Annotated in this window: 105 protein-coding genes and 1 tRNA gene (1 of these 106 only partly in view); 45 read left to right on the top strand and 61 right to left on the bottom strand. The window is 67.2% G+C overall.

Annotation, left to right across the window (positions count from 1 at the left end):
• Window positions 1-34 carry the final stretch of an aldehyde dehydrogenase family protein gene (locus SAZ01S_RS11130; protein WP_084582341.1) on the top strand. 1436 nt of this gene lie to the left of the window's left edge, so only the last 34 of its 1470 coding nucleotides appear in the window; its start codon lies off the left edge, out of view; it ends in the stop codon at window positions 32-34.
• Window positions 35-105: 71 nt separating this feature from the next.
• Here the strand turns inward: SAZ01S_RS11130 and SAZ01S_RS11125 are convergent, their stop codons facing one another.
• Window positions 106-942: an SDR family oxidoreductase gene (locus SAZ01S_RS11125; RefSeq protein ID WP_167693145.1), complete on the bottom strand. Its 837-nt coding sequence runs from the start codon at window positions 940-942 to the stop codon at window positions 106-108.
• 243 nt (window positions 943-1185) lie between these two features.
• Between SAZ01S_RS11125 and SAZ01S_RS11120 the strand changes: the two genes are divergently transcribed.
• The 7 genes from SAZ01S_RS11120 (at window position 1186) to SAZ01S_RS11090 (ending at window position 8528) form a co-directional block, all read left to right on the top strand.
• Entirely contained in the window at window positions 1186-2391 is a 1206-nt protein-coding gene (locus SAZ01S_RS11120; protein WP_064310776.1) for an acetyl-CoA C-acetyltransferase, read from the top strand.
• A complete protein-coding gene (locus SAZ01S_RS11115; RefSeq protein WP_245824771.1) occupies window positions 2300-4588 on the top strand; it encodes a 3-hydroxyacyl-CoA dehydrogenase NAD-binding domain-containing protein in 2289 nt (762 codons plus the stop codon). The genes SAZ01S_RS11120 and SAZ01S_RS11115 overlap by 92 nt, the downstream gene beginning before the upstream one ends.
• Window positions 4589-4754: 166 nt before the next feature.
• On the top strand, window positions 4755-5582 hold the full coding sequence (locus SAZ01S_RS11110; protein ID WP_167693144.1) for an enoyl-CoA hydratase: 828 nt from the start codon (window positions 4755-4757) through the stop codon (window positions 5580-5582).
• 1 nt (window position 5583) lies between these two features.
• Window positions 5584-5898: an NIPSNAP family protein gene (locus SAZ01S_RS11105; protein WP_064310779.1), complete on the top strand. Its 315-nt coding sequence runs from the start codon at window positions 5584-5586 to the stop codon at window positions 5896-5898.
• A gap of 18 nt (window positions 5899-5916) precedes the next feature.
• A complete protein-coding gene (locus tag SAZ01S_RS11100; RefSeq protein ID WP_084582337.1) occupies window positions 5917-6813 on the top strand; it encodes a crotonase/enoyl-CoA hydratase family protein in 897 nt (298 codons plus the stop codon).
• Window positions 6814-6826: 13 nt separating this feature from the next.
• Complete coding sequence (locus tag SAZ01S_RS11095; protein WP_218018060.1) at window positions 6827-7804, top strand: flavin reductase family protein; 978 nt, start codon at window positions 6827-6829, stop codon at window positions 7802-7804.
• A gap of 124 nt (window positions 7805-7928) precedes the next feature.
• Window positions 7929-8528 carry a TetR/AcrR family transcriptional regulator gene (locus tag SAZ01S_RS11090; protein ID WP_064310781.1) on the top strand — a complete coding sequence of 200 codons (600 nt, stop codon included), beginning with the start codon at window positions 7929-7931 and terminating at the stop codon, window positions 8526-8528.
• 56 nt (window positions 8529-8584) lie between these two features.
• On the opposite strand, the gene SAZ01S_RS11085 is transcribed toward SAZ01S_RS11090, so the two are convergent.
• Together SAZ01S_RS11085 and SAZ01S_RS11080 are read right to left on the bottom strand one after the other, a co-directional pair.
• Window positions 8585-9466 carry a metal-dependent hydrolase gene (locus SAZ01S_RS11085; protein WP_218018059.1) on the bottom strand — a complete coding sequence of 294 codons (882 nt, stop codon included), beginning with the start codon at window positions 9464-9466 and terminating at the stop codon, window positions 8585-8587.
• A 47-nt stretch (window positions 9467-9513) separates the two neighbouring features.
• Entirely contained in the window at window positions 9514-10656 is a 1143-nt protein-coding gene (locus SAZ01S_RS11080) for an epoxide hydrolase family protein (protein ID WP_084582335.1), read from the bottom strand.
• Between the two features lie 197 nt (window positions 10657-10853).
• Between SAZ01S_RS11080 and SAZ01S_RS11075 the strand changes: the two genes are divergently transcribed.
• The 3 genes from SAZ01S_RS11075 (at window position 10854) to SAZ01S_RS11065 (ending at window position 13377) form a co-directional block, all read left to right on the top strand.
• Window positions 10854-11582: a TetR/AcrR family transcriptional regulator gene (locus SAZ01S_RS11075; RefSeq protein ID WP_084582334.1), complete on the top strand. Its 729-nt coding sequence runs from the start codon at window positions 10854-10856 to the stop codon at window positions 11580-11582.
• Between the two features lie 221 nt (window positions 11583-11803).
• Window positions 11804-12925, top strand: coding sequence for a thiolase C-terminal domain-containing protein (locus SAZ01S_RS11070; RefSeq protein ID WP_245824770.1), 1122 nt, complete (start codon window positions 11804-11806; stop codon window positions 12923-12925).
• Window positions 12925-13377 (top strand): Zn-ribbon domain-containing OB-fold protein, encoded by a 453-nt coding sequence (locus SAZ01S_RS11065; RefSeq protein WP_084582332.1) that lies wholly within the window; start codon window positions 12925-12927, stop codon window positions 13375-13377. The genes SAZ01S_RS11070 and SAZ01S_RS11065 overlap by 1 nt, the downstream gene beginning before the upstream one ends.
• Window positions 13378-13410: 33 nt before the next feature.
• Here the strand turns inward: SAZ01S_RS11065 and SAZ01S_RS11060 are convergent, their stop codons facing one another.
• Entirely contained in the window at window positions 13411-14814 is a 1404-nt protein-coding gene (locus SAZ01S_RS11060; RefSeq protein ID WP_218018058.1) for an MFS transporter, read from the bottom strand.
• A gap of 216 nt (window positions 14815-15030) precedes the next feature.
• Here SAZ01S_RS11060 and SAZ01S_RS11055 point away from each other — a divergent pair, with 216 nt between their 5' ends.
• The 6 genes from SAZ01S_RS11055 (at window position 15031) to SAZ01S_RS11030 (ending at window position 21964) form a co-directional block, all read left to right on the top strand.
• Window positions 15031-16215 (top strand): acetyl-CoA C-acyltransferase, encoded by a 1185-nt coding sequence (locus SAZ01S_RS11055; protein ID WP_084582330.1) that lies wholly within the window; start codon window positions 15031-15033, stop codon window positions 16213-16215.
• A 17-nt stretch (window positions 16216-16232) separates the two neighbouring features.
• Window positions 16233-16694, top strand: a complete 462-nt coding sequence (locus tag SAZ01S_RS11050) for an HIT family protein (protein WP_084582329.1) — start codon at window positions 16233-16235, stop codon at window positions 16692-16694.
• 134 nt (window positions 16695-16828) lie between these two features.
• On the top strand, window positions 16829-17704 hold the full coding sequence (locus SAZ01S_RS11045) for a DUF2889 domain-containing protein (protein ID WP_167693142.1): 876 nt from the start codon (window positions 16829-16831) through the stop codon (window positions 17702-17704).
• A 129-nt stretch (window positions 17705-17833) separates the two neighbouring features.
• A complete protein-coding gene (locus SAZ01S_RS11040) occupies window positions 17834-20029 on the top strand; it encodes an acyl-CoA dehydrogenase family protein (RefSeq protein WP_084582327.1) in 2196 nt (731 codons plus the stop codon).
• Window positions 20030-20040: 11 nt separating this feature from the next.
• Entirely contained in the window at window positions 20041-20835 is a 795-nt protein-coding gene (locus SAZ01S_RS11035) for an enoyl-CoA hydratase/isomerase family protein (protein ID WP_084582326.1), read from the top strand.
• Window positions 20836-20857: 22 nt separating this feature from the next.
• The gene (locus tag SAZ01S_RS11030) at window positions 20858-21964 is read left to right on the top strand and encodes an amidohydrolase family protein (RefSeq protein ID WP_084582325.1); all 1107 of its coding nucleotides are present in this window, start codon (window positions 20858-20860) and stop codon (window positions 21962-21964) included.
• 138 nt (window positions 21965-22102) lie between these two features.
• Here SAZ01S_RS11030 and SAZ01S_RS23640 read toward each other — a convergent pair whose 3' ends face one another.
• Window positions 22103-22576: a MarR family winged helix-turn-helix transcriptional regulator gene (locus SAZ01S_RS23640; RefSeq protein WP_167693141.1), complete on the bottom strand. Its 474-nt coding sequence runs from the start codon at window positions 22574-22576 to the stop codon at window positions 22103-22105.
• A 115-nt stretch (window positions 22577-22691) separates the two neighbouring features.
• On the opposite strand from SAZ01S_RS23640, the gene SAZ01S_RS11025 reads away from it, so the two are divergent.
• Window positions 22692-23531, top strand: a complete 840-nt coding sequence (locus SAZ01S_RS11025) for a phytanoyl-CoA dioxygenase family protein (RefSeq protein ID WP_167693140.1) — start codon at window positions 22692-22694, stop codon at window positions 23529-23531.
• Between the two features lie 88 nt (window positions 23532-23619).
• Here SAZ01S_RS11025 and SAZ01S_RS11020 read toward each other — a convergent pair whose 3' ends face one another.
• The 9 genes from SAZ01S_RS11020 to SAZ01S_RS10980 all read right to left on the bottom strand — a co-directional run bounded on the left by SAZ01S_RS11020 (window position 23620) and on the right by SAZ01S_RS10980 (window position 36991).
• Window positions 23620-24669 carry an NAD(P)H-dependent amine dehydrogenase family protein gene (locus SAZ01S_RS11020; protein ID WP_064310796.1) on the bottom strand — a complete coding sequence of 350 codons (1050 nt, stop codon included), beginning with the start codon at window positions 24667-24669 and terminating at the stop codon, window positions 23620-23622.
• A gap of 91 nt (window positions 24670-24760) precedes the next feature.
• Entirely contained in the window at window positions 24761-25684 is a 924-nt protein-coding gene (locus tag SAZ01S_RS11015) for an NAD(P)H-dependent flavin oxidoreductase (protein ID WP_218018057.1), read from the bottom strand.
• A gap of 160 nt (window positions 25685-25844) precedes the next feature.
• A complete protein-coding gene (locus SAZ01S_RS11010) occupies window positions 25845-26588 on the bottom strand; it encodes an enoyl-CoA hydratase/isomerase family protein (RefSeq protein ID WP_084582322.1) in 744 nt (247 codons plus the stop codon).
• A 91-nt stretch (window positions 26589-26679) separates the two neighbouring features.
• On the bottom strand, window positions 26680-27921 hold the full coding sequence (locus SAZ01S_RS11005; RefSeq protein WP_218018056.1) for an acyl-CoA dehydrogenase family protein: 1242 nt from the start codon (window positions 27919-27921) through the stop codon (window positions 26680-26682).
• Window positions 27831-28946, bottom strand: coding sequence for an acyl-CoA dehydrogenase family protein (locus SAZ01S_RS11000; RefSeq protein ID WP_084582320.1), 1116 nt, complete (start codon window positions 28944-28946; stop codon window positions 27831-27833). The genes SAZ01S_RS11005 and SAZ01S_RS11000 overlap by 91 nt, the downstream gene beginning before the upstream one ends.
• A 3-nt stretch (window positions 28947-28949) precedes the next feature.
• Window positions 28950-29738, bottom strand: a complete 789-nt coding sequence (locus SAZ01S_RS10995; RefSeq protein ID WP_084582319.1) for an SDR family oxidoreductase — start codon at window positions 29736-29738, stop codon at window positions 28950-28952.
• A 122-nt stretch (window positions 29739-29860) separates the two neighbouring features.
• A complete protein-coding gene (locus SAZ01S_RS10990; protein WP_084582318.1) occupies window positions 29861-31096 on the bottom strand; it encodes a CaiB/BaiF CoA transferase family protein in 1236 nt (411 codons plus the stop codon).
• A gap of 207 nt (window positions 31097-31303) precedes the next feature.
• Window positions 31304-33547, bottom strand: a complete 2244-nt coding sequence (locus SAZ01S_RS10985; RefSeq protein ID WP_084582317.1) for a TonB-dependent receptor — start codon at window positions 33545-33547, stop codon at window positions 31304-31306.
• A gap of 1392 nt (window positions 33548-34939) precedes the next feature.
• On the bottom strand, window positions 34940-36991 hold the full coding sequence (locus tag SAZ01S_RS10980; RefSeq protein WP_084582316.1) for a TonB-dependent receptor: 2052 nt from the start codon (window positions 36989-36991) through the stop codon (window positions 34940-34942).
• A gap of 414 nt (window positions 36992-37405) precedes the next feature.
• Between SAZ01S_RS10980 and SAZ01S_RS10975 the strand changes: the two genes are divergently transcribed.
• From SAZ01S_RS10975 to SAZ01S_RS10965, 3 genes are all read left to right on the top strand, one after another.
• On the top strand, window positions 37406-37804 hold the full coding sequence (locus SAZ01S_RS10975) for a DUF6152 family protein (protein WP_139810034.1): 399 nt from the start codon (window positions 37406-37408) through the stop codon (window positions 37802-37804).
• A gap of 125 nt (window positions 37805-37929) precedes the next feature.
• Window positions 37930-38757, top strand: coding sequence for a hypothetical protein (locus SAZ01S_RS10970; protein ID WP_084582314.1), 828 nt, complete (start codon window positions 37930-37932; stop codon window positions 38755-38757).
• 22 nt (window positions 38758-38779) lie between these two features.
• Complete coding sequence (locus tag SAZ01S_RS10965) at window positions 38780-40090, top strand: glycoside hydrolase family 183 protein (RefSeq protein WP_084582313.1); 1311 nt, start codon at window positions 38780-38782, stop codon at window positions 40088-40090.
• Window positions 40091-40135: 45 nt separating this feature from the next.
• Here the strand turns inward: SAZ01S_RS10965 and SAZ01S_RS10960 are convergent, their stop codons facing one another.
• On the bottom strand, window positions 40136-42577 hold the full coding sequence (locus SAZ01S_RS10960; protein WP_084582312.1) for a TonB-dependent receptor: 2442 nt from the start codon (window positions 42575-42577) through the stop codon (window positions 40136-40138).
• 377 nt (window positions 42578-42954) lie between these two features.
• Here SAZ01S_RS10960 and SAZ01S_RS10950 point away from each other — a divergent pair, with 377 nt between their 5' ends.
• Window positions 42955-44241 carry a hypothetical protein gene (locus SAZ01S_RS10950; protein WP_084582310.1) on the top strand — a complete coding sequence of 429 codons (1287 nt, stop codon included), beginning with the start codon at window positions 42955-42957 and terminating at the stop codon, window positions 44239-44241.
• Window positions 44242-44251: 10 nt separating this feature from the next.
• Here the strand turns inward: SAZ01S_RS10950 and SAZ01S_RS10945 are convergent, their stop codons facing one another.
• Window positions 44252-45688 (bottom strand): serine hydrolase domain-containing protein, encoded by a 1437-nt coding sequence (locus SAZ01S_RS10945; RefSeq protein ID WP_084582309.1) that lies wholly within the window; start codon window positions 45686-45688, stop codon window positions 44252-44254.
• Between the two features lie 86 nt (window positions 45689-45774).
• Window positions 45775-47166 carry a helix-turn-helix domain-containing protein gene (locus SAZ01S_RS10940; RefSeq protein WP_139810033.1) on the bottom strand — a complete coding sequence of 464 codons (1392 nt, stop codon included), beginning with the start codon at window positions 47164-47166 and terminating at the stop codon, window positions 45775-45777.
• Window positions 47167-47413: 247 nt separating this feature from the next.
• Between SAZ01S_RS10940 and SAZ01S_RS10935 the strand changes: the two genes are divergently transcribed.
• Genes SAZ01S_RS10935 through SAZ01S_RS10925 form a run of 3 tightly spaced genes read left to right on the top strand, consistent with a single transcriptional unit; the run spans window position 47414 to window position 49039 of the window.
• On the top strand, window positions 47414-47899 hold the full coding sequence (locus tag SAZ01S_RS10935; RefSeq protein WP_084582307.1) for a DUF6644 family protein: 486 nt from the start codon (window positions 47414-47416) through the stop codon (window positions 47897-47899).
• A 43-nt stretch (window positions 47900-47942) separates the two neighbouring features.
• Window positions 47943-48443: a DUF6644 family protein gene (locus SAZ01S_RS10930; RefSeq protein WP_084582306.1), complete on the top strand. Its 501-nt coding sequence runs from the start codon at window positions 47943-47945 to the stop codon at window positions 48441-48443.
• A 2-nt stretch (window positions 48444-48445) separates the two neighbouring features.
• Window positions 48446-49039, top strand: a complete 594-nt coding sequence (locus SAZ01S_RS10925) for a hypothetical protein (protein ID WP_084582305.1) — start codon at window positions 48446-48448, stop codon at window positions 49037-49039.
• A gap of 9 nt (window positions 49040-49048) precedes the next feature.
• Here SAZ01S_RS10925 and SAZ01S_RS10920 read toward each other — a convergent pair whose 3' ends face one another.
• Window positions 49049-50110 carry an AraC family transcriptional regulator gene (locus tag SAZ01S_RS10920; protein ID WP_084582304.1) on the bottom strand — a complete coding sequence of 354 codons (1062 nt, stop codon included), beginning with the start codon at window positions 50108-50110 and terminating at the stop codon, window positions 49049-49051.
• 161 nt (window positions 50111-50271) lie between these two features.
• Here SAZ01S_RS10920 and SAZ01S_RS10915 point away from each other — a divergent pair, with 161 nt between their 5' ends.
• From SAZ01S_RS10915 to SAZ01S_RS10905, 3 genes are read left to right on the top strand one after another with little or no spacing between them, the layout of a single operon-like run.
• The gene (locus SAZ01S_RS10915) at window positions 50272-51408 is read left to right on the top strand and encodes an ornithine cyclodeaminase family protein (protein ID WP_084582303.1); all 1137 of its coding nucleotides are present in this window, start codon (window positions 50272-50274) and stop codon (window positions 51406-51408) included.
• 29 nt (window positions 51409-51437) lie between these two features.
• Complete coding sequence (locus SAZ01S_RS10910) at window positions 51438-51860, top strand: Rid family hydrolase (protein ID WP_084582302.1); 423 nt, start codon at window positions 51438-51440, stop codon at window positions 51858-51860.
• 29 nt (window positions 51861-51889) lie between these two features.
• Window positions 51890-53185 (top strand): NAD(P)/FAD-dependent oxidoreductase, encoded by a 1296-nt coding sequence (locus SAZ01S_RS10905; RefSeq protein ID WP_084582301.1) that lies wholly within the window; start codon window positions 51890-51892, stop codon window positions 53183-53185.
• A 190-nt stretch (window positions 53186-53375) separates the two neighbouring features.
• Here the strand turns inward: SAZ01S_RS10905 and SAZ01S_RS10900 are convergent, their stop codons facing one another.
• From SAZ01S_RS10900 to SAZ01S_RS10860, 9 genes are all read right to left on the bottom strand, one after another.
• Window positions 53376-54908 (bottom strand): aldehyde dehydrogenase family protein, encoded by a 1533-nt coding sequence (locus SAZ01S_RS10900; protein ID WP_084582300.1) that lies wholly within the window; start codon window positions 54906-54908, stop codon window positions 53376-53378.
• 33 nt (window positions 54909-54941) lie between these two features.
• A complete protein-coding gene (locus SAZ01S_RS10895) occupies window positions 54942-56438 on the bottom strand; it encodes an APC family permease (RefSeq protein WP_084582299.1) in 1497 nt (498 codons plus the stop codon).
• 115 nt (window positions 56439-56553) lie between these two features.
• A complete protein-coding gene (locus SAZ01S_RS10890) occupies window positions 56554-57351 on the bottom strand; it encodes a cyclase family protein (protein ID WP_084582298.1) in 798 nt (265 codons plus the stop codon).
• Entirely contained in the window at window positions 57348-58556 is a 1209-nt protein-coding gene (locus SAZ01S_RS10885) for an SDR family NAD(P)-dependent oxidoreductase (protein ID WP_084582297.1), read from the bottom strand. Before SAZ01S_RS10885 ends, SAZ01S_RS10890 begins: the two co-directional genes overlap by 4 nt.
• A complete protein-coding gene (locus tag SAZ01S_RS10880; RefSeq protein ID WP_084582296.1) occupies window positions 58553-59722 on the bottom strand; it encodes a thiolase family protein in 1170 nt (389 codons plus the stop codon). Before SAZ01S_RS10880 ends, SAZ01S_RS10885 begins: the two co-directional genes overlap by 4 nt.
• The gene (locus tag SAZ01S_RS10875) at window positions 59722-61335 is read right to left on the bottom strand and encodes an AMP-binding protein (protein ID WP_084582295.1); all 1614 of its coding nucleotides are present in this window, start codon (window positions 61333-61335) and stop codon (window positions 59722-59724) included. The genes SAZ01S_RS10880 and SAZ01S_RS10875 overlap by 1 nt, the downstream gene beginning before the upstream one ends.
• 90 nt (window positions 61336-61425) lie before the next feature.
• Entirely contained in the window at window positions 61426-61911 is a 486-nt protein-coding gene (locus SAZ01S_RS10870; RefSeq protein WP_218018055.1) for a MarR family winged helix-turn-helix transcriptional regulator, read from the bottom strand.
• 74 nt (window positions 61912-61985) lie between these two features.
• A complete protein-coding gene (locus tag SAZ01S_RS10865; protein ID WP_218018054.1) occupies window positions 61986-63545 on the bottom strand; it encodes an indolepyruvate oxidoreductase subunit beta family protein in 1560 nt (519 codons plus the stop codon).
• Window positions 63542-65698, bottom strand: a complete 2157-nt coding sequence (locus tag SAZ01S_RS10860; RefSeq protein WP_084582294.1) for a thiamine pyrophosphate-dependent enzyme — start codon at window positions 65696-65698, stop codon at window positions 63542-63544. The genes SAZ01S_RS10865 and SAZ01S_RS10860 overlap by 4 nt, the downstream gene beginning before the upstream one ends.
• Window positions 65699-65864: 166 nt before the next feature.
• Between SAZ01S_RS10860 and SAZ01S_RS10855 the strand changes: the two genes are divergently transcribed.
• A complete protein-coding gene (locus SAZ01S_RS10855; protein WP_084582293.1) occupies window positions 65865-66386 on the top strand; it encodes a YybH family protein in 522 nt (173 codons plus the stop codon).
• Window positions 66387-66425: 39 nt separating this feature from the next.
• On the opposite strand, the gene SAZ01S_RS10850 is transcribed toward SAZ01S_RS10855, so the two are convergent.
• Both SAZ01S_RS10850 and SAZ01S_RS10845 read right to left on the bottom strand, forming a co-directional pair.
• Window positions 66426-67181: a maleate cis-trans isomerase family protein gene (locus SAZ01S_RS10850; protein WP_084582292.1), complete on the bottom strand. Its 756-nt coding sequence runs from the start codon at window positions 67179-67181 to the stop codon at window positions 66426-66428.
• A 17-nt stretch (window positions 67182-67198) separates the two neighbouring features.
• Complete coding sequence (locus tag SAZ01S_RS10845; RefSeq protein WP_084582291.1) at window positions 67199-68203, bottom strand: carbon-nitrogen hydrolase family protein; 1005 nt, start codon at window positions 68201-68203, stop codon at window positions 67199-67201.
• 96 nt (window positions 68204-68299) lie between these two features.
• Here SAZ01S_RS10845 and SAZ01S_RS10840 point away from each other — a divergent pair, with 96 nt between their 5' ends.
• Window positions 68300-69427, top strand: a complete 1128-nt coding sequence (locus SAZ01S_RS10840) for a cupin domain-containing protein (RefSeq protein WP_084582290.1) — start codon at window positions 68300-68302, stop codon at window positions 69425-69427.
• Window positions 69428-69446: 19 nt separating this feature from the next.
• On the opposite strand, the gene SAZ01S_RS10835 is transcribed toward SAZ01S_RS10840, so the two are convergent.
• Together SAZ01S_RS10835 and SAZ01S_RS10830 are read right to left on the bottom strand one after the other, a co-directional pair.
• On the bottom strand, window positions 69447-69863 hold the full coding sequence (locus tag SAZ01S_RS10835) for an acyl-CoA thioesterase (protein ID WP_084582289.1): 417 nt from the start codon (window positions 69861-69863) through the stop codon (window positions 69447-69449).
• Complete coding sequence (locus tag SAZ01S_RS10830; protein WP_084582288.1) at window positions 69860-70348, bottom strand: MarR family winged helix-turn-helix transcriptional regulator; 489 nt, start codon at window positions 70346-70348, stop codon at window positions 69860-69862. The genes SAZ01S_RS10835 and SAZ01S_RS10830 overlap by 4 nt, the downstream gene beginning before the upstream one ends.
• A gap of 244 nt (window positions 70349-70592) precedes the next feature.
• Between SAZ01S_RS10830 and SAZ01S_RS10825 the strand changes: the two genes are divergently transcribed.
• Window positions 70593-71504 (top strand): fumarylacetoacetate hydrolase family protein, encoded by a 912-nt coding sequence (locus tag SAZ01S_RS10825; protein ID WP_084582287.1) that lies wholly within the window; start codon window positions 70593-70595, stop codon window positions 71502-71504.
• Window positions 71505-71578: 74 nt separating this feature from the next.
• On the opposite strand, the gene SAZ01S_RS10820 is transcribed toward SAZ01S_RS10825, so the two are convergent.
• Both SAZ01S_RS10820 and SAZ01S_RS10815 read right to left on the bottom strand, forming a co-directional pair.
• Window positions 71579-72751: an MFS transporter gene (locus SAZ01S_RS10820; protein WP_084582286.1), complete on the bottom strand. Its 1173-nt coding sequence runs from the start codon at window positions 72749-72751 to the stop codon at window positions 71579-71581.
• Between the two features lie 53 nt (window positions 72752-72804).
• On the bottom strand, window positions 72805-74169 hold the full coding sequence (locus tag SAZ01S_RS10815) for an aminotransferase (protein ID WP_084582285.1): 1365 nt from the start codon (window positions 74167-74169) through the stop codon (window positions 72805-72807).
• Between the two features lie 204 nt (window positions 74170-74373).
• Here SAZ01S_RS10815 and SAZ01S_RS10810 point away from each other — a divergent pair, with 204 nt between their 5' ends.
• Window positions 74374-75318: a LysR family transcriptional regulator gene (locus tag SAZ01S_RS10810; RefSeq protein ID WP_245824769.1), complete on the top strand. Its 945-nt coding sequence runs from the start codon at window positions 74374-74376 to the stop codon at window positions 75316-75318.
• A 30-nt stretch (window positions 75319-75348) separates the two neighbouring features.
• On the opposite strand, the gene SAZ01S_RS10805 is transcribed toward SAZ01S_RS10810, so the two are convergent.
• Window positions 75349-76527, bottom strand: a complete 1179-nt coding sequence (locus SAZ01S_RS10805) for an acyl-CoA dehydrogenase family protein (protein ID WP_084582284.1) — start codon at window positions 76525-76527, stop codon at window positions 75349-75351.
• A 367-nt stretch (window positions 76528-76894) separates the two neighbouring features.
• On the opposite strand from SAZ01S_RS10805, the gene SAZ01S_RS10800 reads away from it, so the two are divergent.
• A complete protein-coding gene (locus SAZ01S_RS10800; RefSeq protein WP_084582283.1) occupies window positions 76895-79159 on the top strand; it encodes a TonB-dependent receptor in 2265 nt (754 codons plus the stop codon).
• 61 nt (window positions 79160-79220) lie between these two features.
• Window positions 79221-79742, top strand: a complete 522-nt coding sequence (locus tag SAZ01S_RS10795; RefSeq protein WP_084582282.1) for an NAD(P)H-dependent oxidoreductase — start codon at window positions 79221-79223, stop codon at window positions 79740-79742.
• A 42-nt stretch (window positions 79743-79784) separates the two neighbouring features.
• Here the strand turns inward: SAZ01S_RS10795 and SAZ01S_RS10790 are convergent, their stop codons facing one another.
• Window positions 79785-80588, bottom strand: a complete 804-nt coding sequence (locus SAZ01S_RS10790; RefSeq protein WP_084582281.1) for an SDR family NAD(P)-dependent oxidoreductase — start codon at window positions 80586-80588, stop codon at window positions 79785-79787.
• Window positions 80585-81409 (bottom strand): 2-keto-4-pentenoate hydratase, encoded by an 825-nt coding sequence (locus SAZ01S_RS10785; protein ID WP_167693139.1) that lies wholly within the window; start codon window positions 81407-81409, stop codon window positions 80585-80587. The genes SAZ01S_RS10790 and SAZ01S_RS10785 overlap by 4 nt, the downstream gene beginning before the upstream one ends.
• A gap of 211 nt (window positions 81410-81620) precedes the next feature.
• On the opposite strand from SAZ01S_RS10785, the gene SAZ01S_RS10780 reads away from it, so the two are divergent.
• From SAZ01S_RS10780 to SAZ01S_RS10740, 9 genes are read left to right on the top strand one after another with little or no spacing between them, the layout of a single operon-like run.
• Window positions 81621-83129 carry an aldehyde dehydrogenase family protein gene (locus tag SAZ01S_RS10780; protein WP_084582279.1) on the top strand — a complete coding sequence of 503 codons (1509 nt, stop codon included), beginning with the start codon at window positions 81621-81623 and terminating at the stop codon, window positions 83127-83129.
• 33 nt (window positions 83130-83162) lie between these two features.
• Window positions 83163-84200: a YCF48-related protein gene (locus SAZ01S_RS10775; RefSeq protein ID WP_084582374.1), complete on the top strand. Its 1038-nt coding sequence runs from the start codon at window positions 83163-83165 to the stop codon at window positions 84198-84200.
• On the top strand, window positions 84187-84666 hold the full coding sequence (locus SAZ01S_RS10770) for a VOC family protein (RefSeq protein WP_084582278.1): 480 nt from the start codon (window positions 84187-84189) through the stop codon (window positions 84664-84666). The genes SAZ01S_RS10775 and SAZ01S_RS10770 overlap by 14 nt, the downstream gene beginning before the upstream one ends.
• Window positions 84667-84699: 33 nt before the next feature.
• Entirely contained in the window at window positions 84700-85308 is a 609-nt protein-coding gene (locus SAZ01S_RS10765; protein ID WP_084582277.1) for an amino acid synthesis family protein, read from the top strand.
• Complete coding sequence (locus SAZ01S_RS10760) at window positions 85308-86225, top strand: alpha/beta fold hydrolase (RefSeq protein ID WP_084582276.1); 918 nt, start codon at window positions 85308-85310, stop codon at window positions 86223-86225. The genes SAZ01S_RS10765 and SAZ01S_RS10760 overlap by 1 nt, the downstream gene beginning before the upstream one ends.
• A 13-nt stretch (window positions 86226-86238) precedes the next feature.
• Window positions 86239-87804, top strand: coding sequence for an acetolactate synthase large subunit (locus SAZ01S_RS10755; protein ID WP_084582275.1), 1566 nt, complete (start codon window positions 86239-86241; stop codon window positions 87802-87804).
• Window positions 87801-88568, top strand: a complete 768-nt coding sequence (locus SAZ01S_RS10750; RefSeq protein ID WP_084582274.1) for an SDR family NAD(P)-dependent oxidoreductase — start codon at window positions 87801-87803, stop codon at window positions 88566-88568. Before SAZ01S_RS10755 ends, SAZ01S_RS10750 begins: the two co-directional genes overlap by 4 nt.
• 14 nt (window positions 88569-88582) lie before the next feature.
• Window positions 88583-89137 carry a cytochrome b gene (locus tag SAZ01S_RS10745; protein ID WP_084582273.1) on the top strand — a complete coding sequence of 185 codons (555 nt, stop codon included), beginning with the start codon at window positions 88583-88585 and terminating at the stop codon, window positions 89135-89137.
• A gap of 33 nt (window positions 89138-89170) precedes the next feature.
• Window positions 89171-90607: an NAD-dependent succinate-semialdehyde dehydrogenase gene (locus SAZ01S_RS10740; protein WP_084582272.1), complete on the top strand. Its 1437-nt coding sequence runs from the start codon at window positions 89171-89173 to the stop codon at window positions 90605-90607.
• Window positions 90608-90658: 51 nt separating this feature from the next.
• Here the strand turns inward: SAZ01S_RS10740 and SAZ01S_RS10735 are convergent, their stop codons facing one another.
• A complete protein-coding gene (locus tag SAZ01S_RS10735; protein ID WP_245824768.1) occupies window positions 90659-93091 on the bottom strand; it encodes a TonB-dependent receptor domain-containing protein in 2433 nt (810 codons plus the stop codon).
• 438 nt (window positions 93092-93529) lie between these two features.
• A tRNA-Ser gene (locus SAZ01S_RS10730) sits at window positions 93530-93622 on the bottom strand.
• Between the two features lie 161 nt (window positions 93623-93783).
• Between SAZ01S_RS10730 and SAZ01S_RS10725 the strand changes: the two genes are divergently transcribed.
• The gene (locus SAZ01S_RS10725) at window positions 93784-94560 is read left to right on the top strand and encodes a DUF1134 domain-containing protein (RefSeq protein ID WP_174596104.1); all 777 of its coding nucleotides are present in this window, start codon (window positions 93784-93786) and stop codon (window positions 94558-94560) included.
• Between the two features lie 42 nt (window positions 94561-94602).
• On the opposite strand, the gene SAZ01S_RS10720 is transcribed toward SAZ01S_RS10725, so the two are convergent.
• Window positions 94603-95928, bottom strand: a complete 1326-nt coding sequence (locus tag SAZ01S_RS10720) for a dihydroorotase (protein WP_084582269.1) — start codon at window positions 95926-95928, stop codon at window positions 94603-94605.
• A 45-nt stretch (window positions 95929-95973) separates the two neighbouring features.
• Between SAZ01S_RS10720 and ygfZ the strand changes: the two genes are divergently transcribed.
• A complete protein-coding gene (gene ygfZ, locus SAZ01S_RS10715; RefSeq protein WP_174596103.1) occupies window positions 95974-96708 on the top strand; it encodes a CAF17-like 4Fe-4S cluster assembly/insertion protein YgfZ in 735 nt (244 codons plus the stop codon).
• 279 nt (window positions 96709-96987) lie between these two features.
• On the opposite strand, the gene SAZ01S_RS10710 is transcribed toward ygfZ, so the two are convergent.
• From SAZ01S_RS10710 to SAZ01S_RS10615, 22 genes are all read right to left on the bottom strand, one after another.
• Window positions 96988-98109, bottom strand: a complete 1122-nt coding sequence (locus tag SAZ01S_RS10710; protein WP_084582373.1) for an OmpA family protein — start codon at window positions 98107-98109, stop codon at window positions 96988-96990.
• Between the two features lie 110 nt (window positions 98110-98219).
• Entirely contained in the window at window positions 98220-98717 is a 498-nt protein-coding gene (locus SAZ01S_RS10705) for a DUF2793 domain-containing protein (RefSeq protein ID WP_084582267.1), read from the bottom strand.
• Entirely contained in the window at window positions 98714-100879 is a 2166-nt protein-coding gene (locus tag SAZ01S_RS10700) for a phage tail protein (protein WP_084582266.1), read from the bottom strand. The genes SAZ01S_RS10705 and SAZ01S_RS10700 overlap by 4 nt, the downstream gene beginning before the upstream one ends.
• Entirely contained in the window at window positions 100879-101265 is a 387-nt protein-coding gene (locus SAZ01S_RS10695) for a hypothetical protein (protein WP_084582265.1), read from the bottom strand. The genes SAZ01S_RS10700 and SAZ01S_RS10695 overlap by 1 nt, the downstream gene beginning before the upstream one ends.
• A complete protein-coding gene (locus SAZ01S_RS10690) occupies window positions 101262-102068 on the bottom strand; it encodes a phage/gene transfer agent baseplate hub protein (RefSeq protein ID WP_084582264.1) in 807 nt (268 codons plus the stop codon). Before SAZ01S_RS10690 ends, SAZ01S_RS10695 begins: the two co-directional genes overlap by 4 nt.
• On the bottom strand, window positions 102065-104317 hold the full coding sequence (locus tag SAZ01S_RS10685; protein WP_084582263.1) for a DUF2460 domain-containing protein: 2253 nt from the start codon (window positions 104315-104317) through the stop codon (window positions 102065-102067). Before SAZ01S_RS10685 ends, SAZ01S_RS10690 begins: the two co-directional genes overlap by 4 nt.
• On the bottom strand, window positions 104317-104877 hold the full coding sequence (locus SAZ01S_RS10680) for a tail tape measure protein (protein WP_084582262.1): 561 nt from the start codon (window positions 104875-104877) through the stop codon (window positions 104317-104319). The genes SAZ01S_RS10685 and SAZ01S_RS10680 overlap by 1 nt, the downstream gene beginning before the upstream one ends.
• Window positions 104870-105064 (bottom strand): phage tail assembly chaperone, encoded by a 195-nt coding sequence (locus SAZ01S_RS10675; protein WP_084582261.1) that lies wholly within the window; start codon window positions 105062-105064, stop codon window positions 104870-104872. The genes SAZ01S_RS10680 and SAZ01S_RS10675 overlap by 8 nt, the downstream gene beginning before the upstream one ends.
• On the bottom strand, window positions 105061-105375 hold the full coding sequence (locus tag SAZ01S_RS10670; protein ID WP_084582260.1) for a GTA-gp10 family protein: 315 nt from the start codon (window positions 105373-105375) through the stop codon (window positions 105061-105063). Before SAZ01S_RS10670 ends, SAZ01S_RS10675 begins: the two co-directional genes overlap by 4 nt.
• Window positions 105372-105779 carry a phage tail tube protein gene (locus tag SAZ01S_RS10665; RefSeq protein WP_084582259.1) on the bottom strand — a complete coding sequence of 136 codons (408 nt, stop codon included), beginning with the start codon at window positions 105777-105779 and terminating at the stop codon, window positions 105372-105374. Before SAZ01S_RS10665 ends, SAZ01S_RS10670 begins: the two co-directional genes overlap by 4 nt.
• A 260-nt stretch (window positions 105780-106039) precedes the next feature.
• Window positions 106040-106447, bottom strand: a complete 408-nt coding sequence (gene gp17, locus SAZ01S_RS10660; RefSeq protein ID WP_084582258.1) for a tail completion protein gp17 — start codon at window positions 106445-106447, stop codon at window positions 106040-106042.
• Complete coding sequence (locus SAZ01S_RS10655; protein ID WP_245824767.1) at window positions 106444-106623, bottom strand: hypothetical protein; 180 nt, start codon at window positions 106621-106623, stop codon at window positions 106444-106446. The genes gp17 and SAZ01S_RS10655 overlap by 4 nt, the downstream gene beginning before the upstream one ends.
• Before the next feature lie 14 nt (window positions 106624-106637).
• Window positions 106638-107204, bottom strand: coding sequence for a head-tail connector protein (locus SAZ01S_RS10650; protein WP_084582256.1), 567 nt, complete (start codon window positions 107202-107204; stop codon window positions 106638-106640).
• 61 nt (window positions 107205-107265) lie between these two features.
• Complete coding sequence (locus SAZ01S_RS24575) at window positions 107266-107397, bottom strand: hypothetical protein (protein WP_281252157.1); 132 nt, start codon at window positions 107395-107397, stop codon at window positions 107266-107268.
• Between the two features lie 11 nt (window positions 107398-107408).
• The gene (locus tag SAZ01S_RS10645; protein WP_084582255.1) at window positions 107409-108629 is read right to left on the bottom strand and encodes a hypothetical protein; all 1221 of its coding nucleotides are present in this window, start codon (window positions 108627-108629) and stop codon (window positions 107409-107411) included.
• 2 nt (window positions 108630-108631) lie between these two features.
• On the bottom strand, window positions 108632-108769 hold the full coding sequence (locus tag SAZ01S_RS24040) for a hypothetical protein (RefSeq protein ID WP_167693138.1): 138 nt from the start codon (window positions 108767-108769) through the stop codon (window positions 108632-108634).
• Window positions 108769-109035 carry a spike base protein, RCAP_Rcc01079 family gene (locus SAZ01S_RS10640; protein WP_084582254.1) on the bottom strand — a complete coding sequence of 89 codons (267 nt, stop codon included), beginning with the start codon at window positions 109033-109035 and terminating at the stop codon, window positions 108769-108771. The genes SAZ01S_RS24040 and SAZ01S_RS10640 overlap by 1 nt, the downstream gene beginning before the upstream one ends.
• A 14-nt stretch (window positions 109036-109049) precedes the next feature.
• Window positions 109050-110075: a phage major capsid protein gene (locus SAZ01S_RS10635; protein WP_084582253.1), complete on the bottom strand. Its 1026-nt coding sequence runs from the start codon at window positions 110073-110075 to the stop codon at window positions 109050-109052.
• A 33-nt stretch (window positions 110076-110108) separates the two neighbouring features.
• Complete coding sequence (locus SAZ01S_RS10630) at window positions 110109-110477, bottom strand: HK97 family phage prohead protease (protein ID WP_084582252.1); 369 nt, start codon at window positions 110475-110477, stop codon at window positions 110109-110111.
• Window positions 110474-110782, bottom strand: coding sequence for a DUF6127 family protein (locus SAZ01S_RS10625; protein ID WP_084582251.1), 309 nt, complete (start codon window positions 110780-110782; stop codon window positions 110474-110476). The genes SAZ01S_RS10630 and SAZ01S_RS10625 overlap by 4 nt, the downstream gene beginning before the upstream one ends.
• Window positions 110779-111879 (bottom strand): phage portal protein, encoded by a 1101-nt coding sequence (locus SAZ01S_RS10620; protein WP_084582250.1) that lies wholly within the window; start codon window positions 111877-111879, stop codon window positions 110779-110781. Before SAZ01S_RS10620 ends, SAZ01S_RS10625 begins: the two co-directional genes overlap by 4 nt.
• Window positions 111876-112166 carry a hypothetical protein gene (locus SAZ01S_RS10615; RefSeq protein ID WP_245824766.1) on the bottom strand — a complete coding sequence of 97 codons (291 nt, stop codon included), beginning with the start codon at window positions 112164-112166 and terminating at the stop codon, window positions 111876-111878. The genes SAZ01S_RS10620 and SAZ01S_RS10615 overlap by 4 nt, the downstream gene beginning before the upstream one ends.
• Window positions 112167-112218: the final 52 nt, after the last annotated feature.

The following is a 112218-nucleotide window of genomic DNA, read 5'->3' as shown; positions in this document are numbered from 1 at the left end:
GTTCCTTCATCTCAAGACCGTGCTGGTCCGCTGACGGTTGTGCGATGCCCCTTCCCTCCCTCCGCGCGGAGGCGGGGATGGGCCGTCCGCAAAGGCCGTGCTGCGTCAGATCGATCCGCCGCCGAACGATACGTCGGATATCGCGCCCGCCAAGCCGCCATCGATCAGCACGTCGGTGCCGGTAATGAAGGACGCACGATCGGAAGCGAGGAACGCCACGACCTCGGATATTTCGTCCAATCTCCCCTCCCGCTTCAAGGGCGCCATCGCGGCGAGACGGCGCTTCGCCGCATTCGTCTCCCATTCGCGCGCACCCATCGGAGTTGCGATCAGGCCAGGTGAAACGGACAGGATCCGCGCCTGGCGCTCGGCCCAACGCGCTGCCTCGCGGCGGCAGAGCATCAGCACGCCGAACTTGGACAATTGATACGCCAGGTCCGACGTCGCTGCGTCCTCGCCGAGTTCCGCCCGCAACCGCTCGCTGATATCGTCCTGTGTGGCATGTTCGCGAAGCACCGCTGCGACCGGTGGCGGAACCGCGACCAGATGCGCCCCCAAAGAGGCGATCACGATTGCCGCAGCCCCGGGCTGCGCGAACGGCAGCAGTGCCTGCGCCACTCTTGCCGGGCCCAGAAGGTTGACGCGCATGATCGCGTCGAACGCGGCCATGGACGGCGACATACCGGCGACATGGGCGAGAACGCGAAAGCCCCCGCGCTCCCCAACCATGGCAGCCAGGGCATATACCGACTCGGCACTGGTCACATCGCAACAGGCTGCGGTGGCGGTCCGGCCTTCGCTGCGCAGCGCTGCGGCCCGCTGCTCCGCACGCGCCGCGTCGATATCGGCCAGGAGCACGGCATGGTCACGCGACAAGGTCGCCGCGATCGCCGCTCCCATCCCGCCCGCACCGATCACCACGGCCAGCGATTCTTTGGTCAAAGGCCTCTCCCGCTCGTCCGCGCACGCGCAATTTGCCCATGCCGTGCCCTGCATGGTCCCGCCAACGTGCAGCCCAAATAGGCCTTGCCATATCAATCAAACGGTCGCTAGGTTGAAACATCAGAGGAGCAGCGACCGGCAAGCGGCGCAGGGCCCGCCAACGGGTTCCGTTACTCCTCCCGCACCTTCGCGTCGGCCATAGGACATCGGTCGCGAAGCAGGAGAGCGATGAGGCGACGGCGGATGAGACAAGCCTATATCTACGACACGGTGCGCACGCCGCGTGGTCGGGGCCGCAAAGAAGGGTCCCTGCACGAAATCACATCCGTGTCCCTCGCCGCGCAGGTGCTGGAAGCGATCCGGGACCGCAACGCACTCGACACCAGCGTGGTCGACGACGCGGTCTTTGGCTGCGTCGATGCGGTGGGCGAGCAAGGCGGCGTGATCACGCGAACCGCGCTCCTTCGGGCTCGATATGATCATCGCGTACCGGGGATGCAGCTCAACCGCTTTTGCGCCTCGGGCCTGGAAGCCTGCAATGTAGGTGCAGGCAAGCTGATGTCCGGCGAAGCGGACATGGTGATCGCCGGCGGCGTTGCGAGCATGAGCCGGGTTCCGATGGGCTCCGAAGGCAGCGCGATCGGGACCGACCCTATCTCGCTGCTCGAGAACTATGTGCTGCCCCAAGGAGTCGCAGCCGACCTTCTCGCCACGCTGGACGGATATGGCCGCCACGATGTCGACGCTTATGCTGCAGAGAGCCAGCGGCGCGCGGCCCGTGCCTGGTCAGAAGGACGCTTCGCCAGGTCGATCGTGCCCGTCAAGGACCAGCTGGGGATGCTACGCCTCGATCGCGACGAACATATTCGCGCCGAGACGACGACCGAGTCCTTGTCGGCACTGCAGCCGTCCTTCGCACAAATGGGCGAAATGCTGTTCGATGCAACCGCGCGCCAGCGGTACCCGCAAGTCGAAAAGATTGCGCATGTGCATCATGCCGGCAATTCGGCGGGCATCGTCGATGGCGCAGCGGCGGTATTGATGGGCACGCACGAGGCGGGTGCCCGCGCCGGACTGAAAGCGCGCGGCGTGGTGCGCGCGGCAGCTTCGATCGGATCGGATCCGTCCATCATGTTGAGCGGCCCCGTGCCGGTCGTGGAGAAGCTGCTCAAGGCCCAGGGGATGACGGTGAACGACATCGACATCTTCGAACTGAACGAGGCGTTTGCCGCCGTCGTCCTCCGCATGATGACGGCGCTCGCCGTCCCCCACGACCGGATGAACGTGAACGGCGGTGCGATCGCGATGGGCCACCCCCTCGGCGCGACGGGCGCGATGCTGGTGGGCACCGCGCTCGATGAACTCGAACGCGCCGACAAGGAGCTCGCCGTGGTCGCACTTTGTGTCGGCGGTGGCATGGGCACTGCCGCCCTCATCCAGCGCGTCTGATCGCTATCCAGAACTGGAACACCGCATGAAACATTGGAAGATCGAGATCGATTCCGACGGCATCGCGCTGATCACGTTCGACATGGCGGATCGCCGGATCAATACGCTGGACGCCGAGACGCTCGAAGAGTTCGCGGCCCTTGTCGCGCGCATCAAGGCCGATGCGGCCATCAGAGGCGTGGTGCTGGCGTCCGCCAAAGCCGGGACGTTTTGCGCGGGCGGCGACTTCATGCACCTCGAAACCTTCGCCGGACCGCCCGAGCCCGGTACCGAAGCCGAAACCCTCACCCGCGACGTGGCGCGGCTGACCGAAGCGCAGGCGCTGTTCCGTAGCCTCGAGACCTGCGGCAAGCCGGTTGCGTGCGCCATCGAGGGGACGGCGCTGGGCGGTGGGGCGGAACTCGTGACCGCCTGCCATTACCGGGTAGCCAGCGACGGGCCCGAGGCGAAGATTGGACTGATCGAAGCGAGCCTGGGCCTGCTGCCAGCCGGTGGCGGAACCCAGCGGCTGCCGCGCATCGTCGGCATCCGGGCGGCGCTGCCGCTACTTCTCGAAAGCAAGATCATCGGTGCGGCCGAAGCGGTGAAGATCGGCCTTGTCCACGCCCTGGTCCCGCTCGGCGAGACCGTCGAGGCCGCCCGGAACTGGGTGCGCGAGCATGGCGATCCGGTGCAGCCCTGGGACAAGAAGGGCTATGCCGTCCCCGGCGGCGGACCTTATGTGCAGGCCAACAGCGAAGCCATCGCCGTTGCGGCGGCGCTGTCGCGCCAGCGATATCACGGCAACTATCCCGCGCAGGGGCATATCCTGACGGCGGTCTACGAAGGGACGCAACTTCCGTTCGACGCCGGCCTGAGGATCGAGATGCGGGAGTTCATCAAGGCGGCACGGTCGCCCCAGGCGCGCTCCATCCTACGTACCAAGGTCGTGTCGCCGCGCGAGATCAGGAACGGCGCCAACCGCCCGCTCGGCATCCCGGTTCGCAGGTTCCACAAAGCCGTCGTGATCGGCGCAGGCCTGATGGGAAGCGGTATCGCCCATGCCCAGGCTGCCGCCGGCATCGAGACCTTGTTGATCGACATCACCCAGGAGGCCGCGGACAAGGGCAAGGCCCATGTTCGCGCCGCACTCGAAAAGGCCATTGCCCGCGGCCGGTCCTCGCCGGACGCGGCTGACGCGATCCTCGCCAGGATCACCGCTACCACCGACTACGACCGCGTCGCCGACGCGGACATCGTCATCGAAGCGGTGTTCGAAGACCGTGCGGTGAAAGCGGAGGTGACGCGGCGCGCCGAAGCGAAGCTGGCGCCAGGTGCCGTCCTGGCCTCGAACACCTCGACCCTGCCGATCACCGGCCTTGCCGCAGCGTCCGCCCGGCCGGAGAGCTTCATCGGCCTGCACTTCTTTTCCCCCGTGGAGCGGATGGAACTGGTCGAAATCATTCGGGGCGAGCGGACGAACGACGCGACCCTCGCCGCTGCGTTCGACTATGTCGCGGCGATCCGCAAGACGCCGATCGTCGTCAAGGATTCGCGCGGCTTCTACACCTCCAGAACGATCTCCATGTATCTCGAAGAGCCCTGCGAGATGCTCGCCGAAGGCATCGCGCCTGCGATCGTGGAGAATATCGGGCAGATGACGGGAATGCCGGTGGGGCCGCTGTCGCTCCCGGATGCGATCGGCCTGGAACTGCCCTATCATGTACTCCAGCAGACCAGACGCGATCTTGGCGACGCCTATGTGCCGAGTGCGGCGGATGCCATCTTGCACAAGCTGGTCGTCGAGCACGGACGCCACGGTCGCCGTAATGGCAAGGGCTTTTTCGATTATGCGGAGGACGGCAAGACCAAGTCGCTCTGGCCGGGGCTCGCCGACATCGCCAAACCCACGCTGACCGACGCATTCGACGAGCGCGTCAAGACCGACCTCAAGAACCGCATTCTCTACCGAATGGCACTCGAGGCGGCCAAGTGCCTCGAAGAAGGTGTGCTTGCCGATCCGCGCGAAGCGGATGTCGGCGCGACCTTGGGATTCAGCTTTCCGCTTTGGACGGGCGGTCCCCTCTCGCTTATCGATCAGGTCGGCGTTGCCGCCTTCGTCGCACAGTGCGACCGGCTGGCGGATCTGTACGGAGAGCGGTTCCGCCCCGGACGGATGCTCCGCGAGATGGCCGCCAGCGGGGAGCGCTTCTATTGACCGCCCGGCCCACACGGTCTGGTGCCGCGCCAACTCGCGCCGCGGTGGTTGCGCACCGTGCGCAGCGGGCCTGCTGCAGCCGCTGGGCGATGCGAGAAGCTGAATCGTCGTCGGTAGGAACCGCACGGATCGTGCGTACGCTCGCGACGCCCATGGGACGATGCACATGACGACCCCTGTCCTCACCGATCTGGAAGATGGCATTCTGACGATCCGGCTCAACAACCCGGCCATGCGCAACGCGCTGAGCCAGCCGATGGGCGCGGAGCTGATGGCGGAACTGCGCGACGCAGCAAACGACCCCGGGATCCGGGTAGTGATACTGACGGGGGTTGGGGACGCATTTTGCGCCGGCGCCGACGTCAGCAAACTCGGAATCCTCGATCCGCGTGACAAGGTATCGGCCAAATGGGCAGGCGATCCCATCATGCAGGGAGCCGAACAGCGGCACCTGCGGATCAAGGCCAATAGCGAGATCGCGACGCTGCTGCACATGATGGGCAAGCCGACCATCGCCATGGTGCGAGGCCCGGCGGCCGGCGCAGGCCTGTCGATGGCGATCGCCTGCGACTTCCGCTTCGCGTCGGAATCCGCCTTCTTCACCAGCGCCTTCAGCAAGATCGGCGCGTCGGGCGACCTTGGCTGCGCCTATTATCTGCATCAGCTCGTCGGCCCGACCAAAGCGCGCGAGATCCTGATGCTGTCGGACAAAGTGTATGCGGACGAAGCGCTGCGCATCGGTCTGGTCAGCAAGGTCTTCGGCGACGACCGCCTGCTGGAGGAGACCATGGCCTTCGCGCGCAGACTCGCCAGCGGACCGCCGATCGCGATGCGCTACATCAAGAAAAACCTGATCGCTGCAGAAGACATCGATATGGATCGCTACTTCGAGCAGGAGGCCGCGAGCATGGTGCGCTGCTTCCAGACCGAGGATTCGAAGGAAGCGATCAAGGCGTTTCAGGAAAAGCGCCCCGCCACGTTCAAAGGAATGTGAGATGATCGTCGAGGAACGCAATTACAGCTTCGCGCCTGCCGATATCGGGCCGTTTCTGGCCATCTACGAGAAGGAAGGCGTGCATATCGCCAAGCGCGTGCTGGGCAATCTGCTGGGCTATTTCCGTACCGAGATTGGGCCGGACCTCAACGAAATCGTCCATCTCTGGGGCTTCGAGGACCTTAACGACCGCGCGGTTCGACGACAGGCGCTGTGGGCCGATCCGGAATGGCGTGCATTCGCCGCGCGCTGCCCCTCCCCGGTGCGCCAGCGCAACCGCTTGCTGATGCCGACCGCCTGGTCGCCGATCCGCTGAACCCTGAGAGGATGTGCCATGGGCAAATGGCTCAAATCGACCGAGCAGCTGCGTTTCGAGGTTCGCGACCATGTCGCCTGGATCACCCTGAACCGACCGGAAAAGCGGAATGCGCTGAACTGGCAGAGCTTGCAGGAACTGCGCGACGCCCTTCTCGAGGCGGACGATCTCACCAGCGTGCATTGCATTGTCCTCGGGGGTGCCGGCCGTGACTTCTGCGCGGGCTGGGACCTGACCGGTGGGCAACCCAGTCCGGTGAAGGAACAGCAGGACGCCGCCCACGGCGTGACCGGCGAATATCGCAGTCAAACCGCCACGATCGATGACGATATGTGGCAGTTGGGCAGGATGAACGAACTGCGGCTCGTCCTGTTCGACATGCACAAGCCGGTCATCGCCAAGGTACAGGGAAACTGCATCGCGAACGGCACCGACATCGCCCTGCTGGCGGATCTGGTGATCGTGGCGAGCGACGCGAGGATCGGCTATCCGCCGGTGAGGGCGCAGGGCTCGCCGCCTTCGCACATGTGGTTGTACCATATGGGTCCGCAATGGGCGAAGCGCATGCTGCTTACCGGCGACCTGCTCCGCGGAAGGGACGCCGCCCGGCTGGGCCTGGCGCTGGAATCCGTTGCCCCCGCCAAGCTCGACGCGCATGTCGAAGCCCTGGCCGCGCGGATCGCCGCGACCGCACCGGATCTGCTCGCGTGCAACAAGCGTGTGGTCAATCTCGGGCTGGAACTGATGGGCGCCAAGACGCTGCAGCGCCTGGCCAGCGAAATCGACGCACGCGGGCATCTGTCGGAAGGCCGTATGCAGTTCCGTCGCTCCATCGAGGCCCTGGGGCTGAAGGAAGCGGTTCGCCGACGCGACGCCGCCTTCGGCGACGGCATGGTCGACTATCGCCAGGAATAGCGCGCTCGGGGCGATGGCGGGCGACGCAAGCAGCCAGAATATCGGGGAGGCATTGATGACCGGACAGACTTTCGACCCATCGCATTTCCGGAACGCCCTCGGCTCGTTCGCGACGGGCGTTACGATCGTGACGACCGTCGGCCTGGAGGGCGAAGACGTCGGTATGACCGCGAACAGCTTCAACTCGGTCTCGCTGGACCCGCCGATGATCCTGTGGAGTGTCGGTAAGAACGCAATGAGCCGCCCTGCCTTCGCTGCGGCCGAGCATTTTGCCGTCCACATCCTCGCCACCCAGCAAAAGGCGCTTTCCGATCGCTTCGCCAAACGCGGTACCGACAAGTTCGCCGGTCTCACCGTGGAGCGCGGGCCGGGCAACATCCCGCTCCTGAAAGACTGCGCTGCGCGCTTCAAGTGCCGCACGGCCTATCGATACGAAGGCGGTGATCACGACATCATCGTGGGCGAAGTGATCGAATTCGATCATCTGGATGCCGCGCCCCTCGTCTTCCATAGCGGCAAATACTCGGCACTGGCCCCGCATCGCGCTGCGGATGAGGCGGAATCCGCTGCCTTTTCGCGATCGTTTCTCGGCTTCCTGCTGCCGCGCGTGCAATATGCGCTGTTCGAACCGATCAAGAAGGCGATGCAGCAACGGGCGATCGGACTGGACGAGTATTTCGCACTTTCGGCACTGGCTGCGAAGGACCTCTCGATGCTAGAAATCGCGGAACTCGGCCGGTTCTACGACCGGTCGTTCACCCCCGCGGAAGCGCTGAAGTTGAAGAATCGAGGTCTTGTCGAGCCAGCCGAAGGCGATGGCGCGGCGATGCGCATGCAACTGACGGCGAACGGACTTGCGCTGATGCTCGAGCTGCTGTCGATCGGCAAGGACGCGGAGGAAACGTTGCTCGAGCGCATCGAGCCCACCGAAGTACAGGCGCTGAAGAGCCTTTTGCATCGTCTCGTGAAGGACACCCCGTCGGTCGCCTAGCTGCGATCGCCGGGACCATGTGTCGTCCTTGGGAGCGAACGTCTCTTTCCTTGGTTCGGCCCGTCCTGTATGGCAACACGAATGTGCCTGCGCACGGCCAAGACGGAGATGAAAAGCTACTGATATGGCAAAGCCGAAGAAGAGCGAGTTGACACGCGAACGTGTGTTGTCGGTGACGTCAGAGCTGTTCCGCACCAATGGCTACAAGACTACGTCGATGCGCGACATCGCCGCCGCGGTAGGGATGAAATCCGGCAGCCTCTATTATTATTACGAGTCCAAGGAAGCGCTTCTCGCGGCTATTCTCAACGACAATATCGATGCGACCATCAAGTGCCTGCGCGAAGCGGTGGACTCGCTGCCCCCCGGCACCTCCGTCCGGGAAAAATTCCACGCTGCCGTTCGGGCGGCCGTGAAGACCGTGGCCGATGCCGGCGACATGGCCGTCGCCTCGGCGAAAACACTTTCCTACCTTCAGGAACCGGAATATTCCGAGCAGGTTCGCCGACGCCAAGCCTACAACAAGTTTTGGCGCGACCTGATCCAGGAAGGCAAGGCCGCCGGCGAGATCGACTCTGCCATTCCCGAAGCGATGACCTGCATGGCGATCATCGGTGCCATCACGTTCGTCGGTGAATGGTTCGAGCCGGGGCGATCGTCGACCGACGCCATCGGCGAGATCTTTGCCCACCTGTTCTTCGACGGTTTGCACCGGAAACGATAAGGCAAAAGGTAAGTCGCTTCCGTCGAGCGGAATCGGTCGCTCGATCGCGCCCTTGCTCAGGCGGGGTGTCCTGCGGGCGATGCGGTAAGGTCCTGGTTCGGCGCGGCCTTCTGCTGCGGCTTGATCCAATGCGCATCAATGTCGCTTTCCAACTGCTGCCATATCTTCGGGATCGGCAGCACATGCGGGCGATAGGAGGGCGAAAGCACCTGCAGAAGATTGTACAGGATGTTTTTCATCATCATCTTCGCGACCATCTTCTCCCGCTTCTTGGACTCCTTGCGTTCGGCCGCATTCATTTTTGCGCGATCGACTTCCAGCAGATAGTTCTTCACTTTGCCCGCATATTTACTGAAGAAATATAACTGATAGAAGAAAGCGTATATTCTCAGGAAGTACCCGCCGTGGATGCGTTTAAAAACATCGTAACAGACATGGCGGTGCTCATATTCCTCCAATAGGTGCCAACGCCACATCGTCTCGATATTCGGATCGGAATCCTTGAGATACGCGTCGAGGCTGTCGCCGCACCATGCCATTGCCGAAGCAGGACCAAGGGTCTCGAACCCTTCGCAATAGGCGGTGAGGAACGCAAGCGACTTGGTCTCGAACAGGCGCGCATAATGCGCCTCGATTTCGCGCTCGAGCTCCGGCACCCGATCATAGCCATCGCGCACCAGCATTTCGTTCATGCGGTCGTGCATGGCGTAATGGCAGGATTCCTGCCGGATGAAGGTTGTAACGTCGGCACGCAGCGCAACCGATTCGGGATCGTCGCCCTTTATCTCCTTGCGCGCCTTCGCCATTACCCGGTTCAGGAACCGCTCGAGCGGCGGTATTCCGACCGATGCGCCGTTCTGGCTCTGCGCGAACTCCAAGTTCGGCGCCCAATGGGCATGGGAATTGGAAAAATCGAATTCCGGTTGCCGCACTCGCATGTTCGACCTCCCGCTACTTTTCTCGTCATGATTCACCGCGCCGTTCATCACCGCAGTTGGCGGAAACAGTCCCGAAGCTCCGCTACGAAGAGATCGGGGCGCTCCCAGGCTGCAAAGTGGCCTCCGCTCGGCGCTTCCCGCCAATGGATGATGTTCGGAAAGGCGCGCTCCACCCACGTCCGCGAAGCGTTGAAGATGTCTCCGGGGAACTGGGTGATGCCGGTCGGCAGTTCCACCTTGGGTGAGGAAGGGTCCAGCGCCCGGTTTTCCCAGTAGAACCGCGCCGATGAGGTGGCGGTGCCCGGCAGCCAGTAGAGCATGATGTTGTCCAGCATCTCGTCGACCGAGAGGACGGTCTCGACCGCCCCGTCATGGTCGGTCCATGCTTGCAGCTTTTCGTAGATCCAGGCGGCCAGGCCCGCCGGGCTGTCGTTCAGCCCATAGCCAAGGGTTTGGGGGCGGGTGGACTGCTGCTTCGCATAGCCGCTTCCGTCTTCCTGATAGCGCTGGGCCTTGCCGAGCATCGCCTGCTCGGCAGGCGTCAGCGACGCCAGATCCTCGGCTATGGGCGGAACGAACGCAAAATTGAGGTGGATGCCCGCGCAGCCGGGCGCGCGGCCTGCGCCCAGCGCCCGCGTGACGATACTACCCCAGTCCCCGCCTTGCGCGACCCAGCGATCATATCCCAGCCGCTGCATCAACACGGCCCAAGCACGCGCGGTTCGTGCCGCGTTCCAGCCCGGCTCGGCCGGCTTGTCGGAGAAGCCGTATCCGGGCAGCGAAGGCAGAACGAGGTGGAAGGCGTCCTTGGGATCCCCCCCGTACCGTGCCGGGTCGGTGAGCGGACCGATCGCCTTGACGAACTCCAGCACCGATCCCGGCCAACCATGGGTCATCACCATCGGCAGCGCGTTCGGCACCGGAGAGCGAATATGGAGGAAATGGATGCCGAGCCCGTCGATCACCGTTCGGTGCTGACCGAGACCGTTGAGCATTCGCTCGCACCGCCGCCAGTCATAGCGATCGTGCCAGTAGCCGCACAGGGCGCGCATTCGCTCGAGCGGGACGCCTTGGCCCCAGCCCCCTGTCGTCTCCCCTTCGGGCCAGCGCGTTCGCGCAAGCCGCTCGCGAAGATCGTCCAGCGTCGCCTGTGCAACATCGATCTGAAAAGGCTCGACCTTTCCGCTCATGCTGAACGCTCGTTCGGCTGCTTGCTCATCTGGCCGCTCTCCATGTCATCCCGCCGCCCTTGTCCGACCCGGCCAGGATGGTTTCGATTCGATGTCCCTATCTTTGGGATTATTTCTAATGTTAGTTCCATTTTTGTCGAAGGCAAGGGTGATCACGCTCGCAACGACGGGGTAGCTACCGGGAAGGAAACCAGCCGATGGAAGCGATGCAACGCCAGGACACCGACGACGCGATCGAGTTCTCGCACGCGGAGTCGTTAGGATTCTTCGCAGCGGTTCAGGCAGCGATCGACGAGAAGGGCCTGCAGGACGTCACGCAGGACGACATCATTCGGCATTCGGGTGTGCCGCGGACAACCTTGTATCGGCGCTACGGCGGCCGAGACGCCCTGCTCGCGAAGTTCCTGCGATATCGCTTTGCCGACGACATCGCCGCATGCGGACAGTTGGCGACCAGTCCTGCACCGTTCGCCGAGCGGATGGAGAACCTGATCGTCTATTCGATCATGGCCGCGCATCGCCATGGCTGGCTGCAACGCGAGCTGGATCGCGGGCTCTCCACGGCGACCATCGAGCTGCTGGCGAGCGCCATGCAGAACGCTTCCAGCCAGACACTGGTGCCGCTCCTGGCCCGTGCGCGCGCCGAAGGCCTGTGCCGATGCCCGGCCCCATTCGATGAACTCCAGCGGTGGCTGCTGGTGCAGATCTTCGAGCTCAGCCATCGTCGGTACGATACGGACGAGGAAGCGCACAGGATCGTCCGCACCTATGTCCTGCCGGTACTTGCGCTCGCCCCCACCCGGCCCTCCATCGAGGAAAAGATCGACGTCCTCTACCATCACCTGATGGCCGCATTTCCGCCGAGCAAATCCCCCGACTGCCCTCCACGCCCCCAACATCTACTGCCGGCCTGCGAGACGGATTGATTGTCGCGCCCGCCGCTGTTATCAACCAATCGACCGTTCGATTTTTAGCGCCACCTCGGTTGGTGCCGCGAACGCATGAACAGCGGGTGCGATAGCAGCGCTTGCGCCATCAGGGGAGGAACGCCGTGACTTGGGCGCATCAGGACAAATGTGCGATCGTCGGGATAGGCGCGACGGACTATTATGTCCGCGGAAAGAGCTGGCCCCGCACGATCAACGACATGGCCGGCGAGGCGATCCTCAAGGCGTGCGAAGATGCCGGCATCAGCGTCAAGGATATCGACGGCTTCGCGTATTATGGCGGCGCGAGTGCCGGCTATGTCGACAAGTTCGACAGTGGCTCGCTGATGGAAACGCTCGGCATGCCGCACATTTCCTTTACCGCGACGCTGACCTCCGGCGGGGGTGGCGTCGCCGGAGCAGTCGGCCTCGCCACCGCCGGGCTGATGAACGAGGATTGCACCTATGCGGTCACCGTCATGGCGGTCCAGCAGACGCCTTCCGCCCGGCTCGGCGATATCTTCGGCAGGATGAAGCCGGATCCGGAAAACAGCTTTTTGCAGCCTTCCGGCCTGATCGGCCCCGGCCATCTCATGAGCGTCCTCGCAAGACGCCACATGCACCTGTACGGGTCCACCGAAGATGCGCTGGCCGAAATCGTGATGGCCTCGCGCACGCATGCGCTCAATCGACCGAAGGCGATCCGCAGAACACCGCTGTCGAAGGAGGACTATCTCGCCTCCGTCATGCTGGCGGATCCACTCCGCCGCCTCGATTTCTGCCTTGAGACCGACGGTGCGATCGCCGTCATCACCACCACCGCGGACAGAGCGCGCGATTGCCGCCAGAAGCCCGCCTACATCCATGGCTGCGTGCATGGCGCGTCGCGAAAATGGGGTCGCGCATTCGGGTGGATGAACATGCCGGACCCGGAATTCTCCAGCTCGGGCCACCAGTTTCTGGCGGAGCGGGTTTGGGCACAGACCGGGCTTGCCGCCAAGGACATGGATGTCGCCCTGATCTACGATCATTTCAGCTCGATGGTATTGGCGCAGCTGGAAGACTATGGCTTTTGCGAGCGCGGCGAGGGCAACGACTATGTCCTCGCGGGAAAGACCCGCTATGATCCGGCGAGCCGCGGCGGCGTCAACGGCGGCATCCCCGTCAATACCCACGGCGGCAATCTCAGCGAAGCCTATATCATTGGCATGACCCACGTCGTGGAAGCGGTGGAGCAGGTCCGCGGAACCGCCATCAACCAGGTTGCAGATTGCGAATTTGCGCTCGCGACCGGCGGGCCCGCCCCGATTCCCGTATCCAGCCTGGTCCTGAGGAGCGCCTGATGTCCGCCCATTCGATCGCCTATGGTCCCGCGCGGCTGCTGCCCGGAGACCAGATCCACATCACGACCAATCCCGATACCGAGCCCTTCTGGCTGGCAGCAAAGGAACATCGGCTGACGGCCTGCCAATGCGCATCCTGCGGCGCATTTCGTCTGCCGCCGACGCCCTATTGCCCGATTTGCGCGAGCAAGGAACGGACATGGCCGACCCTGCCCGGCACGGGCACGGTGTTTAGCTATGCGATATGCAGCAAGAATCCCGCCACCGGTGAAGACTATGTGTATGTACCTGTCGTGGTGGAAATCGATGGCGCGCGCGGCGCGCGCCTGGTCGGCAACCTGACGGGCTGCAATGCCGAAGACGTACGGATCGGGACGCGGGTCGTCGTCGAATGGACCGATATCTGTGACGGCTGGGTTCTGCCCAATTTTCGAGCCCTAAGCGACCGCTGATACCTTCGCTTTCCCCGCGAAGAACCGCGTTCGTCAGGTATGACGCGGCCGGGCGGCGCCCTTCCCCAATTGAGCGACCAGCACGATAAGAATGCCGCTGAGCGCGACCCCTGCCAGAATGACCGTGTAGCCGAACTCGGTGGGATAGGCGCGGCCGCCAGCCAGGGCGGGCGTCGCGCTGGCCGCCAGCGAGAGCGTTACCAGCTGCGCGCCAGCGGCGGTGAAGACGCGCAACACAGTCATGGTCAGCCCGGTGGCCTCTCCGGCACGCTCGGGCTGCACATGGGCGAGCACGACGTTGGGCACAGCTGCCAGCAGGGTGGTCATCCCGGCCGCTCCGCCGATCGTGATAGCCATGATCTGCCACGGATTGCCGTGGAAGAACGGAAAGGATCCTAGCGAGAGGGCCGCAAGCAGCCCGCCATATTGGATCACCGGCCGGCCGCCGTGGCGCCCGCAAAGCCAACCGGCCAGCATCGCCGCCAGGAGCGAACCCACGTTCGAAGGCAGCTTGATCCATCCCGCTGCCGTAGCGGACAGTCCGAGCCCGGCGCCGCTGCCGGCGGGCTGCTGCAGATATTGGATCAGCACCAGCGGGAACTGCATGATGCCCAGCGCCGCAATTGCAAAGCAGAGATTGGCGATCAGCACGGGCCGCTGCGTCAACAAGCGGACCTGTATCAGGGGATCCGGACGGCGCCATTCATGGCCCCACCACCACAGCAACAGGACAACGCCCGCCACACCCGCGCCCGCAACCCAAGGACCGCGGCCGCCCTGGGTGACGGAGGAGGTGACGGCGTACAATATGCCCGCAACCCCCAGCGGCAGCAGCACGCCGCCCAGCCAGTCGACACCCCCGATCGGCGGTGCGTTGCCGAGGCGGGGCACGGTCACCAGCAGCAGGGGGAGCACAATGGCGCCATAGCCCGCAGCAAACCAGAAAATCAGCCGCCAACTCCCCAGATCGGCCAAATAGCCCCCCAGGATATAGCCGAATGCCGCCGCCAGCGTTACGCCGCCCGTCAAGGCGCCAACCCAGAAGGGCAATCGCTTTGCGGGCACCATCTGCCGGGCGATGCCATAACAGAGCGCGAGGTTCGCACCCGACAGCCCCTGGAGGCAGCGGCCGACAATCACGAAGTGAATGCTCCCGCCGAATGCGCTGATCAGGGATCCAGTGGTGGTCAGCACCAGGATTACGGCGAGCACGCGCTCACGCCCATACATGTCGCCCAGCCGAGCACCGATCGCTGCTGAACTGGCCTGTACGAGCAGGAAGCTGGTGACGACCCACCCTGCCGATGCGAGGCCGAACGCACGGGAGATGAACGGCAGTGCCGCAATGATCATGACATGTTCGAACGAGCTCAACGCCTCGATCAGGATCAGGGTGATCATGGCCCACCGGAAACCGTTTCGCTGCGCCGCTGCCATGCTCGCCCTCCTCACCATTTGCGGTGCAGGCTAGCCGCCGGCACCGCACCTGTCCGCGCGTTCGGCAACACGCTTGTGATTTCTCGCGTGGCGGCCGGAAGCCCTTCTGCCCATCCGCCGCGGTGGACGACCCCATTCCCCTCCCTTAATTTTTTACCTATCGATTGATATTTTCCCCTGCTAGAGCGGCACTCCTGAAAACTTCGAGGTGAATCCATGACCGATGCGGTCGTTGTCTCGACTGCCCGCACACCGCTCGCCAAAGCGTTTCGGGGCGCCTTCAACAATACGCACAGCGGCACGCTGGGCGGCCATGCCATCCGTCACGCAGTAGCGCGCGCGGGAATCGATCCGGCGGAAGTGGACGACGTCATCTTCGGCTGCGCGGTTCCGGAAGGAGACAGCGGCAACAACATCGCGCGCCATGCCGGTCTCGTCGGCGGAATCCCGCAAACCGCCGGCGCCGTGACGATTGCACGCGCATGCAGTTCCGGCATCCAGGCCGCGAGTTTCGCCGCACAGCGCATCATCGTCGATCGCGTACCCGTGGTGGTCGCCGGCGGCGTCGAGTCGGTCAGCATGGTCAGCCCCACGCCGCACATACCGCGGGCCGGGCGCGCGCCTTGGATCCGCGCGCATCAGCCCGGCATGCTGTTGAGCATGAACGAAACCGCCGAGGTCGTGGCGGAGCGCTATGCCATCAGCCGCGAAGTGCAAGACGCCTATGCCTATTCGAGCCAGATGCGGACCGCGCAGGCGCAGCGCGACGGGCGCTTCGATGACGAGATCGTACCCCTGCCGACGCGCAAGCTGGTGACGGACAAGGCCACCGGCGAGGTATCGGAGGTAGACGTGCTGCTCGAGCAGGACGAGTGCAACCGCCCGGACACCACGCTGGAGACGCTCGCAAAGCTGAAGCCCGTGGTGCGCGAAGACGGCACGGTCACGGCGGGCAATGCCAGCCAGCTCGCCGACGGCGCCTCCGCGAGCGTCCTGATGAACGGAACGCTCGCGGCGCAACGTGGCCTGCCCGTGCTGGGCCTGTATCGCGGCTTCGCCATCGCCGGTCTTGCGCCGGACGAAATGGGCATTGGGCCGGTCTATGCCATTCCGAAGCTCCTGAAACAGCACGGGCTGCGGCTGGAGGATATCGGCCTGTGGGAATTGAACGAGGCCTATGCCTGCCAGGTCGTCTATTGCCGCGACCGGCTCGGGATACCGGACGACCGACTCAACGTCGATGGCGGCGCCGTGTCGATCGGCCATCCCTTCGGCATGACGGGCGCGCGCCAGCTGGGCCACGTCCTGATCGAAGGCAGGCGCCGCAAGGTGAAATATGTCGTGGTCACCATGTGTATCGCCGGCGGGATGGGCGCGGCCTCCCTGTACGAGCTGGTCTGATCGCACAGGAGGCAGCCATGTCGCTGGTCGGCACCTATGATCCAGACAATGTCTTCGCGAAAATCCTGCGGGGAGAACTGCCTTGCCATCGCATTTGGGAAGACGAGGACACGCTCGCCTTTCTCGACCTTTTCCCGCAATCGCCCGGGCATAGCCTGATCATTCCGAAGCGAGGACAGGCGCGGAACCTGCTCGACCTCGACGAAGCGAGCATCGCCCCGCTCTTCCGCCGCGCGCAGATGCTGATGCGGGTCCTGGTCGCGGAACTGGCCCCCGTTGGCGTTCAGTTGCTGCAGTTCAACGGGGACGATGGGGGACAATCCGTATTCCATGTGCACGTCCATCTGGTGCCTCGCTTTGCCGGACAAGCGCTGGGCATCCACGCACAGCAACGCGGGGACCCGGGCGAACTCGACGCGATGGCGCAGCGCCTCCGGGCGAGGATCGCACACGGTGAGGGAGGAGCATTGGAGGCATGATGACACATAGACCGCAGCAATTCCCATTGGCGCGGCAGTCGGCCGGCGTCGCGCCACCGCGTCGTCCGGGTTCGATCCGACGCACCACCTCCATCGACTCCCACTGGCCGGATGGGGCGTCGGCAGCCTGGACCATGGCGGCGCGCGCCCGCGACTTGTGCACCCCCGAAGACGGCGGCGATCCGCATATCCTGAGCGAGGCAGGGTATGAAATGCGCATTTCCCCGGCCAGGGAAATACTGGCGTTGAAGACGAACGCGCACCAGGAACGCACCGGCGAGCTGGTCGGCGTGCGTGCGGGCGGCGACAGCAGGCGGATGATCGCCTCGGCACTCGGCGATCTGGTCGGCACCCCGCTATATCAGATCCTTGATGATTTCGCCGGTGCCAGCCTGGTTGCCCGCTGGATCTGGTCGCAGTGGATGCCGGACTGGGCAGCGTTTTCCAAGGATAAGACGCAACCGCAGACGCATGGCCGGAAAGGCAACATGCTCAACATCTGTACCGGTTTTGCGGAAGGCTCCTCCGCGCTCCTGCCGGACCGGTTGCAGGATGCCGCGACGGAAGACACTGCACGCGTGGGTCCACTGGACGATCCTTCGGACAGCTGGAGCTGGCATGCCATGCCGGACCAGCACGGCCCTGCGATGCGTCGCGCCCGCCGACTGGACATCTGGCGCGAGGACCGGTTGATCCTGGTGGACGCGGCGTTTCAGGACAGCGGCACTGCGCCCGATGGCGGGCGCAGGGCGGTGCACGAATATCGCGTCTATGCGGAGATCGATGCCGAGAGCGGCATTCTCGAATCGCTCCAGGCGCTGCCGCTGATCCTTCCTTTCCCGGAGTGCCCGGGCGCTGCCGTCAAGGCTGCGCGAATGGTGGGACACCAGATCGGCGATTTCCGCAACACCGTTCTCGACACGCTTCCCTCGACGCTCGGCTGCACGCATCTCAACGATGTGCTGCGAGGACTGGCCGACGTGCCCGTGCTCGCCGCCAACCTGGCCTAAGGGGCCGCTCGCACCCAGTTCGAGGCGAGATCACGCCCTTGTCACTTTACCTTCCAATCGTTAGATTGTAAATTAGTCTGGGTCTAAAGGACCGCCGCAAGAGCGTGTCCAATCCCAAGGAGATGGCATTTGAACCTGCAACTCAGCGAACAACAGGCCTTGTTGCGGGACAGCCTTGAGCGACTGTTTCAGAACGAATCGACTTCGGCACGCATCCGGGCCGCAGAACCGCTGGGATATGATCCGGCACTCTGGACGGAGCTGGTCGGATTCGGCCTTCCCCTGATGCGGGTGCCGGAGGGGCGGGGCGGCGGCGGCCTGGCCCTTATCGATGCGGTGGTCGTTGCCGAAACGCTCGGCAGCTATCTGGCATCGGTGCCACTGATCGAATGCGCCGTGGCGAGCCGAATTCTCGCGGACATCGCACCCGCCGGGCATGCCGTCCTGGAGGACATTGCAGGCGGTTCGATCCTCACCGTCGCGCTCCACCCTGTGGAAGCCGGTGTGCCGCAACTGGTTCCCGCCGGCGCCATCGCCGATCGGGTCCTCTGTTCGGACGGGGCAACCGTCTATCTCGCCGCCGTGCCCGCAGATCGGACGGTTCCGGCCAACCTCGGCACGCTGCCGCTGGCTGCGATAACGATCGATCTCGACAATGCGCTGGTACTCGCCTCCGGTCCGGACGCATGCGCCGCCTGGCAGGCCGGCATCGAGGAATGGAAGTTGCTCGCGGCCGCCAATATCGCCGCCATGGGCCGCAAGGCGCTCGAGCATGCCGCAGCCTACGCGTCGGAGCGCGAGGCTTTCGGCCGGCCGATCGGCAGCTTCCAGGGCCTCGCACATCCGCTCGCCGACGCCGTTACCGATGTCGAGGGTGCGCAATTGCTCTGCTGGCGGGCGGCCTCGGAAGCCGAACCTTCCGCCCGCGCCGCGCAGATCTCGGCGGCGCTTTGGTGGTCGACGCGCGCAGCTTCCGCGGCGACGATCCGGGCGATGCGGACCTTCGGCGGCTACGGCGTGTCGATGGAGTATGACGCGCAGATCTATTTCCGGCGGGCCCGCGCCTGGTCGATGCTGCTCGGCGATCCCGAGGCCGAGCTCAACCTGCTCGGCGACTGCCTCTGGGGTGGGCGGACGGATCCTGTTCCCGACATCGGCAGCAGCGAGATCAGCTTCGGGCTCGGCGATGCCGCGGAAGCCTATGCGGCCGAGGCCCGCGCCTTCTTCGCCGCGCACATGACTCCCGAAATGCGCCGATTCATCCACGAGACCGACGACGGCGACCACCCCTTCAACACCCAGCTGGCCAAGGCGGGCTTTCTCTACGCGGATTGGCCTGCCGCCCTCGGCGGGGGCGACAGGACTCCCTATGAGATGGCAGCCCTGAACGACGTCTATTGCGAGTTCGAGTGGCCCCGCGTGCCCGGCACGGTGACGCACATGGTCGGCAAGATTCTCATGCACTTCGCCTCGGAAGAGGTGAAAGAAGAAGTCCTTCCCGGACTCGCGTCCGGGGAGCGGAACGTCGCTCTCGGCTATTCCGAGCCTTCGGCCGGGTCGGACATCTTCGCCGCGAAGACGCGCGCCACCCGCGATGGCGACGACTGGATCATCGACGGACAGAAGATGTTCACCAGCCAGGGCCATCTGGCAGACTATGTCCTGCTGATCGCCCGAACGGACCCGGCACTGCCCAAGCATGCCGGTCTCACGCTTTTCCTCGTGCCCGTTTCCATCCCCGGCTTCGAAGTACACGAGATCAAGACGCTGGGTGGCGAGCGGACCAACATCACCTATTATTCCGACATGCGCGTCCCGGATCGCTATCGGATCGGCGACGTCAATGGAGGAACCAAGGTTCTCGGCCTCGCGCTGGCGCTGGAACAGGGCGGCGGCGACTTCTTCGTAAGTGCCCTGCGTATCATGCTCCGCCATGCGCTCGCCTGGGCGCACGCCGCCAACACCCAAGGCGAGCGGCCGATCGACCGGCGGCGAGTCCGCGCGCGCCTTGCCCAATGTCATGCCCGCCTGCTCGTCGCGGATGTCCTCGACAGGCGATGCCTCTGGGGATTCGTGAGCGGCCAAGGCAAGAAATATTACGGCCCCATGGCGAAGCTGTTCGCCTCCGAAGCGCTAGTCAGCTGCTCGAGCGAACTGGTCGAACTCGCCGCGCCATGGTCACTGATCCAGGCGCATACCGACCTTGGCACCGTAGAGCTCGAAAGCCGCAAGGCGATTCAGGCGACGATCTATGGCGGCACCAGCGAAGTGCAGCGCAGCATCGTGGCGGAATCCGCGCTCGGGCTTCCGCGGACCCGAAGCTAGGAGTGCAACCAATGTCCGAACCCGATCTGCTCCGGAAAGAGCGCGGCGCGATCCTCGAACTCGTGCTCAACCGGCCGGCGAAGTACAACGCGATCAACATGGCGATCGCCGACGGCATCGCAGATGCCTTGGATGTCTTCCGGGATCGACGCGACCTGCGGGTGCTGCTGATCCGCGCGAACGGGAAGTATTTTTCCGCCGGGGCCGACCTGACCGACATCAAGAAGGGCGACACGGCGGGAAGCTCGTCGAACGAACGGACATGGTATCGCCGCGGGCGTGGTAGCTTCCACAGCATGTTCGACGAAATGGAGGCCATCGAGAAGCCGATCGTCGTCGCGCATCAGGGGCCCTGCTTTGGCGGCGCGTTCGAAATGTCGCTCTCGTGCGACTTCCGCCTCGCCGCTTCCTCGGCGACCTACAGGATGCCAGAAATCGATATCGGCTGCATCCCGGGCTCGGGCGGGACGAGCCGGCTGACGCGCCTGATCGGCCCCCATTGGGCGCGCTGGTTCGTGCTGGCCGGCGCAACGGCGAGCGCGCAGCAAGCGCTCAGCATGGGCCTGCTGCATGACGTGTTTTCCGATGAGGATTTCGGCGCCCGCGTCGAGGCGTTCTGCGAAAAACTGGCCTCCCTCCCCCCCGAAGCGGTCGCCATCTCCAAGCTGACGATCGAGCTGACGGCGGATCTCGAGCGGCAACAGGCCCGTAACGTGGAACGCCTCGCCAACAGCATCCTCTTCCTCGGTGACGAGCACCGCAGCCTGATCGCTGCCATGATCGAAAAGCTTTCGAAGAAAAAATGACGTTGTCTTAGGAGCTAGCGCTATGAATGACCTGACCGAATTCTGGCCGAAGAACAGGAAATTGTCGAAGGGCGACTGGACACCGCCGGCCGGCACGCGGTTCATTTCCGCCGACGATCATCTGATGGAGGCCCAAAATCTTTGGGAAGAGCGGCTGACCGGCACAGACAAGGACCGCGCGCCCAAATTCTGGCAAGACGAACACGGCATCTTCCATCTGGTCGTGGATGGTGAATCCTACAACACGCCGGGCTTCGATCTTTCGTTTCCGGAGGGACGACCCGGCTTCTGGGACACCCAGAAGCGGCTCGAAGACATGGATGCCGAAGGCATCGATGCGTCGATCACGTTCCACTCGCGCGCTGCCGCACTGATCCGCATGAAGGACAAGGACCTTTGGTTCAAGTGCATCGACGTTTTCAACGAGTGGTTGGCCGAATGGCGAATGATCGCGCCCGACCGACTGTTCCCGGTCGCCTATCTCCCGACCTTCTACAAACCCGAGATGACCCGGGACTATATGCAGAAGATCAAGGCGCTGGGCTTCAAGGCCGTCGAAATCCCGTCGGCACCGCGCGGCGTCCGCTATAACGGATCGGAAATGCTCCCCATGTGGGAAGCCATCGCCGAAGCCGGTCTGCCGCTTTCGATTCATATCGGCGTGGCGCTCGAATATACGGGCACGGGGGCGCTGGCGGCGAACATCAACCGCAATCTCCAACCGTTCAACGCGCTGTTCGGCCAACTCGTTTTCGCGGGTCTCTTCGATCGGTTTCCCAATCTGCGGATCGTCTTCACCGAAGGCGGCGCCAGCTGGGTTCCGCCGACGATCACCGGCGCGGACAAGATCTACCGCGACTATATCTCGGCCATTCGCCCGCGCATCGAACACAAGCCCAGCCACTATTGGTATCAGAATTGCTGGACGACGTTCATGGACGATCCGGTCGCGCTCGATCTGATCGATTGGATCGGCGAGGACAAGCTGATGTGGTCGATCGACTATCCGCACCCCGAAGGCGTCTTCGGCGAATCCATGCAGATCGCCAGGCAGATCTACGACAAGGCCGGGGAAGCGCGATTCAAGAAAATCGTTGGCGGCAACGCCGCCCAGCTCTGGGGCATTTGAGCCTGCGCGGTTTGGCGTAATGAGGGAGGAGGCGTAGCCGGGCGCCTTCTCCCCGCCCCGGCAAACCCTTCTGCCCCGCATCGCGCGCAAGGCAACAGGCACCGGCCCAACTGCAGGCGATGCCTGCCTTGTGCGCCGCTACCGCTTCCCGTCCGGTTTCCGCAAATATGCCTCGATCGTCGTCCGCACCGCGCGTAGCTCTGCGGCCACGCGCTGGCATGCCTCCACGGAAAGCGCCTCCAGCACCGCCTCGGCCGTCCGCGTCGCACGTTCGGTTGCGGCCTGATAGACGGCCGCTCCCGCCTCGGTGACCTGCAGGAAATGGGCGAGCTTGTGATCGGGATTGGGCTCCGTCCGTAGCAGTGTTGCCGTCACCAAGCGGTTGGCCGTGCGCTGAACGACCTGGCGATGCAGACCGAGGCTTCGGCCGATCTGCGGCACCGTCGGGGCGCGCGTGGCCTCAACGACCGCGGTGAGGATGGTGAGTTCCATTTGCGAGAGGTTCACCGACGGCGCCACATCCGCGAACAGACCGTCCAGCCGGCCCTTCAGCCGGATGACTTCGTCGACAAGGGGAACCAGCGGATGCGAGGCAGTCGAGAGGGGCTTCATGAACTCTTTCCGGCAGAATGACGGGCAAGCGCGAAGCCTCGCACATTGCAACGCCGTTTTCCAGATTGACTCTAAAGTTCCAAAGTGGAACTTTGTGTCAAATAGGAGAGGGTCCATGTCGGTCGTTACGTCAGCCCATATCGAACAATATCGCCGTGACGGCGCCGTGCTCATCAAAGGCGCTTTGTCGAGCGCCGACGTCGCCCAGCTCGAGCGCGGCATCGAGCAATGCTATCGAGAGGAGCGGGGTCCCGCGACCGTGGTCGAAGGCGGCGCGACCGGCGGCGCCACGGTCGTTCGCGACTATGCCTCGATGGAGAGCCCGGTTCTGGCGGATCTCCTGGGGTCGGGACGGATCGGAGCGATCGGATCGGCCCTGATGCAAGCCCCATCGGCGCAGCTCATCCTGGACCAGGTTTTCTATAAGGCTGGCGGGCCGGTAGTGGCGACGCCATGGCATCAGGACACACCTTTTCTGCGCGTGCGCGGGGAGTCCATCGTTCGCTTATGGTTTCCCTGCGATTTCTCGCCGCGACACTTGACGGTGCAGGTCCTCCGAGGCTCGCACCGGTGGGAGATGATCTTCAGCACCCAGGTTCGATCGGGCGACCCGTCCGCCAAGGAAGGCGCGACGGGAATTGGCGATCCCGGGATGCCGATGGTGCCAGACGTCGCACGTTTCCCGGAAAGCTTCGACATCTTGACTTTCGACGTGGCGCCCGGCGACGTGCTCGCTTTCCAGGGGAACGTCGTGCACGGTGCCGGGGGGCATCCCAATCACCCTACCCCCCGGCGCGCCTATGCGGTGCTGCTCGGCGGGCCGGACCTCCACTATCACGCTCCCCGGGGCAAGGCCTTCCCCTCACCCGGCCGGATGCGGGGGTTGCGCGCAAAGGACGATATCCCGGATGCCGCGAAGATCGGTGCGTATCCGGATGCATTCCCGGTCTGCTGACCGGCACCGTTGCGCCTGATAGGGCGGACGCACGCAACGCCGCGCGTCCGCCGAAAGCCAGGGAGATGCTGCGGCCCGCACGCCCCCCTCAGCGGCGGATGTTCCTGGAGTAGAAGTGCGGCATGTCCAGCTGGCCGAGGATGCCCGGCTTCGCTGCGCAGACCTCGTTGATGGCGTTGATCGGGTGCAGGGCGGTGATCGCACACCCATCATAGAGGCTGAGCGCCATCTCGGTGTGGATATTGGGCTCACCCTTGATGATCACCTGATAGCCGCACTCGGCGCCGTTCAGCGGCTGCTCGAATTCGGGCCCGGCGTCGACATGGCACCGCTCCACCTTGCGGTAGATGATCAGCGGCTTGCCTTTGTACATGCCGCGCATCGTCCAGCGGACCGCGGCGATCGTGTTGGCAAGCCCTTTGCCCCAGGCTGCATCATAATCATGATCGAGCGCCGCCGTCTCATAGGTTTGAACGATTTCGTCCAGCTCGACGCCCAGATAATCGGCGATCCCCCAGATGGTGCTTTCATGCCAGCCCTTGCCGATATCATCGTAAAACATCGGTGCGCGATAATCGAGCGGCTGGTTGAATCCCCAGTTCATGATGGACAGGAAGCTGCCATAGCCGTTCAGGTTGGATATCTCGCAGACATCGACGGTGTCGACTTCACCGGCACCCGACAACAGGCTGAACAGATGGCCGATCGTCATATAGCCGGGATCCGTGCCGCCACAGAAGATCGAGGCTCCGCCCTTTTCACAGGCTTGCGCGATCGGCTCGACAAACGCGCTGCGGCCGAATTCGGGGGCAATGAGATCCATCAGCGCAGGCCCCACGACATTGATGCCGGCCTCGAGAAACGGAACCACATCCGCCACACATTCCGCTTCGCGATGCGAATAGTTTCCCTGGTAAACCAGACAATCGGGCTTGAGCGCCAACAGCTCGGCCGGATCGGCGGTCGCAATGACGCCTGTCTTCCGACGCCCCGCGATATCGCCGGCATCGCGACCGATCTTGTCGGGCGACCAGGCCAGAAGACCGACCAGCTCATATTCTGGATGACCGATCAGGCCGCGCAGGCCGGGCATTCCGATGGGGCCCGTACCCCAGACGGCAACACGCTTTTTCGCCATTTCTCTCTCCTGCTCGGGTTCTTCTTGCGGGAAACCGCTCGAAACAAGGGTATCGATTTAAATCTAATGTTCAATAGAATATATGAAGATCCTACGAGCGTCGCGTGCGCTCGCGCAGGCGCTTCGCCGCTTCACCATATTCCGCGGCAATGCGGTCAACGAGATCCTGCACGGCGGGAACGTCGTCAATCAGCCCGACGCCTTGGCCGGCAGCCCAGATATCCCGCCAGGGCTTGCGCTCGGAGGAACGGGGATCCTGCGCGACGGTGTCGACGGACAGGTGGTCTGGGTCGAACCCGTTCGCGCGGATGGACGATCGCATGAAATTGCAAGGCACCCCGCGCGTGAAGGCAGGCGTGTAGAGGATGTCGCTGGTATCCGCTGCCACCAACATCGCCTTATAGGCATCCGGCGCCATCGATTCCTTCGTGGCGATGAAGCGGGTGCCCATGTAACAGAGATCCGCACCTAGCGCCTGCGCCGCCAGAATGCCGCCGCCCGTGCCGATCGCGCCGCCAAGGACGATCACGCCGTCGAAAAAGGCGCGAACCTGCGGGACCAAGGCGAAGGCGCTGACAGCGCCAGCATGGCCACCACCACCACTTGCGATCAGATTGATGCCGTCGACTCCTGCCTCCGCCGCCTTTTCGGCATGGCGAACGCTCGTTGCGTCATGGAAAACGACGCCCCCCCATCCGTGCACTTCCTTGACAAGATCAGCCGGTGCACCGCCCACGCTGATGACGATCGGTACCCGCCGCCGCCTGCAGACCTCCAATTGCCTCTCGAACAAGCCGGCACGGTGCGCGTCCCTGCCCGCGCCTGCGCTGAGATTGGCGGCATAAGGCCCCGCCCGCTGGCCGGTGCGCGCTTCAAAGGCGGCGAGTTCCCCGGCAATCCGATCGAGCCATTCGTCATATTCCTCCGCAGAACGCGCCGAAGCCGAGGCAACGCCGGCCATGATACCGGCGGAACATGCCGCGATGACGATATCGGGGCCGGTGACGAGGAACATGGGCGCCGCCACCAGCGGCAGACGCATTCCCGAGAATAGCGGCGTGTCCAAGAGTTCCATCATTAGCCTCCCTGTGACTACCTCGTTCATCCTCGGGGCTGCGGGTGTGCAGCAGCGCCGCAGCACGACCTCCTGCCACTTCCCGCCCGCGCCGCATCCCCTAGAAGCCGCCGCTTTCCAGACGCGACGCCAGATCGGCGTTGCGGCCCGGATTGGTCTCGATCTCCATCGCCAGCCCGTCGGCGAGCGGCATCTCGGCGCCGCAATCGATCATCGTCTTTAGCCAACGGGTCACGCCGCGCGGGTGACTGGCGATCCGCGCAGCGAACGCCTGGACCTCTTCGTGCAAGCGGTCCGTTGGACACGACCTGTTCGCCAGCCCGATGCGCACCGCCTCTTCGGCCAGGACTTCGCGACCGGAGAACATCATTTCCTTCGCCCTGGCACGGCCGATCCGCCGCGGGAGCCGTTGAGTCAGCCCCCAGCCTGCGTGCAATCCCCATTTCTGATGGGTATCCCCGAACCGTACATCCTCCGCCGCGAAAAGGATGTCGGCGGTCAGCGCCAGTTCCAGGCCGCCTGTCAGGCAATGGCCCTGTACGGCTGCGATCACGGGTTGCGGAAGCGCGGCCAGGGCTGACAGGGTGGCGCGATTGAAGGCGGTGGGGTCGGGATCGGTCGGCTTCCGTTCCTTGAACGCCTTGAGATCGGCTCCGGCGCAGAAGGACCGCCCGGCACCGCGCAGGACGACGCAACCGATTGCCTCCGTCTGGGTAGCGATGGCGTCGATATGAGCGCGCAGTTCCCGGAAACTGCCCGCTGAGAGCGCATTCAGAACCTCCGGACGGTTTAGCGTCAGGGTCGCAACGCCGTCCGCGTCGCTTCGATCTACCAAAGAAGTCACGCTGTCTCACCTCCTTGCTCAGCAGCGATCGCCCCTATGCCCCAGGGTTCGCCCCACGTATAAAGGCGAGGTGCCGGAGAAATTGCCGCGTTCAGCTTTTGCCCATCAGCGCGTTGGAAACGATGTTGCGCTGAACTTCGCTTGCGCCGGCATAGATGGTCGACGGTCGCGCGATCATGTATATCTTGCGGAGATCCAACGGGCTTTCCGCGCCGATCGTCGGCGTCTGCAGCCCGGCATCCTCGTCGATGACATTCAGTATCTCCTCCGAGATATTCTGGAACGCCTCCGTCGCGAGGACCTTCATCATGCCCAGCACGGCATTGTCGACCTCGCCGCGAATTGCCGCGTCCGCAACTTGCGAATGCAGCGCGGCAAGATCGTGCACGTCACAGAACAAGGAAGCAGCCCTATCCGTCACCCCGGCATCTTCGGCGAGCCCGCGCGTTTCGATCAGTTGCTCGAGCACTTCGAACGCCTGCCTGGGTAAGGTGGGGGCGCCGTTGGATATGCGCTCATCCCCGAGCAGGGCCTTGGCCACCGTCCAGCCCTGGTCGAGCGCGCCGACCAGATTTTCCGCAGGAATGCGCACATTCTCGAAGAAGATCTCGCAGAGTTCGTCTTCGTCGGCGAGGTTGAGGATGGGGCGCACGGTCAAGCCGGGCGTATCCATGTCCGCCAGCAGGAAGCTGATACCTGCCTGCTTCTTCACCTCCTTGTTGGTCCGCACCAGCACGAAGATGCGGTCCGCACAGCCGGCCAGCGTCGTCCAGATTTTCTGGCCGTTGACGAGGAACGCCTCTCCATCCCGCACCGCCGAGGTCCGCAGGCTGGCCAGATCGGAACCCGCATTGGGCTCGGAATAGCCCTGGCACCACAGATCTTCCCCGCGCAGGATCGCCGGCAGGTAGCGCGATCGCTGCGCATCGGTGCCATATTTCATCAGCACCGGTGCCAGCAGCACCCCGCCGCTGTCGAGCACGCGGGCGCAGCGATGGCGTTCCATCTCCTCGTTCAGGATGAGCTGCTTTTCTAGGCTCAGGCCCAGGCCGCCATATTGCTTTGGCCAGGCAGGCGCGCGCCAGCCGGCTTCATAGGTCATCCGGTGCCACCGCCGTTCCTCATCACCGGCAAGCCGGCGGATGATCGGGATGCGCCATTCCGCCGGATAATTTTGCTCCAGCCAGTCGCGCCATCGGGCGCGAAACGCGTCGTTGGACAGCAGGTTGAGGTCTTGCGTCATCATGCGCCCTTTCCGCCGCGATGCGCCATCAGGGCTGCCCGGCGATGCGCGGAGGCACCGCCGAGCCAGCTGGACCAGCGCAGCGCGCAATGGACGTAGAGGCCTACATCCGCTTCGTCGGTATAGCCGAAGGCTCCGTGATACTGGATCGCCCAGCGCCCCATTTCCTGGGCTGCCTGGCTGCAACGGGCTTTGGCTGCGGGCACGGCTGGCCCCCAAAGCTTGCCCTCTTCGACGCAGTGCGCCGCCTTGCGCCAACTGGCGGCGGCGAGTTCGATCTGGCTATAGAGGTCCACCATGCGATGCCGCAGCGCCTGGAACTCCGACAGCGCGCCGCCGAACTGCACACGCTGCTGCATATAGGCCAGCGTTTCGTGCCACAGCGCCTTTGCCAGGCCCTCGAGTTGCGCGCTCAGCGCGACGGTGCCGCGTGCGATTGCGTGCTCGAGCGCGACCCGCGCAGCATCGCCCTCCACAATCACGGCATCGGCAGTCACACGAACATCGTCAAACACGACGTCGGCAGTCAGGGTACCATCGGTTGCACGCGCAACGACGAGGGTGACTCCCGAGGCCGATGGATCGACCGCTACCACGACAGGGCCGTCATCGCCTTGTGCGGCAACCAAGAGTGCCGAGCCAGGGTGCCAAGCGGGCACGTGCACCTTTGCTCCCTGCAGCCGGCCAGCGGCCAGGCGCGTCCCGAACGCCGGAATGCCGACGCCGCCGCGCCGCTCTTGCCAAGCGAGCGTGACCGATTGATGGCCTTGCGCCAACCCCGTAGCGAGCGCCGCGGCCACCGGCCCGGCGCCGCGGGCCAGGAGCGTCCCCGCCATGATCGCCGACGCGACAAAGGGTTCGGGCGCAAGCGCGCGGCCGAGTTCCTCCGCCAACGGAAGGGCCGCACTCAGTCCGAGTTCGGCGCCGCCCAGCTTTTCCGGAAGGAGCATGCCGGTCCAGCCGAGTTCGGCCATGCGCCGCCACGTGTCGGCGTCGAAACCGGTTTCGGACGCACGCACCGCCCGGAAATGGCCCGGGCCGCCCGCATCGCCGAGGAATGCGATAGCGCTGTCGCGCAGCATCTGCTGCAGTTCGTCATCGGTGCGCCAGCCCATGGATCACCCGGCCATCTGCATGCCGCCATTGGCGGACAACCGCTGGCCCGTGATGAAAGAAGCCGCATCGGAGAGCAGGAAGCAGACGGGCTTCGCCGCCTCTTCCGCGGAACTCCACCGGCCCAGTGGGATCCGCGACAGATAGGTCTCGGCGAACTTCTCGCTGCGCACCGTCTCCGTCATCGGCGTGACCACCACGCCAAAGGCGACGCAGTTGGCGCGAATATTGTACTTCGCCCATTCGCGCGCCGTAGACATCGTCATGCCGATGATGCCCGCCTTGGCCGTTGCGTAGTTTACCTGGCCTATCGTTCCCTGGACCCCGGCATCCGAGGAGATGTTGACGATCGATCCGGGGTTGGGGTCCCCCGCCTTTGCACGTTCGATCATATGGTTGCCGACGGCCTGCGAACACAGAAACGCGCCGGTCAGGTGAACGCTGATCACCTGATCCCATTCTTGAAGCGTCATTTTCGACAACATCGCGGGACGGGTGATGCCGGCATTGTTCACCAGGCCATGCACGGCGCCGAACGTGTCGACGGCGTATTGCACCAGCGCATCCACCTCGGCGGCGTCGGCGATATTGGCCTTCACGCCCAGATAGCGTCCTTCAGGGTACTCGGCCTTGGCCGCTTCGAGGGCATCGCCATGCATGTCCGCGATCACGATATTGCCGCCCAGCGCAACCACCAGATCGGCGACTGCCCGGCCGATGCCCTGGGCGGCCCCGGTAACGATGACCGTCCTATCGACAAGGGACATGGGGTTGGCGGTCGGCTGACTATCCATTGCGGGCATCCTTCTTCATCTCAGCGAATTCTCATGGCCTGCTCCGACACGCTCGCAATTCCATTCCCTCGATCCGGGACCAGGTATCGCGATGCCGTCATCGTCCAGCACGCCGGCGGTGCTCAGAGCACGCCGGCGGCTCGCAGCGCAGCGCGCTCGGTTTCCGAATATCCTGCCTCTGCCAGAATCTCGTCATTATGCTCCCCGACGGCAGGCGGCGGGTAACGATAGGCGGGAGGGGTAGCGGAAAGTCGATAGGGCGAGGCAACGGTACGGATATCCCCGAACGCGTCGGAGGAGAGCGTCAGGAACATGTTGCGGGCAATCGCCTGCGCGTCCCGCTCCATATCCTCAATGTCGTTGATCGGGCCGGCAGACACCGTGGCATCGTTCAGGATCGACACCCACTCGGCGCGTGTCTTTGTACGGATGATGTCGGCGATCAGCGCCTTCAGCGCTGGACGATTGCGGACCCGATCGCCATTGCGCATGAAGCGAGTATCGCTAAGCCATTCGGGGTGCCCCAGAACGTTTGCGAGCCGGACGAACTCCCGATCGTTGAACGTCGCGATGATGATATGGCCGTCGGAGGCACGGAAGACGCCGTACGGCGCGGCACTGGGATGATCGTTGCCGGTCCGGCCCAACTTTACCCCGGCATTGAGCCACGAAGACGACGTGTTGAGCAATGCCGCTGCTAGCGATTCGAACAGGGAGATATCGACCTGCTGCCCCTCCCCGGTCTTGCGCCGATGCTCGAGCGCTGCGAGAATCCCGATGACGGCATTCATTCCGGCGAAGGCGTCGACGACGGGTATGCCGACCCGCAACGGCCCCGCCCCCTCCTCCGTATCGGCGTGACCGGTGACGCTCATCACCCCGCCCATTCCCTGAACGAGGAAATCATAGCCCGAACGCTCCGCATACGGGCCCGTTTGGCCGAAGCCCGTGATCGAGCAATAGATCAGCCTGGGATTGATCTCGCGCAGCGCCGCATAGCCGAGACCGTAGCGCTCCAATGTACCGGTGCGGTAATTCTCGATAAGGATATCAGCCGCACTGGCCAGCCGCCGGATAATCGCCTGCCCTGCCGCGGTCGCGAAATCGACGGCGATCGAGCGTTTATTGCGGTTGACCGATAGAAAGTAGGTCGACTCCCCGGAGCTGGTTTCGGTCGGCTGCCGTAACCAGGGAGGACCGACCCGCCGCGAGTCATCGCCCTCTCCCCGGCGCTCGATCTTGATCACCTCGGCACCGAGATCCCCCAAAATCTGCCCGCCAAGCGGACCGGCGATGACCCGGGTCATATCCAGCACTGTCAAGCCGGAAAGAGCGCCGGGTGGCGATCCTGAGGTCATTCGGTATCTCCATATTTCGACGATAGTGCCACCAGAAGCCATGCACCGGCGCCACAGGACGGCGGCAACGATCACTTCCCGGTCAACATCCACCGAAGGTTCCGCAGCAAGGACCGGGCAAGGCGCACGGCGGCTTGAAAGCGTTGTAGCCAAAGCGACCTGGCAGCTTGCCATGCGGGACGCCCGATGCGCCCCGCATGGGGACACTCAGAAGCGGAACGTCGCCTCCACCCCATAGGTGCGCGGGTCACCATAGGTGAAGGTTTCGTAACCCGCCCCCGTCAATTGGAAATTGCGCGTGAGGCCGTAGAGTTCATTCGTGATGTTGCGCGCGTAGATGCCCGCGCTAAGGCGGCTCCCACCGATATTGTTGTAATCGATGCGCGCATTGAGCAGCGTATAGCCTGCCTGCGCGCTATTGAACCCCTGGAGGTCATTGCCCAGGCGTGAGCTTCGGTAATATACGTTACCGTTGAACGCCAGCTCTTCGCCATTTCCATTCAGAGGAATGGTATAGATTGCCGTAAGCCCAGCCGTATCCCTGGAAATGTTGCCGAAGTTCTGCCCGGTAAGATTGCGCGAAGCCACTGCCAGCGTGCATCCATTGACATCCGGTATGGCAAACTGGTCGTACTTGCCGAGAGTCAAGTTATAGAAACCATTCATTTGCAGACCCTTCAGCGGCCGCGCCTCCAGTTCAAGTTCGACCCCCTTCGGCGTACCCTTGCCTGCATTAACGATCAAGGAGTTGGAGTTCTGGCTAGTACCACACGAGCCTGTGACCTGCGTCTGGATATTCGAATACTTGCCCTGGTATAGCGCCAGATTGGCACGAACGGGCACTCGGCCGATATGCGCATCGGCTTTGACGCCGATTTCATAGTCCGTGAGCTTCTCAGGTGCGTAGGTTCGCAGCGCCGGTGGGATTGCCGGAGAAATCAGGTTGAATCCGCCTGCCTTGTAGCTGTGCCGGTTGGCTACATAGATCAACACATGACTGGTGACCTGATAGTCGACACCCAAGGTCGAACTCAGTTCCTTGTCGCTTATCCGTAGGGGATCAGGAACTCCCCTGTTCGATCCTACGCGGGTATCCCAGGTATGCCGCAGGCCACCGGTGATTTTAACGCCGGTCAGCCCAAGATTACTGAAATCATAGGTGACCTGACCGAACAACGCCTTGGACGTATATCGATCGAATGATGTATCGAATAGCGTAGGGCTCGTACTGAATAGAGTTGTCGTCTGATCCACTCTAGTCTTTTGCCTGGATATGAAACCACCCACCAACCACGTCAGGCTATTTTCAAAGGATTTACCAAATACCTGCAGTTCGTCACTGATTTGGGTCTGATGACGAGCCTGCGCAACATCGACCATCGGAAAATTAAGGCTCGTCGAATTAAGGTCAAAAGCGTTCTTTATATCGTAATACCCAAAAATATTTTTCAATGTAACACCGCCAAGCTCATAGGAGGTGGTGTCAGCAATAAGGTAGCTCTTGTTGTTATCGTAATCCGGAGAATATGACTGATCGATCGTCCGGTTACCCAACTGCTGCTGGCGTGCAAGTCCGGCCAGCGCGGGAGGGAAAAACAGGCCGAAGCCACCGAGTGTCTTCGTGATCGGGGGGTTTAAGTGCTGCTTGCCATTGAAATAGGTGACAAGCAGATCGTTCTCGAGCCCGTCCACAGGGGTCAGCGTAACCGCTGCTCGAAGTGCGGTATAATCCTTGTCGTTTCCGTCAGGCCCGCTCAAATTCTTGACCATGCCGTCCTGGCGAGCCACCTGCCCGGAAAGGCGTACGCCCAGAATGTCCTTGACGATCGGCAGGTTGATGGCGCCGGTGAACTGCAGAAGGTCATAGTTACCGATGTTCCCGGTGACATAGCCGCTCACGTCGCGCGTATTTGCTCTTTGCGGGGTAAACAGAACCGCGCCGCCCGTGCTGTTCTTACCGAAAAGGGTCCCCTGCGGACCGCGGACGATCTGCACCGAGGCCAGATCGAAGATACCGGCCGCAATCACGCGCGAGTCGACGGGCACGTCTCCAAAATAGTTTACGACGGTGTTATCGGCACCCAGCGGCGAAGTCTGGCCACGCAACTGGAAGACCGGCGCGCCCGACCCTCCCAGGGGGTCCGGCGTGATCACCAGGCTTGGTGCACTGAACTGGAGATCCGTCGCACGACGGATCTGCTGGCGCTCCAGCGAATCCGAGCTCAGCACGGATGCCGCAACGGGAACATTCTGGAGATTCTCTGATGTTCGTCGCGCGGTAACGATAATGTTTTCGAGCTGCTCCTGATTAGTCGGCGACGCTTGCGCCGGCTGGGCCGGCGAGGAGCCCGGCACTGGCGCCGCATCCTGAGCGATCGCGGGAACAGCAAACATCACGAACGAGGCAGCTGTAGCGCCCAGCAATGGGCACCAGGTACGAGTATGGCGCATTCTTTTCCTCTCCCAAAAGCGCCTCCCGCCCCTCTATCATGCTAGTCCCTGTTCAAGCGTCATCGCTTTGCCCGGGGCAATTTTTTATCAAGCGGAAGTTCGAAATTGGTATCGCGGGACGATTGTTCCGTCAATCATGCGCATCCCAAAGTGACATCACGCATACGATATTTGGGACACAAGCTCGCCAAAGGCGCATCGCTCTGGCATCGAACCGACACTTCCTTTGGAGATCCGAGGCAGTGGAATCGCAGCGCGCCTGCCCGGTCGGAATGATCGATCCGAGGCGCCGCCGCGGCAATCAGGCGCATCTCAGTGCGCCCCGTGCGCGCAGCTGATCGAAGCGAGCGCACGCGGGCCGATCTCCGCGACCGATGGTGGGGTAGTCTTTTAGATCGCTGATCCGGCGCAAATGCTATATCCGTCAGAGACTCCGAGCTCGATCCGCAAGAAAAGGCCTGCGCGTTCCTGTTCGGCGCCCGCGGCCGAACCGGTCTTCGACTGTTGCGAGAAGCGCGTCGACCACTGCTCGCCGAGCGACCATGGTGCATCATTTGGCTCGGTCTGCGCCCGCGGGAGTACGGTCCTGATTCCGGACACTTGGCATCCTGTATCGCAAATGTGATTTTTGAGCGCCGGCCTCCCCACCGCCTGGCGAATATGGAATATATGTGGCTGCGTATACGGCAGTGCCCGCTCCATCACGGCACCATCCGCATGCGTGTGGTGCCAAAGAGATCACACGATCCGTGGCCAGGAGAGGCGATATGCTGAAAAGAGTCGGTGCCGCGCGTTGGATCGATATGGCAGACATCCGTTGCGCCATGATGGGGATCATACCGCTCGCTTGCCTCGCTGCAGCCTTTTGGCTTTGCGGCTTGCTCTTCTAAAATCCGGACCTTCACGAAGCGCGGGTCGAGGACGCCGCTACCAGCGGCGCGGCTTGCCCCTCGGAAAGGCGCAACAGATGCAATCTATCCTTGCATCCGTCGCCTATCGAGGCACGCCAATCGGCGGTACCGTCGCCCGGTGATCCGCATCGACATGAACCTGCTGGCCGCCCTGAGCCGAACGCTGGCGCGACTACGCGCGGCGCGCGTTGATCCGCTGCTGGTGTGCACCGACGCGTGCTGCTACCCCAGCCGCATGCGATAGCCCTGCGCGGCGGGGGCAACAGGTCCATCACGAAGCACGTCTGCTGCCAAGACTGCCCGCGCAAACGCTGGATATCGCCGCCGCCCGACCCGGCTCCCCCCTGCCCACCACCGGCTGCGCGACACGGTCCCACCCATCTGCCGCCGGGAGATCGACAACGCCGGCGGCTGCAATCATGATCCTCGACGACATATTCTCGCAGCCTGACACGGGCGCACAGCGTCAGACGCCAGCCGCCTAGAATTGATACCGCACGCCCGCCCGCAACGTCCGCGGTTCCACCACCCGGCTCAGCCGACCATCGGCCGGCGCAGCCATCACCGCCGGCACGAAATAGGTGTAGTAATACGCGATGTCCTTGTCGTGGCTGTCGAACAGGTTGAGCAGTTCGGCATAGAGCTGGACGCGGCCCGGCTTCCACGCCGCGCGCAGATTGACGACGCTGCTGCCCTTGTCGCGCACGCTGTTGTCGGTGAGGAGGGGATAGGGGCCGAGGTGCCGCAAGCGGATGCTCGCGTCGAACCGGCGCGAAACCGCCGATACCCCCAGCTGTGCGGCATTTTCGAAGGCATTGGGAATATAGCTGCCATCGGCATAGCGCGCGTGGCTGGCCGTGTAGTTCGCATCGAGCGCCAGCCAGGGGAGCGGACGCCAGAAGCCGACCAGTTCATAGCCATGCCGGCGAGATGCGCCGGTCGGCTCGACCGTGTTCGAATCGCCGACGAAGCGCAGCTCGCTCTGCAGGTCGAGCCACCAATAGGTCGCCGTCAGCGTGAGGTTGGGGCGCTGGAACCGCACGCCCAGTTCGTGCCCGCTGCCGCGCGACAGGATCGGCACGCTTGCGGCGGATACGGCGCCGCGCGCATCGTTCGAATGGAAGCCCCGCCCCCAATTGGCATAGAGTTCCAGAAACGGCGCCACGGCATAGGCGATGCCCGCCTTTGGCGAGAGCAGCGCCTGATCGCCACTACCCTGTCCCAGCGCCTGCGCCGGTGCATCGCGGGCGAAGACGGCATAATGGTAATAGTCGCCGCGCACGCCACCCGTCAGGCGCAGGCCCGAAACCGGCTTCCACACGATTTCGCCATAGCCCGCCGCCGAAGCCTCGCGAACGCGATAGGCGCCCAGGCTCGCCACCGGGGCGCGATCGGCGGTGTGGTAGACGCCGACTTTCGGAATGTCGTCATAGCGATTTTCGGTCCCGGCAACGAAGTTGAGCGTGTCCCCGAGGCGCCACCGCTTCTCGCCCTTCAGCCCGAAGATCCAGCGCCGGTCGAACTGGAAGATCTGGGCGCTCCTGCCATAATCGGGCGCGGCGGGATCGGTCTGGGCGAAGGTCGGGTTCGAATACATCGACCAGTCATAATATTGCGCATAGGCATTGAGCCGATAGCCATCCCCCTGCAGTCGCACATTGCCGACGAAGCGCGTCGTCTCGCCGCGGGCGGTGGGATCGGGCGCGCAATAGCGATCCGGGCAGATCGCCGTGCCGATGATCGCCTCCGGGATCTGCTCGGTCGGCCGCCAGGTGCCGCGATAGCCGTGCAGCGTCACCTCCAGCGCCCCCAGGCCCGTCGGCGCCGCATATTTGGCGAAGGCGGAGACGTGCCGCAAATGCTCGGGCAGCTGCCAGGGCCCGTCATAGGCCTTGGCCTGCCCCACCAGCGTGAGTTCCCCCGGGCCGAGCTTTACCGACCCGCCCGCAGCCATCCGTCGCCAGCCATAGCTGCCGCCTTCGATCGAGACCCAGGGCCGATCGTAGCGCGCGATCGTCTGCATATAGGCGGCCCCCGCCATCGCGAAGTCGCCGCCATCGGCACGATAGGGGCCTTTGCGGTAATCCTCGCGCGCGACGATTTCGGGGATGAGCCCGTTGAGATCGAGATAGCCCTGGCCATGGCCATGCGTGCGCAGGTTCATCTGCACATCGTCGATATAGGTGGTGAAGTCGCTGCCGTGATCGAGGTTGAAGCCGCGCAGGAAATATTGGTTGGCCTTGCCGCTGCCGGAATGCTGCGCCGCGATCATGCCCGGCACGGCCTCGAGCAGTTCGGCGACGCGCAGCAGCGGCCGGACCAGCAGATCCGATCCCGCGACCGAGCCTTCGCTCGCGGCCTGGGCGGTGCCGATCTTCGCCTCGCCGCGTCCGAACACGACGAGGTCCCCCTCGCCGGGTTGCACGTCCGCCGGGGGCGGGGATGGGGCGGTCTGGGCCTGGACCCCTGCTGCAGGGAGCAGGCCGAGGAACGACGCGGCAAGGGCGGGAGCGACGACTCGGGAAGGCGGCATGCTGGGCACCCATGATGGAGGGGAACGCGCATCGCGAACGCGGTGCTGCGAGAGGGCGCCGTGTCGGCCAGCGCATCCCGCTTGCAGAGCCTTTCGCAGTCGAATCGCCGCCGCAAGTGGCGAACGGTTCGCGTCCCCGCCGTAACCGGCACCTCGGCCCAAGCGGCGCCCTCTGACGCGCCGGTCGGATCACCGTCGCGCACGTCAAGACCCGATCGCGGCGGCTTCCCGCCCCCCGAAGCCATGGCGTTGTCGCCTCGCTGTAACGGTTTCACAACTGTAATCGCCTTCGCGAACCGGCCGAAGCCCCGCAAATGCTGGGCGATCTTTTCCGGCCGCGACGCACCTCGCCCGGCAGGGGAACGCAGGGCGCCGCGGCGCGCACGATACGAACATGCACAAGGAGTTGGATGGATGAAGAAGCGTGGTAATCTGTCGGTAGCGATGGCGGCGGCGGCGTTCGGAACCGGGCTGGTCGCGCTCGCCGCAGCGAGTTCGCCGGCGCTGGCGCACCATTCCTTCGCCATGTTCGATCAGACCAAGATCCTGAACGCGAAGGGCACGATCAGCGAATTCCACTGGACCAACCCGCATTCCTTCATCGTCGTCGACGTGAAGACCGGGGCGACGACCACCCGCTACGTGCTGGAATGCAACAGCACCAACATGATGACCCGCGCCGGGTGGAAGGTGAACACGGTGAAGCCGGGCGACGCGGTGGGCATCACCTATTATCCGCTGCGCACCGGCAAGCCGGGCGGGATGCTCAAGACGGTCACCCTTGCCGACGGCAAGACGCTCAGCGCCTGGTGACCGAAGGCGATGGCACGCGCCGTGCCGTCGCCCGCCATGGCGGCACGGGCAAACTGCCGGCCGCCCACACGCTCCGCCCGGAAAGGCCCGGCCGGCACGCGAATGATCCGAACGGGAGAAGATGCATGAAATTCGCCAGCGCGCCCGCATGGGCGCTGATCGGCCTTGCCGCGCTGCCCATCGCCGCCGGGCACGCCCAGACCACGCCGCCGGCAGCACAGACCATTGCCAAGGAGCCCGACATCATGGGCACCTGGGAAATCTACCCCGATCCGTTCGCCGGGGAGAACAACACCTTCGTCGAGCTGCCGGTGCCCAATGGCGGGCCCAAGCTGAAGGAACCCTATGCCAGCCAGTGGAAGGCGAAGCGTGCCGAGCGCGACGCCAAGCTGAAGGCCGGCACCCCGCTCGTCGACCCCAGCACCCAGTGCGCGCCAGAGGGCATGCCAATGATCATGGGGGCGATCTTCCCGCTGCAGATCCTGCAGACGCCGGGCCAGGTGACGGTGCTGGCGGAATTCCTCACCCAGACCCGCCGCATCCTGTTCAACAAGCCGCTGCCGCCGATCGACGAGGTCTCGCCCTCCTATTACGGCTATTCGGTGGGCAAGTGGGAAGGCGACACGCTGGTCGTCACCACCCGCGGGGTGCGCGAGGACACCCAGTTCTTCGAGATCCCGCACAGCAAGCAGATGGAGATCCAGGAGCGCATCCGCCTGACCGCGCCGGACATGCTGGAGGACCGGATCACCATCACCGATCCGTTGATGCTCGCCGAGCCCTATAGCTTCACCTATGGCTACAAGCGCAACGACGGCTATGAAATCGTGGAATATATCTGCGACCGGGTCGATCCGCTGTTCAAGGTGAATGCGGACGGCACCGTCTCGATGAAGACCGAGGGCGATCCGCCCGAGGCGGCCAAGCCCGCGACGCAGCCGGGCAAGAAATGACGCGGCCGGCGGGACGGCGAGCATGACCAGCCGTCGCGAGCTTCTGCAAGGCGCAGCCCTCGCAATAGCGAGCGCTGCCCTTCCAGCCGCCGCCGTGCCGCAGTCCCCGGCGGGGCGGGTTCGCGGCATCGCGCCGCGGCCGGACCGGCTGCTCCGCCTGGGCGGCATCGGCGACGGCTACAAGACCACCGTTGCCGCCAATGGCGTGCAGTTCGTCGGCGTGAATGACGGCCCGGGCTGGGCACGGCCGGCGGAGACCTTCTATGTCAGCCGGCTCTGGGCGGTGGCCGGCCCGCCCGGCGCGCCGCGCTTCCGCGAAGTCCCCGGCTATCCCGCGCTCGATCGCGCCGCCCGCGCCGAGGATGCACCCGCCTATTACGGCCATGGCCTGATCGCGATCGGCAACCATCTTTACCAGTTCCTCAGCACGCTCGACCGCGCCACCGATCGCCCGCGTCGCTGGACCGGCGCCAAGCTGATCCACTCGCCCGACGGCGGGCACAGCTGGTACGACCAGGACGGGTCCGCGCCCGTCCGCTGGGAGGACTGGGGCGAGCAATCCGCCGACCGGCTGGCCTTTTTCGGGGCGCCGGACGGCTGCTTCTCGCTGCTGTCGATCGTCCAGATGGGGCCGGGCTATGCCGCCAATCGCGACGGCTTCGTCTATCTCTACAGCGTCAACGGCAGCGTCGACGGACGGATGAACGAACTGGTGCTCGCCCGCGTGCCGACGGGCCGGTTGCTCGAGCGCAGCGCGTATCGCTTCTTCGCCGGGCACCGACGCGACGGCAGTGCCGCCTGGAGCCCCGCGATGGCCGACCGCGCCGTGGTCCATCGCTTCCTCGCCGGCTGGGTCAACACGACCAACCTGTTCCCCGGCGATCTGGTGGTCGAATCCTGGCTGCCCAGCATCGCCTACAACCAGGCGCTCGGCCTCTACATGATGACCAGCGCCGGGATCGGTTGCGCGCCCGACGGCACCGAGTTCGGCAAGCCCAGCTATTTCGGCTTCTGGGTGAGCGACACGCCCTGGGGACCCTGGCGCCAGATCCATGCGGATGCCGCCTGGACGCCGGGCGGCGAGGCGCAGGCCCGCGCCTATGCGCCGCAGATCGTGCCGGGCTGGATCGCGCGCGACGGGCGCTCGCTGTGGATCCTGTGGGCGGACCTCGCCGGCATTCGCGACTTCGGCCGCGACGAGGCACTGATGCAGGCCGCGATCGAGCGTGCCGCAACGCCGCATGCCAAGACGGCGGTGGAGGTCGATTTCATCCACCGCTACATGCCGCGCTTCGCCTGCAACGCCCAGCGCATCGACCTTCAGCTCGACTGAACAAAGGGAGCCGCGCCCGCGACGCGGCTCCCCCTCCCCCGCCGCTCAGCGGCGGAACGTCGCCGTCAGCCCGATCGTGCGCGGGCGGAACGTCGCGGCGCGATACCGGGTCGATGCCAGCGTGTCGTGGTACAGCGCCAGCACCGGATGGCTGTCGGTCACATTGTTGACGAACAGGCTCAGGTCGATGCTGTCCTTCTGCTCGGTCTTCAGCCGCATGCCGAGGCGCAGATTGAGCAGCGACGTCGCAGGCGCGCGCGGCAGCGCCGGATCGACCAGCGGCGAGCTGAGGTTGAGCGGCGTATCGTTATGGCTGGTATAGGCATAGTCGCCGCGCAGATAGAGCTCGTCCGCGCCGATCGGGTGGCTGTATTCGCCGTTGAGCTGCACCGACCAGGGTGCCGCCGGCAGCGGCTCGCCCGCGCGGCGGATGATCGTCCCGCCCGCGCCGGGGATGTCGGTGGTGTAGCGCGCGTCGATATAGGAAACCGCCGCCCCCAGGCTCAGGCCCGGCGCGGGCCGCACGGTAAGCGCCAGATCGAAGCCGTCGACCTGCGCGTCGCCGAGGTTCAGCATCACCTGCTGCTGGCAGATCGGCAGCACCAGCAGCGTCTGCACGTTCTTCCACTTCACCCGATAGACCGAGGCGTCGACCAGCAGCTTGCCGCCGAGCAGGCGGTTCTTGCTGCCCGCCTCGTAGCTCCAAACCGAATCCGGGTTGATCGTGTTGGAGGCAGCGGGATTGAAGCCGATCGCCGCCGCATCCGCCGCGCAGCTGGTGCCCACCGCCGGCGACACGCCCGGCCCGCGAATGCCCTTGGCGGCCGTCGCGTAGAACAGGTTGTGCGAGTCCGCCTGGAAGGCGATGCCGAATTTCGGGGTCACCGTGCGGCTCGTCACCTTCAACTGGTCGACCTTGCCCGCCGTGGCGAACAGCGGGCCGGCAGTGAAGCCATCGTAGCGATAATCGGCGATGGTGTAGCGTGCGCCTGCCGTGAGTTTCACGCGCGGGACGACCTCGTAATCCGCCTGCGCATAGACGGCCTTCTGGTCGTCGACATGGATGTTGCGCTGATAGGTGGAATATTTGCCCTGGTACAGTTCCACCCCGAACTGCGGATTGTCCGACAGCGAGGCATAGGGCGGCAGGCCGTTCTGCACCTGGTTGTAGTTGACCACGTCGAGCAGCCGCGGATCCTGGCCGCCATATTGATCGTAGACGTTCGAATGCTGGTAGAACAGGCCGGCGATCCAGTTGAGCCGCGCGCCGCTGTTCGCATTCTGCAGCCGCAGTTCCTGGGTGAACGCCTTCTGCTTGGTGTGGTTCAGCGTCGTCGGCGTATAGTCGGCAAAGGCCGGCACGAAGCGATCGGGGATATTGGCATAGATCGCCAGGCTGAGCGTCGCATCGTCGCTCGCCGAGCGGGTGGTGCGGGTGAAATAGGAGGTGTCCGAGACCAGGGTCATGCCGCCCAAGTCCAGCGACGCCTTGACCGCCGGCAGATAGAAACGGTCCTTGCGATATTCGGGCAGCACGTTGAGGCTGAGGTTGTAGCGCGCGCGCGACGGATCGGAGGTCGCCAGTTCATAGCGCGAGCCATCGTCATAGTGCAGGTCCTGGAAGAACAGCGACGGCGTGATCGTCAGCGTGTCGGTCACCTTCCAGCCGATGGCGAGGCGCGCGGAAAGGCTCTCCTGGCTGTTGATGTCGCGCTGCGTCACCTTCTGGGTGAAGCGATCCAGCCGATCGATATAGCCGCCGTCGCGGCGATACCATACGCTGGCGCGCAGGCCGATCTTGTCCTCCTGCAGCGGCGTGCCGCCGGCGAGCCCGACCTCGTAGCTCGGCGCGCCGTTCTCGGTCGCGGCGACCTCGGCGCGGCCATAGAGGCTCGTCGCAAGATAGTCCGGCCCCGGCGAGATGAAGCGCACCGCCCCGCCCACCGAGCCGCTGCCGAACAGCGTGCCCTGCGGCCCGCGCAGCACTTCCACGCGATCCAGATCGAACACCTGCGGATAGGCATTGCTGAGCGAGGGGCTGACGCCGGTACGCGTCTGCACCGGCGTATCGTCGATATAGACGCCGGTCGTCGGGATGCCCGAGCTCGAATCGACGCCGCGGATCGCGATCGTCGACTGGCCGGTGCCGAACGCCGTGGTGCTTTGCCCGAAGGTCACGCCCGGGGTCAGCCGCGCGAGATCGGTGATCGAGCGCACGCCCTGCTTGTCCAGTTCGACCTGGTTCTTCGCGACGATGCTGGCCGGCACCCGGCTGAGCACCTGCGCCTGGCGATTGGCGGTGACGACGATATCGTCGCCTGCGGCCGCCGCCTGCCCGGCCTGTGCGGCCTGCGCGGCTTCCTGCCCTTCCGGCGCAGCCTGCGCCCGCACCGCCGCCGGCATCATCAAGATGCCGGGCAGCAAAGCGCCCGCCAGCAGCGCGCGCCGCTGCGCCCGGCACCATGGGTTCGATGGACGATGGATCATGCTTATCCTCCCTCTCCGCAGCAGCGTCCTGCCCGTTCACCGGGTGGTCGCGCAGCGCTATGATTGCGCCCTCTCTGGGGCCATGGGTCGTTTCCCCGCCGGCGATCGGCGTTCCGATCGCTGCCGTCGCACCGGAAAAGCGATGTCGGACGAGGCGGAAAACGATGAGGTTTCGTAACACTGATACGAGATGTTGATAGGCTTGTTGCCCAAAATAAACAGTTCGGAACAGTTACACTTTGGCGGAAAAGTGCCAATTTTCGCCTTGCAGCGAGGGTCGATCGCAGTAGGTTCGTCGCAAACACGCATTACAGAAAGGCAAGGACCATCGCCGTCGTCGCTCCTCCCGCCATGCCGTGGACGGAAACCGGCGACGCATGACGGATTCGCGCCCCCCGGAGCTCGCCGAAAGCGCGGTGTTCGCCGCCGAAGTCGCACGATTCCGCGCGGTGCTCACGACCGGGCGGTCTCCGGTGTTCCTCCAGCTGTTCGATCTGCTGGTGGAGCGATCGCGCGACGATCGTGCGCCGAAGGAGGTGGAGATCGCCCTCGCCATCTTCGGTCGCGATCCGGGCCAGAGCGACGCCCCCGATTCGGTGGTGCGGGTGACGATGTATCGGCTGCGCAAGCGGCTCGATGAATTCTACGCCGGGCATGCCGGGCTCAGGCTCGACATTCCGAAAGGCGAATATCGGATCGTCCTGGCCCCCGCGACGGCGCCCGTTGCTGCCCCGCCGCCGCCGCCCCAATCCCGGCCGGAAGAACGGCCTCGCGGGCGGGCCCGCTGGTGGGCCGTGCTGGCGGGGGTGGCCGCCGTCAACGCGCTCGGCTGGGGGTATGTCGCGTCGACCACCCGCGATGGTGCCGGCGGCGCACAGCGCACCGGCTACTGGCAGGTGCTGGCCCCAGGTGCTGCCCCGTTGCTGGTGATCGGCGACTCCTACATGCTGGCGGAAACGGAGAACCAGAAGGATATCAAGCAGATCATCCTGGAACCGGGCATCCGCTCGCGCGGTGATTTCGGCGCCTATCTGACGACGCATCCCGACGCCTTTTACCGGCTGTACGATCTCGATCTGCACTATACGCCGGTCGGCACCGCCGCCGCGACCTGGAGCCTGTTGCCGCTGCTGGCGGACGCTTCGGGCGGCGCCGCCGGCGCGCGCGCGCGGCTGATCGCATCGTCGCGGCTGACCGCACAGGCGCTCGACGGGAACGACATCGTCTATGTCGGGCCGCTTGCCGCACTCGGCATCCTCGCCGCCCCGCTGTTCCAGGCGTCCGGCTTTTCGCTCGACGCATCGGGCACGCGGCTGACCGATCGAACCTCGCGCCGGAGCTACGCCATCCGATCCGCCCCGAACGATGGCCAGGAATCGCGCGACGATTATGGCTATCTGGCCAGCATCGCCGGCCCTTCGGGTCGCCACATCCTGGTGATTTCCGGCCTGGGCGACGGCGGCGTGCGCGCCATGGCCGATCTGGTGCGCGATCCCGCGCAGATCCAGCAACTCACCCGGCGGATCGGTTCGGCTGCACCGTTCGAAGCGCTGTTCCAGATCCGGTCCGCAGGCGCGGTGCGGCTGGCGCGGACGCTGGTGGTGCTGCGGCCGCTGCGTGGCGGCACGACGACAACGGCCACACCGAAGCGCGACGCGCCGTAACGCCCCGCGCCTAGAGCGGGGCGGTCCAGCTTTCGACCGGCACAAGGTCGAGATCGGCGATCTTGCCGCCGGCGGTGCGGACGATCCGCAGCTCGAGGACTCCTTCGGCATAGCGCGCACGGTAGCGGACCGAGTCCTCGCCGCCCTCGCGCGTCCGGGCGAAGGCGGCGACCGCCTGCACGGCGCCCATCGGCGCGACCAGACGACGATATTCCGCCATGCCCTCGGTGAAGTCGAGCTTCGAGAAAAAGGAGAACGCCGCAAAGTCCGGCGAGCCGTTCGCGATCTGCGTGAGCAGCGCGGCGGCCGCAGCATTGTCTGCAGCATCCTGCTCGGCCAGCGGTGCGGCATCGGGCTCCGCCAGTGCCGGATCGAACAGGCCGGCGAGATGGCGGCCGATACGATCGGGGTCGGCACTGTCGCCATTGGCGAGCACCACCACCGTCCAGCCCGCGCCCAGATAGCGGGTGATACTGGAGCGGAAGCCCTGCCAGCTGCCGCTGTGCCACCAGACGTCCTGCGCCGCCCGGCGATCGAGGTACCAGCCGAAACCATAGGGAAGCACGCGGCCGCCGGGCAGGGTCGCCCGCGCGCCGATCGCCGCCCAGCTTTCGGGCCGCAGCAGGGCATGGCGCGAAAGCCCCGCCTCCCAGGCCGCGAGGTCGAGCACCGAGAGATAGAGCGTGCCGTCGGCGGTGGAATTGGCGGTGGGCGACACCCATTCGGCGTTGCGCGGGATGCCGCCTGCCAGTTCATAGCCGGCCGCGCGGTTGGGGATCACCGCGCGCTCGTCGATCGGCTGCGCGGTGCGCATGCCCAGCGGCCCGAACACGCGCCGCGCCAGCAGATCGGCATAGCCCTGGCCGGTCGCCTTGCGGATGATGAACCCGAGCACTACATAATCGACATAGCTGAACCGCCAGCGCATGCCCGCCGGGAAGTTCAGCGCCTGGCCGTACAGGATCGCGAGCAGCGCATCGTCGCTGTAATCGGTGCGGAAATCGCCGTTGGGCGTCGCCGGCAGGCCGGAGCTATGGTTGAGCAACTGGCGGATCGTGATCGGCGCCCAGCTGCGCGGTGCGGCGGGCAGATAGGTGCGGACCGACGCATCCAGCCGCAGCGTGCCATCCTCGACGAGCAGCATCGCCGCAACCGCGGTGAACTGCATGCCGAGCGCGCCGCTCTTGAACAGCGTGTCGGGATGAACCGGCACCGCATGCTCCAGATTGGCAATGCCATAGCCCTGCGCACGCACGAGCTGCCCGTGGTGCATCACCGCAATGGCGATGCCGGGCACCCGATAGCGAACCATTTGGGCGCGCACATAGTCGTCCACCGGATCGGCATGCGCCGACGCCGACGCCAGCAGCGCCAGTATCCAGGCGAGCCAGGCGGCCGAACGAACCGGAAGGTTCTTCAAGGATAGACGCGGGAACACGGCCACCATGGTGGCGCGCTTTGGCGCGGACCGTTATTGCCCGACCGGCCGCGCGCGATGCGAAAACGGCCATGGCCGTACGATCGGGGGCGCCGTCAGCGCCGGGCGTGCCCCGCGCCCTCATAGGCGTCGTCGGGAAAGCGCTGGCTCGCATTGGGCTGGTCCCAGATGCCGCCGGAGCGCAGCGGTCGCAGCAGCAGCAGCGCGCCGTCGAGGTTCAGAGCCCCCATCGTCCGCACCTGATACAGTGCTTCGAACCCGCCGATCCCCCGCGCCGCCTGCTGGTCGAGCGGCTTCAGCCGATCGGGCGCGACCGCCAGTTCGGCCATCTGCAGCAGCGCCGGGTCGCGCATGCCGACAATCACGACCAGGTGGTTGCCCGACGGCCCCGGCAGGCTGGCGAGATAGCCGAAATCGCGGCGGGGAATATGCTCGTCCGCCTGCACGATGCCGCCATCGGAGCGATAGAGGTGCCCCGACGCGCCATCGATCAGTTCGTCATAGGTGCTGCCCACCTTGAAGCCCGACGCCTGGAACAAGGGGTTGCGCAGCAAGGTGCCGAGGCCGCTGAACTGACCGACATAGACCACGTCGGAGGTCTTCAGAATGTCCGGGGTCAACTGCGATGCCGCGATCAGGCTGGGCGGTGCGGCTTGCCCTCCGCGCAGCGCCGACAGGGCGCGAAAGAGGTCACCCAGCGCCGCGACGGCGCCGGAGGGCACGTAGCGCAGGTCCCGGTCGACCGCGCGGCCGATCTTCTCCGGATGCGCCATCAGGTAGATGTCGAGATCCTCGCGCGCGTTGATCGCCGGATTGCGCACCAGCCGCGGCGGTGCGGTGCCGTCCGTCGTTCCGGCGGGAGATTCGGCGAACAGATAATAATCGCCCAGTACGACGGTGATCGGCCGGTGGTCCTGCGCGATCGCCTGCCACAGCCGCGTCCCCGCCAGCGCGGGCGGCGCCGGCGCGGGGCGGACCAGCACCATCCAGGCCACCAGATTCGCGGACAGCAGCACCACCAGCGCCGCTGCCACCAGCTTCCACGGAAACCGCGCGGCCGCCGGTGCCGACGACGGGGCCTGCACGGCCTCCGGCGTTTCTTCCGCTGGTTCGTCCTGGATCAGGACCAGCCGATATTCGCCCTTGGGAATGGTGATGCGCGGGCCCGGCCGCGCGGCATAGACCGTCTCCAGCGCCTTGCGCAGGCGGTGGACATAGACGCGCACGGTCGCATCCTGCCCCCCTTCGCCTTCGCGGCCGCTGGCAAAGGCTTCGCGGGCGATTTCCAGTTCCGACGGGGGGCGGCCGGCGATCGTCCGCTCCAGCAGGAATTCGAACAGGCGCGACAGCTTGTCCGATCGCTTGCCCCGGATCGCGGCGCGCACGCCCTGCGCCTCGGCCAGCAGCCGCGCGCTTTCATCCGGTTCCGCAGGCCCGTTCGGCACGGGCACGGATCCCGGCGGGGGGCCGTCAATGCCATCGCTCATGATGCACGCCGTCTTAATCGAAGCCGTCCGGTCCGCAACGCCTTTGCTGCGCGCCGGGCGCGCAAAGCGGCGTTTCACCGCCTCCCTGTCGCCGTTGCGAACCGTTTCAGCGTTCCGGCATGCGGGCTTCTGTGCCTAGATGCGCAGCGTCTCCCCGCGTCGGGGATCCACAACATCGATGGCCGACCGGCTCCGGCATGCGCCGGGCAATGGATCGCCGCCACGCAAGCAAGGGAGAGCCCGCAGCATGTCGATCGAGAGTTTCGGCAATTGGCTGTACGAAACGCCGCTCAGCACCTCGATCCGGGAGGTCACCTGGATCATCCCGTCGGTGCAGAGCGTGCACCTGCTGTCGATCGCGATCGTCGTCGGGTCGGCGCTGGTGTCCGACCTGCGCCTGGCTGGCGTGCTGGCGACCGACGAATCGCCGGCAACGGTGGTCCGCCGCTATCTCCCCTGGATGTGGATCGCGCTGATCGTGCTGCTGCTCACCGGCATCGTCATGCTGATCGCCGAGCCGGGGCGAACGCTGGGCAATACCGTGTTCTGGGCAAAGATGGCGCTGGTCCTGTTCGCCTTCGCGCTGACCCTGTTCTTCCGCAAGCCGCTGCTCGATCCCGCCTTTGCGCTGGAGCATGCCAGCTGGCGCGGCGCGGTGAAGCCGGCCGCCTGGATCTCGCTGGTCGTCTGGGTCGCGGTCATCTTCTGCGGCCGCTGGATCGCCTATACCTGACCTCGCCCGTCCATCGACACCACACAGCAATGGAGAGGGCGCCATGTCCCTGGAAGCACTGTTTCAAAAGCTCTACGATTCCCCGCTCGCCGCGGCGATCCGCGAGAACACCAGCTATTTCCCCTGGATCGAATCGCTGCACGTGCTGGCGATCACGCTGGTGTTCGGCACGATCTGCATTGTCGACCTGCGCCTGCTCGGCTACCGCGCGCACCGCCGCGGCGCGCGCCGGCTGATCGTCGATCTGCTGCCGTTCACCTGGGCCGCCTTTGCCGTGGCGATCGTGACCGGCGCGCTGCTGTTCACCTCCAACGCGGTCGCCTATGCCCACAATGCGCAGTTCCAGTGGAAGATGATCGCCATCCTCGCCGCCGGGCTGAACATGGCAGTCTTCCACCTGACCGCCTATCGCCGGATCGGCGATTGGGACGACGCCCATCGGCCGCCGCTCGCCGCGCGGCTGTCCGGCGCCTTTTCGCTCCTGCTCTGGATCGCGGTGATCGTCTTCGGTCGCCTGATCGGCTTCACGCTTTCGGTGTTCTGACCATGAAAAAGCCCTTCGCCACCACCGGCCTTCGCCTCCTCGCGCTCGCCACCGCCGGACTGGTCCAGGCCTGCGGGACCGGCACGCCTGCGCCGGCGCCCTCGCCGACCGCGAGCGCAGCCAGTAGCTCGAGCGCGCCCAAGACGCTGATGAGCATCAAGGAACTGATGGACTCCGCCGTCGATCCCGCCGCCGACGGCGTGTGGGATGCGGTGGGCGTGCATGTCACCAAGGCCGGCACCGAGCAGCACGCGCCGCGCACCGACGAGGAATGGCAGGCGGTCCGCCGCCATGCCGTCGCGCTGATCGAAGCGTTCAACCTGGTGAAGATCGAAGGCCGCCACGCCGCGCCGGCCGGCGCCAAGCCGGGCCTGGGCGAGCTCTCCCCCGCCGAGATCGAGACCCGCATCGGCCGCGATCGCGACAGCTGGAACCTCTATGCCGATGCCGCCCAGGAACAGGCGGTGAAGGCGCTGCAGGCGATCGACGCGAAGAACGTCCAGGCGCTCTACCGCGTCGGCGGCGAGCTCGACGAGCGGTGCGAATCCTGCCACGTCGCCTTCTGGTACCCCAATTCGCAAAAGCCCACGCAGTAAGCGGGGCGGCTATTCCGCGTCGCGCGCGTATCGGCCGGGCGACGTGCCGGTCCAGTCCTTGAACGCGCGCGAGAAGGTGGCGGTGTCGGAATAGCCCAGCTGCTGCGCCGCCTCGGCGATCGGCAGGTCCGAAGCGCGCAGCATCGTGCAGGCCCGCGCCTGGCGCGCCATCTGGAGCAGCGCGCGGAATGACGTGCCCTCCTCCATCAGCCGCCGCCGGAACGAGCGTTCGGAAAGGTTGAACTCCGCCGCCAGCGATGCACAATCGACGTGCATCCGCCCCAGCCGCCGCTCGATCAGCTCCTGCGCCTGGGTGACCAGGCTGGTGCTCGGCGCCGGCGCGGCCCCGATCAGATCGAGCAGATGCACCTCCAGGATCGCCCGTAGCTTGCGGTCTTCGGTGGGCACGGCGTTGGGAAACGGCCGATCGAGATCGGCATTGCGGATGACGAGCTGGTTGGCCACCTTGCCACCCTGCACCGGCGCCCGGAAGGTACGCGCCAGCCGTTCCTCGCGGCCCTTGATCGCATGCTCGAAATGCACCGCCTCGGGCGCCCATTTCGCATGCAGCAGCTGGCGGGTCAGCGTGGTCAGCCCCGCCATGGTGAACTCCGCATCCTGCGCGCGCGGCCAGATCGCCGGATCCTCGATGCGATAGCTGTAGGTCGTCACCTCCTCGTCAATCACATGATCAAACAGGGTCCGCGTCTGCAGCCGGCTCTGGAACAGCGCGAGCAGGTCGAACGCGGCGCGCAGCGTGCCGGCGGCGCGCAACAGCGCGTAGAAGGGTCCCAGCTCGGCCAGGCCGAAGCGGCTGCCCATGTCGAGCCCCAGAAACGGCCGGTCGAACCGCGCCGCCGCATGCTCGACCAGCGCGACGTAGCGGTGGAGCGGCGCGCGTTCATAGGGCGTCGCCAGTTGCGACAGCAGGAAGCCATGGTCGCGCAGCAACGGCTCCATCCGCGAGCGGACATCGGGCAGCGCGTTGATCAGCGCCGAGACGAACAGCAGGCGGATCGTCGCCCGTTCGCCCCCGTTCGCCCGCATGGTCTCAGCGACGTTCTGCTCCATCTCTCCCCAGCCTTCCGATTGGCCGATTTGGCAACGGCGGTAACCCTCTCTGCAATTCACGCCCCGGGGGCGCTGCGGGAGAAGGAGGCCCGCTTTCGGGGCACCGCGCCTGCAGGACATTCCGTCCGAAAGCGGCGCCCGGCATCAGCATTGTGGACGATATGACCCGCTCGACCAAGATCAATTTCCTCTATCTTTCGGAACCCGACATGGTCCGCGCCGGCGTGACCGACATGCCGGCCTGCGTCGACGCGATGGAAGCGATGTTCGCGCTGCTCCACAGCGGCGACTATCGCATGGCCGGGCCGCACAACAATTCGCACGGCGCGATCCTGATGTTCCCGGAGAGTTCGCCCTTCCCGACCATGCCGCTCGCCACCACCGATCGCCGCTTCATGGCGATGCCGGCCTATCTGGGCGGCAGCTTCGGCACGGCGGGAATGAAATGGTATGGCTCGAACGTCGCCAATCGCGACAAGGGCCTGCCGCGCTCGATCCTCACCTTCATGCTCAACGACGTCGATACCGGCGCGCCGCTCGCGCTGATGTCGGCCAATCTTCTGTCGGCGTACCGCACCGGCGCCGTGCCGGGGGTGGGCGCGCGGCACCTCGCGCGGAAGGACTCGCGCGTCGTCGGCATCGTCGGCCCGGGCGTGATGGCGCGGACCTCGCTCGCCGCCTTCATGGCGGTCTGCCCGGCGATCGACACGGTCAAGATAAAGGGACGCGGCCAGAAGAATCTCGACGCCTTCCGCGCCTGGGTGGCGGAGACCTTTCCGCAGCTGGCCGTCCAGGTCGTCGACAGCGACGAGGAAGCGGTGCGCGGCAGCGACATCGCCACCTTCTGCGCCTCGGTCGCCACCGGCGATCCGTCGCTGTACCCGCTGATCAAGCGCGACTGGGTGAAGCCCGGCGCCTTCCTGTCGATGCCCGCCCCCTGCACGATCGACCCGAGCATGGAGACGCCGGAGATCCGCAAGGTGCTCGACAATCGCGGGCTCTACGAGGCGTATCAGGAGGAGAACCCCAGGCCCGTCCACGCCATCATCCCGGCGGTGGGCGTGCAGTTCCTCGACCTGGTGGACGAAGGCCGGATCGACCCCGCCACGCTGGAGGATCTGGGCGCGATCGTCGCCGGTGCGACGCCCGGCCGCCGCGACGAGGACGAGATCATCCTCCTTTCGGTCGGCGGCATGGCGGTGGAGGACGTCGCCTGGGGCACCATCGTCTATCGCAACGCCCTCGCCCGCGGGATCGGGATCGACCTCAACCTCTGGGACGAGCCGATCCTCCGCTGACCCTCCCCTCGCACCATAGGCAAAACCGCATGACCAGCATCGTCAAAGTGAAGACCGGATCGAAGTTCGAGGATCATGGCAGCTATTCGCGGCTCGTCGCCGTCGATAACTGGATCTTCGTGTCGAACACCGCGGGCCGCAACCCGCGCACCAAGCAGATTCCCGCCGACCTGACCGAGCAGACCCGCCAGGTCCTCGCCAATATCGAAGCCGCGCTGGCCTCGGTCGACGCGCGGCTGGAGGACGTGATCGCCGCGCGCGTCTTCGTGCAGTTCCCCGAGGACGTCGAGACGGTGATGACCGCCTATGGCGAGCGGATGCGCGGGATCGACCCGACGCTCACCATGACCTGCCCGCAGCTCGGCGCGACCGAATATAAGGTCGAGATCGACGTAACCGCCTATCGCGGCGCCGCACAGGCCGAGGTGCAGCGGCGCACCATCACGCTCTGACCCCAAGACCTCCCAGCGACTGCGATCCCATGGCCCCCGTCATCACGCCCGTCACCACCTCGCCCACGCTGCCCGCCGCCACCACGGTGGTGGTGATCGGCGCCGGCATCGTCGGCCTGAGCGTCGCACTGGTGCTGGCAGAACGCGGCATCCCGGTGACCGTGATCGAGAAGGGCCGCCTTGCCGGCGAGCAGTCGTCGCGCAATCTGGGCTGGGTTCGCAAGACCAACCGCGGCATCGCCGACCTGCCGATGGCCGTCGCCGCCGATCGGCTCTGGGCGAAGATGCCCGAACGGGTGGGCGCCGATGTCGGCTATCGCCAGGCGGGCATCCTCTACGTGGCGCGCAGCGAAGCCGAGATGGCGCCGCACGAGGCCTGGATCGCCTCGGTCCGCGCGGCGGGGCTCGATTCCCGCTTGCTCACGCCGCGCGAGATCGACGCCCTGGTGCCCGGCGGCACAGAACGCTGGGCGGGCGGCATCTGCACCCCCTCCGACGGACGGGCCGAGCCGACGCTCGCTTCGAGCGCCATCGCCCGGGCGGCGATGGCCAAGGGCGCGGTGATCGTCGAGCAGTGCGCGGTGCAGGCGCTGTCGCGAACCGGCGGCGCGGTTTCCGGCGTCGTCACCGAACGCGGCGAGATCCGCTGCGACCAGGTGTTGCTCGCGGGCGGCATCTGGTCACGGCGCTTCCTCGGCAATCTCGGCATCTCGCTGCCGACGCTGCCGCTGGTCGCCTCGGTGCTGCGGACCGCACCGATGGAGGGCCCGACCGACATGGCCGTGGGCGGCCCCGACTTCTCGTTCCGCAAGCGGCTGGACGGCGGCTTCACCATCACCCAGCGCGGCGCGCTGCAGACCTCGATCACGCCCGATCACCTGCGGATCGGCCTCCATTATCTGCCGACGCTGCGGGCACAGTGGCACAATCTCCGGCTCGGCTATGGCAGCGACTTCGCCGCCTATCTGGCGCTGGGGCGGCGCTGGCGGCGCGAGGCGGTGGCGCCGTTCGAGCGCCTCCGCACGATGGACCCGCCCGTCAACGAAGGCCTGATCCAGGAGGCGATGCGCAACCTGATCGCCGCCTGGCCCGCCTTTGCGGACGCGACGATCGCGCAAAGCTGGGCAGGCATGATCGACGTGACGCCGGATTCGCATCCGGTCATCGCGCGCGTGCCCTCGGTGCCTGGCCTCACGCTTGCATCGGGCTTTTCGGGCCATGGCTTCGGCACCGCGCCGGCGGCGGGCGCGCTCGCCGCCGATCTGGTAACCGGCGAGACGCCGCTCCTCGATCCCGCGCCCTACCGGCTCGACCGCTTCCAATAGCAAGGGGCGCTAAGCAAATCTCATCCTGCCAAACCCCCGTCATCCCGGCGAAAGCCGGGATCCATTCGCCTCTCGGCGTCGACAAGAACCGAGTGCGAGACCCCAATGAACCCCGGCTTCCGCCGGGGTGACGATATGTGGGGTGCAGCGATCGGATTTGGTCAATGCAATTTTGTGTGCCCCGCGCCGGTCAGCGCAGCGCCGCCTGCGGATCGAGCCGCATGCACACCGCGCGCGGCTCGGTGAAGGCATGGACGGCGGCGCTGCCGAACTCGCGGCCGATGCCCGACAGGCCGTTGCCGCCGAACGGCATCGCCAGATCGAGCACATTGTGCGTGTTCAGCCACACCGTGCCGGCGTTGATCCGGTCGGCGAGCAGATGCGCGCGATCGAGGTTGCGCGTCCAGATGCTCGCGCCGAGGCCAAAGGGCGTATCGTTGGCGATCGGGATCAGCGCGGCCGGATCGGCGACCTGCACGGCGCACACCACCGGCCCGAAAATCTCCTCGCGCAGCACCGCCATGTCGGGCCGCAGCCCGGCCAGCACGGTCGGGCGGTAGAACCAGCCCTCGCCCGCGCCGGTGGCGCCACCGGCTACCGCGACCGCGCCATCGGCCACGCCGGTCTCCACGAGCCCGGCGACCCGGTCGCGCTGGCCGGCCGAGATCAGCGGCCCCACCTGCGTCGCGGGATCGAACGCCCCGCCGAGGCGCAAAGACCGGGCGATGTCCGCCACGCCCTCCAGCACCCGGTCATAGACCGGCGCCTCGATCAGCAGGCGCGAACCCGCCGTGCAGATCTGGCCGGCATTGGAGAAGATCGCCGCCGCCGCGCCGGGGATGGCGCGTTCCAGGTCGGCATCGGCGAGCACGATCGTCGGCGACTTGCCGCCCAGTTCGAGCGTCACCCGCTTCATCGTCCTGGCGGTCGCGGCGAGGATACGCTGGCCGGTCGCGGTCGAGCCCGTAAAGGCGATCTTGCGGACCAGCGGATGCTCGACGAGCGCGGCGCCGACGTCGTTGCCATAGCCGGTGACGATGTTCACCGCGCCGGCGGGGAAACCGGCCTCGAGGATCAGCTCGCCCAGCCGCAGCGTGGTCAGCGAGGTTTCCTCGGACGGCTTGAGCACGACGGTACAGCCAAAGGCGATGGCGGGGGCGAGCTTCTGGATCGCCTGGCCGATCGGGAAATTCCAAGGGGTGATGCCGGCGACGACCCCCACCGGCCGCCGTTCGGTATAGGCGCGGTAGAGCGCCGGCTCCTCGACGAGCGGCGACAGCGTGATGTACTCGCCCGGCGTCTTCGAACTCCAGCCCGCGAAATAGCGCAGGCCGTCGATGGTGAACTGCAGGTCGATCGCGCGGGTGACGCCGATCAGCTTGCCGCTGTCGAGCGATTCCAGCGCCGCCAGCTCGTCGGCATGGTCCTCCACCAGCAGCGCCAGCCGCTCGAGCAGCCGCCCGCGATCCAGCGGCCGCATCGATCGCCAGGCGTCGCTTTCGAAGCAGCGATGCGCCGCGGCGACCGCCCGATCGACATCGGCGGGCGTGCAGGCCGGGATGGTGGTGATCGTCTGCCCCGTGCTCGGATCGCGCACCGCAATGCGGCGGGCGGGGTCGAGCGGCTCGACCAGCGCGCCGTCGAGCAGCAACAGGCCTTGCGGCAGGCGGACCTTGGGCAGCGCGGCGGCGTCCGGCAGGGGCGCGAAATCGGTGGTGGTCATCCTATACTCCGAAGGGGAAGGTCGATCCGGCGATCAGGCGGCCGCCATCGCGCCGGCCTTTTCCTCGCCGGGCAGGATGTCGACCTGGGTGGTGCCGACGCGCGCATAGAGCGCCGGCCGCCGCCGCTTCAGATACAGGCCGTGCAGGAAGCCGGCGGCGGCGAGGGGGACGAAGAGGAACGGCAGATCATTGACGATCGCCAGCGTGGTGCCGGTGAGCGCCGAATAATTCGTCAGCGACAGATAGGTCGCGATCGCGATCAGCACCCCACCGAGAAACGGCGCGAGCGTCTTGCCGAACGACACCTCGCCGCGCCGCGCGAAGAAGATCGGCACCGACAGCGAGGTCGTGGTGAGCAGCAGCATCAGGCCCACCGCGCCCATCGACGACAGGCTGGTCGCCAGGTTGAGCAGCGGATCGAGCCCGGCCAGCGCGAAGGCCCCCACCACCAGCGACAGGATCGCGGTCAGCACGAAGCACGCCGCCGAGGGCGAGCCATGGCGCGGATGGACCCGTGCCAGCACGCCCGGCGCGAGGCCGTCGCGGGCGAGCGCGAAAAGATAGCGGGTGATGTTGTTGAAGAAGCCCAGCACCGAGGCGAACAGGCTGGTGATGGTGAGCAACGACAGCACGTCGCGGCCGATGCCGCCGAGATAGCGTTCGGCGACCCGCGCCACCAGCCGGCCCGGGTCTGCCCCGGCCGCCGCCTTGACGTCGCCGGGGGTGATGCTGAGCACCAGGCACCAGGACGAGAGCACGTAGAAGGTGCCGAGCACCAGGATCGCGCCATAGGTGGCGCGCGGGATCGTACGTTCGCGGTCGCGCGCCTCTTCCTGGTAGATCGCCGTCGCCTCGAAGCCGACACAGCCGTTGATCGCGTAGATCACCGAAATGCCGAGGCCCGGCGCGAAGATGGCCGCGGGCGTGAAGCTGGCGAAGCTGATCCCGGCCCAGCCCTTGTCGACCAGGATCGCCAGGTCCAGCACCAGGATCACGCCCACTTCGAGCAGCAGCGCCACCGTCAGCACCTTCGCCGCCATGGTGATCTTGTGATAGCCGAGCCACGCCACCAACGCGATGCTCGCCACCGCCCACAGCTCCCAGCGGGTTGATACGCCGAGCATCTGCCGCACGAAATCGGACAGGAAGAAGCAGAGCGCACCCAAAATCGACGTCGCCGCGCAGACATAGGCGGCGACCGCGACATAGGCCGCGGCAATCCCCGCCTCCTTGTTCAGGCTGGCGGCGATATAGGCATAGAAGGCGCCGGCATTGCGGATGTGCGGGATCATGCGGACATAGCCGGCCGCGAACAGCAGCATCGCCCCGCAGACGAGCAGCAGCGTGCCCGGCGTCCCCACGCCGTTGCCGAAGGCGAGCGCGAGCGGGATCAGCCCCGCCAGCACGCCCATCGGCGCCGCGCAGGCGAGGATCATGAAGATGATGTCGCCGCTGCCCAGCGTCCCGGCCATCAGCCCGGACGGTGCCGTAGCGGGTTGCGCGGCGATGGTCCCTGCAGTCTCGGCCATGCCGCGCCCTCCTCTTCGTTGCCCCGTTTTTCGAAGCGTTATCCGCACCTTTGGGCCTGGGGCACGCGGGCGGTATTGCGCGGGCGGCCCAGGCCTTTGTATTTCCGGCCAGCGCTCAGCCGGCCCGCCCCGCGACCAGCGCGACGACCCGCAACGGGCTGCCCGATCCGCCCTGGATCTTCAGCGGGCTGGCCAGGATCACCGCGCCGAACACCGGCAGCTTGTCGAGGTTGGTCAGGCATTGCAGCCCGTAGCGGCCATTGCCGTGCAGGATGGTGTGCGCCGGCAGCGGCTCGTCGAAGCGCGAGGCCTGCCCGGCATCGGTGCCGACGGTCTCCACGCCCAGCCCGACGCAATCGCGCGCATGGACCAGGAAGCGCATCGCGTCGCCGTCCGGCCCCGGCGAATGGGCGCCATCGGCCTTCAGGTTGAGATATTCGGGCGTGCCGACCCGCTTGTACCAATCGGTGCGCAGCAACACCCAGTGGCGCGGGGGAATGCGGCCGTGGCGCGCCTCCCACGCCTCCAGCAGCGCGCGGGTGACGACGAAATCCTCGTCCGCCGCGCTCTCCGCGCTGATGTCGATCACGACAGCGGGATGGACGAAGTCGCGCGGCGCCACCCGGTCGACGGTGCCCTCCGGCAGGTCGCGGCCGGTGATCCAATGCGCCGGCGCGTCGAAATGCGTGCCGGTATGCTCGTTCATCGAGATGTTGTTCCAGTACCAGGCCGGACCGTCGCCGTCATAGCGCGAGACCGGCTCCATCCGGAACGGCGCGCACTGGCCGAATTCGGCGGGGAGCACGATCACCGGAAAGTCCGGTGACAAGGTATTGGTGAGATCGACGACCCGGATTGCGCCGGCGGCGAGGCCGTCGACCAGGGCGGCGAGGGCATCGGCGGGGTCGGTCATAGGTTGTTCTCCCGGTTCGTGGTTGCCGGATCGGCGAGCCAGCGCGCCATCAGGTCACGCGCGACGTCGCCGACCGCCTGTTGTTCGCGGCCCGATGCGAGCGCCTCGATCACGCCCTGGGCAAGCCGATCGGGCGCAATGTGGGGAAAGGGCACCGACTGGTGATCCTCGTCGTCGATCGCCCCGAAGAAGACCGACAGCACGCGCACGCCCGTGGCGCGCATCTCGTGCCGGAAGCTCTGCAGCAGCGAATGGCGCGCGGCCTCGGCGGCGGAGAAGCCGGCGAAGCGCGCGTCGCCGACCAGCGCATGGATGGAGAGCAGGTCGACAAAGGCGCCCGCCGGCCGCCCGGCAAGGACCGGCGCCACCGCCTCGGCGAGGCGCAAAAGGCCGAGAACCCCGACGTCCAGCGCGCGCTGCTGGTGCAGCAGGCGGCCACCGGCGCTGACGCCGCCCGGCCGCACGAAGCGCGCGGTGTTGACGACGATGTCGATCGGGCCACCCAATTGGGCGATGCAATGCGTCACCGACTGGCTGTCCGTAAGATCGAGCGGCACCTGCCGCACCTGCTCCGGATCGCCTTCCGCCGGCATCGGCACGCCGGGAGTCGACGTGCCGACCAGGACGCTGTGCGCGCCCGCCGCCACCAGCGCGCGGACCACCGCCTTGCCCAGCGCCGTGTCGCCATCGGTCACCAGCACGGCGCGGTCCTGCACCGGCACCACGAATTCGCGCCACTGCGGATCGGCCATCGGGTTCCCTTCCTGTTCGGGCAGCGCGAACAGCGCCGCATTGCCGCCCTTGTCGAGCATCAGCCGCATCGTCGCGCGATCCCCGACCGCGAGGTCGCGGTGGAGATGCACGATCGCCACCGGCCCGGCATCGAGCGCGACGGTGCCGATCCGCCAGGGCAAATGCGCGTGGAAATACAGGTCCGTCGTCACCCGGATCATGGTCGCGGCGAGGATGGTCGCGCCGCGCGGCTGGTCTGCCCAGGCCAGTTCGCCCCAGCAGACCGGGCAGATGTCGCGCGGCGGATAGGTGACGGCCTCGCATTCGGTGCAGCGTTGCAGCACGAACCGGCCCTGCGCCGCGCGCGCCGACATCGCGTGCATCGCGCGGCTGCGCGGGGCCGGCGGCACCTGCCGCTCGACCGGGCGGGTCAGCGGATCGCGCACCGGGCGCGGGGGCTGCTGCCGCCTCATGCCAGCCGCTCGATCACCGCGGCGCCGGTACAGACGCCGCGATCATAATTGACCAGGCCGAAGCCGGAGAGCAGCGCCCGCCGCGCCTCGGGCACCTGCGCGCCGAGCGGACAGCCCAGCACCTGGCGCAGCCCCTCGGTCACGTTCTGGAAGCCGCCCGCCGCGCCGGCCTGCCCCGCCGAAAGCTGGCCGCCATTGGTGTTGAGCGGCAGGTCGCCGTCGATCTCGAAGCGCGTCGAGCGCAGAAAGGCCGCGATCTCGCCCGGCGCGCAAAAGCCGAGATCGGCGAGCTGCATGGCGACGATCACCGGATAATCGTCATAGACCTGCACCGTATCGACGTCGCCCGGCCCGATACCGGCGCTCTCCCACAGCGCATCGACATCCATCGCCCAGCCGCCGCGCCCCTGCACCGGATCGGTCGGGAAGGCATTGTGCCGCTCGATCGTCGACAGCAGCCGGGCGACCGGAAGGCCGCGGCGTGCGGCGACCTCGGGGGTGGTGACCAGGAATGCCTCCGCACCGGCGCAGGGCATCACGCAATCATAGAGATGGACCGGATCGGCGATCGGGCGGGCGGCCAGATACGCCTCCAAGGTCAGCGGCCGACGCTGCAAGGCCAAGGGGTTGCTCGCCGCATTGCTGCGCTGGGCGACGCACAACCGGCCGAAATCCGCGCGGGTGACGCCGTGACGGCGCATATAGGCATCGGTGATCAGCGCGAAGGTCGCGTTCGGCCCGCCAAAGCCATAGGGATAGACCGCATCCCGCGAGAAGCGCGAGAAGCCGGCCAGCCCTTGGCGGAAACTGTCGAGATGGTTGGTATCGGCCGCGACGCAGGCGACGATTTCGGCATCGCCGCACTGCACCGCCCGCGCCGCGCGGCGCAGCGCCATGATCCCGCTCGCCCCGCCGGTCGGCAGATGATCGAGCCAGCGCGGCGTGAGCCCGAGATGCTGGATCATCCCCACCGCGCTGTCCGGCACGCTCGTGAAGCTGGCGAAGCAGAAGCCGTCGAAGTCGGTTGGCGCCAGCCCCGCCGCGTCCACGAGCCCGCGCATCGCGCGGCCGGCCCACCAATGGGCCGAGCGATCGGAGAAGCGCCGATAGGGCACCGTCACCGGCGCGCAGACGACCACCCCCTCGTACGACGCGCGCGCCCGCATCAGACCTGCCGCTTCTTGAGCGCGCGCGTATCGACGAACCCGCCCTCCGCCATCACCTGCGCCACCTGGTCCTTCAGCGCGGCGCGGAGAATCTTCTCGGTCGGCGTGCGCGGCAGGGCGTCGACGAACGCCACCCAGCCGGGTGCCTTGTAATAGGCCATCTGGTCGAGGCTCCAGCGCACGATCGCCTCGGCGGTTTCGGCGCTGCGCTGCGCGGGATCGCAGACGATCAGCGCAGCCACCTCATCGCCGCGCACGGCATCCGGCGTCGCGGCGATCGCCACTTGCTGGATCCGCGGATGGCGGGCGAGCACGGTCTCCACCTCGACTGCGGCGATGTTCTCGCCCGACCGGCGGATCACGTTCTTCTTGCGATCGACGAAATGCAGATCGCCGTCGGCATCGCGCGCGACGATGTCGCCGGTGTGGAACCAGCCGCCCTGCCATGCTTCCTCGGTCGCCTCCGGGTTCTTCAGATACTCGCGGAAGAAGCCCTTGCGGGGATCGTCCCCGGTGCGGCGGACGAGCAGTTCGCCGGGCGTCTCCCCCGCCACATCGGCCCCCTGATCGTCGACGATCCGGATCTCGACGTCGCGCGACGGCCGCCCGAAGCAGCTCGTCCCGATCTTGCGCGGCTCCCGCGACGCGCAGATCGTGCCGCCGCCGCCGGTCTCCGTCATCGCCCAGGCCTCGATCAGCGGAAAGCCGAAACGCGCCTCGAACGCGCCGTGCAGCGCACCCGGCACGCCGGCGCCGAAGCCGAAGCGCACCGCGTGCGCGCGATCCTCCGGGGTTTCGGGCGCCTTCATCAGGATCGACGGCATCACCCCCAGATAGTGAAGGCAGGTCGCCCTGCTCTGCCGTACCGACTGCCACCAGCTGCTCGGATGGAAGCGATCGAGCAAAATCAAACAGCCGCCCATCGTCACCATCGCCAGGACCGAGACCGCCATTGCATTCATGTGGAACACGGGGAGCGGCGTCAGCATCCGTTCCGCACCGGTGCGCAGCGAGATCAATCCGCCGACATCGCGGTACCAGTCGCCGGATTGCAGGAAATAGGCGTTGGTGAGCACGCAACCCTTGGGGCTTCCGGTGGTGCCCGAGGTGTAGAGCAGCGCCGCTTCGGTGGTGGAATCGGGTGCCGGCGCGGCGGCGGCCGGACGGGCGAGCGGCGGGATCGCCTCGCCGGGCGTCGTCACCGCCATGGCATTGCCGACGCTGCGCGCTGCCGCCGCCACTTCCTCGCGGCGCTCCGGCAGCACGAACGCCGCCTGCATTTCGGAATGGCCGATCACATATTCGAGCTCGCTGCGGCGCAGGTCCGGATTGAGCGGGACGACCGACGCACCGAGACCGTTCAGCGCGAACCAGATCTCGACGAACACCGGCCGGTTCTGCAGCAGCAGGCCCACGCGCGTGCCGACGCCGAACCCGGCCTGCGCCAGTCGCTGCTGCCATGCGAGGACGCGATCGAGCATCGCGCCATAGCCGATCTCGCCGGCCTCGATGCCGTACAGCGCAGCGGTTTCGGGCAGCACCGCGAGGAACGGGCGATCGCGATAGGTCTCGGCCGCCGAGACGAACCTCGAAAATGTCGTTTCGGTGCGCATCACCCCTCCCCTTCGCCGGCGCATCGATCGCCATCGCGCCTATATATGCATTTGCATACATCCTAGGCAGCCGCGAGGGGGAGTCAAGCGTCAGCTGCCTTGCGCGCGTACATTCTCGATCATGCGCGCCAGCACGCGCCGACAGGTTTCGAGGTCGTCGGCGTCGATCCCCTCGACCAACCGGGCATTGTGCTCGGCCATATGGGGCCAGCATTGGAGAAGCAGCGCCCGGCCCGCCTCGGTGAGGCCGATCTCGCGGCGACGCTGGTCGCCGGGGGGTATCCGCCGCTCGAGCAGCCCGGCCGTGACCATCGAATCGATCGCGCGGCTGGCGGTGGATTGTTCGGCAAAGGCGCGGGCGGTGATCTCGTTCACCGTCAGCCCGTCCTGGATGTAGAGCACCGACAGCGTGCGCAGCGTGACGGTGTTGACCCCACACGCCGCCAGCCGCCGGTTCTGCGCCGCCTGGCCGACCGCCGACAGGCGATTGACGAGGTAGGAGAGGTTGCGCTCCAGCGCGTCCTGCGTCTCGGGCGGGCGTGGTACGGCCAAACCGTCCATCTCCAGTTCTGCCATGTTCGCCCTTCCCTGCACCGATCGACCGCGCCGCTATGCCGGTGGGCGGCGGCGCGGGTCAATCGGATCGCCGGTCAGCAGAAGGACTCGACCGTCCGGATCGCCCCGTCCAGGCTGCCGTCGTCGCCATCCTTCACCGCGATCTCGCGCAGGCGGCGTGCCCAGTCGACGGCATCGGGCCGATCCTCGATCCGGCGAATCGCCGCGGTGACGCGGTCGAACTTGGACAGGCCGCGGGCATGGGTGTCCGAATAGCCTTTGACCAGGCGGCGGCACTTCAACACCTCGACCCCCAATGCATAGTCGCGCAGCGCCGCTTCCCGCGCGTGGCGCAGCCAGGCGTCGCGATGCGCGACTTCCTCCGCATGGCGGAGCGACCCGCGCCGCAGGCCGCGCAGCCCGCCGAGCAGGTACAGCGCCACGAACCAGCGCAGCGAATAGGTCCGCACCCGCCGCCCCTTGTTCACCCGGCGATCGAGCCAGGCATAGAGGCGTGGCCGCGCCTGCACCCAGCGCCCGAGGCGCAGCGGCAGGGTACCGGTCACTTCCTCCATCCGCGGGTGCATATACTCGACGGTGTGGAGAAGCTGCTCGGGCCGTACCCCCACCTCGCGCTCGACACGGGCTCGGCGGCCGGCGCGGGTCTTGAGGTCGGCGACGCGGATCACATCGTCATAGGCCATGGCGTTGGCGATGTATTTGGCCGCGTTCAGCGATAAGGCGTGGCCCTGCGCCTCGCCGCCGAGCATGCGATCGAGTTCGACCGCCTGGCCGAGAAGGTCCAGATACTCGTCGCCATAACGTTCGTCCTGGAAATCGACGACCTTTGCCAGGCCCGCGCGGGCCATGGCGCGGCACGGCTCCGGCACCACGTCGTGCAGGCGCGCGAGCAGACGTGCGGCACGCCGGTCGGCCGGCGCCGTCGGGGCTGCGGGGACCGGCGCCGGCGCGGTCGCCGCGGGCGGTGGCCCCGATCGGGCCCGATCATAGGCTGCGTCGAATGCCTTGAGGCTGGCGGCGACGCCCTTGCCTTCGTGCTGGATCACCGCATGGAAGGCTGCGACGTCGAATGGCAGCGCCTCCGATCCCGCCAGCGCGCCGAACATCGCCGCCGAGATCACGCTGCCGTTCCGCACCGCGAGCGCGTCCATGTCGAACACGATCTGCCGTCGGGCGGTGACGCCGATCGCCTCGACCACCGCACCGCTGTCGGCGATGCCCTCGCCCGGCGCGCTCTTCTCCCCGATCGCCAGCGAGCGGTGGCTGGAAGCGATCAGCGTCGTGCGGTCGGGCGTGACGATGCCGCGCAGGATCGAACGGCCGGCTTCCATGAATTCGGATGCGAGAACGATGTCGACGTCCCCCGGCGTCGGCATCTGGGCGAGGATCGGTCTGCGCCCGTTCGCGGCGGGCATCATCTCGACATAATAGATCGTCGCGCCGGTGCGCTGCGCCACGCCGGGGACCGAGGTGGATTGCGCCACCCAGCCGGCATCCTCGGCCAGGCGGACCAGCCATCCGGTCAGCACGCCGCCGCCCTGGCCGCCCATCGCGACGATCGCGATCGAGATCGGCCGTTCGGTCGCCGCGCCCGCGGGCGCCAGCGGCAGGGTCACTGCGTCCGTCCGCATCATGCCACCTCCAGCGCCAGCCGGCGCGTGGCACGGCGCCGTTGCAGGAAGGCGATGACGGACAGCGTCCAGCGGTTCCAGCGGCGCTCCCAGGCGGTAGGATTGTGCACCACCTCGGCGCGATAGAAGGACGGGCACAGCGCCACCGCTTCCGATACCTCGCCGCAATTGCCGCAGCCGACACAGCTATTGTCGATCGCGGCGACCGGATCGTCGCGGAGCGGATCGTCCAGTGCCTTCACCGACAGCGACGGGCAGCCGGACAGGCGGATGCAGGCGTGATCGCCGGTGCAGACATCCTCGTCGACGCCGAACCGCTCCTTCACCACCCGCTCGCCATTCTTGATCCTCTTCGCGACCAGCGGCTTGATGCGGCGCTGCTTGTTGAGCATGCATTCGGACGAAGCGATGATGATCTTCGGCCCCTCCGCCTCGGTGGTCAGCGCTTCCTTGAGCGTGTCGCGCATCCGCGCCACGTCGTAGGTGCGATCGATCTCGCGCACCCATTTTGCGCCCATGCCCTTCACCGCATCGATGATCGGATTGTTGGTCGCACGTGCCTTGTTCTGCGCGCGCGAGGATAGGATGTCCTGCCCGCCGGTCGCCGAGGAATAGAAATTGTCGACGATCAGGAACACGCCGTCGTGCTTGTTGTAGACGGCATTGCCGATGCCGCTGGTCAGGCCGTTGTGCCAGAAGCCGCCGTCGCCCATCACCGCGATCGATCGCTTCTCCGCCTTGGCGCCGAACGCCGCGGCCGAGGCCGGGCCGAGGCCATAGCCCATCGTCGTGTTGCCGAGGTTGAACGGCGGCAGGATCGAAAACAGGTGGCAGCCGATATCGGCCGCGACATGATGCGCGCCCAGTTCCTGCTCGACCATCTTCATCGCCGCGAAGATCGGCCGCTCGGGACAGCCGGTGCACAGGCCCGGCGGACGGCTGGGCACCACGTCCTTCAGCTTCTCGACCACCGGGTGGGTGAGCACCGGGCCCGCATCGGGCACCGGCGGGCGGTTGCCGAGGAAGCGCGGCGCGCTCTCCTCCAGGAAGCGCTGGAGCCCGGTCATGATGGCCTGGGCGGTATAGTCGCCGGCCATCGGCAGCACGTCCTTGCCGCGCACCCGCGTGGCGATGCCGCGCCGACCGAACACGGTGTGCAGCGCCTGTTCGAGATATTCGGGCTGCCCCTCCTCGATCATCAGCACCGCCTCCTTGCCCTGGGCGAAGACGGCGACCTCGGTGTCGATCATCGGGTAGGTGACGTTCATCACATAGAGCGGGATCTGCGTGTTGCCGTACGCGTCGGACAGCCCGAGATATTGCAGCGCGCGGATGACGTTGTTGTACATGCCGCCCTGCAGGATCAGCCCGACCGGCGCCTCCTGCGGGCCGAACCATTCGTTCAGCCGGTGCTCGCGGACGAAATCGATCGCGGCGGGCAGGCGGCGGGCGATCTTCTCGCGCTCATGCTCGTACGCGGCGGGCGGCAGCACGATCCGGCCGAGATCGCGCTTCGGGTTGCTCTGCGCCTGCGCGACGGTGAGCGGCGGCGGCACATTGTCCTTGCACGGGAAACTGCCATGCATGTGGCAGGTGCGGACGCGCACCTGCAGCATCACCGGCGTGTTCGACGCCTCGGAAAGCTGGAAGCCCTTCTCGATCAGGTCGACGATGCAGGCATGGTCGGGCCGGGGATCGAGCAGCCACATCTGCGACTTCATCGCGAAGGCGTGGCTGCGCTCCTGCATGATCGAGGAGCCTTCGCCATAGTCCTCACCGACGATCACCATCGCGCCGCCGGTCACCCCGCCCGAAGCGAGGTTGGACAGCGCATCGGAGGCGACGTTGGTGCCCACGGTCGACTTCCAGGCGACCGCGCCGCGCACCGGGTACATCACCGACGCCGAGAGCATCGCCGCGGCGGTGGATTCGTTGGCGGAGCTCTGGAAATTGACGCCGAGTTCGTCGAGCACGTCCTTCGCATCGGCGAGCACGTCGATCAGATGCGAGATCGGCGAGCCCTGATAGCCGCCGACATAGGCGACGCCCGATTGCAGCAGCCCCTTGGTGATCGCGAGGATCGCCTCGCCGGAGAAGACGTCGCCGGCTCCCAGACGCAAATGCTCCACTTCCCGCGCAAACGAACGCTCGGCCATCGGGCTCCTCCCATTTATATGCATTTGCATATTTCTTGCGCGCGGCGGAGTCAATTGCTCGTGGCTTTGCCAAATCGGCAGGCTGCTGTCCGAAACGGGAATTGAGCGTGGGTATTCCCAGCTCTACGCCCGGGAGGCAGCATCCGCATCGAAGGAGAAGACCGTCATGATCGCATCCATCCGCCGCCACTTGTGCGGCGAAGGCGGGGAAACCGGCCAGCTGACGCGATCGGCCTTTCTGGGGCTGCTCGTCACGGCGGCGGTGGCGCTGCCGGCGGGGCGGGCGCTCGCCGCTGGCCGGTGGCGGATCGCGCCGGTGACCGATCTCGACCGGTTCTACGATGCCTGGCAGGAGCGGTTCAACGCCTTCGACCTCGACGCGATGCTCGATCTCTACGTGGCCGACGCGGTCTACGTGAACCCCGAGGGCAAGCATCTGATCGGCCATGCGGGGCTGCGCGCCGACTTCGAGAGCATGTTCGCGGTCCGGCCGGTGATCGACCTGCACGACCGCCACCACATCGCCTATCGCGACACAGCGATCACCACCAATCGCTGGACGATGACGATCCCGAAGCCCGACGGCAGCAAGGAAACGTTGACCGGCGGCGGCATCGAAGTGGTACGCAAGCAGGCCGATGGCGGCTGGCGCTTCCTCATCGACGACGCCTCGCGCGCCGCCGGCTGAGCCGCACCGCGCCCTCCCGCGCGATACGGCTCCCCGCCGCTAGTAGCTGCCGCCGAGCAGCGCGCCTGCGTTCGGCACGAAACGCTCCAGCCCCAGCCGATCGAGCATCTGGTGCGTCGTGCAGACGGCGGCGGAGACCACCGGCACGCCCACCGCATCCTGCATCCGCTGCACCACCGGCAGCGACGGCATCTGCACGCACGCCGACGCGACGAAGGCGTCGATCCCGGTGCGATCGACCTGCTTGTAGATCTCGAGCAGCCGCTCCGGATCGTGGCGGCCGACGTCGAGATTGTCGGGGATTTCGAGCGCGACGAAATCGCGCACCTCGATGCCTTCATGCTCGATATAGTCGACCACCAGCCGCGTCAGCGGCTTCATATAGGGGCAGATGATCGAGATGCGCTTGGCGCCGAGCACCTTGAGGCCGTCGACCAATGCGCCCGCGCTGGTCACCACCGGCGCGGCGGCTTGGTTCTCGACGGTGCGCTGGTGCAGGCGCTCGGCCGATACGCGGTGATAGCCGCGGCCCATGCTCATGATCGCGACGAGACAGGCATAGCCGAGCACGTCCACCCGCGCATCGGAGAGTTCGAGGGCGCAGCGGTCGCTGTCGCGGTCCATCGCCTCCAGTTCTTCCTTCACCACCTTCTTCATCCGCATGCGGCTGGAATGGAAGGTGAACCGCTCCGGGCGGACGGCCATGCGGGCGTGGAGCATGGCGGGAATTTCGGTTTCCATCGTCGTGTTCGACGACGGCACGATCTGGCCGATCCGATAGACACGGCTGGACATGGCGCTCTCCTGGACTTTTACGAATTGGGCGTTGCGGCGTCGGTGTCGGCCGGCGGCGACAGCGGCGCGATCGAGACCGGCTGCTGCACCGCGCCGTTCACCCGCAGGTCGAAAATGTCGAAGCGGTTATAATGGCCGATGATGTCGTGCATCTGCTTGGGCTGGATGCAGCGGGCGAGATCGATATCCGCATAGACGATGCCTTCCGCGTCGATCAGCGGTTCGCCCACGGTGCGCCCGTCGGGACCGAGCACGCCCGAAAACGCGCTGTTGCGGCGCTCCAGCCGCGCACGGGCATCGGGCACCAGCGCTTCCATCGCGACGATGATCTCCTCGGAGATGGTCGAGCAGGAGACGAGGGTGAACAGCTTGCCTTCGAAGCTGTGGGCGGCGGCGCGCACCTTGACCGCCTCGGCCATGTCATAGTCCGCCGGCGCGACCGGCAGGGCGATATAGCTGGCGACGTGCAGCAACTCGCCCTGGGCGAGCAGCGCGAAGCGGGCGAGCGTGTTGGTATTCTCCCCGCAGGCGAGCCCGCCCAGACGACCGATGGCGGTGTCATAAACCTTGAGACCAGACCCGTCGCCCGGCGCCCAGGTGAGCTTCTCCGCCCAGGTCGGCACCAGCTTGCGATGCTTGCCGAGGATCGCACCATCGGGGCCGATGAACAGCATCGTGTTGTAGAGCGTGCCGAGCGACACCGGACTGCGTTCGTTGACCCCGATCACGACATGCACGCCGGCCTCGCGCGCGGCGGCGCGAACCTGATCGATCTCCGGCCCCGGCACCAGCACCGATGCGCGCATCAGCCGCTCGAACCACGGGCTGCAGGTGATCGGGTCGGCGATCCAGCTCCAATAGGGATAGCCGGCGACGAACACCTCGGGAAAGGCGACGATCGCCGCACCGTTGCGCGCCGCCTCGTGAATCAGCGACGCCGCCTTGGCGACCGTACGATCCGGATCGAGAAATATCGGCGCGGTCTGCACCGCCGCCGCCTTGAAGCTCGGTAGCTCCAGCATGTCGCTCTCCCGCAAACTCGGCTGCCTCTTGCCCCAGATTGACAGCCCGACGCAATATATTTTAAGCTTCAAATATATCGACCGAGGAGCAGCCGCATGTCCGTGGAGAGCTACGACACCTATCGGGAGGACGTGGCCGGCCGCGCCAATGTCGCCGATACGGCGGAGCTGCGCGCCTTCTATCGCGACCTTGAGCGGCAGCATGCCGGCGCACTGTGGACGGTCGCCAACAAGATCGAGCCCTGGGAGCCTGCCTCCACCTCGGTACCGGTGGTCTGGCGCTATGATTCGCTGCGCGGCCATGTGCTGCGCGCGCTCGACCTGGTGAGCCCGGAAAAAGCCGGCCGGCGCGTCGTCTATCTCGCCAATCCGGGCCGCCGCGACGTGACCGCGGCGGTAGGCTGGCTCTATTCGGGCCTGCAGGTGATGGGCCCCGGCGAAGTCGCCTCGGCGCATCGCCATTCGGCCTCGGCGCTCCGCTTCATCATGGAAGGCTCGGGCGCCTTCACCAATGTCGACGGCCACCGCATGACGCTAGGCCGCAACGATTTCGTGCTGACCCCCAACGGCACCTGGCACGAACATGGCGTGGCCGAGGACGGCACCGTCTGCATCTGGCAGGACGGGCTCGACATCCCGCTGATGAACGCGCTGGAGGCGAATTTCTACGAGGTCCACCCCGATCTGAACCAGGCGGTGGGCTTCCCGATCAATGACTCCACCGCGACCTGGGGCAATCCGGCGCTCAAGCCTGCCGGGGCGACCTGGTCGCAACGCTATTCGCCGTTGCTCAAATATGAATGGGCGCCGACCTACGAAGCCTTGCTGCGCTATGCGGCGGTGACCGATGGCTCGCCCTATGACGGGATCCACATGGACTATGTGAACCCGTTCACCGGCGGACCGCCGATGGCGACGATCGGCGCATCGATGCAGTTGCTACGGCCGGGCGAGCACACGCGCGCGCACCGCGAGGTGGGCAGCTTCGTCTACCAGTGCGCCAAGGGATCCGGCCACTCGATCGTCGGCGGCAAGCGGCTCGACTGGAAGGAGCGCGACATCTTCGTGGTGCCGGCCTGGATGTGGCACGAGCATGTCAACGGCTCCGACCGCGACGACGCCTGCCTGTTTTCCTTCCACGATCTGCCGGCGATGCGCGCGCTCGGCCTGTATCGCGCCGAAGCCCTGGCGGAGAATGGCGGGCATCAGCCGCTGCTCGGCTGATACCCGGCAGCGCGGCGGCTCAGGCCGCCGGCACCGCACGATCGACCGGCGGACGCAGCGCCTCGGGCCAGGGAACGGCCCGCGCGGCGGCGAGGTCCATGCAGACCAGCACCACCCGCGCGACCAGCCGCTCGCTCGCGTCTTCCCCCCGGACCGTGCAGACCAGCTGCGCCGAACTGCGCCCGACCTCAACCACCTCGAGCTCGAACGCGAGCCGGTCGCCAAGCCTGCTGGGCGCCTTGAAATCGACCTCCAGCTTGACCGTCGGCACGCCCAGGCCCTGGCCGCGGTGCATCTCGGCGAAGCTCACGCCGATCGCGGAGTCGAAATAATCCTCCACCGCCGCATTCAGCATCTCGAAATAGCGCGGGTAGAAGACGATCCCCGCCGGATCGACATGGGCGAAACGGACCTGTTGCGTCGAGACGAACGTCACTTCTGCTCCTCTTCGTCTGCGCCGATCGACAGCTTCAGCGCGGCCAGAAGGTCGTAGAGCGCGGTCAGGTCGCGCTCCGACATGTTGGAAAACATCTTGCCGATCCACGCATGATGCGCCGCCGCCAGCTCGGCGAAGTGCGCCTGCCCGGCATCGGTGAGCACCGCGACGGTGCGCCGCCGATCCTCCGGCGTGGATCGCGTGGCGATGAAGCCATCGGCTTCGAGCTGCCGGATCATCATCGTGACGTTGCCATTCGACACGAGCAGCGCGCGCGACAGATCGCCGAGCGTCAGGCCATCGCGATGCCGGTCGAGCGCGGCGAGGACGTCGAAGCGCGGCAGCGTGGTCCCGAACTGGTCGGCAAAGCGGCGACGCAGCCGCTTCTCGATCGTCATCGAGCAGCTGAGCAGGCGGAGCAGCACGCGCACGTCCAACCGGCCTGCCAGCGCACCGTCATGCTTTTCGCGGATATCGTCACCCATCGCTCTGCGCCTTCTGCCCCCTGCCGGGGCGGATCTGCCGCCACGGTCCGCCGCGCATAGGATGCGGCGCGGGCGGCGCAAAGGCAAAGCCCGCTTCGCCGCGTCGCGTTCGGACAACCGAGGTCTCATGGCACACACCCTCCAATTGCTTTAAGCTTAAAGCATATGTACGGTGTCTGGCAAGCGCGCGGCGGCCGGGACTGCCGGCCGCTGCCCGACCGACACGAAATGAGGAGAAGATACCATGCGTCTCGCCACCTATCGCTCGACCGTGGAGGCGGCCGCCCGCCTGGGCGCGGTGGTCGACGATCGGATCGTCGACATCGAACGGCTGGGCCAGTCGGCCGGCGCCGCGCTGCCCGCGACGATGCTCGATTTCATCGATCTGGGCCCGGACGCGGTGCGCCACGCCACCGCCCTGCTCGCGGCGCTGGGCGGCGCCTTGCCGGTTGGTCTGGCGACGCCGCTGGACAATGTGACGCTGCTCGCGCCGATTCCGCGGCCGCGGAAGAACATCTTCGGTATCGGGCTCAACTATATCGATCACGTCGCCGAAAGCGCCGCGGCACTGGATACCTCCCCCGAACTGCCCCGCCAGCCGGTGATCTTCTCCAAGCCACCGACCAGCGTGATCGGCCCCAACGAACCGATCCTCCACGATGCCGCGATCACCCAGCAGCTCGACTGGGAAGTGGAACTCGCCGCGGTGATCGGCACGCGCGCCAAGCGGGTGTCGCGCGAACAGGCGCTGCGCCACGTGTTCGGCTATACCGTGCTGATCGACATGAGCGCGCGCGACTGCCGTCGTGCCGGCCAGTGGATCTATTCCAAGGGCCAGGACAGCTACGCACCGATGGGGCCGGTGATCGTCACCGCCGACGAACTGCCCGATCCGCAGACGCTCGACCTGTGGCTGACGGTGAACGGCGTCGAGAAGCAGCGTTCGAACACCAGCCACATGCTGTTCAAGGTCGACGAGCTGATCGCCGACATCTCGCAGGGCATCACGCTCGAGCCGGGCGACATCATCGCCACCGGCACGCCCGAAGGCGTCGGCGCGGGCCGCACGCCGCAGGAATGGGTGTGGCCGGGCGATACGATCGTCGCGGCCGTGGAAGGCATCGGCACGCTGCGCCACCCGGTGGTCGCCGCCTGAGACGGCGCGTCCCGACCCAACGCAAAGGAGCCGCCCGCGGGCGGCTCCTTTTTCGTGTGAGGAAGGCGCCGCGATCAGGCCTTGCGCAGCATCGCCCCCGTCGCCGCAAGAGCGAGACCGGCGACCGTGGCGATGCTCGCCATCCAGATCGGGCCGGTAAAGGATCCCCCGGCAACCATCGGCGCCGCCAGCGCCGGGCCGAGCCCCATGCCGAAGGTCTGGATAGAGCCCATCAGGCACACGACGCGCCCCCCTGAATCGGCGTCGCTGCACATGCCCGACAAGAGCGGCTGGGCGAGGTTCCAGCCGAACAGGATCAGCACGATCGCGATGAGATACACGGTGGCCCCAACCTGCCCGCCCAGCATCTGGAAACCGGCGATAATGCAGGCGCTGGCGACGAGCAGCGGCACCACCCGGCTCACCCGCTGCGGGACGATCCCTGCCAGCGCCGCGCCGAGCACGCCGGCGAGCGTGCCCGCCGACAAGCCACGGGCGATCATGCCCGCATCAAGCGCACTGGCCGATCCGATCCGCTCGGCGTAGCTCCACACCGCGCCGATCGCGAAGAAGATGAGGAACACCGCGCACAGCGCCGCGAGGGCCAGGCGCCGATCGAGCCGACCCTCGCCGGGCAGGTCGTCTTCATAGCGGCGGCCGTTGGGGAAGGCGGGAATACCGAGCGCGACCAGCAGGGTCAGCCCGACATTGGCCAGGAACAGCAGGCGCGGCGAAACATGGCCCTGCGCCAGCGGCAGCACATAGAGCAGCGCCGCGCCGAGCAGCGCGCCCACGATCAGATAGAGCGCGAAGGCCCGATCGGGATTGCGCGCACGGCCGAGCGCGGCGAAGGCGAAGCCGATCGCCAGCCCCTCGCCGAGCCCGGCGATGCACCGCGCCGCCGCCATCGCGGGGTAATTGCCGGCAAAGGCGGTCGCGGCATTGCCCAGCGCGATCAGCGCCAGCGCCAGCCCGACCGCGCGGCGCCAGTTCCAGCGGAGCAGCAGAAAGGTGCTGCCGCCGATCGCCACCGCCGTGGCGTTGATGTCCCAGGCCGCGACATAGCCGATCTGGCTGTCGCTGAGCCGGGCGCCCTCGCCCATCAGCGCCAACATCGGCGGGGTGATGAAGATGAACAGCGCGCCGACGAAACCGATCGCGATCGCGCTGATCAGGCCGGCGGTGGAAAGTCTGGGACCATGGGTACCCCTGAGGACAAGGCCTTCGATCGGTACGACATGGTCCACGCGCTTTCCCCTCCACCGTCACATATGTGTATCTTCTTTTGGGTCTTCGTCGATCAGCGCGGCAGCACCGCCTCCACGGCGTCGCCGAACTTCTCGACCAGCTCGTCCACTTCCGCGCGGTTGATGACGAGCGGCGGCGCGAACACCAGCGTATCGCCGAGCGCGCGGGTGATCAGGCTGCGCTTCGCGGCGGCCTTGAGGACCTGACGGCCGGTGCGATTGGCCATCGGGAAGGCTTCCTTGGTGGCGCGATCCTTGACCAGTTCGACGCCGATCATCAGGCCCTTGCCGCGAATGTCGCCCACCGCCCAGTGATCGCCGAGCCGCGCGCGCAGGCCCGCGAACAGATGGTCGCTCTGTTCCTGGACGTTGGCGAGGACGTTATCCTCGTCGATCAGCCGCAGCGCCGCCAGCGCCGCCGCCGCGCCCACCGGATGCGCCGAATAGGTATAGCCATGGCCGAACAGGCCGGCACGCTCGGCATTGCTTTCGATCACGTCCCACACCTTGGGCGAGATGAAGCAGGCGGACATCGGGAAATAGCCGCTGGTCACGCCCTTGGCCGAGGTGATCAGATCGGGTTCGAGGCCATAGGTCTGTGAGCCCCAATAGGTGCCGAGCCGGCCATAGCCGGAGACGACCTCATCCATCACCAGCAGGATGTCGTGCGCGCGCAGGATCGGCACGATCTCCTCGAAATAGCCCTCGGGCGGCGGGATCAGCCCGCCCGCGCCCATCACCGCCTCGGCGAAGAACGCACCGATCGTGTCGGCACCCTCGCGGGCGATCAGCTCCTCCAGCTCGCGCGCCAGGTGCCGCGAGAAGTCGCGCTCGCTCATCCCCTCGGGCGCCTTGCGGTAATAATAGGGCGCCTCGGTGTGCACCACCGGCCCCATCGGCAGCAGGAACGGCGTGTGCATGCCGGGCAGCCCGGTCATGCTCGCGGTCAGCACGCCCGAGCCGTGATAGCTGTTCCAGCGGCAGATCAGCTTCTTCTTCTCGGGCTTGCCGCGCAGCTGGTTGTAATACCAGACCAGCTTGGCCTGGGTCTCGTTGGCGTCGCTGCCCGAAGCGCCGAAGAACACCCGCGCCATCGGCACCGGCGCGCGCTTGAGCAGCGCCTCGGCGCATTCGATCGTCACGTCGATCGACATGCCGTTGAACGCGTGGAAGAACGAAAGCTTGCGGCTCTGCTCGGCCATCGCCTCGGTGATCTCCTCGCGGCCATAGCCGAGGTTGACGCACCACAGGCCGGCCATGCCATCGAGATATTCCTGGCCATGAATGTCGGTGATGCGCACGCCCTTGCCCGCGCTGATCACCGTCGGCCCGTCGGCCTTCAGATCGGTGATCGCGGTGAAGGGATGGAACAGGCTTTCCTGGTCGATTCGGCCGGCGAGTTGGATGTCGAGAGTCATGCTGCTGTCCTGCTGAAACGGGGACGGGAGCGGAAAACCCGAAGGGCGGCCGAGCCGGCGCGCCGGAGCTTTCCACTGATGCAACAGTAAACCTACTTATTGATTCATTGTTGTCAATCGTAAACGCAAGGGGAAATGCGGATTGGCCGGCGCACGCGCCATGGCCACCGTTGACTTGACGGTGCAGGCGGAGAATGTGGACCGATGGAAGACAAGCTGGAAATCAACAACGTCATTGCCATGATGTCCTTCGCGGAGGTGGTGCGTGCGGGCAGCTTCTCCTCCGCCGCGGCGACGCTGGGCTATTCGAAGGCGGCGGTGAGCCGGCAGATCTCGCGGCTGGAAGCGAATGTCGGCATGAAGCTGCTGGAGCGGAACACCCGCACCGTTTCGCTCACCCCGGCCGGGCGCGAAATGTATGCCCGCTGCGCGCGCATCGTCGAGGAAGTCAACGAAGTGAACCGGGTGATGACCGGCATGCAGCAGCGCCCGCGCGGCGAGCTGAAGGTCAATGCGCCGGTCGTCTCCTCGCTGTTCGATCTCACCAAGATCATCCCGCATTTCCTGAAGGCCTATCCGGACATCCGCCTGTTCCTGAACCTGTCGGACAGCCGCGCCGATCTGCTCAAGGGCCGGTTCGACGTCGCCTTCTGGATCGGCGCGCCGTACGATTCGAACCTCGATTCGCTGTTGCTGCGCGAATATCCGATGGTGCTGGTCGCCTCCCCCGCCTACATCGAGGAGCGCGGCCGGCCGAGCAGCGCGCACGACCTGAAGGAACATGCCTGCATCTTCGAGACGCACCTGTCGCAGCTTGGCGAATGGCGGCTTTCGGCGGATGTGACGGTGCAGGTGAATCGCGGTCCGCTCGCCTCCAACTCGGTGCGCATGGCGCGCGAGGCCTCGCTGGAGAATCTGGGCATCAGCTATCTGCCGCGCTTCCTCGTCTCCGACGATGTCGAGCAAGGCCGACTGGAAGTGCTGCTGCCCGAGATCGTCACCGAGACGATCCCGCTCTACCTGATGTTCCCCAAGGGCAATTACTCGATGGCCAAGGTCCGCGCCTTTGTCGACTTCCTGACCGGGGAACTGCGCGACGGCGCCCCCGACGCGGCAGCCGCCGGCATGGCGCTGGCCAGCGCCTATTGAGCCGGCAGGCGCCGGCCCAATAGGCAGGCGTCACAGGTCGAAACAGTCGTTCGGTGCACCGAACGCCATCGCACCTTGGTTGCGGACATAGGGGTAGGGATTGTTCGCGACATGGGCGCGGGCGGTGTGGATGTCGAGAAACGCATTCTGCACCACATGGCCGCGATAGATCGCCTTGCCGCCGCTGAACAGCATCAGCTTGTCGACCGCGGCGACGCAGCGGCTGACCATCGACGTGGTCGAGGCGCCGAGCTCGGCGCGGCGCTCGATCGGCCAGTCGTTCGCCTCGGCGCGCACCATCAGTTCGGTCAGGTCGCGCTGGAGCCGCAGGTCGAGATCGTCGAGCGTCATCATCACGTCCGCCACCGCTTCCTGGATGGTGGTGTCGCCCGCCAGCCGCGCGCCGGTATAGGTGGCGCGCTTCTCGCGCGTCGCCTGCACGAACACCTCCAGCGCGCGTTGCAGGCTGCCCAGCGAGCTGGTGGAGACGGTGCGGTTGAAGATCTGCGCGAACGGGATCCGGTAGAGCGCGCCGTGGTTCACCGCATGGCCGGGGCAATCGATGCGGAACATGTCGAATTCGCGGATCACCCGATGCTCGGGTACGAACGCATCCTCGACCAGGATGTCGTTGCTGCCGGTACCCTGCAGCCCCATCACGTTCCAGGTGGAGAGGATCTGATAGTCGGCGCGCGGCACCAGGAAATTATAGGGCTCGGCGCCCGGATTGCCGTCCGCGCGCGGCAGGTTCGCCCCCAGGATCACCCAGGAACAATGCTCGGATCCGCTGGAAAAGGCCCAGCGGCCGCTCAGCCGATAGCCGCCGTCGACGCGCTCGACCTTGCCGACCGGCATGTAGGAAGAGCTGATGCGGACGCTGTCGTCCTCGCCCCACACGTCCTGCGCGGCGCGATCGTCGAACAGCGCCAGCTGCCAATTATGGACCGCGACGACGCCGTACACCCAGGCGCTGGCCATGCAGCCCTGCGCCAGCGTGCGGGTGATCCCGGCATAGACCGAGGGCGGCAGTTCATAGCCGCCATAGCGCCTGGGCTGGAGCACGCGGAAGAATCCGGCGTCGGTGAAGGCCTGGATGGTTTCGTCGCTCACCTGGCCGGCCTGGCGGGCCGCCGCCTCGCGTTCGCGCAGGATCGGCACCATGTCCGCGGCGCGCTGGAGGAGATCGGCGGCAAGCGTTTCGGATGGCATCCTCTCAACTCCGTCCATGGTTTCGGAGATCGTCATTTTTCTTCCCCTTCGAGTCGCTCAACGGGAAGCACGATGTTGCCATATCGGCGATCATTGCGTCAAATTCGGCCACATTGTTGCATCCAAACAACACTGCCAATTTGGCATATATGATTGATTCGACTTGTTTTATTTTGCTCGACCGCCCCCGATTTGCCTTTTCCCGCACCTGCAGTTTTCCATGCGATTCCCCATTGCATTGCTTTTGAAAATTCACAACAATGACCAGCGCGAGACATAGATAATTGCCTCCGGGTAAACGGAGGGTCCGCAGCAGGAACCGTGCCGCACGTGGCGGTGGCTACCCTAGCGAAGAGAGAGGGGAGATATGTCCTATCGTCTACACCGTGCGCGCGCGGTGATGCTCGCTGCCGTTTCGGTTTTTCCGGCGCTGGCGGCAACGGCGGCACAGGCCCAGACCAGCGCCGCACCGTCGGCCGACGCCCAGAACGCCGCGAAGCAGCCCGCCAGCGAGGCCGAGATCGTCGTCACCGCCCAGAAGCGTGAGCAGAGCCTGCGCGATGTGCCGCTCGCCATCTCCGCCATCGGCGGCGAGGGCCTCAAGTCGGTGGGGCATCAGGACGTGACCGCGCTGGTCAACCACGTTCCCAGCTTCCAGGTGCAGCAGTTCAGTCCGACCACGGTCTCGTTCAACATCCGCGGCGTCTCGCAGAACGACTTTGCCGACAGCCAGGAGGCGCCGATCGCCTTCTACAATGATGAAGTCTATGGCGCGGCGCTGTCGGCGATCAGCGGCCAGAATTTCGATCTCGAGCGGATCGAGGTGCTGCGCGGGCCGCAGGGCACGCTGTTCGGCCGCAACGCCACCGGCGGCCTGGTGCAGTACATCACCGCCAAGCCGACGCGCGATCTCCACGCAGGCGCCACCGTCACCTTCGGTTCCTATGGCGAGGTCGGCACCGACACGTTCGTCAGCGGCCCGCTGAGCGACCGCGTCCGTGCGCGCCTTTCCGTCAGCAGCGACGATTATGGCGGCTACGTCAAGAACCGGATCGGCGCCGATATCGGCAGCCGCCATTTCCTGGCCGGCCGTTTCCAGATCGAGAGCGATGTCGGCGATGCCGGGCTGTTCCGCCTCAAGCTGCAATATCTGCAGAACCGCAGCGAGACCAGCGCCCCCTATTCGTGGCTGGCGGCGAAGACGGATGCCGACGGGCTCGGCGTCCCCGCCCCCGGCCAGACCGACAATCTCGGCTACAGCAACCCCGGCAACGATCCCTTCACCCAGTCGGTCAACAACGTGCCGCTGTTCCGCCGCACCTTCTGGAGCGCGACCGCACGCTACGAACAGCCGCTGAGCGACCATGTCGATTTCACCTCGATCAGCGACTATCAGCGGGTGACCAAGCATTACGGCGAAGACAGCGACATGACGCCGTTCAATGTCTTCAACTATTATCAGGACCAGAAGCAATGGCAGGTGTCGCAGGAGCTGCGGCTGACCGGCAAATATGATCGCTGGAACTGGGTCGCCGGGCTGTACGGCCTCTATGTCGATGCCGATGCCCATGCCACGATCGACGGACAGATTCCCGGCTTCCTGGAAGGGCGGCTGCGCGCGGGCGGGCCGCAGCACACCCAGTCCTTCGCCCCGTTCGGCCAGCTCGACTACAAGCTGACGCCCAAGCTCACCCTCACGCTCGGCGCGCGCTACAGCTGGGATCGCAAGAGCGACTGGTACAGCCACTCGGTGGTCGGCAATTACGGCTATGCGACCGGGGTGGTCGCGCTGAACGGCGTCGACGTCACCTTCAATCCCGACAACAACCCGCTGGCGGTGCAATATTACCGCAACTGGTCGGGCAAGGCCGGGGTCGAATTCCGCCCCGCCGCCGATGTGCTGTTCTACGCCTCGGTCAACCGCGGCACCAAGAGCGGCGGGTTCGACATCCCCAATTTCCTGATCCAGGACGCCAACGCCCGCTATATCGTCGAGAGCATTCCCTATCGCCAGGAAGTGCTGACCAGCTACGAAAGCGGCTTCAAGGTCTCGGTGCTAGATCGTCGGGTCGACCTGTCCGGCGCGGTGTTCCATTACGACTATGACAATTACCAGGCCTTCATCATCCAGGGCCTGACCGCGGTGATCACCAACCTGCCGGCCAAGGTCTCGGGCGCCGAATTCGAAGTGAGCGCGCGCCCGATCGACGGGATGCGGCTGGGGGCGTTCGTCACCTATCTCGATACCAAGATCAGCAACGTCGCGCTGCCCTCGGGCCGCATCGCCGAGCGGGTGATGCCGCAGGCGCCGACATGGAGCGTCGGCTGGAACGCCGGCTACAGCTTCGCCGTGGCGCGCGGCCAGGCCTCGCTCGACACCGACTGGCGTTATGACGGCGGTTCCTATTTCTCCACCTTCAACGCCGCGATCGACTATGAGCGCAGTCGCGTCGTCGGCAATGCCCGGATCAGCTACACGCAGGGCCGCGTGACGGTGGCGGGCTTCGTCAACAACCTCACCGATCGCCGCTACCGCGTCTACGACCTCGACAATAGCGGTTCGCTGGGATCAGCCCAGGCCACCTATGCCCGGCCGCGCTGGATCGGCGGCAGCCTCGGCTGGAAATATTGACCGGGCTCTCGCCGTCGCCGGACCCTGGCGGCGACGGCGGGAGACTGCGCAAGGAGCAGGTATGCCGAAGATCCTCGCGCTGGCCGGCGGCACCTCGGCCGCCTCGCGCACCAACCGCCTAGCGCGCCATGTCCTCGACCGGCTGGCGGCAACGGGCGCTGCGACCGAATGCCTGCTACTCGGCGATCTCGATCCGGCCGAGCTGGCGCGCGGCGACGTCCAGGGGCCGAGTGCCACCCGGCTCGCAGCGGCAGTGGCCGCGGCCGACGGCATCCTCGTCGCGACGCCGATCTACAAGGCGTCGTTCGCCGGGCTGGTCAAGCTCGCGCTCGACGTGCTGCCGCAGTTCGGGCTGACCGACAAGGTGGTGTTCCCGCTGGCCACCGCCGGCGGGCTCGCGCATGTGCTGGCGCTCGATTATGCGCTGCGGCCGGTGCTGCAATCGATGGGGGCGCGCCATATCGTCCAGTCGATCGTGGTGACCGATGCCGATTGGCAGGAGGAAGGCTTTGCGCCGCGCACCGCCGCGCTGCTCGACGGCGCGCTCGCGCAGTTCAGCGCGTCGCTGGCGATCCCCGCCTGAAGCCGTCGGGGATGCCGGCGCCGCGCCGACATCCCCCGAGCGTCACAGATAGACCGCGCGCGACAGCCCGCCATCGACGGCGATCGATTCGCCCGTGATGCCGCTGCCCAGGTTGCTGGCGAGGAACACGATCGGATCGGCCACCTCATGCGCTTCCAGCATGCGCTTCACCGCCGCCGGCGCCGCCGCCTCGCGCTCGACGATCGCCTCGAAGGTCGTGCCCTCCTCGGCGGCCATTTCGGCGAACCACTGCTCGATATGCTCGGTGCGGGTCACCCCCGGATGGACGATGTTGACGGTGATCCCGTCGCGGCCGAGCTCGTCCGACAGCGTCTTGGTGAAATGCACCAGCGCCGCGTTGCGCATGCCGCTCAGCGCCTCGGTGCACCGCGCGGTGAGGCCGCCGACATTGACGATGCGGCCCCAGCCGACCTTGCGCATGTGCGGGGCGCAGGCCTTGGCGGTGCGGAAATAGCCGAACAGCTTGGTGTTCAGGTCGAGCAGCAGATTGGCCTCGTCGGCCTCCTCGATCGCGTTGCGGACCAGACCGCCGGGGGCGGCCGCGCAATTGACCAGGATGTGGATCGCGCCGAACTCGGCGACGGTGCGGTCGATCAGCGCCTGCACCGATTCCATGCTGGTGGTATCGGTCGGCACCGCCAGCACCGTGCCGCCGGTTTCGGCGCGGAGTTGGGCCGCGGCCGCCTCCAGCGTCGATGCGGTGCGCGCGGCGATCACCACCTTCGCGCCCGCCGCCGCCATCTTGCGGGCGGTTTCCTTGCCGATGCCGACGCCGCCGCCGGTGATGATGGCGACCTTGCCGGCCAGGCCCAGATCCAGAGTCATTTCGCTTCTCCCTCGTCCTTTTCGTGCAACCCGATCTGCGCCGTCACGCCGCCGAACGCGCCGAAGCGCGCGCCGACCGGCCGATCCGGCGCGACCGGGGTGATGCCGGTCGCGCTGCCGGTGGCGACCCAGTCGCCCGCGCGCAGCCCCTGCCCCTGCCGCCCCAGCCAGCCGGCGAGCCAGGCGAGCGCCTTGAGCGGATGGCCATAGGCAAGCGCGGTCGCGCCCTCCGCCCATATCGTCTCGCCCTGCCACAGCTGCACCGGGCAGTCGGCGAGCCGCTCGTCCCATCGCGCCGCCAGCCGCTCGCCCAGCACCAGCGCATGGAGCAGGCAATTGTCCGCCACCAGCGCGTCGGCGGCGAGATCGTCGTTGGCGAAACGGCTCGAACAAAGCTCGATCCCGGCGAACACGCCGTCCACGACCTCGGCGAGGCGGGCGAGCAGCCCTTCGGCCGCGGGTTCGGGGACCGGCGGCAGATCGACGCCGATCCGCAGCACCAGTTCGGCCTCGGCATAGAGCGGGCGCGGCGGTATCGGTACGGGAGCGCCGCTCGCGATCAGGTCCGCAGCCCCGACCAGCCCGACCAGCGGCGCATCGACGCCGAGGGCGATCCGCCCGCCCGGGCTGGTCGCCGCGAGCTTGTAGCCGGCGCGCGGGGTGCCCCGCTGCGCGAAGACCCGCGCCTGCACCGCATAGCCCTGGTCGAGCGAGAGCGCCGACACCGGCGCGACCGCCGCACCGCCCCGGTGCGCCGCTGCCAGCGCGTCGGCCAAAGGCGCGACGACGCCTTCCACCGTCCCTTCCATCCCGTCGGACAAGGCGCCCTCCATCAAACCCGTTGCTTGTCGAAAACCGACATTGCAAAATTGTCCCTCAAACGCAACAGTGATGCTCCAAACATTTTGATTGTTCCGTTTGGATCACCGCGTTATTGCTGCTGCGACTCGAACGATGGGCAGTGCATCCCATCGCGCAGGGCGCCGCCGAGCGCCCCCGGCATCGGCGCCGGACCTGGAGGGAGAAGAAGGCATGACCGCGCAGATCAACGCGTATGAGGTGGCCGAACGACTGCAGCGCGAACTGGCCGCGGCGCCGCTCGGCCTGCTGATCGACGGCAAGCGCGTCCCCTCGGTGTCGGGCGAGACCTTCGCGACGCTCAATCCGGCGACCGGGCAGGAACTCGCCCGGGTCGCGCGCGGCAACGCCGCCGATATCGACCTCGCCGTCGCCGCCGCCCGCCGCGCCTTCGAGAACCCGGCCTGGCGGCGGATGAACGCCAATGACCGTTCGCTGCTGCTCTATCGCCTCGCCGACCTGATCGAGCGCCATGCCGATGAGCTGGCGGTGCTCGAATGCCTCGACAACGGCAAGCCCTGGCTGTTCACCCGCGCGGTGGAGATCGAAGGCTCGATCAAGACCTTTCGCTATTTCGCCGGCTGGCCCACCAAGTTCGGCGGCGAGACGCTGCCGGTGTCGCCGCGCAGCGGCGCGCGCATCCTCAACTACACCACGCGCGAGCCGGTAGGCGTCGCCGGCCTGATCGTGCCGTGGAACTATCCGATGTCGATGGCGGCGTGGAAGATCGCGCCGGCGGTGGCGGCAGGCTGCTGCGTGGTGCTGAAGCCGGCCGAACAGACCCCGCTCACCGCGCTGCGGCTCGGCGAGCTGGCGCTGGAAGCCGGGTTCCCCGCCGGCGTGATCAACGTCGTTCCCGGCTTCGGCGAAGCGGGCGCGGCGCTCGTCGAGCATGCGGGCGTCGACAAGGTCGCGTTCACCGGCTCGACGGCGGTCGGCAAGGCGATCGTGCGCGGCTCCGCCGGCAACCTCAAGAAGGTGAGCCTGGAACTGGGCGGCAAGTCGCCCCAGGTGGTGCTCGCCGATGCCGATCTCGACGCGGCCGCTGCCTCGATCGCCGCGGGGATCTTCTTCAACCAGGGCCAGACCTGCACCGCAGGCTCGCGCCTCTATGCCCATGCCAGCATCGCCGACGAGCTGCTCGAGCGCGTCGCCGCCCAGGCCGCGCAGCTGCGCATCGGCAACGGGCTGGACGATGCCACCACCTTCGGCCCGCTGATCTCGCAGGAACAGTTCGACGTGGTGCGCAGCTATGTCGAGATCGGCCAGGCGGAAGGCGCGCGGCTGATGATCGGCGGGCAGCGCCCGGTCGACCAGCAGCAGGGCTATTTCTTCCAGCCGACCATCCTCGCCGATGCCGGCCCGGACATGCGGGTGGTGCGCGAGGAAATCTTCGGCCCGGTGCTCTCCGCGCTGCGCTGGACCGATCCCGAAGAGCTGGTTCGCCAGGCGAACGACAGCGATTTCGGCCTCTCCGCCGGAATCTGGACCAACGACATCAAGCAGGCGCACCGCCTCGCCGAGGCGATCAAGGCGGGCACCGTGTGGGTCAACTGCTTCAATATGGTCGATCCGGCGAGCCCGTTCGGCGGCTTCAAGCAATCGGGCTGGGGCCGCGAGCATGGCCGCGCGGCGATGGAACTCTACAGCGAAACCAAGAGCGTCTGGGTCAATCTGAGCTGAGCCCCGCCCCGTTATCATCAAGTGGACAAGATCATGCAGAGAACCCTTTTGGTATCCACCGACGGCCAGGCGATCATGCGCAGCCATGATGGCGGGGCGAAATGGTATCGGCTGAACATCGGCCAGGACCTCGAATATGACGATTGCGTGCGCTGCCTGCTGGTCGATCCGCGCGATCCCAAGGCGGTCTGGGCGGGCAGCGAGCGCGGCCTGTTCCGCAGCGAGGATTGCGGCGCCCACTGGCACCGCGTCGATTGCGCGCTGAACGACTATGCGGTGTGGAAGCTGGCGGTGTCGGAAAGCGATCCCAACATCCTCTATGCCGGCACCGGCTCGCCTACCCGCTCGGCCTTTTTCCGCAGCCGGGACGGCGGCGTCACCTGGCAGCAGACCACGCTGCTGATGCCCGAGCGCTGCGCCGGGGTCAGCCGCCCGCGGATGCTCGCCATCGCCGTCGATCCCAAGGATCCGCAGGACGTGTGGGTCGGCGTCGAGGAAGGCGGCCTGTTCCGCACCCGCGACGGCGGCGACAGCTGGACGCGGCTGGACGAGGCCTGGCCCAACCATCCCGGCAATTCGGACATCCACGACATCGTCATCCTGCCGAGCAAGGAGCAGGGCCCCAACACCGTGCTCGTGCTGGTGGTGACCGCGCTCTACCGGTCCGAGGATGGTGGCGCGACCTGGACGCGCGCGCATGCCAAGGAGAGCTGGGGCCTGCGCTATGCCCGCGTGCTGCTCAAGAAGCCGGGCAGCGACGACGAGATCGCGATCGGCATCGGCGACGGCACCCCCGGCACCACGGCCGAAGTGCTGCTCTCTACCGATCGCGGCGCCAGCTGGACGCCGACGACGCTGGATGCCCAGCCCAATTCCTGCCTCTGGGCGTTCGGCGCCAACCCCGCCGATCCGGCCCTGTTGATGGCCGGCACCAAGTTCGGCCATTTCTTCCTGAGCGAGGATGGCGGCCGCCATTGGGCCAAGCAGGCGCGCGAATTCAGCGAGATCACCGGCATGGCCTGGCTGCCCGCCACCCCGGTCGACATGGAGCTGCCGCATGAAACCCATTGAGGTAAAGCGCATCGCGCACATCGTCCTCTACGTCACCGATCCCGAGGCATCGGCCGCCTGGTACGGCAAGGTGCTGGGCATGGAGATCAGCGCCCGCGTGAAGGAAGGGCCCTATCAGGGCGGCATCTTCCTCACCTTCGGGGTGAGCGATCACGACATCGCGCTGTTCCCCGCGCCCGAGGGTGCGACCCAGGGCAAGGAGTTCGAGCATGTCGGCCTCCAGCTCGCCGGCGAGACGATGGAGGATCTGCAGCGCGCCTATGCGCATCTGCTCGCCAACGATGTGCGCATCGCCGAGATCCTCGATCACGGCGTGTCGACCGGCATCTATTTCTACGATCCCGACGGCCATATGCTGGAGGTGCTCCTGCAGCGCACCGCCCATGACGACGGCCAGGCGATCCGCCAGCTGCGCGAAAATGGCGGCCAGGCCGATCCCACCGCGCTTGACCCCTTGCATGGCTGACGCTCCGCGCGTCGCTTGAATGGAGAAACGATCATGACGACCAAGACCCCGAATTTCGGCCCGTTCCACATCCGCAAATGGTTCGCCTTCGCCGAGGAGACCCTTGCCGGCGAAATGGGCAAGGCAGCGGACGGCGCCTCGCTGTTCAAGTACGTCATCGCCGCCGCGATCCATAACCCCTATGCCGGCGACTATGTCGAGGATCTCGGCGCCTGGATCGATGCCTCGCCGGCGCTCGGCGTCGAGATCGGCCGTCGCCTCAACGAACTGAGCGGCGGCGCCGCGATCGAAAGCTATGGCAAGGCGATCCTGGTCGGCATCGACGGCGAATATGAGCACGGCAACGCGCTGCTCACCAACCCGGCGGCCAATCCGGTGCGCGACGCGGTCGGCGGCGGCAAGAGCTGGGTGCCTTCCACCGGCAAGCGCGGCGTGCCCGGCACGGTGCTCGACATCCCGCTCGCCCACAAGGACGCGCTCTATGTCCGCTCGCACTATGACACGGTGAGCGTCAGCTTCAACGACGCGCCCAATCGCGACGAAGTGCTGGTGATCTGGGCCTTCGCCACCCGCGGCCGCCTCAACGCGCGCCTCGGCGGCCTGAAGGCCAGCGAGGTCAAGGGCGAGGACGGGCTGGTCTGATGGCGACGCAGCGCGACGACGACACCGCCCCGCCCGCGCCGGTGGAATTGCTCCCCGGCGAGCGCACGCATTTCGTGGAGTCCAGCGGGCTGCGCCTGCGGGTCCGCGAATGGGGCGCGGCGGAGGCACCGCCGATCGTCGCGCTGCACGGCCTGCGCGGCTTTTCCGGCACCTGGCGTGCCCTCGCCGCCGCGCTGCCCGGCTACCGGATCATCGCGATCGACCAGCGCGGCCGCGGCGACAGCGACTGGGACCCGGACGCCAACTATTATACCGACGCCTATCTCGCCGATCTCGAAGCGGTGGTGGCGGCGCTGGCCCTGCCGCGCTTCGTGCTGCTCGGCCATTCGATGGGCGGCACCACCAGCTATGTCTATGCCGCGCGCCATCCCGATCGCCTGCACGCGCTGATCATCGAGGATATTGCCCCCGGTTCCTCCGCCAGCGGCGCCGGTGCCGAGCGCATCAAGGCGGAGATGGCGGCACTGCCGCTCGATTTCGCCGACTGGGCGGAAGCCCGCGCCTATTGGCGCAGGACGCGCCCGCAGGTGAGCCTCGCCGCACTCGAACAGCGGCTGGCCGAAAGCCTGTGCGAGAATGGTGCCGGCCGCATCCGCTGGCGCTACGACGCCGCCGGCATCGCGCGCACCCGCCTCGCCCCCGATCCGGCCCGCGTCGTCGATCTGTGGCCGGTGGTCGAGGCGATCCGCACGCCGTCGCTCGTCCTGCGCGGCGCGAAATCGGATTTCTGCCCGGCACAGGTGGTGGCGGAGATGGAGCGGCGCAATCCGCGCTTCCGCCACGTCACCATCGCCGATGCCAGCCATTACGCGCATGACGATCAGCCCGCGACCTTCCACGCGCTGGTCCAGGGCTTTTTGTGCGGCGTCGATGCCGCCTCGGCCGCACCCCTCTGAGGAACTCCCAGCCATGACCGAACCGGCCGACACGACCACCAATGGCGCGGTGGCGCTGCTGAAGACGGTGCGGGCCGGCGGCGCGCGCATCTGCTTCGCCAATCCCGGCACGACCGAGCTCACCCTGGTCCGCGCCATGGCCGACGTGCCCGAAATGCGGGTGGTGCTCTGCCTGTTCGAAGGCGTGGCGACCGGCGCAGCGGACGGCTATTCGCGGGTCTCGCGCGAGGTGGCGCTGACGCTGCTGCACCTGGGACCAGGCTTCGCCAACGGCATCGCCAATCTCCACAATGCCCGCCGCGCGCATTCGCGGATCGTCAACCTGATTGGCGACCATGCGCAGTGGCACCTGCCGCATGACGCGCCGCTGACCAGCGACATCCGCTCGCTGGCCTCGCCGGTATCGGTATCGGTGCGCTATCTCGATTCGGTCGATGCGATCGAGGAGGAAGTCTCCGGCGCGCTCAACGACGCCCGCACCGCCCCGGGCGCGATCAGCACCCTGATTGTGCCGACCGATGTGATGGACGCACCCGCGCGCGCCGCCGAACCGGCCGATGCCGGCGATCCGCTGCCCGAGCGCGTGCCCGCCGCCCGGATCGCCGCCGTCGCGGCGCGGCTGCGCGACAGCGACGCCCCGATCCTGCTGCTCGGGAGCGACACGCTGACCGAAGCGGGCATCGCCGCCGCCGCCGAGGTCGCGCGTCGCGTCGGTGCACGGCTGCTGATGGAGCCCTATCCGGCGATCGTCACGCTGGGCGGCGCGCTGCCCCGCGTCGAGCGCCAAGCCTATTTCCCCGACGACGTACTGCGCCAGATGGGCGAGTCGCTCGTCATCCTGGCCGGCGCCCGCGCGCCGATCAGCTATTTCGGCTATGAGGGCTATCCCAGCCGCCTCGTCTCCGACGATCGTCTGGTCTCGCTGTCGGAGCCGGACGAGGACGGCATCGCCGCCCTGTCCGCGCTCGCCGAAGCGCTCGCCGATCTGCCTGCGGGCGATCTCCCGCCGCTACCCGCCTTGCCCGATGCCGCCACGACGCTGAACGCCGAGGCGGTGGTGCAAGCGCTGCTGCCCCGCCTGCCCGAGGATGCGATCATCTCGCTCGAAGGCTCGACGCTGGGCGGCCCGTGGCTGCGCGAGGCGCACCGCGCCCGCCGCCACCGGGTGATGACCAATACCGGCGGCGCGATCGGCCAGGGCCTGCCCTGCGCGCTCGGTGCCGCGCTGGCCGCGCCGGGCACCCGCATCGTCTCGCTCCAGTCGGACGGCTCGGCGCAATATACCGTGCAGGCGCTGTGGACGATGGCGCATGAGAATCTGCCGATCACGATGCTGATCGCCGCCAACCACCGCTATGGCATCCTTCAGACCGAGCTGCGCCGCGCCGGCGCCGATCTCGCGCATGCGGCGATCGCGGGCATGACCGTGCTCGACGACCCCAGGACCGATTGGGTCGCCCTCGCCACCGCCTATGGCGTGCCCGCGCGCCGGGTGGAGGCGCTGGACGATCTCGGCGCCGCGATCGACCAGGGCCTCGCCACCGACGGCCCGATGCTGATCGCGATCGAACTGCCATGAGCGGCGTCGCCCCCGTCGCACTCGTCACCGGCGGTAGCGGCGGCATCGCGCCGGCCATCGCCGAGCAGCTGATCGGCGCCGGCTGGCAGGTGGTGCTCACCGCCCGCCGCGCCGGCCCGCTCGAAGCCGTCGCCGCGCGCATCGGCGCCGAGGCGCTGACCTCGGATGCGACCGATCCCGCCACCATCGCGACACTGGTCGCGACGATCGTGGCACGGCACGGGCGGATCGACCTGCTCGTCAACGCCGCCGCCAGCAGCACGCCGATCGGCGGCGCGATCGAGACGGTGGACGTCGCTGCGCTGATCGCCGATCTCGACGTCAAGGTCGGCGGCTATCTGCGCTATCTCCAGGCAGTGGTGGCGGTGATGCGCCGCCAGGGGGGCGGCAGGATCGTCAATATCGGCGGGCTCACCGGGCGCTCCTCGGACACGCTGAGCGGGCTGCGCAACGCCGCGGTCAGCCACTTCACCAAGACGCTGTCGGACCAGCTGGCGCCCGAGGGCATCACGGTCAACGCCGTGCATCCGGGCATCGTCGCCAGCCCGCACCTGACCGAGCTGTTCGCCGAGATGGCGCACGAGCGCGGCACCGAACCGGCGGCGATCGAAACCGAGTTCCTGGGCCGCATCCCCACGCGGCGGCTGATCGATCCGCAGGAGATCGGACGGCTGGTGCTGGTGCTGGCGGGCGAGACCGGGCAGTCGATCACCGGCGAATCGATCACCCTCGACGGCGGCTATTCGCGCGGCGTGTATCTCTGAAGGACCCCGACCCCATGCCTGAATCGCCGTTGGTTCGCCGTTATTCGTTCGCGATGCGTGCGTTGCACTGGATCCGGGCGGTCCTGATCCTCGGCCTGCTTGCGCTCGGGATCACGATGACCTGGCTGCCGGACACGGTCACCGCCAAGTTCACCTGGATGTACCCCAACCACAAGCAGTTCGGCGTCCTGGTCTGGCTGCTGGTGCTCGTCCAACTCGTCCTCCGCGCGCGCAGCCCGCGACCGGCGCCGCCCGCCGGGCTGAAAGCGTGGGAACGCCACGCCGCGCATATCGTCCATGTCGCGATGTACGTGCTCGCGCTGGTCGTGCCGATGATGGGCTATGCGATGTCGAGCAGCTTCACCCAGAGCGACGGCGTGCCGTTCTTCGGGCTGGAAGTGCCGGAACTGCTGCCGAAGAACGACGCCGCCTTCGCGGTGTTCGACTGGCTGCACATGGTGCTGGCCTATACCCTGCTCGCCTGCGTCGTGCTGCACGTCGCCGGGGTGATCAAGCACCGCTATTTCGATTCCGATCGCGACAACGACGTGCTGCCCCGGATGTTCTGAGGCGCCGCACTTTCCTTCCGAACGAGGTTCCCCATGCTTGCAATGCTCGCGCAGATCCGCGCCACGCTCGACGATTCCGCCGACGCTCTCGCCGTCCACGATCCCGCCACCGGGGAGCGGATCGCCGGGGTCCGCGCCTGGACCGAAGCCGAAGTGGCGGCGGCGATCGTCGAGGCCGACCGCGTCCGCCCCGCCTGGGCGCGGCGCACCGCCAAGAACCGCGCACAGGTGCTGCGCGCCTGGCACGACCGCATCCTCGCCGCCCAGGCCGATCTCGCCGCGCTGATCACCGCCGAATGCGGCAAGCCGCTGGCCGAGGCGATGGGCGAGGTCGCCTATGCCGCCGCCTATATCGAATGGTTCGCCGAGGAAGGGAAACGGGCGTACGGCGAAGTGATCCCGACCTTCGCCGCCGATCGCCGCGTGCTGACGATCCGCCAGCCGGTCGGCACCTGCGTGGCGATCACGCCGTGGAACTTCCCGCTCGCCATGATCGCGCGCAAGGTCGCGCCTGCGCTCGCCGCCGGTTGCTCGATGGTCGCCAAGCCCGCCGAAGCGACGCCGCTCTCCGCACTCGCGCTGGAGCAGCTCGCGCGCGACGCCGGGGTGCCGGAAGGCCTGTTCCGCGTGACGCCCAGCAACGATCCGGTGGCGATCGGGCGGCTGTTCTGCACCCATCCGCTGGTGCGCAAGCTCAGCTTCACCGGCTCGACCCGTGTCGGCAAGATCCTGATGGCGCAGGCGGCCGACCAAGTGCTGCGGCTGAGCCTGGAACTGGGAGGCAACGCGCCCTTTATCGTGATGGACGATGCCGATCTCGACCGCGCGGTCCAGGCGCTGGTCGAGGCCAAGTTCCGCAATGCCGGCCAGACCTGCGTCTGCGCGAATCGCATCCTCGTCCATGCGGACGTGCATGATGCATTCGTCGCGAAGCTGGCCGCGCGCGTGCAGCAGTTCCGGGTCGGCGCAGGCTGCGCAGCAGACACGCAGATCGGTCCGCTGATCGATCCCGCGGCCGCGCGGCGGGTGCAGGCGCTGATCGACGGTGCGCTCGCCGAGGGTGCCCGGCTCGCGGCCCGCGCGCCGCTGCCCGATGCGCTGTCGGACAGCTTCGTCGCGCCGACGATCCTCGACGACGTCCGCCCCGACATGGCGGTGGCGCAGGGCGAGATCTTCGGCCCGGTCGCCCCGATCCTTCGCTTCGCCGACGAAGCCGAGGCCATCCGCCTCGCCAACGAGACGCCCTACGGCCTCGCCGCCTATCTGTTCACCGCCAGCCAGGCGCGGGCATGGCGGATGATGGAGGCGCTGGAATATGGCATGGTCGCCGTGAACGAAGGCCGCCTGTCGAGCGAGGTCGCGCCGTTCGGCGGGATCAAGCAGTCCGGCCAGGGCCGCGAAGGCTCGCTGCACGGCCTCGCCGATTATATGGAAATCAAATACGCGCTGTTCGGCGGCATTGACGCCTGACCCGAACCGGCGAAGCGGTGCCCCGCAGCCAGGCTGCGGGGCACGCCATGCTCAGAAGAACACCCGCGCCGACGCGGTGACCATCCGCCCCGGCAGGGTGCGCGCCAGCACCACGCCATAGCTTGGGATCGTCGCATCGCCGATGTCGACAAAGGCGGTGGTATTGAACAGGTTGCTGGCATTGAGCGCCAGCGACAGCCGCTCGATCGGGCGGACCTGCACGAACGCACCCACGGTGGTGAAGCCCGGCATCTTCAGCTGGTTGACGTCCTGCGAGTAGCTGGAGGTCTGGCCGACGACGTTGACGCCCACCGTCACCAGATCGTTTTCGAACTGCGGCGTCAGGCTGTAGATCGCCGCTGCCTGGTGGCGCGGCTTCTTGCCGACCACCGCCGGATCGTTCGCCGCGGTGATCTTGCCGCCGGAGAGCGTCAGGTTGCCGGTCACGCTGAACGGCCCCTTGCGCACCCGCGATTCGAGCTCCGCGCCATAGGTGCGGTAGGAACGCTGCACCACGCCGAACACCTGGTTGCCGTTGGCGTCGTTGTAGATCTGCGAGTTGGTCTCGCGGGTCAGAGCGTGGAAGGCGGTGAGGTTCACGATCACCCCGCCGCTGCGATATTTGAACCCGCCTTCCACCTGGCGCACCGGATCATAGGCCGCTTTGCTGTCCGCCAGCCCGCCCGTCGCCTGGTTGAGCGCCGGCGAGAACAGCACGCTGTCCGCCCCCGCCCGCGCGCCCCGGCTATAGCGGGCGAAGACCGACAGCGCGTCCGCGACGCGGTAGTTGAGGCCGGCCGAATAGGACACATAGTGATAATTGTAGTGCACCGGCCAGCGCGTTGCCGGATCGATCACCGGCACCGTCGCTTCCGGGCCGTTCAGGTCGATCCGCCCGTCGCCATTCATGTCCTGCGGGTGCGTGGTCTGATCGGCAAAGGCGCTGCCGCGCACCTGCCCCATGTCGTAGCGCAGCGAGCCGCCCAGCGCGAAGCGGCCCTTCTGGAGATTGAACGACGCATAGGGGGCGGTGATGTCGTAGCGGACGTCGGCATTGCGCGCCACGCCCGGCTGGCCGAGAAAGCCGTAATCGACCACGCCGTTCTGGGTGATCAGCGTGCCGTCGGCACGCCGCACGTCGACCAGCGCGGATTTGCCGCCACCCACCACATCCTGGAATACCGACGTCATGCCCTCGGCGGTGTTCAGGTCCTGCAGCGCCTTGTACACGCCGAAGGTGGTGGTGAGCGTGCTGCCTTGCAGGTTCCAGGCGCGGCTGGCGCGGAAGTCGTTGGTCACGTCGCGCATGCTGTTGATGCCGGCGCGGTAGAAGCCGGTGGCCATCAGCAGGCCATTGCCGTTGACCGTCGCCGGGTTGAGGGTGCTCCCCTTGGCGGGGCCGGTGGCATAGGTCAGCACATTGCCGGGCTGGCCGGTGAACAGGGCGGCGAGATCGGCGGCCGGGGCGACCGAAAGCGGCACGACCTGGTTCAGCACGCCGCTATTGTCGGCATAGCGAAAACGCTCGGCGAGCGTCCAGCCGCCCAGGGTGAACTGCGCCTCGAAGCCGATCGCCTTCGATTTGGCGCGCATGTCGTCCTGCATGTTGGTGCTGGCGATCGCGCCGTTATAGCCCGGTGCGATGCGCGTGCTGATGTAGCGCGACTGCGCACTGTCGCGATTGATGTCGAAATTGGCGACGCTGTGGAAGCTGGGATGGTCGTTCGTGCCGCTCACCGCCACCGGATAGGTGTAGTAATAAGGGAACCGATCATCGAGCAGCTTCGCGTTGAAGCGAATATAGCCGTTGGCGAACTGGCGGGTGACGTTGAGCTTGACCTGCCCGCCCTGCGAAGCGTCATAGCCGGTGTGGCGCGGCCCTTCGCCCTGGCGATAGAAGCCGCCGATATGGAAGCGCCAGCCGCCGCCCAGCTGGCCGCCATAGTCCGCATCCAGGCGCTGCGTCTTGTAGTCGACGCCGGCAGAGGCCTGCACCGATCCGCCCTCGACTTCGCCCGTCTTCGAGACGAGGTTGACGACGCCGCCGGGCGCATTGGACGCGAAGGTGGACGAGGAACCGCCACGGATCGATTCGATCTGCGCGACATTGAGGTCCGCGCGCAGGAAGATATCCGACGGCGCGACGAAGAAGTCGCCGAACTCGAGCACCGGAAGACCGTCTTCCTGAAGCTGGAGATATTTCGCGCCGGCGTTGACGAGCGGCAGGCCGCGGACCGTGTAGCTGTTGTTGGCGATGCCGGTGCCGGCTTCGGCGCGGATGCCCGGCACGTTGCGCAGCAGGTCGGCGAGCGACATCGGCGCGAGCATCGAAACGTCGCGCTCCTTGAACGCGCTGGTCGAGGTGGCGCTGTTCAGCGGATCGCGTGCCTTTGCGACGCCGGTCGAGATGGCCGCATTGTCGTCGACCGTACGGCTGGCCTCCCAGGCCGTTACGGGCGCAGGCGCTTCCTGCGCATGGGCCAAAGGCGCGCTCCATGCATACAGCAAGGCCACCAGAGACACACCGGTACGAAGCAATCCCCGACCTTCCATCTGCATGCTTATTCCTCCCTAAGATTTAGCTGCAGGGGAATAAGGCTGCTTCTTCCCGAATCGGTTGACCGGAGCATAGGTACATCTACGTAAACACCGCTGCAGTTATACGGTGTTTATACGATCCGAATGCAACAGTTCGTGAGCGGGCTATGCTTGTCGTCAAGCGCCAGCGTGCCCGCGGCCTCGATCTTGGCGTTCGTCAGGACGGGGCAAATCTCCGATACGGGGGCATCCCGGGCAACATGCCATGCCAGACGGTGAACGGATGAGAACAAACGCGAACGCCGTCCCCCGCATTGCGCGGCAAGGATAGTCGCCTTTTCGAGAGGAAGGGTGGTCGGCTACGACCATGCGCGCATAATGTGTTGGCGGAGACGGAGGGATTCGAACCCTCGGTACGAGTAATCCCCGTACGGCGGTTTAGCAAACCGCTGGTTTCAGCCACTCACCCACGTCTCCGGATGCGCTGAGGTCGAGCCCTATAACGAGCCCTTCGCCCGCAATCAACGGGGATAACCACATCAACGCGAAATCGAGTCGATCGAGCGCCCATTCATTGCCGCGACAGCCCCACCCCCCTAGGATAGCGGGCGAAAAACAGCTGGGTTCGGGAAATTTTGATGATGCGATCGGGTTGGTTCACGCTTCTGGCAGTCGCCGCCATCGGGCTGGGCGGCACGCCTGCCGCCGCGCAGATGACGACGATCGACCCCAATACCGCGATCGATTCGGACCTGAAGTCGCCGGCACCGCAGCAGAGCGCGCCGCCGCCGCCTACCCAGATGCAGGAATCCTATCCGCCGGCCGACACGGCGCCGCCGCCGGTGGACAACCCGCCGCCCCCGGCACAGCCTGCGCCCGCCTCCCCCACTGCCGCCGATCCGACGGCGACCACCGCACGCCAGGCGGCGACCGACACGTTCGAGAAGGACGATCTGCTCGCCGCGGCCGAGGGCACGTTCGGCAAGGGCGCCTCGGGCCTTGCCAAGCTGCTCGAGGACATTCTGAAGGATCAGGGCAAGCCGAACGCCTATATCGCCGGCAGCGAGGCCTCGGGCGCGATCGGCGTGGGCCTGCGCTACGGCAAGGGCGAGATGTTCCACAAGGTGGAGGGGCAGCGCCCCGTCTATTGGACCGGCCCTTCGATCGGCTTCGATCTTGGCGGGGACGCGAACAAGGTGTTCGTGCTGGTCTACAACCTCTACGACACCCAGGATCTCTACAAGCGCTTCCCGCAGGGCGAGGGCCATGCCTATCTGGTCGGCGGCTTCTCGGCCTCGTATCTGCGCCGCGGGGACATCGTGCTGATCCCGGTGCGGCTGGGCGTCGGCTGGCGGCTGGGCGTCAACGCGGGATACATGAAGTTCAGCGAAAAGCAGCGCTGGCTGCCCTTCTGATCGGGCACGGGGCGGGGCCGCACGCGCAGCCCCGCCCCGCCTTCAGCCGAATGCGACGGCTTCGAACTTGACCGGCTCGCCGATCGCCGCATTGGCCAGCTGACCTTCCCACATCACCCGGTTGCCGCGAATGATCGTGCCGACCGGGCGGCCCGTGAGTTCCATACCGGTGAACGGCGACCAGCCGCAGCGCGAGGCGAGCCAGGCCGCATCCACCGTCCAGCGCGCCTTGAGGTCGACGACGGTGAAGTCGGCATCATAGCCCGGCACGATCCTGCCCTTGCCGACCAGCCCGAAGATCCGCTGCGGACCGGCGCTGGTCAGGTCGATCAGCCGCTGCAGCGTCAGCCGGCCCTCTGCGACATGGTTGAGCATCAGCGGCAGCAGAGTCTGCACGCCGGGCATGCCGCTGGGGCTGTCCGGATAGGGCTTGGCCTTTTCCTCGCGGGTGTGCGGCGCATGGTCCGAGCCGAGCACGTCGGGGACGCCCTGGCGCAGCCAGTGCCACAGCCCATCGCGATGCGCGCCCGAGCGGATCGGCGGGTTCATCTGCGCATAGGTGCCAATCGCGGGATACGCCTCCTCGCCCGCCAGCGTCAGATGCTGCGGGGTAACCTCGCAGGTCGCGATATCCTTGTGCTGCCCGAGCAACTCGAGCTCGGCCGGTGTCGTGACGTGGAGGACATGGATCCGCCGCCGTGCTTCGCGGGCCAGCCGCAGGATACGGCGCGTGGCGAGGATTGCGCTCTCGTCGTCGCGCCACACCGGGTGCGACGAGGGAACGCCCGCCACCCGCTCGCCAAGCCGTTCCTGCATCCGGAACTCGTCCTCGGCATGGATCGCCACCCGCCGATGGCCGGAGGCGAGCACCCGCGCGAGATTGGCGTCGTCGGACACCAGCAGGTCACCGGTCGAGGCGCCCATGAAGATCTTCACGCCAGCCGTCCCCGGGAGCCGCTCGAGTTCGGCGAGATGCTCGGCATTATGGTTGGTCGCGCCGACATAGAAGGCATGGTCGCACCACATGCGATGATGGGCGCGCTTGAGCTTGTCGGCCACGGCGTCGGCGCTGTCGGTATTGGGCTTGGTGTTCGGCATCTCGAACACCGCGGTCACCCCGCCCAGCACCGCCGATCGGCTGCCGCTTTCCAGGTCTTCCTTATATTCGAGCCCCGGCTCGCGGAAATGGACCTGGCTATCGATCACGCCGGGCAACACGTCGAGCCCGGTGCAGTCGATCGTCTCGGCGGCATCGCCGACATTGCCGATCGCGACGATCTTGCCGCCGGATACGCCAACATCCACCTCGGCGGGTCCGCTCGGGAGGTGCACGCGGCCGCCGCGCAGCTTGAGTTCGACATTCGCCATGGCTTGCCTCTTTTGTCAGCGTTTGCGGCGTCCTACCTGTTCGGCATGGACGATACCAGCACCTGGCTCGACGATCGCGCGCTGCTGCGCCTTTCCGGCGACGATGTTCGCGGCTTCCTCCAGGGCCTGCTCACGCAGGACCTTGCGAGCGTGACGCCCGAGACGCCGCAATGGGCGGGGCTGCTTACGCCGCAAGGCAAGGCGCTGTTCGATTTCGTGCTGTGGGCGGACGGCGACGCGATCCTGATCGATTGCGAGGCGAGCGCACGTGACGCCCTCGCGCGCCGACTGACGATGTACCGCCTGCGCCGGGAAATCGCGATCGAGGCGATCGACGGCGGCGTGCACTGGTCGCCGTCGCCGCGTGGTACCGCCGTTCCCGACCCGCGCCTGCCGGCGCTCGGCTATCGCTGGCTGGGCGGAACGGCCTGCCCCAGCGCGGCGGATGCGTGGCGCGCGCATCGGCTCGCGCTCGGCGTAACCGAAGGCGTGGCGGAGCTCGGCAGCGACAAGACCCTGTGGTTGGAATGCAACGCGCAGGAACTGAACGGCGTCAGCTACACCAAGGGCTGCTATGTCGGACAGGAGAACACCGCACGCATGCACTATCGCGCCAAGGTGAATCGGCGGCTCGTCGTGGTGCCACTCGCCGAAGCGGGCGAGCGCAGCCGCGCCGTCTATCCCGAACTCGGCAAGATGGTCGAGCTGCGCCGGGTCGAAGCGCTGGGTGACGCGCTGGTGCCGGAATGGCTCGCGGCAGCGCTCTCGGCGGAAGACTGACGGCAGCGCTGCACTCGGCCGCCCACCACCACACCGTCATCCCGGCGGAAGCCGGGATCCATTTGGGGCCCCGTCGCCGCACTTGCCGATACCGAGAGGCGAATGGATCCCGGCTTTCGCCGGGATGACGTGAGGTGAAATGTCCCCTCGCCCTGATCCACGACGTCGCCAAGCAACGGGCCGTTCTGGCTCCCGGCACGGACGCATCCCACAAAAAGAAAGGGAGACCGGTTGCCCGGTCTCCCCTCTTTGCTCCCATCCCTTGCGGGAAGGCGGCAATTACATGCCCGAACCCGGACCGTAGGTGATTTCCACGCGACGGTTCTGGAGTTCGCGAACGCCGTCGGCGGTCGGAACGCGCGGGTTGCTTTCGCCGAAGCCCTGCGCGGTGATGACGCCGTCCGGAATGCCCTTGCCGGTGAAGTAGCTGCGCACGGTGTCCGCACGACGCTGCGACAGGCCGACATTGTAGCTCGCCGAACCCGAACGGTCGGTGTAGCCGGCGATGACAACCTTGGTGTTGCTGCAATCGGCATAGTTGCTGATCGCATTGTCCAGGATGCTCGCTGCTTCCGGCGTGATGTCCGACTTGTTCCAGTCGAAGAACACGATGTACGGCCCAGGCGTGCAGACCTTGGCTTCCGGAGCCGGGGGCGGCGGGGGCGGCGGAGCCGGCTCAGCAACCGGCGGCGGCGGCGGCGGCGGCGGCGGAGCAGCGGGCTCTTCCGGCGCACCGAAGTTGTAGGTCAGGCCGACCAGCAGGCTGTGCGAACGATAGCGGCCCTTCCACTGGTTGCCGCCGATGTCGACCAGCTTGACGTCGGGCGCGTTGAAGAAGCGATACTTCAGCGACACGTCGACATTCTTGTTGATCGGCGCGCGGACGCCGGCAATTGCCTGCCACGCGAACACGGTGTCCGAGTCGTTGACGGTGTCGTTCGCGCCGACGCGCAGACGATCCTTGATGCGGGCCACACCCGCACCGCCGCCGACGAAGCCCTGCAGGCCGTTGTCTTCACCGAAGTCGAGCAGGCCGTTGACCATGAACGACAGAGCCGAGGTGCTGCCGCTCGCCTGCTCGTAGCTGCCGGCCGGAGCAACGAGGCCCGGACCGCTCGGCAGCAGAATCGAGGTGCGCGCGCTGTCGACGCGAGCGCGGCGATAGCTCACTTCGGCTTCCGCGCGGAACGGACCGAAGTCGTAACCGATGTTACCGCCCACGTCGTAACCGACATGGTTATTCTGCGTCACAACATCCTTGCTGGCGCCGACGTCGAAGTGAATGTCCTCGACGAGCATCGCGCCGCCTTCAACACCCACGTACCACGCGTCATCGCGGGCAAAGGCGGGCGTGCTCAGCGCGGTCGTGGCGAGCGCCAAAGTGACGGCAAGCTTCCGCATCATAATCCCCTTTCATGGTCGTCCATTCGGACAGGCCAAACTCACTACTCAAACCAAAGTTTCGGCGCAAGCGCACAAAACCGCGGACTGTTGCACAAACGTCACATCAACTAACCTTCAATCAGGCCGTGACGGCGCAACGTTTGCAAGACCGCCGTAATTGCGCTTCTCGCTTGTGCGTCAACCGTCGCGCCGCCCGTCGGTTCCGACACATTTGGCTCCCGCGGGCCAACTACCTGACGTCCCTCGATAAAAAGTCTGCCATAGGTCTGGCCCTGGTACCATTGCCCGTCGCGATAGGTTGCAACCGCACGGTCCGCGATCACCCAGACCCGCATGCCCTCCCGCGGTGCAACGAAACGCCAGCCGCCGTCCGTCCAGGCGGCCAGCCCGCCTGCATGTCCGGCCCATGCGCCTTGCGGTGCAGCAGTGAGGATCCAGCACTGGCCGAGCGCAGGCGCGTCCGGCGGCACCGTCGCCACAGCCAAGGCGGCCGCCTGAACGCTGATGTCGAGCAGCGCCAGCGCTTCGTTGTGGAACATCTCCTTCTGCGCCTGGCCGGGTTCCAGCAGCGGCAGCGCAAGTCGCGGGGTAGGCGAGACCGTCATTGTTCGTCTCCGAGGCTTGAAAGCAATAGCTGCGCGGCCGCCGACATTCCGTGGGTACCGATCTGTCGCACCCGGATGAAGAGCGGGCCCGCGCGATCCTGCGCCGAAAGCAGGTAGACGGGCACCTCGACCGTGGCCACGCGTCGTCCCACGGCACCTTCGATCTCGATCTGATAGGCCTCGCGCTCTTCGACCAGGGGCACGTCGACGCCATCCCGCCACGCCCAACCGCTGCGGCTGCGGCGCACCCAGCGCAGCCGGGTCGCGGTGCCCTCACGGTTAGCGGAGAGTTGCACCGGCGCCGGGGGCAGCAGCGAGATGCCGTTGCTCGTCACGCGCTGCGGTTGGGCGTCCGTCGAGTCGTCGACGCCCTGCGCGAGCAGCGCGACCGTCCCGCCGAGGGCGATCGTCAGATCGAGCGCCTTCAGCGTGTCGCGCGCCACGAGCACGAAACGGTCTCCCGGCTGCTGCGTACCAATGGCGATGTCGGTACCACGGCGGCCGCGCCAGAGCTGGGAGAGCCGCCAGCGCGTGCCGCCGATCGGATCGGCGCGGCCGAACTGGAGCAGTTCGTCCCCCAGCATGGCGAGATTGGCGCCAGCGTCCAGCCCGGCCATATCGGCGTGCGAAAGCGCCATCCCGGCGTGCGCCAGCTCGACCTCGGCAAAGCTTGCCATGTCGATCAGCGCGGCGCGGCCCGTCCCCGGCGGCGTGCGCGCCGTGCCGAGCACCGCCGGATAGGCCGTATCCCCCGCCGCGGCCCAGCTGGCCCCGCCATCGACGCTGGCGAGCAGCGCGGCGCTGCGCCATCCGCTCGCCGCGCCAGCGGCGGCGACCACCAGTTTCGGGGTGGTTGCGGCCACATCGTCCAGCGGCGGCAATTCGAACGGGCACAGAATGGTGCGCCCCCTCCGTTCATCCGGCGCCGCGACGGCGCGTCCCGCACTGGCCGGGCCGGCAAGCGGCGCCGCGGCGATCGGCACGCATTCGAGCTTCACCACCATATGCTCGAGCGACCATCGATCGACTCGCCACTGGCCCGGCGCGCCGTCGATGGTGACCCGCGCGCCAGGTGCGACATCCAACGCCTCCCAGCCGAGCGCCAGCGTGCGCCGCTCGCGTGCCAGCTCGGCCCGCGCGAGCGCGGCGGCAGCCATCGTCTTGGCCGCCGCGGCATCGAGAACCGCGGGCAAGTCGATACGGGTCTCGCGGCTGCCCGGGCCCGGTCGGCATGCCTGCTGCACGCCCGCCTGATAGTCACGCGCGGGATCATAATAGCCAATGCTCAGCCGCCGCGGGGCCGCATCCGGGGCGGCGATGCTCCGCGCGCCGCGCCCGCCCGCGGCTGCGCCATCGGTAAAACCCTGATCGGCAAGCGCGGCCCCCTCCCCGATACCGGCGCGCAGTGCGATTCCGTCCCCGGCGCCGCACAGCCAGCCACCCGCCGCGGCGCACAGCGCATCCAGGGTCTCGCGCACCGTTCCCTGCGCGGAAAAGCCCGCGAGCTGGGTCACCAGTTCCCCGGCTTCGACGGCCCCCACAGTCGCGGCGACATCGCCCGCCCGAACCGCATCGGCATCGGCGACGACTTCGAAGGTCAGCTGCGGAATCCGATTGCCGAAGCTCGCCAGCTCCAGATCCTCGAACACCGCATAGGCCAGGCCGCGATGGGCGGGCGCGCGACCCGCGCCTTCGATCGACGCGATCAGCGGATCGACCGGCTGGTCTTCGCCGCCCGCATATAGCCGGAAGCCGGTGCGAACCTTGAAGTCGCCCGCGGCACCGCGCAGCAACTGCCCATCCGCCCAGATCCGCCCGACCCGCAGGACCGGCCGGCTGGAGAGCGCCACCGCGAACGAGGCGGTATAGCTGTAGGAGGTGGTCGAGGGGCGCCCCTTGCCGCCGCCCTGCGTCGAACGGTGCTCGATCAGGTCCGTCGCCCAGATCACGCAGCCGGCGACGCGGATCGTCCCGAACAGCTTCGGGATGGCCGTGCCGTAGCTCGATGTCTGCACCCGCAGATCGGCGAGCCGCGCCCCCTCGAGGGTACCCGGCTTGAACAGCAGCTGGTGATCGATCGCATTGCCGATCAGCCCGCCCAGCCCGGCGCCGAGCGGACCGCCGATCAGCCCGCCCGCCACCGTCAGCACCATCGTCGCCATCAGTCGTCCTCCCCCCGCCGCCAGCAGCTCAGGACCGGCCAGGGCACCGGCCCCGGCCGCTCGACCACGCGCCGCGCCATCGCATCGGCATGGACGATCCCGTCCTCGGTCCGGATCGCCAGGTGCAGCTGCCCCGGCCCGCTCCGGCACAGCAGCAGGTCGCCTGCCTGCGCCTCGTCCACCGCGACCAGCCCCGCCGCGCGCAGCGCCGCCGTCACCCGCGCCGTATCGCCGGTGCGCACGGCATAGCTGTCGGGCGCGCTCCGGCCGAGCGCCAGCGCCGCCAGCCCGACGCAGTCGAGCCCGTCCGCATCCCCCCGCCCGTGGAACCGAAAGCGGGTGCCGATCGCCGCGCGCGCCGCCGCGACTACTGCCGCGCTGCTCATGCGCCGGGATACCGGGTCAGCAGGTCGTTGCCGGGCAGATAGGGCTCGCCACGGAAATTGGCGGCGTTGGCGAACCGCCCTGCGCAGGTCTCGAACCTCCCGTCGCAGCCCTCGATCAGTTCGACCAGCGCGCCGGCACCCTCGAACCGCGGCGGGCGCCCCAGCGTCAGCCGGGCGCCGTCGGAGGCGGCGACCGCGTCCTCCAGCCCGCTGTTCGCGCCGCCGAACCAGCGCAGGCGCCCGCCGCCATAGGCATTTGCAACCGCCTCGGACGTATCGACAGTCACCACCGTGTCCACGACCCCCAGCACTCGCGCGAAACGACGTCGCCCCGCCATCGCCACCCGGCACCGCGCATCGCCCAGCGTCGCCCGGCAGTCCGGCGAAGTCGCCTCGGCCACCGGCGCGTCGAAGGCGGCGGTGAGGCCGCGCAGTTCGGCGGTGATCGCGCCGTCACGGGTCTCGATCGCGCCGATCGTGCCCGAGCCGAGCGGCACAAGCGTGTCCGGCGCCATCCAGTCGATCGCGAACAGCGCGACGCGCGCGCCGTCCCAGCGGCCGGCCAGCAGGTCCGCCTCGGCGATCGCCTCGCTGGACAGCACCCCGTGCACGTCCATGCTGTCCGCCTCCAGCGACGCGCTGCGCTCCACCGCGCTCGGCGTCATGCCGGGCGCGGCGCGGTAGAGCAGCCCGTCGACCATCAGGTCGCGGTCATGCGCGGTCAGCCCGATCGTCACCCCGTCGCGCCGCTCGATCCGCCAGCACAGGGTGACGGTGGTCAGCGTTCCCTCCAGCCAGCTCATTCGCGGATCTCCACCAGCGGCACCGAGGCGGCGACGCCCGCCAGGAAGGTCGCGCGGCTCACCCGCAGCTGATCCTCGGCAAAGCGCACCGGCACGTCGAACAGGAAGGAGGCGGTGACCCGGCCCCCCGCCGCGGGCGCCACGGCAAGCGTCACCGCGCCGCCGACACCCAGCGTGAAGGCGGTAGTGGCGACGCCGTTGAGCTTGATCGCCACGGTACCCGCCACCGGACGGGTGATCCGCCGCACGCTCTCGCCATAGGTCTTGACCAGCTGGAAACGGGCAGTCGCACCGTCGCCCATACCCAGCAGCTCGTCGGTCGCCTGGAAATCGAACGGATCGCGGAGGCGAAAGCCGCGCGCCGGCCCCATCCGGGCGCGGAAAAAGGCGAGCAGCGCGGCGATGTCGGCCTCGGACCGCACGCCGGGGCCGACATCATAATGCGTCCGCGCCTCGGCCCAGGCGGCGTTGCGCCGCTCGGCACCGCCGGCGCTGGTCACGATCGCGGTCGATAGCTCGGGCGCCACTTCCGCCTCGCGCCCGAGCGCGATCGGGAACAGCACGTCGTCGAAGGGCGCCACATCCGCCTCCTGGTCGAAATGGGTGAAGCCATCGCGCGCCACCTGGGGGAGCGCCCACACATAGGTCGCCGCGACGCCCCGCGATCGCGCCCGCGCCGCGGCGTCGGCAATCGCACGCCACTGCGCCTTGTCCGCTGCGCGCAGCACGAAGCCGGCGAGATAATGCTGCCGCCCCGGCGGATAGCCGAGCCGCGCCTGCGCCGTTGCCACGCCCTGATCGGACGCCGCGGCATTGCCCGCCGCCGCCCAGTCATAATCCTCGAGCTGCAGCACCTCGAACGCAGGCGATGCCCAGCCCGACGGCAGGTTGACCCGCCGCGCCTCGGGCATCGCCGGATCGAGCAGGGTCGGCAGATAGGCGAGCAGCAGCACCCGCGCGCCGGGCGCCGCGGCCTTCACCGCGTCGCGCAGCGCCAGCGTCGACGCGGCGAGCAGCGCCCCCGCCGCGTCGAGCACGCCGGTGTTCACCGCGCCCCGCAGATTCTGTGCCGCCGGATTGCCCAGCGCGGCCCTGGCCGCGGCATCGTGGATGCACAGCCGGCCATCGGCCATCACCCACCACCAGGGCTCACCGATCTGCACCTGCACCGGCAGCCCCGCCGCCTGCGCGATGCCGACGAACGCCAACGCCACCGCGCGCAGATAGGCCATCGCCCCGCCATGCGCCGGCGACAGCAGGGTCGAGGGCGGATCCCATCCGGTCAGCGCCGGGCTGCCATCGGCAGCCCGCTGCTTCCAGTCGCCCCAGCAATGCTGGTCGAGCAGTTCATAGCTCAACGACCAGATCACGCCATAGCCGAGCGCGTGCGCGCGGGCGGCGAAATCCGCATGCCACGCCGCGCACGCCCGGTTGAGCGCGCCGCCCGCCAGGCTCGCGTAGAACCCGCCCGAGGCCGGCTCGAGCCGGAAATAATGGCTCATTCCCACATAATGGAGAATGTCGCCGCGATAGCCGAGCTGCAGCATGCTGCGCAGCAGGCGCGCCGGCGTCTGGTTGTAGGCGTCGTCATAGCCGGTCGCGATCGACAGGCCGTGTTCGGGCACGACGACATCGCCGATCGCCAGCACCGATCCCGGCCCGTCGCAGGCGATCTCGCGCAGCTCTACCCAACCCTCGCGCGCCGCCGGCGTGGTGTCCCCGGCGACATAGCCCGGCGGCACCAGCGAGACGAACATCCGGTCGACATCCCCCGCCCATACCGGATCCGCCTCGCCCGGCAGCAGGAACCCGCCCTGCAGCGTGGCGAAATCGAGCTCGACCGCGGCATCCTCGGGAGTCCCGCTGGCATAGTTCCACAGCCGCACATACCAGGTCCGCGCCGCTCCGCCGGCGTCGCGCCCCTCGATCGTCAGCACCGGGCCGCCCACGCCATCGAGCGCGATCACGCCCGACGAGCGCCAGCGAAACCGCAACCGGCAGTCGCGGAAGTCCCGCTGCGTCGCATAGCCGAGCAGCGGATGGTCGTAGCGGTCCTCCGCCTCCCAGATCAGCCCGGCAAGATCGCCGCGCCGCTGGAACACCAGATCCACCCGCAGCGCGTCGGGCGCAGTGGTCACCACGCTCGCCATCATCGGCCGCGGAAAGTTCACCGTCCAATAGACGGGGTCGAAGCGGCTGATCACGCCCTCGGCCTGGTCGCGCCGCCGATCGGCGAGCCACCAGCCCATCAGTCGAGCCCCGCCAGTGCGCTGCGCACCGCCCGCGCCACCTGCCGGCTCGATTGCGCGAGCGCACGCGGCGCGGCGTCGGCGGCGGCGTTGACGGTGATCGACACGCGGACGTCGCGCGCGCCGCCCTGCATCGGCGCCGCAACCTGGCCCGCGCTGGTCGGCACGAACAGCTCGGGCCCGCGCTCGCCCACCCAATAGGGGCGGCTAGGACTCACCGGCCCGCCGGTCGCGCGTCCCGGGCTGCCGATCAGCCCGCCCAGCAGCCCGATCAGGCCGCCCGCCCCGCCGCCCTTGCCGCCGATCGAGGAAAAGGCGATGTCGAGCGCCGCCTTGGCGATTTCGTCCATCGCCTTCAGCGCGATCGTGGCGAGATCGTCGAAGCCGATCTTGCCGGTCCGGGCAGCGCGCAACAGCGTCGTCTCGATCGACCTGCCGGCCCGCTCGGCCCCCGCCTCGAGCGGCCCCTCCAGCGTGCCGCGCATCGCGTCGACATCGCGCGCGAAGCCGGCGGTATCGGCACGCACCGAGACCACCAGCCGTTCGATTTCCTCATCCATCGGGAAATTGCTCCTGCAATCGGGCGATCAGGTCGGGAGTCGGCGGCGCACCGGCGTCGCCCCCGGCCGCCGCTACCAGCGCCGCCAGTTCGGCTGGCGTCGCCCGCCAGAACCGGTCGGGGCTCCAGCCAAAGGCGAGCCCGGCCAGCCCCGCCAGCCGCTGCGCGGCATCGGCGAACCGCATCATCGCCCCGCCAAAATCTGGCCGATCAGCGCCTTCAGCGCGGGCGTCGCCGCCGCCAGACCGCCTGCTGCCACGCCTTCCGAAAACGCCTCGCGCGTCAGTCCCTCGGGCGCCGCCTTGCGGCAATGCCAGAACAGCGCAACCATCTCGCCCAGCCCCAGCCGCCCGCCGGCGGCGCGCTCGACCAGCGCGAACAGCGGCCCCAGCTCGGCCTCGGCGGCGACCAGCGCCTCGAAGCTCGGCCGCAGCACGAGCGGTACGCCGCCCACCTCCAGCGTCGCCTCCCCACGCACCGGGTTCGCCGCGCCGCTCATGCGCTCACCACCGGCCCGGAGCTCTCCAGGCTCAGCGTGTAGCTGCGCTCGCCATTGAAATCGCCGGCATAGTCGAGCCGGGTGACCAGGAACTTGGCCGTCATCGTCTCGCCGCTCTCGAAGCTCAGCCGGTAATCGTCGAGCGTGCCGGCGAGCGCATTGGCCTTCACCCGCACCTCCGCCGCCGATCCGGTGAATACCCCGGCAGCGGACACGCTCACCGATCGCACCCCAGCGCCGGACAGCAGCTCGCGCCAGCCGCCCGAATCCTTGCTGGTGATCGCCACCGCCTCACCATTCACCGAAAGCTGCGTCGTCCGCAGCCCCGCCACGGTGGCATAGACCACCGGCGTCGCGCCATTGCCCACCTTGAGCAGAAAGGCGCTGCCCTTCTCCGCTGCCATAGAATGTCTCCTTGTTTTTGCTCGGAAAGCCCCTCCCTTCCGGGGGGAACAATTGCATGTGATCCAAAGCGGCCGTCATCCCCGCGAAGGCGGGGATCCATTGGCACTGACGCCGCAGTTCTTTCCTCGGACGCACAGGCGAATGGATTCCCGCTTTCGCGGGAATGACGGGGAGGTCGGAAGTGCTGGCCTCCTCCCGCTCTGCGGGCGATTGCCTGCACTTGCACGGCAAGGATCAGCGCTATCCCGAAGTTGCTCAGCTACGCCGCCGGCGTCCGCAGCATCCGCACCCGGAACTCCACGATCGCGCTCAGCGTCGCCGCGTCTTCCGCGACGATCCGCGTGCGGAGCAGCACCCGGCTCACCACCCGCCAGCCATCGCCGAGCGCCGCGGGCATCGCCGCCACCGCTGCTTCCACCGCGCCGGCGAGCGCGCGCGCGCGCTGCCGGGCCTGCCCGGTGTCGCGGACCAGCACGGCGATCCGCACCTCGCGCCCGTCCTGGTCCTTGGTGCTCCAGTCGGTCATCACCGGATCGTCGATGAGCAGATAGGGGCGCAGTTCCCGCACCGGCGGCGCGTCGAAGACGCCATTGGTCTGCGCGGCGAGGCTTGCCTGCCCCGCCAGCGCCGCGCGGAGCGCAGCGGTGATCGCTTCCTGCGGCGTCATCGCAGCAGCCCTCCCAGCCAGCGTAGCCCCGGATCGGCGAGCCAGCGCCGCCACAGCCCGCGTCCGGACAGGGTGACGGTGGTCTCCTCCACCGATACCGCGACGCCGGGCACGCGCTCGTGCACCTGCGCCGCCAGCCGCACGGCGGCGGCCATGGCCCGGTCGTGTCCCAGCACCGAACCGCGCGCCTTCAGCTGCTCCAGCATGATCGCCGCACTCCCGCCATCAGTTGCATCCGCCGCCATGGCCGCCAGAAGGCGACCACCGCCGCGGGCGGCGCGCCGGGATCGCCCCGGCCTTCCACGAGGTGCGCCGCGAGCAGCACCGCCCCCTGCGCCAGCGGCGGCGGCAGCTCCTTCCAGCCCGGCGCGGTGCCCGCGGCGAAGGTGACGCGCAGTCGCGTCGGGTCCGCCACCGCGAGCAGCCGCACCCAACCCTCCCCGCGCGCATCCAGATCGATCGCATAGGCATCCACCGGCAGCGCCGTCGCGGCGCCGCTGGTGGCAACCTGCTCCACCAGCCCGATCGCGGTCACCGGCGCCATCGGCAGCCGCTGCCAATCGGTCGATCGACTCAGCCAGCTCTGCCAGCTGCGCGCGATCCAGGCGGTGCCGGTGAAGCGTTCGCCCAGCGCCAGCGCGGTCTGCGCGGCGGCGGCGATCGCGCCATCGGCGGCACTGCCCTCGATCCGCAGATAGTCCTTCACCGCCGCGCACGCGTCCGCGATCGCCGCCGCCGGAAAGGGCGGTGCGTCCATGGTCTGTCTCCCTCTGTTGATTGGGCCGCGCGATGCCGTCCGGCGGGGCGCGGCGACGCTGCTATTCGGCGGCGGGCGCCGGGGCGGGCTCTTCTTCCAGCGACCGGCCCTCGCCGGGATCATAGGGCGACACCCCGTCCCACTCGATCCGGTTCACCACCGCGCCGCCTTCGATCACGCGATAGACTGCCATTGCAAGTCTCCTCAGCCGAAGGTCCAGGTGATGCGCACCTCGCCGCGCCCGCCGGTGCCCCCGGCGCCGCTCGCGAAGCCGACATCGGAGGCACCGCCACCACCGCCGCCGCCGCCCGGCGCCCCGCCCATGCCGCCGGCGCCGCCGGCACCGACGAGATTGCCGGAATAGCCGCCACCGCCGCCGCCACCGCCGGCATGAAGATTGGGATCGGCCGCGCCGCCGGCGCCGCCGGCCGGGCTCGACGCGGTCCCTGCGGCACCGCCGGCGGCCGGACTGGCACAGTGGGTCGATCCCCCGCCGCCCGCGGCGGCCGCCCGCACATTGTTCGACGCATCGATGCTCGCGCCGCCGGCTCCGCCGCCGGTTCCCCCACCGACGCCCCCGCCCGACGCGTTGGCCGACGTGCTGATCCCGCCCGACCCCAACGGGCCGAAGGTCCCGCTCGGCAGCGAGAGTCCCCCGGTCGCATTCGTGGTCTGGCCGCTGCCGCCGCCATTGCCGCCATCGGCGCGCAGCAGCCCGCCCAGCGAACTGCCGCCGCCACTGCCGCCGCCAAAGCCGTTCGCACCGCCGGAACCGGCGGCAACGCCGCCGCTGCCCCCGGCGCCGATCGTCACCGATTCCGTCGCGCCATGGGCTGCTGCGGGGAAGCGCACCACCTGCACCATGCCGCCGCCACCGCCACCCCCGCCCGTGCGCACGGTTCCGCTCGCGCCGCATCGCCCGGAGCCGCCGCCGCCGCCCGCGCCGACCACCATCACCTCCAGTGCCGTCGCCAGCGGCGGCTTGGTGCTGGTCCCCGAACTCGCAAACACGAGGCGCAGCGGTGCGAGGCGCCAGTCGAACGCCTCCCACGCCCCCTTCCACCAGACCAGCCACACCGCGTCGCCCGGCGCCGAGAGCCAGGCGATGTCGCTGCTCGCGGCGTTGCGCACCGTCACCCGGTTGGTGCTCGCATCGCCCTTCTGCACCCGCAGAAAGTCGCCGTCGCGCACTGCGCTCGCCGGCAGGGTGACGGTGAAGCCACCGCCACTCGCATCGGCGCGGATCGATTTGCCGCAATCGTCGCTCGTCGCGGTGTAGGCCACGGTCTTCTCGATCTTGGGCAGCCGTGCCGCAGCGTCGTACAGCTCGTCGAAATTGGCGTTGGCCTTGATCCAGGCGGCTCGTTCGGAGTCGCCGGTGCCGTCATTGGCGGCGGCACCCACATAGATGCTCTGCTTGGCCATGCTCAGCTCCTGTCGATGGTGCGCACGGTGGCATCCACCGTGCTGGTGGTGCGGTCGACGCGCGTCGACACGCCCGCGGGCGAGGCCGGCGGCGGGCGCCGCCGCGCCAGCGCCGGGATAGAGAGTGCCAGCCCGTCCATCAGTAGAGCGCCAGCAGGTCGGCGGCGCTGGTGCCCGTCGCCCGCACATATTGTGCGCGGAACGGCAGGAGGGTGCCGTTCGCCACGTTCCTCCACACCGAATCGGCGCCGCCACCCACGCCACGCATCGTCACCGTGCCGCCGGTGCCGACGTAGAGCGCCTTGGGGATGTCGGGGAGAGGCGTGGTGTCGCTCGGCACCACCGCCACCGCCAGCGTCGCCGGCGCCGAGACGTCGTCGGCGCGGTTCGCGAAACTGTCTGCCATGCGTCCCTCCCGGCTCAGTTCGCGGCGAACTTCAGAAGCTTGATCGCTTCCGAATTGCTCACCATGCCGCCCAGCCGCTTGGTCGCGTAGAAATGGACGAACGGCTTGTTCGAATAGGGATCGCGCAGCAGCTGCGTCTCGCCGCGCTCGGCGATCAGATAGCCGGCCTGGAAATTGCCGAAGGCGACCGCGAAGGCGTTGGCGGCGATGTCGGGCATGTCCTCGGCCTCGACCACCGGGTACCCCAGCAGCGTTGCCGGCTGGCCCGCGGCAATGCCGGGCTGCCACAGCAGCTGGCCGTCGCTGGTCTTGAACTTGCGGATCCGGGCCAGCGTCGCCGAGTTCATCACCCAGCTCGCCCCCTGGCGATAGGGCGCGCGCAGTGCCTGGACCAGGTCGATCAGCTTCTCTTCCGGGTTGGCGGCAAAGGCGCCCGCCGCGCCGGTCGCCAGATATTGCAGCGTCCCGAACGCGCGGGCCGAGTCCGCCGTCGTCGCGGTCGGCGCGGCGAGGAAGCCCTTGGGCTGGTTCACCCCCGTGCCGCTGACGAACGCCGTCCCCTCGGCCTGGGCGAACTCGCGCGCGATCTCGCCGGCCAGCCAGGCCTCGACGTCGAACATCGCATCGTCGAGCATCGCCTGGCTCGCCGCCGGATTGGCGTAAAGCTCGCCGAATGGCGGGGCGACTTCGTTGAACGTGGGCGTAGCGGTGATCGGCCGCGCGGCGGTCTCGGCCGCCCAGCCGCTGTCGAAGCCGCCGCTCGCGACCAGCTTGCGATAGCCGCTCGTCCCGACCTTCACGACATTGGCAATGCTGCGGATCGGCGAGATCGCCTGCAGCGTCCCGTCGATCTGCGCGTCGATTTCGCGCGGCACCGCATAGCCGCCCTCCGCGCCGCTATTGCCCGACAGCGCCTTGGTCTCGACGCCGCCGCGCAGATAGCCGTCGAACGCCGCGCTCGACACCGGCCGCCCGCCGGCCAGCATCGGCCGCACCGGCGGCAGCGTCACCTGTTCGAAGCTCGTTTCCATCGCATCCATGATCTTCTCCCACGCCAGAAAGATTGGAAAAACTCAGGCCACCGCGTGCACCCGCGCGAGCGGCTGCATCGGTTCGGCCACCAGGCTCACCTCGATCAGTTGGAGCGCGGTCAGCTCGCGCACCTGGCCGCGCCGCGCCGCCGCCACGCGGTAGCCGAACGACAGCCCCGCCACCGCGCCGTCCGCGACCAGCGCCGCCAGCCGCGGATCATCGACCCGCCCGATCACCCGCAGCCCGCGCGCATCCTCGCCGATCGCCTCGATCGCGCCCACCGGCCGGCCGCCATGCTGCCAGAGCAGGGGCACCGGCCGCACCGCCCCGAAGGCACCCGGCCGCACCACGTCGCCGCCGCGATCGACGGCGTCGAACACCGCCGCATAGCCGGCGAAGCGCACGCTCATTTGAGCCAGCCGGGAAAGCCCAGCCGCATCGCCAGCAGCACCAGCACCAGCGCGGCGAGGCTGCGCCCCACCCACTGCACCACCGCCTTCAGCATCGACTTCTTGGCGTCGCGCCATGCCGCCAGCAGCTCGCGCAGCTCGGCCATGTCCTTGGCGGCGCCGCTGTCCTCGAGCCCGAGCCGCGCGAGCGCCCGCGTGGCGCCCACCGTGCCCGCCTCCTCGGCGATCGCGCGCAGCGTCGTCAGCTCGGCACCGTCATTCTCGGCCTGCTCGATCAGCTGGGCCAGCATCGTCCCGTCGTTCATGGCAACCCCACCATCTTGCGTTTCTCGTCGCTCGTCAGGAAATCGGCGCCGGCGACCTGCCGCCACAGCCGCTCGCGGTCCTCGGCCAGCGCCGTCACCCGATCGAGGTCGACCGCCAGCGTCGCGCCCGGGAACCAGGCGCCCAGCCCCTGCGCGATGCCGCCGAGCAGATGCTCGGCCATCGGCAGGATCGCGAGCCGCCACAGCGCGCGATTGGCCTCGCGGTAATTGGCATAGGCGGCATCCCCGGGCAGCCCGAGCAGCATCGGCGGCACGCCGAACGCCAGCGCGATCTCGCGCGCCGCCGCCGCCTTGAGGCCGACGAAATCCATGTCGGCGGGCGTCAGGCTCATCGCCTGCCACTTCAGCCCGCCTTCGAGCAGCATCGGCCGCCCGGCATTGGCGGCGCCGGCAAAGCCCGCCTCCATCTCGTCCTTCAGCCGCGCGAACTGGTCGGGCGCCAGCGCCGATCCGTCGCCGGGATCATAGACCAGCGCCCCGCTCGGCCGCGCCGCATTGTCGAGCAGCGCCTTGTTCCACCGCGTCGCCGCATTGTGGATCGCGATCGCGCCCGCCGCGGCATCGAGGCAGCCCAGCCCGTAATGATCGTCGGCCGGATGGAAGGCACGGATGTGGACGATCTGCGGCCGCCCGCCATCGTCCGCCGCCAGCCGGGTGACATGCTCGCCGACCCGGTAGCGATAGGCGACCGGCCAGCCGCTCGCGTCGGGCTCCACCGTCACCCGCTCGGGCCGCAGCGCGTAGAGCGCCTGGACCGCCCCGGCCCCGTCGGTCAGCGGCTGGAGATAGGCATTGCCGTGCAGCAGCAGCTGCGCCGCCAGCGTCTCAAGCAGCCGCTGCCCGCCCGAGGCGGCGGAAACCAGCGCCACCAGTGCAGGATCCGAACCATGGAGCGGCGCCCCGCCCACGCCCTCGGCGACCAGCCGCACCGCGCGCTGCGCCACCGGGTTCTGGCAATAGCCTTCGCGCAGCTGCACCTCGTAGCTGCGCGGCCAGTCGCCGAAGCTGCCCCAGCCGCCGCGCGCCAGCGCCGGCCGCTGCCCCTCGCGCGCGGCCTTGCGCCCGAACCACTTCATCGCGCCAGCTCCGCCACCGAGAGCTTGCCGTCATGATCGAGGTCGCGCGCCCAATAGGCGGCGGTGAGGCTGGCGCGCATCCCGTCCCAGAAGCCGCCGGTGAACCGGTCCGGCGGGAAGACACGTTCGACCAAAGCCTGCACCTCGGCGGCATCGAGCATGCCGTCGCCATCGCGGTCGGCCGTCGCCACCGTCACCCCGGCCCCGACCGCGATTCCGGTCTGCGCATCGAGCGCGCACGCGCCCGTCAGCAGGGCGAGCAGCCCTGCAGCCATGCAGTTTCGCATTGGAGTTCTCCTTTGAAGCAGTAAGCCGGTCTCCCCTTTTCCCAGGCGGAGG

The organism is Sphingomonas azotifigens NBRC 15497 (assembly GCF_002091475.1).
GTDB lineage: Bacteria > Pseudomonadota > Alphaproteobacteria > Sphingomonadales > Sphingomonadaceae > Sphingomonas > Sphingomonas azotifigens.
This window is presented reverse-complemented; position numbering and strand designations above follow the sequence as displayed.

Excerpts from the sequence above, each read along its gene's own strand:
- SAZ01S_RS11120 (WP_064310776.1), top strand. The coding sequence starts at position 1,186 with ATGAGACAAGCCTATATCTACGACACGGTGCGCACGCCGCGTGGTCGG.
- SAZ01S_RS11115 (WP_245824771.1), top strand. The coding sequence starts at position 2,300 with ATGAACTCGAACGCGCCGACAAGGAGCTCGCCGTGGTCGCACTTTGTG.
- SAZ01S_RS11110 (WP_167693144.1), top strand. The coding sequence starts at position 4,755 with ATGACGACCCCTGTCCTCACCGATCTGGAAGATGGCATTCTGACGATC.
- SAZ01S_RS11105 (WP_064310779.1), top strand. The coding sequence starts at position 5,584 with ATGATCGTCGAGGAACGCAATTACAGCTTCGCGCCTGCCGATATCGGG.
- SAZ01S_RS11100 (WP_084582337.1), top strand. The coding sequence starts at position 5,917 with ATGGGCAAATGGCTCAAATCGACCGAGCAGCTGCGTTTCGAGGTTCGC.
- SAZ01S_RS11095 (WP_218018060.1), top strand. The coding sequence starts at position 6,827 with ATGGCGGGCGACGCAAGCAGCCAGAATATCGGGGAGGCATTGATGACC.
- SAZ01S_RS11090 (WP_064310781.1), top strand. The coding sequence starts at position 7,929 with ATGGCAAAGCCGAAGAAGAGCGAGTTGACACGCGAACGTGTGTTGTCG.
- SAZ01S_RS11085 (WP_218018059.1), bottom strand. The coding sequence starts at position 9,466 with ATGCGAGTGCGGCAACCGGAATTCGATTTTTCCAATTCCCATGCCCAT.
- SAZ01S_RS11080 (WP_084582335.1), bottom strand. The coding sequence starts at position 10,656 with ATGAGCGGAAAGGTCGAGCCTTTTCAGATCGATGTTGCACAGGCGACG.
- SAZ01S_RS11075 (WP_084582334.1), top strand. The coding sequence starts at position 10,854 with ATGGAAGCGATGCAACGCCAGGACACCGACGACGCGATCGAGTTCTCG.
- SAZ01S_RS11070 (WP_245824770.1), top strand. The coding sequence starts at position 11,804 with ATGGCCGGCGAGGCGATCCTCAAGGCGTGCGAAGATGCCGGCATCAGC.
- SAZ01S_RS11065 (WP_084582332.1), top strand. The coding sequence starts at position 12,925 with ATGTCCGCCCATTCGATCGCCTATGGTCCCGCGCGGCTGCTGCCCGGA.
- SAZ01S_RS11060 (WP_218018058.1), bottom strand. The coding sequence starts at position 14,814 with ATGGCAGCGGCGCAGCGAAACGGTTTCCGGTGGGCCATGATCACCCTG.
- SAZ01S_RS11055 (WP_084582330.1), top strand. The coding sequence starts at position 15,031 with ATGACCGATGCGGTCGTTGTCTCGACTGCCCGCACACCGCTCGCCAAA.
- SAZ01S_RS11050 (WP_084582329.1), top strand. The coding sequence starts at position 16,233 with ATGTCGCTGGTCGGCACCTATGATCCAGACAATGTCTTCGCGAAAATC.
- SAZ01S_RS11045 (WP_167693142.1), top strand. The coding sequence starts at position 16,829 with ATGGCGGCGCGCGCCCGCGACTTGTGCACCCCCGAAGACGGCGGCGAT.
- SAZ01S_RS11035 (WP_084582326.1), top strand. The coding sequence starts at position 20,041 with ATGTCCGAACCCGATCTGCTCCGGAAAGAGCGCGGCGCGATCCTCGAA.
- SAZ01S_RS11030 (WP_084582325.1), top strand. The coding sequence starts at position 20,858 with ATGAATGACCTGACCGAATTCTGGCCGAAGAACAGGAAATTGTCGAAG.
- SAZ01S_RS23640 (WP_167693141.1), bottom strand. The coding sequence starts at position 22,576 with ATGAAGCCCCTCTCGACTGCCTCGCATCCGCTGGTTCCCCTTGTCGAC.
- SAZ01S_RS11025 (WP_167693140.1), top strand. The coding sequence starts at position 22,692 with ATGTCGGTCGTTACGTCAGCCCATATCGAACAATATCGCCGTGACGGC.
- SAZ01S_RS11020 (WP_064310796.1), bottom strand. The coding sequence starts at position 24,669 with ATGGCGAAAAAGCGTGTTGCCGTCTGGGGTACGGGCCCCATCGGAATG.
- SAZ01S_RS11015 (WP_218018057.1), bottom strand. The coding sequence starts at position 25,684 with ATGTTCCTCGTCACCGGCCCCGATATCGTCATCGCGGCATGTTCCGCC.
- SAZ01S_RS11000 (WP_084582320.1), bottom strand. The coding sequence starts at position 28,946 with ATGGGCTGGCGCACCGATGACGAACTGCAGCAGATGCTGCGCGACAGC.
- SAZ01S_RS10995 (WP_084582319.1), bottom strand. The coding sequence starts at position 29,738 with ATGGATAGTCAGCCGACCGCCAACCCCATGTCCCTTGTCGATAGGACG.
- SAZ01S_RS10990 (WP_084582318.1), bottom strand. The coding sequence starts at position 31,096 with ATGACCTCAGGATCGCCACCCGGCGCTCTTTCCGGCTTGACAGTGCTG.
- SAZ01S_RS10985 (WP_084582317.1), bottom strand. The coding sequence starts at position 33,547 with ATGCGCCATACTCGTACCTGGTGCCCATTGCTGGGCGCTACAGCTGCC.
- SAZ01S_RS10980 (WP_084582316.1), bottom strand. The coding sequence starts at position 36,991 with ATGCCGCCTTCCCGAGTCGTCGCTCCCGCCCTTGCCGCGTCGTTCCTC.
- SAZ01S_RS10975 (WP_139810034.1), top strand. The coding sequence starts at position 37,406 with ATGAAGAAGCGTGGTAATCTGTCGGTAGCGATGGCGGCGGCGGCGTTC.
- SAZ01S_RS10970 (WP_084582314.1), top strand. The coding sequence starts at position 37,930 with ATGAAATTCGCCAGCGCGCCCGCATGGGCGCTGATCGGCCTTGCCGCG.
- SAZ01S_RS10965 (WP_084582313.1), top strand. The coding sequence starts at position 38,780 with ATGACCAGCCGTCGCGAGCTTCTGCAAGGCGCAGCCCTCGCAATAGCG.
- SAZ01S_RS10960 (WP_084582312.1), bottom strand. The coding sequence starts at position 42,577 with ATGATCCATCGTCCATCGAACCCATGGTGCCGGGCGCAGCGGCGCGCG.
- SAZ01S_RS10950 (WP_084582310.1), top strand. The coding sequence starts at position 42,955 with ATGACGGATTCGCGCCCCCCGGAGCTCGCCGAAAGCGCGGTGTTCGCC.
- SAZ01S_RS10945 (WP_084582309.1), bottom strand. The coding sequence starts at position 45,688 with ATGGTGGCCGTGTTCCCGCGTCTATCCTTGAAGAACCTTCCGGTTCGT.
- SAZ01S_RS10940 (WP_139810033.1), bottom strand. The coding sequence starts at position 47,166 with ATGAGCGATGGCATTGACGGCCCCCCGCCGGGATCCGTGCCCGTGCCG.
- SAZ01S_RS10935 (WP_084582307.1), top strand. The coding sequence starts at position 47,414 with ATGTCGATCGAGAGTTTCGGCAATTGGCTGTACGAAACGCCGCTCAGC.
- SAZ01S_RS10930 (WP_084582306.1), top strand. The coding sequence starts at position 47,943 with ATGTCCCTGGAAGCACTGTTTCAAAAGCTCTACGATTCCCCGCTCGCC.
- SAZ01S_RS10925 (WP_084582305.1), top strand. The coding sequence starts at position 48,446 with ATGAAAAAGCCCTTCGCCACCACCGGCCTTCGCCTCCTCGCGCTCGCC.
- SAZ01S_RS10920 (WP_084582304.1), bottom strand. The coding sequence starts at position 50,110 with ATGGAGCAGAACGTCGCTGAGACCATGCGGGCGAACGGGGGCGAACGG.
- SAZ01S_RS10915 (WP_084582303.1), top strand. The coding sequence starts at position 50,272 with ATGACCCGCTCGACCAAGATCAATTTCCTCTATCTTTCGGAACCCGAC.
- SAZ01S_RS10910 (WP_084582302.1), top strand. The coding sequence starts at position 51,438 with ATGACCAGCATCGTCAAAGTGAAGACCGGATCGAAGTTCGAGGATCAT.
- SAZ01S_RS10905 (WP_084582301.1), top strand. The coding sequence starts at position 51,890 with ATGGCCCCCGTCATCACGCCCGTCACCACCTCGCCCACGCTGCCCGCC.
- SAZ01S_RS10900 (WP_084582300.1), bottom strand. The coding sequence starts at position 54,908 with ATGACCACCACCGATTTCGCGCCCCTGCCGGACGCCGCCGCGCTGCCC.
- SAZ01S_RS10895 (WP_084582299.1), bottom strand. The coding sequence starts at position 56,438 with ATGGCCGAGACTGCAGGGACCATCGCCGCGCAACCCGCTACGGCACCG.
- SAZ01S_RS10890 (WP_084582298.1), bottom strand. The coding sequence starts at position 57,351 with ATGACCGACCCCGCCGATGCCCTCGCCGCCCTGGTCGACGGCCTCGCC.
- SAZ01S_RS10885 (WP_084582297.1), bottom strand. The coding sequence starts at position 58,556 with ATGAGGCGGCAGCAGCCCCCGCGCCCGGTGCGCGATCCGCTGACCCGC.
- SAZ01S_RS10880 (WP_084582296.1), bottom strand. The coding sequence starts at position 59,722 with ATGCGGGCGCGCGCGTCGTACGAGGGGGTGGTCGTCTGCGCGCCGGTG.
- SAZ01S_RS10875 (WP_084582295.1), bottom strand. The coding sequence starts at position 61,335 with ATGCGCACCGAAACGACATTTTCGAGGTTCGTCTCGGCGGCCGAGACC.
- SAZ01S_RS10870 (WP_218018055.1), bottom strand. The coding sequence starts at position 61,911 with ATGGCAGAACTGGAGATGGACGGTTTGGCCGTACCACGCCCGCCCGAG.
- SAZ01S_RS10865 (WP_218018054.1), bottom strand. The coding sequence starts at position 63,545 with ATGATGCGGACGGACGCAGTGACCCTGCCGCTGGCGCCCGCGGGCGCG.
- SAZ01S_RS10860 (WP_084582294.1), bottom strand. The coding sequence starts at position 65,698 with ATGGCCGAGCGTTCGTTTGCGCGGGAAGTGGAGCATTTGCGTCTGGGA.
- SAZ01S_RS10855 (WP_084582293.1), top strand. The coding sequence starts at position 65,865 with ATGATCGCATCCATCCGCCGCCACTTGTGCGGCGAAGGCGGGGAAACC.
- SAZ01S_RS10850 (WP_084582292.1), bottom strand. The coding sequence starts at position 67,181 with ATGTCCAGCCGTGTCTATCGGATCGGCCAGATCGTGCCGTCGTCGAAC.
- SAZ01S_RS10845 (WP_084582291.1), bottom strand. The coding sequence starts at position 68,203 with ATGCTGGAGCTACCGAGCTTCAAGGCGGCGGCGGTGCAGACCGCGCCG.
- SAZ01S_RS10840 (WP_084582290.1), top strand. The coding sequence starts at position 68,300 with ATGTCCGTGGAGAGCTACGACACCTATCGGGAGGACGTGGCCGGCCGC.
- SAZ01S_RS10830 (WP_084582288.1), bottom strand. The coding sequence starts at position 70,348 with ATGGGTGACGATATCCGCGAAAAGCATGACGGTGCGCTGGCAGGCCGG.
- SAZ01S_RS10825 (WP_084582287.1), top strand. The coding sequence starts at position 70,593 with ATGCGTCTCGCCACCTATCGCTCGACCGTGGAGGCGGCCGCCCGCCTG.
- SAZ01S_RS10815 (WP_084582285.1), bottom strand. The coding sequence starts at position 74,169 with ATGACTCTCGACATCCAACTCGCCGGCCGAATCGACCAGGAAAGCCTG.
- SAZ01S_RS10810 (WP_245824769.1), top strand. The coding sequence starts at position 74,374 with ATGGAAGACAAGCTGGAAATCAACAACGTCATTGCCATGATGTCCTTC.
- SAZ01S_RS10805 (WP_084582284.1), bottom strand. The coding sequence starts at position 76,527 with ATGCCATCCGAAACGCTTGCCGCCGATCTCCTCCAGCGCGCCGCGGAC.
- SAZ01S_RS10800 (WP_084582283.1), top strand. The coding sequence starts at position 76,895 with ATGTCCTATCGTCTACACCGTGCGCGCGCGGTGATGCTCGCTGCCGTT.
- SAZ01S_RS10795 (WP_084582282.1), top strand. The coding sequence starts at position 79,221 with ATGCCGAAGATCCTCGCGCTGGCCGGCGGCACCTCGGCCGCCTCGCGC.
- SAZ01S_RS10790 (WP_084582281.1), bottom strand. The coding sequence starts at position 80,588 with ATGACTCTGGATCTGGGCCTGGCCGGCAAGGTCGCCATCATCACCGGC.
- SAZ01S_RS10780 (WP_084582279.1), top strand. The coding sequence starts at position 81,621 with ATGACCGCGCAGATCAACGCGTATGAGGTGGCCGAACGACTGCAGCGC.
- SAZ01S_RS10775 (WP_084582374.1), top strand. The coding sequence starts at position 83,163 with ATGCAGAGAACCCTTTTGGTATCCACCGACGGCCAGGCGATCATGCGC.
- SAZ01S_RS10770 (WP_084582278.1), top strand. The coding sequence starts at position 84,187 with ATGAAACCCATTGAGGTAAAGCGCATCGCGCACATCGTCCTCTACGTC.
- SAZ01S_RS10765 (WP_084582277.1), top strand. The coding sequence starts at position 84,700 with ATGACGACCAAGACCCCGAATTTCGGCCCGTTCCACATCCGCAAATGG.
- SAZ01S_RS10760 (WP_084582276.1), top strand. The coding sequence starts at position 85,308 with ATGGCGACGCAGCGCGACGACGACACCGCCCCGCCCGCGCCGGTGGAA.
- SAZ01S_RS10755 (WP_084582275.1), top strand. The coding sequence starts at position 86,239 with ATGACCGAACCGGCCGACACGACCACCAATGGCGCGGTGGCGCTGCTG.
- SAZ01S_RS10750 (WP_084582274.1), top strand. The coding sequence starts at position 87,801 with ATGAGCGGCGTCGCCCCCGTCGCACTCGTCACCGGCGGTAGCGGCGGC.
- SAZ01S_RS10745 (WP_084582273.1), top strand. The coding sequence starts at position 88,583 with ATGCCTGAATCGCCGTTGGTTCGCCGTTATTCGTTCGCGATGCGTGCG.
- SAZ01S_RS10740 (WP_084582272.1), top strand. The coding sequence starts at position 89,171 with ATGCTTGCAATGCTCGCGCAGATCCGCGCCACGCTCGACGATTCCGCC.
- SAZ01S_RS10725 (WP_174596104.1), top strand. The coding sequence starts at position 93,784 with ATGATGCGATCGGGTTGGTTCACGCTTCTGGCAGTCGCCGCCATCGGG.
- SAZ01S_RS10720 (WP_084582269.1), bottom strand. The coding sequence starts at position 95,928 with ATGGCGAATGTCGAACTCAAGCTGCGCGGCGGCCGCGTGCACCTCCCG.
- ygfZ (WP_174596103.1), top strand. The coding sequence starts at position 95,974 with ATGGACGATACCAGCACCTGGCTCGACGATCGCGCGCTGCTGCGCCTT.
- SAZ01S_RS10710 (WP_084582373.1), bottom strand. The coding sequence starts at position 98,109 with ATGCGGAAGCTTGCCGTCACTTTGGCGCTCGCCACGACCGCGCTGAGC.
- SAZ01S_RS10705 (WP_084582267.1), bottom strand. The coding sequence starts at position 98,717 with ATGACGGTCTCGCCTACCCCGCGACTTGCGCTGCCGCTGCTGGAACCC.
- SAZ01S_RS10700 (WP_084582266.1), bottom strand. The coding sequence starts at position 100,879 with ATGGCGACGATGGTGCTGACGGTGGCGGGCGGGCTGATCGGCGGTCCG.
- SAZ01S_RS10695 (WP_084582265.1), bottom strand. The coding sequence starts at position 101,265 with ATGAGCAGCGCGGCAGTAGTCGCGGCGGCGCGCGCGGCGATCGGCACC.
- SAZ01S_RS10690 (WP_084582264.1), bottom strand. The coding sequence starts at position 102,068 with ATGAGCTGGCTGGAGGGAACGCTGACCACCGTCACCCTGTGCTGGCGG.
- SAZ01S_RS10685 (WP_084582263.1), bottom strand. The coding sequence starts at position 104,317 with ATGGGCTGGTGGCTCGCCGATCGGCGGCGCGACCAGGCCGAGGGCGTG.
- SAZ01S_RS10680 (WP_084582262.1), bottom strand. The coding sequence starts at position 104,877 with ATGGATGAGGAAATCGAACGGCTGGTGGTCTCGGTGCGTGCCGATACC.
- SAZ01S_RS10675 (WP_084582261.1), bottom strand. The coding sequence starts at position 105,064 with ATGATGCGGTTCGCCGATGCCGCGCAGCGGCTGGCGGGGCTGGCCGGG.
- SAZ01S_RS10670 (WP_084582260.1), bottom strand. The coding sequence starts at position 105,375 with ATGAGCGGCGCGGCGAACCCGGTGCGTGGGGAGGCGACGCTGGAGGTG.
- SAZ01S_RS10665 (WP_084582259.1), bottom strand. The coding sequence starts at position 105,779 with ATGGCAGCGGAGAAGGGCAGCGCCTTTCTGCTCAAGGTGGGCAATGGC.
- gp17 (WP_084582258.1), bottom strand. The coding sequence starts at position 106,447 with ATGACGCCGCAGGAAGCGATCACCGCTGCGCTCCGCGCGGCGCTGGCG.
- SAZ01S_RS10650 (WP_084582256.1), bottom strand. The coding sequence starts at position 107,204 with ATGGACGCACCGCCCTTTCCGGCGGCGGCGATCGCGGACGCGTGCGCG.
- SAZ01S_RS24575 (WP_281252157.1), bottom strand. The coding sequence starts at position 107,397 with ATGGCAGTCTATCGCGTGATCGAAGGCGGCGCGGTGGTGAACCGGATC.
- SAZ01S_RS10645 (WP_084582255.1), bottom strand. The coding sequence starts at position 108,629 with ATGGCCAAGCAGAGCATCTATGTGGGTGCCGCCGCCAATGACGGCACC.
- SAZ01S_RS24040 (WP_167693138.1), bottom strand. The coding sequence starts at position 108,769 with ATGGACGGGCTGGCACTCTCTATCCCGGCGCTGGCGCGGCGGCGCCCG.
- SAZ01S_RS10640 (WP_084582254.1), bottom strand. The coding sequence starts at position 109,035 with ATGGCAGACAGTTTCGCGAACCGCGCCGACGACGTCTCGGCGCCGGCG.
- SAZ01S_RS10635 (WP_084582253.1), bottom strand. The coding sequence starts at position 110,075 with ATGGATGCGATGGAAACGAGCTTCGAACAGGTGACGCTGCCGCCGGTG.
- SAZ01S_RS10630 (WP_084582252.1), bottom strand. The coding sequence starts at position 110,477 with ATGAGCGTGCGCTTCGCCGGCTATGCGGCGGTGTTCGACGCCGTCGAT.
- SAZ01S_RS10625 (WP_084582251.1), bottom strand. The coding sequence starts at position 110,782 with ATGAACGACGGGACGATGCTGGCCCAGCTGATCGAGCAGGCCGAGAAT.
- SAZ01S_RS10620 (WP_084582250.1), bottom strand. The coding sequence starts at position 111,879 with ATGAAGTGGTTCGGGCGCAAGGCCGCGCGCGAGGGGCAGCGGCCGGCG.
- SAZ01S_RS10615 (WP_245824766.1), bottom strand. The coding sequence starts at position 112,166 with ATGCGAAACTGCATGGCTGCAGGGCTGCTCGCCCTGCTGACGGGCGCG.